Annotated in this window: 117 protein-coding genes and 2 pseudogenes (1 of these 119 cut by a window edge); 34 read left to right on the top strand and 85 right to left on the bottom strand. The window is 59.1% G+C overall.

Features of this window, described 5'->3' with window-relative positions; genetic code table 11:
* Positions 1-178 precede the first annotated feature (178 nt).
* The 4 genes from JFT58_RS07780 to JFT58_RS07765 all read left to right on the top strand — a co-directional run bounded on the left by JFT58_RS07780 (position 179) and on the right by JFT58_RS07765 (position 3237).
* On the top strand, positions 179-487 hold the full coding sequence (locus JFT58_RS07780; protein WP_229999207.1) for an arsenate reductase: 309 nt from the start codon (positions 179-181) through the stop codon (positions 485-487).
* Between the two features lie 31 nt (positions 488-518).
* A complete protein-coding gene (gene dapD / locus JFT58_RS07775) occupies positions 519-1553 on the top strand; it encodes a 2,3,4,5-tetrahydropyridine-2,6-dicarboxylate N-succinyltransferase (RefSeq protein WP_034126827.1) in 1035 nt (344 codons plus the stop codon).
* 68 nt (positions 1554-1621) lie between these two features.
* Entirely contained in the window at positions 1622-2827 is a 1206-nt protein-coding gene (locus JFT58_RS07770; RefSeq protein WP_054899094.1) for an aminotransferase class V-fold PLP-dependent enzyme, read from the top strand.
* A complete protein-coding gene (locus tag JFT58_RS07765; protein ID WP_054899095.1) occupies positions 2824-3237 on the top strand; it encodes a SufE family protein in 414 nt (137 codons plus the stop codon). The genes JFT58_RS07770 and JFT58_RS07765 overlap by 4 nt, the downstream gene beginning before the upstream one ends.
* 632 nt (positions 3238-3869) lie before the next feature.
* Here JFT58_RS07765 and tcdA read toward each other — a convergent pair.
* Positions 3870-4679, bottom strand: a complete 810-nt coding sequence (gene tcdA, locus JFT58_RS07760) for a tRNA cyclic N6-threonylcarbamoyladenosine(37) synthase TcdA (protein WP_371262607.1) — start codon at positions 4677-4679, stop codon at positions 3870-3872.
* A 217-nt stretch (positions 4680-4896) separates the two neighbouring features.
* Between tcdA and JFT58_RS07755 the strand changes: the two genes are divergently transcribed.
* The 4 genes from JFT58_RS07755 (at position 4897) to JFT58_RS07740 (ending at position 10135) form a co-directional block, all read left to right on the top strand.
* Positions 4897-7488, top strand: coding sequence for a glycosyltransferase (locus JFT58_RS07755; protein ID WP_034126823.1), 2592 nt, complete (start codon positions 4897-4899; stop codon positions 7486-7488).
* A 254-nt stretch (positions 7489-7742) separates the two neighbouring features.
* Entirely contained in the window at positions 7743-8894 is a 1152-nt protein-coding gene (dapE, locus tag JFT58_RS07750; protein WP_054897128.1) for a succinyl-diaminopimelate desuccinylase, read from the top strand.
* Positions 8894-9703 carry a putative RNA methyltransferase gene (locus tag JFT58_RS07745; RefSeq protein WP_054897127.1) on the top strand — a complete coding sequence of 270 codons (810 nt, stop codon included), beginning with the start codon at positions 8894-8896 and terminating at the stop codon, positions 9701-9703. The genes dapE and JFT58_RS07745 overlap by 1 nt, the downstream gene beginning before the upstream one ends.
* 54 nt (positions 9704-9757) lie before the next feature.
* Positions 9758-10135: a hypothetical protein gene (locus tag JFT58_RS07740; RefSeq protein ID WP_034126820.1), complete on the top strand. Its 378-nt coding sequence runs from the start codon at positions 9758-9760 to the stop codon at positions 10133-10135.
* 119 nt (positions 10136-10254) lie between these two features.
* On the opposite strand, the gene JFT58_RS07735 is transcribed toward JFT58_RS07740, so the two are convergent.
* Positions 10255-10464 carry a cold-shock protein gene (locus JFT58_RS07735; RefSeq protein WP_034126819.1) on the bottom strand — a complete coding sequence of 70 codons (210 nt, stop codon included), beginning with the start codon at positions 10462-10464 and terminating at the stop codon, positions 10255-10257.
* Positions 10465-10644: 180 nt separating this feature from the next.
* Here JFT58_RS07735 and plsB point away from each other — a divergent pair, with 180 nt between their 5' ends.
* From plsB to JFT58_RS07720, 3 genes are read left to right on the top strand one after another with little or no spacing between them, the layout of a single operon-like run.
* Entirely contained in the window at positions 10645-13164 is a 2520-nt protein-coding gene (gene plsB / locus JFT58_RS07730) for a glycerol-3-phosphate 1-O-acyltransferase PlsB (protein ID WP_054897126.1), read from the top strand.
* A gap of 51 nt (positions 13165-13215) precedes the next feature.
* Positions 13216-13617: a YbaY family lipoprotein gene (locus JFT58_RS07725; protein WP_054897125.1), complete on the top strand. Its 402-nt coding sequence runs from the start codon at positions 13216-13218 to the stop codon at positions 13615-13617.
* 27 nt (positions 13618-13644) lie between these two features.
* The gene (locus tag JFT58_RS07720; protein WP_054897124.1) at positions 13645-14334 is read left to right on the top strand and encodes a DUF4197 domain-containing protein; all 690 of its coding nucleotides are present in this window, start codon (positions 13645-13647) and stop codon (positions 14332-14334) included.
* Between the two features lie 616 nt (positions 14335-14950).
* Here JFT58_RS07720 and JFT58_RS07710 read toward each other — a convergent pair.
* Positions 14951-18016 carry an efflux RND transporter permease subunit gene (locus JFT58_RS07710; RefSeq protein WP_054897123.1) on the bottom strand — a complete coding sequence of 1022 codons (3066 nt, stop codon included), beginning with the start codon at positions 18014-18016 and terminating at the stop codon, positions 14951-14953.
* 5 nt (positions 18017-18021) lie between these two features.
* Positions 18022-19122: an efflux RND transporter periplasmic adaptor subunit gene (locus JFT58_RS07705; protein ID WP_054897122.1), complete on the bottom strand. Its 1101-nt coding sequence runs from the start codon at positions 19120-19122 to the stop codon at positions 18022-18024.
* A 93-nt stretch (positions 19123-19215) separates the two neighbouring features.
* On the opposite strand from JFT58_RS07705, the gene JFT58_RS07700 reads away from it, so the two are divergent.
* From JFT58_RS07700 to JFT58_RS07690, 3 genes are all read left to right on the top strand, one after another.
* Complete coding sequence (locus tag JFT58_RS07700) at positions 19216-19872, top strand: TetR/AcrR family transcriptional regulator (protein ID WP_054897121.1); 657 nt, start codon at positions 19216-19218, stop codon at positions 19870-19872.
* A 1304-nt stretch (positions 19873-21176) separates the two neighbouring features.
* Complete coding sequence (locus tag JFT58_RS07695) at positions 21177-22922, top strand: S-type pyocin domain-containing protein (protein WP_082423397.1); 1746 nt, start codon at positions 21177-21179, stop codon at positions 22920-22922.
* Between the two features lies 1 nt (position 22923).
* Positions 22924-23193, top strand: coding sequence for a hypothetical protein (locus JFT58_RS07690; RefSeq protein ID WP_034126525.1), 270 nt, complete (start codon positions 22924-22926; stop codon positions 23191-23193).
* A gap of 76 nt (positions 23194-23269) precedes the next feature.
* On the opposite strand, the pseudogene tnpC reads toward JFT58_RS07690, so the two are convergent.
* A pseudogene (gene tnpC / locus JFT58_RS07685) lies at positions 23270-23977 on the bottom strand (IS66 family transposase); the annotation flags it as partial.
* Between the two features lie 45 nt (positions 23978-24022).
* Here tnpC and JFT58_RS07680 point away from each other — a divergent pair.
* Positions 24023-24592 (top strand): annotated as a pseudogene (locus JFT58_RS07680) (transposase); the annotation flags it as partial.
* A 56-nt stretch (positions 24593-24648) separates the two neighbouring features.
* Here JFT58_RS07680 and JFT58_RS07675 read toward each other — a convergent pair.
* The gene (locus JFT58_RS07675) at positions 24649-25431 is read right to left on the bottom strand and encodes a class I SAM-dependent methyltransferase (RefSeq protein WP_014717213.1); all 783 of its coding nucleotides are present in this window, start codon (positions 25429-25431) and stop codon (positions 24649-24651) included.
* A gap of 96 nt (positions 25432-25527) precedes the next feature.
* Here JFT58_RS07675 and JFT58_RS07670 point away from each other — a divergent pair, with 96 nt between their 5' ends.
* On the top strand, positions 25528-26148 hold the full coding sequence (locus tag JFT58_RS07670; RefSeq protein WP_054897119.1) for a hypothetical protein: 621 nt from the start codon (positions 25528-25530) through the stop codon (positions 26146-26148).
* Between the two features lie 3 nt (positions 26149-26151).
* On the opposite strand, the gene JFT58_RS07665 is transcribed toward JFT58_RS07670, so the two are convergent.
* From JFT58_RS07665 to ppc, 6 genes are all read right to left on the bottom strand, one after another.
* Positions 26152-26838 (bottom strand): extensin-like domain-containing protein, encoded by a 687-nt coding sequence (locus JFT58_RS07665; RefSeq protein ID WP_054897118.1) that lies wholly within the window; start codon positions 26836-26838, stop codon positions 26152-26154.
* 16 nt (positions 26839-26854) lie between these two features.
* A complete protein-coding gene (locus tag JFT58_RS07660; protein ID WP_038449171.1) occupies positions 26855-27715 on the bottom strand; it encodes a DUF72 domain-containing protein in 861 nt (286 codons plus the stop codon).
* Complete coding sequence (locus tag JFT58_RS07655) at positions 27715-28017, bottom strand: hypothetical protein (RefSeq protein ID WP_034126521.1); 303 nt, start codon at positions 28015-28017, stop codon at positions 27715-27717. Before JFT58_RS07655 ends, JFT58_RS07660 begins: the two co-directional genes overlap by 1 nt.
* 160 nt (positions 28018-28177) lie before the next feature.
* Positions 28178-28864 (bottom strand): tRNA (adenosine(37)-N6)-threonylcarbamoyltransferase complex dimerization subunit type 1 TsaB, encoded by a 687-nt coding sequence (tsaB, locus tag JFT58_RS07650; RefSeq protein ID WP_034126520.1) that lies wholly within the window; start codon positions 28862-28864, stop codon positions 28178-28180.
* Between the two features lie 90 nt (positions 28865-28954).
* On the bottom strand, positions 28955-29602 hold the full coding sequence (gene adk / locus JFT58_RS07645; protein WP_054897117.1) for an adenylate kinase: 648 nt from the start codon (positions 29600-29602) through the stop codon (positions 28955-28957).
* A gap of 280 nt (positions 29603-29882) precedes the next feature.
* Entirely contained in the window at positions 29883-32528 is a 2646-nt protein-coding gene (gene ppc / locus JFT58_RS07640) for a phosphoenolpyruvate carboxylase (protein ID WP_034126519.1), read from the bottom strand.
* A gap of 197 nt (positions 32529-32725) precedes the next feature.
* Between ppc and JFT58_RS07635 the strand changes: the two genes are divergently transcribed.
* The 3 genes from JFT58_RS07635 (at position 32726) to JFT58_RS07625 (ending at position 34621) form a co-directional block, all read left to right on the top strand.
* Positions 32726-33070 (top strand): pilin assembly protein, encoded by a 345-nt coding sequence (locus tag JFT58_RS07635; protein WP_198834362.1) that lies wholly within the window; start codon positions 32726-32728, stop codon positions 33068-33070.
* Between the two features lie 283 nt (positions 33071-33353).
* Complete coding sequence (locus tag JFT58_RS07630) at positions 33354-33779, top strand: DUF4398 domain-containing protein (RefSeq protein ID WP_034126517.1); 426 nt, start codon at positions 33354-33356, stop codon at positions 33777-33779.
* A gap of 56 nt (positions 33780-33835) precedes the next feature.
* Positions 33836-34621, top strand: a complete 786-nt coding sequence (locus JFT58_RS07625; protein WP_034126516.1) for an OmpA family protein — start codon at positions 33836-33838, stop codon at positions 34619-34621.
* Between the two features lie 292 nt (positions 34622-34913).
* Here JFT58_RS07625 and JFT58_RS07620 read toward each other — a convergent pair whose 3' ends face one another.
* The 7 genes from JFT58_RS07620 to prfB all read right to left on the bottom strand — a co-directional run bounded on the left by JFT58_RS07620 (position 34914) and on the right by prfB (position 41670).
* Entirely contained in the window at positions 34914-35234 is a 321-nt protein-coding gene (locus JFT58_RS07620) for a hypothetical protein (protein ID WP_054897116.1), read from the bottom strand.
* Between the two features lie 109 nt (positions 35235-35343).
* Entirely contained in the window at positions 35344-35670 is a 327-nt protein-coding gene (locus tag JFT58_RS07615) for a hypothetical protein (protein ID WP_034126513.1), read from the bottom strand.
* Positions 35667-36572: an alpha/beta hydrolase gene (locus JFT58_RS07610; protein ID WP_054897115.1), complete on the bottom strand. Its 906-nt coding sequence runs from the start codon at positions 36570-36572 to the stop codon at positions 35667-35669. Before JFT58_RS07610 ends, JFT58_RS07615 begins: the two co-directional genes overlap by 4 nt.
* A 154-nt stretch (positions 36573-36726) precedes the next feature.
* Positions 36727-38004: a flavohemoglobin expression-modulating QEGLA motif protein gene (locus tag JFT58_RS07605; protein WP_014717201.1), complete on the bottom strand. Its 1278-nt coding sequence runs from the start codon at positions 38002-38004 to the stop codon at positions 36727-36729.
* A gap of 128 nt (positions 38005-38132) precedes the next feature.
* Positions 38133-38849: a TetR/AcrR family transcriptional regulator gene (locus tag JFT58_RS07600; RefSeq protein ID WP_169918944.1), complete on the bottom strand. Its 717-nt coding sequence runs from the start codon at positions 38847-38849 to the stop codon at positions 38133-38135.
* 143 nt (positions 38850-38992) lie between these two features.
* Positions 38993-40495, bottom strand: coding sequence for a lysine--tRNA ligase (gene lysS / locus JFT58_RS07595; RefSeq protein WP_003189082.1), 1503 nt, complete (start codon positions 40493-40495; stop codon positions 38993-38995).
* Between the two features lie 79 nt (positions 40496-40574).
* A protein-coding gene (gene prfB, locus JFT58_RS07590; RefSeq protein ID WP_096001736.1) for a peptide chain release factor 2 occupies positions 40575-41670 on the bottom strand; the annotation gives its coding sequence in 2 pieces (ribosomal slippage) (positions 40575-41597 and positions 41599-41670; 1095 coding nt in all).
* A gap of 531 nt (positions 41671-42201) precedes the next feature.
* Between prfB and JFT58_RS07585 the strand changes: the two genes are divergently transcribed.
* Together JFT58_RS07585 and JFT58_RS07580 are read left to right on the top strand one after the other, a co-directional pair.
* Positions 42202-44469: an S-type pyocin domain-containing protein gene (locus tag JFT58_RS07585; protein ID WP_054897113.1), complete on the top strand. Its 2268-nt coding sequence runs from the start codon at positions 42202-42204 to the stop codon at positions 44467-44469.
* Position 44470: 1 nt separating this feature from the next.
* Positions 44471-44725: a bacteriocin immunity protein gene (locus JFT58_RS07580; protein ID WP_054897112.1), complete on the top strand. Its 255-nt coding sequence runs from the start codon at positions 44471-44473 to the stop codon at positions 44723-44725.
* Between the two features lie 143 nt (positions 44726-44868).
* Here the strand turns inward: JFT58_RS07580 and JFT58_RS07575 are convergent, their stop codons facing one another.
* The 8 genes from JFT58_RS07575 to JFT58_RS07540 form a co-directional block, all read right to left on the bottom strand.
* Positions 44869-45870 (bottom strand): response regulator, encoded by a 1002-nt coding sequence (locus JFT58_RS07575; protein WP_054897111.1) that lies wholly within the window; start codon positions 45868-45870, stop codon positions 44869-44871.
* A 52-nt stretch (positions 45871-45922) separates the two neighbouring features.
* Positions 45923-46933: a chemotaxis response regulator protein-glutamate methylesterase gene (locus JFT58_RS07570; RefSeq protein ID WP_034126508.1), complete on the bottom strand. Its 1011-nt coding sequence runs from the start codon at positions 46931-46933 to the stop codon at positions 45923-45925.
* Positions 46930-49209, bottom strand: coding sequence for a hybrid sensor histidine kinase/response regulator (locus tag JFT58_RS07565; protein WP_054897110.1), 2280 nt, complete (start codon positions 49207-49209; stop codon positions 46930-46932). Before JFT58_RS07565 ends, JFT58_RS07570 begins: the two co-directional genes overlap by 4 nt.
* Positions 49206-49907, bottom strand: a complete 702-nt coding sequence (locus JFT58_RS07560) for a chemotaxis protein CheW (protein WP_054897109.1) — start codon at positions 49905-49907, stop codon at positions 49206-49208. Before JFT58_RS07560 ends, JFT58_RS07565 begins: the two co-directional genes overlap by 4 nt.
* The gene (locus JFT58_RS07555) at positions 49904-51166 is read right to left on the bottom strand and encodes a CheR family methyltransferase (RefSeq protein ID WP_054897108.1); all 1263 of its coding nucleotides are present in this window, start codon (positions 51164-51166) and stop codon (positions 49904-49906) included. The genes JFT58_RS07560 and JFT58_RS07555 overlap by 4 nt, the downstream gene beginning before the upstream one ends.
* Positions 51163-51675 carry a chemotaxis protein CheW gene (locus JFT58_RS07550; RefSeq protein WP_034126504.1) on the bottom strand — a complete coding sequence of 171 codons (513 nt, stop codon included), beginning with the start codon at positions 51673-51675 and terminating at the stop codon, positions 51163-51165. Before JFT58_RS07550 ends, JFT58_RS07555 begins: the two co-directional genes overlap by 4 nt.
* Positions 51675-53297, bottom strand: coding sequence for a methyl-accepting chemotaxis protein (locus JFT58_RS07545; protein WP_014717193.1), 1623 nt, complete (start codon positions 53295-53297; stop codon positions 51675-51677). The genes JFT58_RS07550 and JFT58_RS07545 overlap by 1 nt, the downstream gene beginning before the upstream one ends.
* Positions 53298-54031: 734 nt before the next feature.
* The gene (locus JFT58_RS07540) at positions 54032-54739 is read right to left on the bottom strand and encodes a tellurite resistance TerB family protein (protein ID WP_054897107.1); all 708 of its coding nucleotides are present in this window, start codon (positions 54737-54739) and stop codon (positions 54032-54034) included.
* Positions 54740-55043: 304 nt separating this feature from the next.
* Here JFT58_RS07540 and JFT58_RS07535 point away from each other — a divergent pair, with 304 nt between their 5' ends.
* Complete coding sequence (locus JFT58_RS07535) at positions 55044-56669, top strand: glucan biosynthesis protein D (RefSeq protein ID WP_054897106.1); 1626 nt, start codon at positions 55044-55046, stop codon at positions 56667-56669.
* 53 nt (positions 56670-56722) lie between these two features.
* Here the strand turns inward: JFT58_RS07535 and JFT58_RS07530 are convergent, their stop codons facing one another.
* The 4 genes from JFT58_RS07530 to JFT58_RS07515 all read right to left on the bottom strand — a co-directional run bounded on the left by JFT58_RS07530 (position 56723) and on the right by JFT58_RS07515 (position 60887).
* Complete coding sequence (locus tag JFT58_RS07530; protein WP_014717190.1) at positions 56723-56908, bottom strand: hypothetical protein; 186 nt, start codon at positions 56906-56908, stop codon at positions 56723-56725.
* A gap of 204 nt (positions 56909-57112) precedes the next feature.
* Entirely contained in the window at positions 57113-57649 is a 537-nt protein-coding gene (locus JFT58_RS07525; RefSeq protein ID WP_054897105.1) for a GNAT family N-acetyltransferase, read from the bottom strand.
* 103 nt (positions 57650-57752) lie between these two features.
* The gene (locus JFT58_RS07520; RefSeq protein ID WP_034126499.1) at positions 57753-58859 is read right to left on the bottom strand and encodes an NADH:flavin oxidoreductase/NADH oxidase; all 1107 of its coding nucleotides are present in this window, start codon (positions 58857-58859) and stop codon (positions 57753-57755) included.
* 126 nt (positions 58860-58985) lie between these two features.
* Positions 58986-60887: a potassium transporter Kup gene (locus tag JFT58_RS07515; protein WP_014717187.1), complete on the bottom strand. Its 1902-nt coding sequence runs from the start codon at positions 60885-60887 to the stop codon at positions 58986-58988.
* Between the two features lie 414 nt (positions 60888-61301).
* On the opposite strand from JFT58_RS07515, the gene JFT58_RS07510 reads away from it, so the two are divergent.
* The 7 genes from JFT58_RS07510 to tsaA all read left to right on the top strand — a co-directional run bounded on the left by JFT58_RS07510 (position 61302) and on the right by tsaA (position 66196).
* Positions 61302-61625 carry a type II toxin-antitoxin system RelE/ParE family toxin gene (locus JFT58_RS07510; protein ID WP_054897104.1) on the top strand — a complete coding sequence of 108 codons (324 nt, stop codon included), beginning with the start codon at positions 61302-61304 and terminating at the stop codon, positions 61623-61625.
* The gene (locus tag JFT58_RS07505) at positions 61622-61957 is read left to right on the top strand and encodes an addiction module antidote protein (RefSeq protein ID WP_054897103.1); all 336 of its coding nucleotides are present in this window, start codon (positions 61622-61624) and stop codon (positions 61955-61957) included. The genes JFT58_RS07510 and JFT58_RS07505 overlap by 4 nt, the downstream gene beginning before the upstream one ends.
* 181 nt (positions 61958-62138) lie before the next feature.
* Entirely contained in the window at positions 62139-63479 is a 1341-nt protein-coding gene (gene rimO, locus JFT58_RS07500) for a 30S ribosomal protein S12 methylthiotransferase RimO (RefSeq protein ID WP_003231334.1), read from the top strand.
* A 100-nt stretch (positions 63480-63579) separates the two neighbouring features.
* The gene (locus JFT58_RS07495; protein ID WP_054897102.1) at positions 63580-64050 is read left to right on the top strand and encodes a GNAT family N-acetyltransferase; all 471 of its coding nucleotides are present in this window, start codon (positions 63580-63582) and stop codon (positions 64048-64050) included.
* A gap of 206 nt (positions 64051-64256) precedes the next feature.
* Positions 64257-64967: an rRNA pseudouridine synthase gene (locus JFT58_RS07490; protein ID WP_014717183.1), complete on the top strand. Its 711-nt coding sequence runs from the start codon at positions 64257-64259 to the stop codon at positions 64965-64967.
* A gap of 68 nt (positions 64968-65035) precedes the next feature.
* Positions 65036-65497 carry a DUF1456 family protein gene (locus JFT58_RS07485; protein WP_005785469.1) on the top strand — a complete coding sequence of 154 codons (462 nt, stop codon included), beginning with the start codon at positions 65036-65038 and terminating at the stop codon, positions 65495-65497.
* A gap of 3 nt (positions 65498-65500) precedes the next feature.
* Complete coding sequence (tsaA, locus tag JFT58_RS07480; RefSeq protein WP_054897101.1) at positions 65501-66196, top strand: tRNA (N6-threonylcarbamoyladenosine(37)-N6)-methyltransferase TrmO; 696 nt, start codon at positions 65501-65503, stop codon at positions 66194-66196.
* A gap of 181 nt (positions 66197-66377) precedes the next feature.
* Here the strand turns inward: tsaA and fpr are convergent, their stop codons facing one another.
* On the bottom strand, positions 66378-67157 hold the full coding sequence (fpr, locus tag JFT58_RS07475) for a ferredoxin-NADP reductase (RefSeq protein WP_003189055.1): 780 nt from the start codon (positions 67155-67157) through the stop codon (positions 66378-66380).
* 125 nt (positions 67158-67282) lie between these two features.
* Between fpr and JFT58_RS07470 the strand changes: the two genes are divergently transcribed.
* Positions 67283-68209 carry a LysR family transcriptional regulator gene (locus tag JFT58_RS07470; RefSeq protein ID WP_003189054.1) on the top strand — a complete coding sequence of 309 codons (927 nt, stop codon included), beginning with the start codon at positions 67283-67285 and terminating at the stop codon, positions 68207-68209.
* 3 nt (positions 68210-68212) lie between these two features.
* Here the strand turns inward: JFT58_RS07470 and JFT58_RS07465 are convergent, their stop codons facing one another.
* The 3 genes from JFT58_RS07465 to JFT58_RS07455 all read right to left on the bottom strand — a co-directional run bounded on the left by JFT58_RS07465 (position 68213) and on the right by JFT58_RS07455 (position 70272).
* On the bottom strand, positions 68213-68575 hold the full coding sequence (locus JFT58_RS07465) for a diacylglycerol kinase (RefSeq protein ID WP_003189051.1): 363 nt from the start codon (positions 68573-68575) through the stop codon (positions 68213-68215).
* 75 nt (positions 68576-68650) lie between these two features.
* Entirely contained in the window at positions 68651-69301 is a 651-nt protein-coding gene (erdR, locus tag JFT58_RS07460) for a response regulator transcription factor ErdR (protein WP_003189050.1), read from the bottom strand.
* A gap of 251 nt (positions 69302-69552) precedes the next feature.
* The gene (locus tag JFT58_RS07455; RefSeq protein ID WP_054897131.1) at positions 69553-70272 is read right to left on the bottom strand and encodes a tRNA-uridine aminocarboxypropyltransferase; all 720 of its coding nucleotides are present in this window, start codon (positions 70270-70272) and stop codon (positions 69553-69555) included.
* Between the two features lie 178 nt (positions 70273-70450).
* Between JFT58_RS07455 and JFT58_RS07450 the strand changes: the two genes are divergently transcribed.
* Positions 70451-70885, top strand: coding sequence for a PA3611 family quorum-sensing-regulated virulence factor (locus JFT58_RS07450; protein WP_034126491.1), 435 nt, complete (start codon positions 70451-70453; stop codon positions 70883-70885).
* A gap of 295 nt (positions 70886-71180) precedes the next feature.
* Positions 71181-72293 (top strand): TIGR00730 family Rossman fold protein, encoded by a 1113-nt coding sequence (locus tag JFT58_RS07445; RefSeq protein WP_034126490.1) that lies wholly within the window; start codon positions 71181-71183, stop codon positions 72291-72293.
* 58 nt (positions 72294-72351) lie between these two features.
* Here JFT58_RS07445 and recX read toward each other — a convergent pair whose 3' ends face one another.
* The 24 genes from recX to JFT58_RS07330 form a co-directional block, all read right to left on the bottom strand.
* Entirely contained in the window at positions 72352-72819 is a 468-nt protein-coding gene (gene recX / locus JFT58_RS07440; RefSeq protein ID WP_034126489.1) for a recombination regulator RecX, read from the bottom strand.
* Positions 72820-72827: 8 nt separating this feature from the next.
* Positions 72828-73886 (bottom strand): recombinase RecA, encoded by a 1059-nt coding sequence (gene recA / locus JFT58_RS07435; RefSeq protein ID WP_014717176.1) that lies wholly within the window; start codon positions 73884-73886, stop codon positions 72828-72830.
* An 83-nt stretch (positions 73887-73969) separates the two neighbouring features.
* Positions 73970-74470 (bottom strand): CinA family protein, encoded by a 501-nt coding sequence (locus JFT58_RS07430; protein ID WP_054897099.1) that lies wholly within the window; start codon positions 74468-74470, stop codon positions 73970-73972.
* An 81-nt stretch (positions 74471-74551) separates the two neighbouring features.
* Positions 74552-75046 carry a lysis system i-spanin subunit Rz gene (locus JFT58_RS07425; RefSeq protein ID WP_034126487.1) on the bottom strand — a complete coding sequence of 165 codons (495 nt, stop codon included), beginning with the start codon at positions 75044-75046 and terminating at the stop codon, positions 74552-74554.
* The gene (locus JFT58_RS07420; protein ID WP_054897097.1) at positions 75034-75591 is read right to left on the bottom strand and encodes a glycoside hydrolase family 19 protein; all 558 of its coding nucleotides are present in this window, start codon (positions 75589-75591) and stop codon (positions 75034-75036) included. The genes JFT58_RS07425 and JFT58_RS07420 overlap by 13 nt, the downstream gene beginning before the upstream one ends.
* A 22-nt stretch (positions 75592-75613) precedes the next feature.
* Complete coding sequence (locus tag JFT58_RS07415; RefSeq protein WP_054897096.1) at positions 75614-76615, bottom strand: contractile injection system protein, VgrG/Pvc8 family; 1002 nt, start codon at positions 76613-76615, stop codon at positions 75614-75616.
* 9 nt (positions 76616-76624) lie between these two features.
* Positions 76625-76837, bottom strand: coding sequence for a tail protein X (locus tag JFT58_RS07410; RefSeq protein ID WP_054897095.1), 213 nt, complete (start codon positions 76835-76837; stop codon positions 76625-76627).
* A complete protein-coding gene (locus JFT58_RS07405) occupies positions 76830-77213 on the bottom strand; it encodes a phage tail protein (protein ID WP_014717171.1) in 384 nt (127 codons plus the stop codon). Before JFT58_RS07405 ends, JFT58_RS07410 begins: the two co-directional genes overlap by 8 nt.
* The gene (locus tag JFT58_RS07400) at positions 77213-79435 is read right to left on the bottom strand and encodes a phage tail tape measure protein (protein WP_054897094.1); all 2223 of its coding nucleotides are present in this window, start codon (positions 79433-79435) and stop codon (positions 77213-77215) included. The genes JFT58_RS07405 and JFT58_RS07400 overlap by 1 nt, the downstream gene beginning before the upstream one ends.
* A 6-nt stretch (positions 79436-79441) precedes the next feature.
* A complete protein-coding gene (locus tag JFT58_RS30575; RefSeq protein ID WP_014717169.1) occupies positions 79442-79567 on the bottom strand; it encodes a hypothetical protein in 126 nt (41 codons plus the stop codon).
* Complete coding sequence (locus tag JFT58_RS07395) at positions 79564-80136, bottom strand: phage tail assembly protein (protein ID WP_054897093.1); 573 nt, start codon at positions 80134-80136, stop codon at positions 79564-79566. The genes JFT58_RS30575 and JFT58_RS07395 overlap by 4 nt, the downstream gene beginning before the upstream one ends.
* Before the next feature lie 181 nt (positions 80137-80317).
* Positions 80318-80824, bottom strand: coding sequence for a phage major tail tube protein (locus JFT58_RS07390; RefSeq protein ID WP_054897092.1), 507 nt, complete (start codon positions 80822-80824; stop codon positions 80318-80320).
* Entirely contained in the window at positions 80824-81990 is a 1167-nt protein-coding gene (locus tag JFT58_RS07385; RefSeq protein WP_054897091.1) for a hypothetical protein, read from the bottom strand. The genes JFT58_RS07390 and JFT58_RS07385 overlap by 1 nt, the downstream gene beginning before the upstream one ends.
* Positions 81991-81992: 2 nt before the next feature.
* Positions 81993-82166, bottom strand: coding sequence for a hypothetical protein (locus tag JFT58_RS07380; RefSeq protein ID WP_003189022.1), 174 nt, complete (start codon positions 82164-82166; stop codon positions 81993-81995).
* Positions 82167-82256: 90 nt separating this feature from the next.
* Positions 82257-82517, bottom strand: coding sequence for a phage tail assembly chaperone (locus tag JFT58_RS07375; RefSeq protein ID WP_082423392.1), 261 nt, complete (start codon positions 82515-82517; stop codon positions 82257-82259).
* Entirely contained in the window at positions 82518-83135 is a 618-nt protein-coding gene (locus tag JFT58_RS07370; RefSeq protein ID WP_054897090.1) for a hypothetical protein, read from the bottom strand.
* Between the two features lie 82 nt (positions 83136-83217).
* Positions 83218-83748, bottom strand: a complete 531-nt coding sequence (locus JFT58_RS07365) for a hypothetical protein (protein ID WP_054897089.1) — start codon at positions 83746-83748, stop codon at positions 83218-83220.
* The gene (locus JFT58_RS07360; RefSeq protein WP_014717162.1) at positions 83745-84383 is read right to left on the bottom strand and encodes a phage tail protein I; all 639 of its coding nucleotides are present in this window, start codon (positions 84381-84383) and stop codon (positions 83745-83747) included. Before JFT58_RS07360 ends, JFT58_RS07365 begins: the two co-directional genes overlap by 4 nt.
* Positions 84380-85375 (bottom strand): baseplate J/gp47 family protein, encoded by a 996-nt coding sequence (locus JFT58_RS07355; RefSeq protein WP_054897088.1) that lies wholly within the window; start codon positions 85373-85375, stop codon positions 84380-84382. The genes JFT58_RS07360 and JFT58_RS07355 overlap by 4 nt, the downstream gene beginning before the upstream one ends.
* Positions 85372-85704: a phage baseplate protein gene (locus JFT58_RS07350; RefSeq protein ID WP_032893295.1), complete on the bottom strand. Its 333-nt coding sequence runs from the start codon at positions 85702-85704 to the stop codon at positions 85372-85374. The genes JFT58_RS07355 and JFT58_RS07350 overlap by 4 nt, the downstream gene beginning before the upstream one ends.
* 9 nt (positions 85705-85713) lie before the next feature.
* Positions 85714-86325, bottom strand: coding sequence for a phage baseplate assembly protein V (locus JFT58_RS07345; RefSeq protein ID WP_032893296.1), 612 nt, complete (start codon positions 86323-86325; stop codon positions 85714-85716).
* Between the two features lie 3 nt (positions 86326-86328).
* Entirely contained in the window at positions 86329-86844 is a 516-nt protein-coding gene (locus tag JFT58_RS07340; protein WP_054897087.1) for a hypothetical protein, read from the bottom strand.
* Positions 86845-86866: 22 nt separating this feature from the next.
* Positions 86867-87205 carry a phage holin family protein gene (locus JFT58_RS07335; RefSeq protein WP_034126475.1) on the bottom strand — a complete coding sequence of 113 codons (339 nt, stop codon included), beginning with the start codon at positions 87203-87205 and terminating at the stop codon, positions 86867-86869.
* A gap of 590 nt (positions 87206-87795) precedes the next feature.
* Positions 87796-88539 (bottom strand): LexA family transcriptional regulator, encoded by a 744-nt coding sequence (locus JFT58_RS07330; protein WP_169918753.1) that lies wholly within the window; start codon positions 88537-88539, stop codon positions 87796-87798.
* Positions 88540-88764: 225 nt separating this feature from the next.
* Between JFT58_RS07330 and JFT58_RS07325 the strand changes: the two genes are divergently transcribed.
* Together JFT58_RS07325 and JFT58_RS07320 are read left to right on the top strand one after the other, a co-directional pair.
* The gene (locus JFT58_RS07325; RefSeq protein WP_034126473.1) at positions 88765-89253 is read left to right on the top strand and encodes a Panacea domain-containing protein; all 489 of its coding nucleotides are present in this window, start codon (positions 88765-88767) and stop codon (positions 89251-89253) included.
* Complete coding sequence (locus JFT58_RS07320; protein ID WP_054897085.1) at positions 89246-89617, top strand: hypothetical protein; 372 nt, start codon at positions 89246-89248, stop codon at positions 89615-89617. The genes JFT58_RS07325 and JFT58_RS07320 overlap by 8 nt, the downstream gene beginning before the upstream one ends.
* An 830-nt stretch (positions 89618-90447) precedes the next feature.
* Here the strand turns inward: JFT58_RS07320 and JFT58_RS07315 are convergent.
* The 26 genes from JFT58_RS07315 to JFT58_RS07190 all read right to left on the bottom strand — a co-directional run.
* On the bottom strand, positions 90448-91215 hold the full coding sequence (locus JFT58_RS07315; RefSeq protein WP_198834361.1) for a DNA adenine methylase: 768 nt from the start codon (positions 91213-91215) through the stop codon (positions 90448-90450).
* Positions 91216-91275: 60 nt separating this feature from the next.
* Positions 91276-91809 carry a glycoside hydrolase family 19 protein gene (locus JFT58_RS07310; protein ID WP_198834360.1) on the bottom strand — a complete coding sequence of 178 codons (534 nt, stop codon included), beginning with the start codon at positions 91807-91809 and terminating at the stop codon, positions 91276-91278.
* Positions 91810-91852: 43 nt separating this feature from the next.
* Positions 91853-92863, bottom strand: a complete 1011-nt coding sequence (locus JFT58_RS07305; protein ID WP_198834359.1) for a phage tail fiber protein — start codon at positions 92861-92863, stop codon at positions 91853-91855.
* Between the two features lie 28 nt (positions 92864-92891).
* Positions 92892-93539, bottom strand: coding sequence for a hypothetical protein (locus tag JFT58_RS07300; RefSeq protein ID WP_054898339.1), 648 nt, complete (start codon positions 93537-93539; stop codon positions 92892-92894).
* A 325-nt stretch (positions 93540-93864) separates the two neighbouring features.
* Complete coding sequence (gpJ, locus tag JFT58_RS07295) at positions 93865-97761, bottom strand: TipJ family phage tail tip protein (protein WP_198834358.1); 3897 nt, start codon at positions 97759-97761, stop codon at positions 93865-93867.
* A gap of 53 nt (positions 97762-97814) precedes the next feature.
* A complete protein-coding gene (locus JFT58_RS07290; protein ID WP_198834357.1) occupies positions 97815-98402 on the bottom strand; it encodes a tail assembly protein in 588 nt (195 codons plus the stop codon).
* Positions 98399-99181 carry a C40 family peptidase gene (locus JFT58_RS07285; RefSeq protein ID WP_198798645.1) on the bottom strand — a complete coding sequence of 261 codons (783 nt, stop codon included), beginning with the start codon at positions 99179-99181 and terminating at the stop codon, positions 98399-98401. The genes JFT58_RS07290 and JFT58_RS07285 overlap by 4 nt, the downstream gene beginning before the upstream one ends.
* A gap of 2 nt (positions 99182-99183) precedes the next feature.
* Entirely contained in the window at positions 99184-99888 is a 705-nt protein-coding gene (locus JFT58_RS07280; protein ID WP_044275205.1) for a phage minor tail protein L, read from the bottom strand.
* A 54-nt stretch (positions 99889-99942) separates the two neighbouring features.
* A complete protein-coding gene (locus JFT58_RS07275; protein ID WP_198834356.1) occupies positions 99943-100287 on the bottom strand; it encodes a phage tail protein in 345 nt (114 codons plus the stop codon).
* Positions 100287-103286, bottom strand: coding sequence for a phage tail tape measure protein (locus JFT58_RS07270; RefSeq protein WP_198834355.1), 3000 nt, complete (start codon positions 103284-103286; stop codon positions 100287-100289). The genes JFT58_RS07275 and JFT58_RS07270 overlap by 1 nt, the downstream gene beginning before the upstream one ends.
* 53 nt (positions 103287-103339) lie before the next feature.
* Positions 103340-103801, bottom strand: coding sequence for a hypothetical protein (locus JFT58_RS07265; protein WP_198798642.1), 462 nt, complete (start codon positions 103799-103801; stop codon positions 103340-103342).
* 41 nt (positions 103802-103842) lie between these two features.
* Positions 103843-104106: a hypothetical protein gene (locus JFT58_RS07260; protein WP_198798641.1), complete on the bottom strand. Its 264-nt coding sequence runs from the start codon at positions 104104-104106 to the stop codon at positions 103843-103845.
* A 32-nt stretch (positions 104107-104138) separates the two neighbouring features.
* Positions 104139-104474 (bottom strand): phage tail assembly chaperone family protein, TAC, encoded by a 336-nt coding sequence (locus JFT58_RS07255; RefSeq protein ID WP_028619185.1) that lies wholly within the window; start codon positions 104472-104474, stop codon positions 104139-104141.
* Positions 104474-105205: a phage tail tube protein gene (locus JFT58_RS30725; protein WP_198798640.1), complete on the bottom strand. Its 732-nt coding sequence runs from the start codon at positions 105203-105205 to the stop codon at positions 104474-104476. Before JFT58_RS30725 ends, JFT58_RS07255 begins: the two co-directional genes overlap by 1 nt.
* A 64-nt stretch (positions 105206-105269) precedes the next feature.
* On the bottom strand, positions 105270-105635 hold the full coding sequence (locus JFT58_RS07245; RefSeq protein WP_198798639.1) for a DUF3168 domain-containing protein: 366 nt from the start codon (positions 105633-105635) through the stop codon (positions 105270-105272).
* Positions 105635-106117, bottom strand: a complete 483-nt coding sequence (locus JFT58_RS07240; protein ID WP_198834354.1) for an HK97-gp10 family putative phage morphogenesis protein — start codon at positions 106115-106117, stop codon at positions 105635-105637. Before JFT58_RS07240 ends, JFT58_RS07245 begins: the two co-directional genes overlap by 1 nt.
* Positions 106107-106448, bottom strand: coding sequence for a phage head closure protein (locus tag JFT58_RS07235; RefSeq protein WP_198834353.1), 342 nt, complete (start codon positions 106446-106448; stop codon positions 106107-106109). Before JFT58_RS07235 ends, JFT58_RS07240 begins: the two co-directional genes overlap by 11 nt.
* Positions 106448-106924, bottom strand: coding sequence for a head-tail connector protein (locus tag JFT58_RS07230; protein ID WP_198834352.1), 477 nt, complete (start codon positions 106922-106924; stop codon positions 106448-106450). Before JFT58_RS07230 ends, JFT58_RS07235 begins: the two co-directional genes overlap by 1 nt.
* 2 nt (positions 106925-106926) lie before the next feature.
* Positions 106927-107169 carry a hypothetical protein gene (locus tag JFT58_RS07225; protein ID WP_198834351.1) on the bottom strand — a complete coding sequence of 81 codons (243 nt, stop codon included), beginning with the start codon at positions 107167-107169 and terminating at the stop codon, positions 106927-106929.
* Positions 107170-107219: 50 nt separating this feature from the next.
* A complete protein-coding gene (locus tag JFT58_RS07220) occupies positions 107220-108473 on the bottom strand; it encodes a phage major capsid protein (protein WP_198834350.1) in 1254 nt (417 codons plus the stop codon).
* 9 nt (positions 108474-108482) lie between these two features.
* Entirely contained in the window at positions 108483-109184 is a 702-nt protein-coding gene (locus JFT58_RS07215; protein WP_198834349.1) for an HK97 family phage prohead protease, read from the bottom strand.
* A complete protein-coding gene (locus JFT58_RS07210; protein ID WP_198834348.1) occupies positions 109181-110518 on the bottom strand; it encodes a phage portal protein in 1338 nt (445 codons plus the stop codon). Before JFT58_RS07210 ends, JFT58_RS07215 begins: the two co-directional genes overlap by 4 nt.
* Positions 110511-110675 carry a hypothetical protein gene (locus tag JFT58_RS07205; protein WP_178119856.1) on the bottom strand — a complete coding sequence of 55 codons (165 nt, stop codon included), beginning with the start codon at positions 110673-110675 and terminating at the stop codon, positions 110511-110513. Before JFT58_RS07205 ends, JFT58_RS07210 begins: the two co-directional genes overlap by 8 nt.
* A gap of 7 nt (positions 110676-110682) precedes the next feature.
* Positions 110683-112410, bottom strand: coding sequence for a terminase large subunit (locus JFT58_RS07200; protein ID WP_198834347.1), 1728 nt, complete (start codon positions 112408-112410; stop codon positions 110683-110685).
* Positions 112410-112895 (bottom strand): phage terminase small subunit P27 family, encoded by a 486-nt coding sequence (locus JFT58_RS07195; protein WP_198834346.1) that lies wholly within the window; start codon positions 112893-112895, stop codon positions 112410-112412. The genes JFT58_RS07200 and JFT58_RS07195 overlap by 1 nt, the downstream gene beginning before the upstream one ends.
* A 159-nt stretch (positions 112896-113054) precedes the next feature.
* Positions 113055-113369, bottom strand: partial view of an HNH endonuclease signature motif containing protein gene (locus tag JFT58_RS07190; RefSeq protein WP_198834345.1) — the 3' portion only. The gene runs 60 nt beyond the window's last position; only the last 315 of its 375 coding nucleotides appear in the window; the start codon falls outside the window, past its right edge — the gene reads right to left on this strand; it ends in the stop codon at positions 113055-113057.

Below are 113369 nucleotides of genomic sequence, written 5' to 3'. Positions count from 1 at the left end.
GCCTATGCTGCGCACTGGCACTTTGCACAAAAGTCGCACGCTGTTGACGAGCGGCGCCGAAACCCGCTGGTCGTGGCATAATCGGCGATCTTTCATTTTCATACGTCCAAAGGGGGGCAATTCCTTGAGTGCTTCAAGCAAAACCTTGCACCTTTTCGGCATCAAAGCCTGCGACACCATGAAAAAGGCGCGCACCTGGCTCGATGAGCACGGGGTGAGCTATGAGTTCCATGACTACAAAACGGCCGGTATCGACCGCGAACACTTGACCCAATGGTGCAACGAGCACGGTTGGCAGGTGGTTTTGAACCGTGCGGGCACCACCTTTCGCAAACTCGAAGACGAACGCAAAGCCGATCTCGATCAGTCGAAAGCCATTGAATTGATGCTCGCACAACCCTCGATGATCAAGCGCCCGGTGCTCGATCTCGGTGACAGAACCCTGATTGGCTTCAAGCCAGATAGTTATTCGGCGGCCCTCAAGTAGGCCAGCCTTCCATTTTTGTAGAGGTAACAGCATGTCCAATTCCCTGTTCAGCCTGGGCTTCGGCGTCGGCACTCAGAACCGCCAAGGTGCTTGGCTGGAAGTGTTTTACGCACAACCCTTGCTCAATCCATCGGCTGAAATCGTTGCCGCCATCGCACCGATCCTCGGTTACACCGAAGGCAACCAGGCGATCACCTTCACCGTGAGCCAGGCCCTGCAACTGGCCGACGCGCTCAAAGGCGTCGATGCTGCCCAGGCCGCCCTGCTCAGCCGCCTGGCTGAAAGCCACACGCCGCTGGTCGCGACCTTGCTGGCCGAAGACGCCGCACTGACCTCCACGCCTGAGGCCTACCTCAAGCTGCACCTGCTGTCCCATCGCCTGGTCAAGCCCCACGGCCTGAGCCTGGCCGGTGTGTTCCCGCAGTTGCCGAACGTGGCCTGGACCAGCCAGGGCGCTATCGACATCAATGAACTGGCCGAGCGCCAACTGGAAGCGCGCCTGCGTGGCGACCTGCTGGAAGTGTTCTCGGTGGACAAGTTCCCGAAAATGACCGACTACGTCGTACCGGCTGGCGTGCGTATCGCTGACGCTGCACGTATCCGTCTGGGCGCGTACGTGGGCGAAGGCACCACCGTGATGCACGAAGGCTTCGTCAACTTCAACGCGGGCACCGAAGGCCCGGGCATGATCGAAGGTCGCGTATCGGCGGGCGTATTCGTCGGCAAGGGCTCGGACCTGGGCGGCGGTTGCTCCACCATGGGCACCCTGTCGGGCGGCGGCAATATTGTGATCAAGGTGGGCGAAGGCTGCCTGATCGGCGCCAACGCCGGTACCGGTATCCCATTGGGCGACCGCAACACCGTGGAGTCGGGCCTCTACATCACCGCCGGCACCAAGGTTGCCCTGCTGGACGAGCAGAACCAACTGGTCAAGGTGGTCAAGGCACGCGAGTTGGCTGGCCAGCCGGACCTGCTGTTCCGTCGTAACTCCGAGACCGGTGCCGTGGAGTGTAAAACCCACAAATCGGCCATCGAACTGAACGAAGCGCTGCACGCTCACAACTAAGCAGCCACTCGATGCCACTAGCGGGCCGCACCCTCGGGGGCGGCCCGCTTATACGAGTCTTGATCACCATGCTTGTGCCCTCCCCCTGGCGCGCCGACTTCCCGGCCATCGCCACCCTGCAACGGCAAGACCAGATCTATCTGGACAGCGCCGCCACCACGCAAAAACCCCAAGCCCTGCTGGATGCCATCAATCATTACTACGCCAATGGCGCAGCGAATGTGCACCGTGCCCAGCATTTGCCCGGGGCCCATGCTACCCAGGCCTTTGAAGACAGCCGCAGCAAGGTCGCGCAGTGGTTGAACGCAGGTGACAGCGGGCAGGTTGTGTTTACCCACGGCGCAACGTCTGCGCTGAACCTCCTGGCCTATGGCCTGGAACACTTATTCAATGCGGGCGATGAGATTGCCATCAGCGCCCTGGAACACCACGCCAACCTGTTGCCCTGGCAGCAATTGGCCAAACGCCGCGCGCTCACGCTGGTGGTATTACCCCTGGACGATGAAGGCGTAATCGACCTGGACGCCGCGGCCCGCTTGATTGGCCCGCGCACGCGCCTGCTGGCGGTGAGCCAGTTGTCCAACGTGCTCGGTGCCTGGCAGCCGCTGCAAGCCTTGCTGGCGCTGGCCCAGGCACATGGCGCCCTCACGGTGGTGGACGGCGCCCAAGGCATCGTCCATGGCCGCCACGACGTACAGGCCCTGGGCTGCGACTTCTACGTGTTCTCCAGCCACAAACTCTACGGCCCGGACGGCGTCGGCGTGCTGTATGGCCGTAATGAGACCCTGCACCACCTGCGCCACTGGCAGTTCGGCGGCGAGATGGTGCAACAGGCCGACTACCACAGCGCCAGCTTTCGCCCCGCGCCGCTGGGCTTTGAAGCCGGCACCCCACCGATTGCCAGCGTGATCGGCCTGGGCGCGAGCCTGGATTACCTGAGCTCGCTGGATGCCTCGGCGGTGATCGCCCACGAAGCCGCTCTGCATGACTACCTGCTGCGTGGGCTTAAGGCACGCAATGGCGTGCGCGTGCTGGGATCGCCGCAGGTGGCGCTGGTGAGTTTTGTGGTGGAGGGCGTGCACAACGCCGACCTCGCCCACCTGCTGACCGAGCAAGGCATTGCAGTGCGTGCCGGTCATCACTGCGCGATGCCATTGTTGAAGGCAATGCATCTGTCAGGCGCTATCCGCGTTTCCCTGGCGCTCTACAACGATTCCGACGACCTGGAACGCTTTTTTGAAGCGCTGGACCAGGCGCTGGACATGCTGCGATGAGCTTGCCGCTGGAGGCACAAGCCGCGCTGGAAGCCTTCCAGGCCGTGGGCAGCTGGGAGCAGCGCGCACGGATGCTGATGCAATGGGGTGAACGCTTGCCCGCCCTGGCTGATGACGAAAAGGTCGATGCTAACCTGGTGCAAGGTTGCGAAAGCCTGGTGTGGCTGGTGGGGCGCTTGCAGGATGGCCATTGGCAGTTTGCTGCGAGCAGCGAGGCACGGATGATTCGCGGGTTGGTGGCGTTGCTGCTGGCACGGGTCAATGGGTTGTCGGCTGATCAATTGCAAGCGGTCGACCTGCCTGGCTGGTTCAATCAACTGGGCCTGTCGCGCCAACTATCGCCGTCGCGCAGCAATGGCTTGAATGCCGTACTGCAACGCATGCGAGACCTGACGCGTACACAGAAATAATGTGGGAGCTGGCTTGCCTGCGATAGCCATAGGTATCTACATAACTCTGTTAGCTCAACGGTAACCACGGTGCGAAGCGAGCCGCTCTTGATCTGCTTTTGATCTTAGGCGCCCCGTTAAACCACGCTGGCCGGAATTCGACAGGGATTTGGGGGGTAAACCGGCAGGGATGCCGGTTTAGCCGCCCCGCGCCATGGATGGCGCGTGGCGGCGGCCCCCCAAATCACTGGCGGATTACGGGCACACCGAGCCTAAGCGAGGTGCCGAGTGGTGGGGCAAGAGCGTTTTGCTTACTTTTGCGCTTTTCAAAAGTGAGCCGCTGTAAAAGCGGAACCCTAAGTGGCCGCTACCGCAGGAATGGATATGTACACGGTCCAACTGTGTTGACTGTCAGGCCGTCTTCGCAGGCAAGCCAGCTCCCACATTGGATCGCGGGGCATCAGTTATATCTGTGTCGGCTGCCAGGCCGTCACGGGAGCAAGCTCCCTCGCCACAGATTTAGCGTCGTGCCGAAGTTGTGTAGATACCTATGCTGCGATAGCGGCGAATCAGTCAGTATTTTCAGTGGCTGACACACCGCTATCGCAGGCAAGCCAGCTCCCACAATCTGGATCTATGTTCGGCAATGAGATTTAGCTGGGTTTGATGCGCTCCGACGGCCTGCGCACTCCCGCCACAATCTTGTCCACCGCCTTGGTCGCCGCCACCATGCCGAACGTGGCGGTGACCATCATCACCGCGCCAAACCCTCCCGCGCAGTCAAGCTTGACCCCGTCGCCGACAAAACTCTTCTGCAAACAGATACTGCCATCGGGTTTGGGATAGCGCAGTTGTTCGGTGGAAAACACGCAGGGCACGCTGTAATGACGGGTCACCGTGCGCGAGAAGCCATAATCGCGGCGCAAGGTAGAGCGTACTTTCGACGCCAGCGGATCATTGAAGGTGCGGTTCAGGTCGCACACCTGGATCAGCGTGGGGTCAATCTGCCCGCCGGCACCGCCAGTAGTGATGATCTGGATCTTGCGACGCTTGCACCAGGCAATCAGCGCCGCCTTGGCGTTGACCGCGTCGATGCAGTCGATCACGCAGTCGATAGTCGGGGTGATGTACTCGGCCATGGTGTCGCGGGTGACGAAGTCTGCCACCGCGTGCACGGTGCACTCAGGATTAATACCGCGCAAACGCTCGGCCATCACTTCGACCTTGGGCTTGCCCACGGTGCTGTCCAAGGCATGCAACTGGCGGTTGCTGTTGCTGACGCAGACATCGTCCAGGTCAAACAGCGAAATCTCGCCCACCCCGCAGCGGGCAATCGCTTCCGCCGCCCAGGAACCCACGCCGCCGACGCCGACAATCGCCACATGGGCCGCTTTCAAGCGCTCCAGGCCCTCAAGCCCGTACAAGCGGGCGACGCCTGCAAACCGCGGATCTTCTGTACTCATCATCATTACCCCAAAAACCGGCGCGCATTATAGGGCTACGGAGCGGCAAGTTTTAAGCTACAAGTTACAAGTGAAGAACTTAGATGGAGTTTCGCAGACTAACGTCCGGCTTTTCTCTGTCTGCTGTACGCTCAGGGAAGCGCCAGTGTAGGATGCGCGCCGTTCGGCGCAGGCCGACACCTCTTTCGTTCCGCACCCTTTGGAACCCGACATAACCATGGCATCGCGTAAATTTGGACTCAACCTGGTGGTGGTGCTGGCAATTGCCGCGCTGTTCACCGGTTTCTGGGCGCTGATCAACCGCCCGGTCACCGCTCCCAACTGGCCCGATCAGATCTCCGGTTTTTCCTACTCGCCGTTCCAGCAAGGCCAGTACCCGCAGAAAGGCCAGTACCCTACCGATGAACAGATGCGTCAGGACCTTGCGATCATGAGCAAGCTGACGGACAACATCCGTACCTACTCGGTGGACGGCCCCCTGGGGGATATACCCAAGCTGGCCGAAGAGTTTGGCCTGCGCGTGACCCTGGGGATCTGGATCAGCCCGGACCTTGAGCGTAACGAGCGGGAGATCCAGCGCGCTATCGAGATCGCCAACACCTCGCGCAGTGTCGTGCGCGTAGTGGTGGGCAACGAAGCGTTGTTCCGTGAAGAAATCACCCCCGAAGCCCTGATCGTGCTGCTCGACCGCGTGCGCGCCGCCGTGAAAGTCCCGGTGACCACCTCCGAGCAATGGCACATCTGGGAAAAGAACCCGCAACTGGCCAAGCACGTCGACCTGATCGCCGCGCACATCCTGCCGTTCTGGGAATACATCCCAATGGACAAGGCCGGCCAGTACGTTCTCGACCGCGCCAAGGACCTGAAGAAAGCCTTCCCGAAAAAGCCACTGCTGCTATCGGAAGTGGGCTGGCCGAGCAACGGCCGTATGCGCGGTGGCAATGAGTCGTCGCCGGCCGACCAGGCGATTTACCTGCGTACGCTGGTCAACAAGCTCAACCGCCAGGGTTACAACTACTTTGTGATCGAGGCCTTCGACCAGCCGTGGAAGGTCAGCGACGAAGGGTCAGCGGGTGCGTATTGGGGTGTATTCAATGCCGCGCGCCAGCAGAAATTCAATTTTGACGGCCCGGTGGTGGCGATTCCGCAATGGCGGGTACTGGCCATCGGTTCGGTGGTGCTTGCGCTGCTGTCCCTGACCCTGTTGATGATCGACGGCTCGGCCCTGCGCCAGCGGGGCCGTACCTTCCTGACCTTCATTGCGTTCCTGTGCGGGTCGGTGCTGGTCTGGATCGGCTACGACTACAGCCAGCAATACAGCACCTGGTTCAGCGTGACGGTCGGGGTGTTGCTGGCACTCGGCGCCCTGGGCGTGTTCATTGTGTTGCTGACCGAAGCCCATGAGCTGGCAGAAGCGGTGTGGACCCACAAGCGCCGGCGTGAATTCCTGCCCGTGGAAGGCGACTCGGACTACCGCCCGAAAGTGTCGATCCACGTGCCGTGCTACAACGAGCCACCGGAAATGGTCAAGCAGACCCTCGACGCCCTGGCCGCCCTCGACTATCCGGATTATGAAGTCCTGATCATCGACAACAACACCAAGGACCCGGCGGTGTGGGAGCCGGTGCGCGACTACTGCGAAACCCTCGGCCCGCGCTTCAAGTTCTTCCACGTCGCGCCCCTGGCCGGTTTCAAGGGCGGCGCGCTGAACTACCTGATCCCGCACACCGCCAAGGATGCCGAAGTGATCGCAGTGATCGACTCGGACTACTGCGTATCGCCGAACTGGCTCAAGCACATGGTGCCGCACTTCGCCGACCCGAAAATCGCCGTGGTGCAGTCGCCCCAGGATTACCGCGACCAGAACGAAAGCACCTTCAAGAAGCTCTGCTACGCCGAATACAAAGGCTTCTTCCATATCGGCATGGTCACCCGTAACGACCGTGACGCGATCATCCAGCACGGCACCATGACCATGACCCGCCGCTCGGTGCTTGAAGAGCTGGGCTGGGCCGACTGGTGCATCTGTGAAGACGCCGAACTGGGCCTGCGCGTGTTCGAAAAAGGCCTGTCTGCGGCGTACTACCACGACAGCTACGGCAAGGGTTTGATGCCGGATACCTTTATCGATTTCAAGAAACAGCGTTTCCGCTGGGCCTATGGCGCGATCCAGATCATCAAGCGCCACACCGCCAGCCTGTTGCGCGGTAAAGACACCGAACTGACCCGTGGCCAGCGCTACCACTTCCTTGCGGGCTGGTTGCCGTGGGTGGCCGACGGCATGAACATCTTCTTTACCGTCGGCGCCCTGTTGTGGTCTGCGGCGATGATCATCGTGCCGACTCGGGTCGACCCGCCATTGCTGATTTTCGCGATCCCGCCGTTGGCGTTGTTTGTGTTCAAAGTCGGCAAGATCATCTTCCTCTATCGTCGTGCGGTAGGTGTGAACTTGAAAGATGCGTTCTGCGCGGCACTGGCCGGGTTGGCGCTGTCTCATACCATCGCCAAAGCGGTGTTGTACGGCTTCTTCACCAGCAGCATTCCGTTCTTTCGTACACCGAAAAACGCGGATAACCACGGCTTCTGGGTGGCGATTTCCGAAGCCCGCGAAGAAATGTTCATCATGCTGCTGCTATGGGGCGCGGCGCTGGGGATCTACCTGGTGCAAGGCCTGCCGAGCAATGACATTCGCTTCTGGGTGGTAATGTTGCTGGTACAGTCGCTGCCGTACGTGGCGGCGCTGATCATGGCGTTCTTGTCGTCGCTGCCCAAACCTTCGACGGCGCCTGAGGCTGCGCCGGCGGCGTAAAAAGTCACGCGATGCACTAAACGGCGGCCCTTGGCCGCCGTTTTGCTATAAGATAACGGCCGTTTGTGAGACTTGGCCTGGCCCAATTCTATGTGGGAGCTGGCTTGCCTGCGATGCAGACGCCGCGGTCTGACAGGCACACCGCAGCGATGCTATCGCCGGCAAGCCAGCTCCCACATTGGAATTGCGTCGCTCCAGGCTCGGTATTTCCACATTCGTCCTGCGCCCACCACACGCTTTCCGGAGTTCCCCCCATGACGGCCCATGCCGACCTTTCGCCGACCCTTCAACTTGCCATCGACCTGATCCGTCGCCCGTCGGTCACACCGATCGATGCCGATTGCCAGAAGCTGATGATGCAGCGCCTGGGCGACGCCGGTTTTGCGCTTGAACCGATGCGCATCGAAGATGTGGACAACTTCTGGGCCACCCACGGCAAGCACGAAGGCCCGGTGCTGTGCTTTGCCGGTCACACCGATGTGGTGCCGACCGGCCCGGTACAGGCCTGGCAGAACGACCCGTTCGACGCGTTGATCGATGACAACGGCATGCTCTGCGGCCGTGGGGCGGCGGACATGAAAGGCAGCCTGGCGGCGATGCTGGTGGCGGCGGAACGTTTCGTCAGCGACTACCCGGACCACAAGGGTTCGGTCGCCTTCCTGATCACCAGCGACGAAGAAGGCCCGGCGCACCACGGCACCAAGGCCGTGATCGAACGCCTGGCCGCACGCAAGGAGCGCCTGGACTGGTGCATCGTCGGCGAACCGTCGAGCACCAGCCTGGTGGGCGACGTGGTCAAGAACGGCCGCCGAGGCTCCCTTGGCGCCACCTTGACCGTGCGCGGTGTACAGGGCCATGTGGCTTACCCGCACCTGGCAAAGAACCCGATCCACCTGGCCGCACCGGCGCTGGCCGAACTCGCTGCCGAGCATTGGGATGACGGCAACGCATTCTTCCCGCCAACCAGCTTCCAGATTTCCAACCTCAACTCCGGTACTGGCGCCACCAACGTGATCCCGGGTGACCTGACGGCGGTGTTCAACTTCCGTTTTTCCACCGAATCCACCGTCGAGGGCCTGCAACAACGCGTCGCGGCCATTCTCGACAAACATGGCCTGGACTGGCACGTGGAGTGGGCGCTGTCGGGCCTGCCGTTCCTCACCGAGCCAGGCGCTCTGTTGGATGCAGTGTCGGCCAGCATCCTGGCGATCACCGGGCGCGAGACCCAGGCGTCCACCAGCGGCGGTACCTCCGATGGGCGCTTTATTGCGACGTTGGGCACCCAGGTAGTCGAACTGGGCCCGGTGAACGCGACGATCCACCAGGTCAACGAACGCATCCTGGCCAGCGACCTCGACGTGCTGACCGAAATCTATTACCAGACCCTGATCAAGTTGCTCGCCTGATGCTTGCCTGCCCCATTTGCAGTGCACCGCTCAATACCGTGGACAATGGCGTGGCGTGCCCGGCCGGGCACCGCTTCGACCGCGCGCGCCAGGGTTATTTGAACCTGTTGCCGGTGCAGCACAAGAACAGCCGCGACCCAGGCGACAACCTGGCCATGGTCGAGGCGCGCCGCGACTTCCTCAACGCTGGCCACTATGCGCCAGTGGCCAAGCGCCTGGCCGAACTGGCCGCCGAGCGTGCACCGCAGCGCTGGGTCGACATTGGGTGTGGCGAGGGTTACTACACCGCGCAAATTGCCCAGGCCCTACCCCACGCCGATGGCTATGCCCTGGATATCTCCAAGGAAGCGGTCAAGCGCGCGTGCAAACGCAACCCGGCGCTGACCTGGTTGATCGCCAGCATGGCCCGCGTGCCATTGGCCGATGCCAGCTGCCAGTTCCTCGCCAGCGTGTTCAGCCCGTTGGACTGGCAAGAGGCCAAGCGCCTGCTCAGTCCCGGCGGTGGTTTGATGAAGGTCGGCCCGACCAGCGGCCACTTGATGGAACTGCGCGAGCGTCTTTACGACGAGGTACGCGAGTACACCGACGACAAACACCTGGCCCTGGTGCCGGACGGTATGAGCCTTGCTCACAGTGAAACCCTGGAATTCACCCTGAGCCTGGCCGAACCCCAGGACCGCGCCAACCTGCTGGCGATGACGCCCCACGGCTGGCGGGCCAGTGCCGAGCGCCGCCACGAGGTGATCGAGGCGGCCGAGCCGCTGCAGGTCACGGTGTCGATGCGTTACGATTATTTCGTGCTTCAATGACTGACGTTCACCCATCCGCGAATGGATTTTCGAATCCCGCAACGAGGAACATCCATGCGCCAACCCGATATTGAGATTTACCTGAAGGACGCCGACGTCGATCACAAGGCCATCGCTGCCTGGCTGGGCGCCGCACTCGGCCCGTGTACCGACTGGGTCCAGAAAGGCCAGACCTACAAGTGCAAGGCCGGCAGCGTGCCGGTGACCTGGCTGCCCAAGGCGGTGGGCAAATGGAACAGCCTGTACCTGGAAAGCGACCAGACCCCATGGGACGACGACATCGCCTGCGCCCGCGCCGCGTTTGCCGCGCTGAACGTCGAAGTGCGTTGCGCGCCGGGCACCTGGGTTGAGGAAGAAGGTGAGGAAAGTGCCGACACCTGGATTCGCATCAGCGAAGACGGTGAAGAACAGATCACCTGGAAGACCGCCTGAAGATCGTTCCCACGCTCTGCGTGGGAAAGTAGCCTGGGACGCTCTGCGTCCCAAAGCGTGACGCGGAGCGTCACAAGAGGCGTTCCCACGCAGAGCGTGGGAACGATCAAACAACGTTGTTACAGGCCCACCACATCCTCCGCCTGCAAGCCCTTCTCGCCCGTCACCACGGCGTACTCCACCTGCTGGCCTTCGGCCAACGAACGGTGGCCTTCACCGCGAATGGCGCGGTAGTGCACAAACACATCCTTGCCATCCTCACGCTGGATAAAGCCGTAGCCCTTTGCATCGTTGAACCACTTCACATTCCCGGTTTCGCGCGTTGACATCTGTTCACTCCCACTGGTTTTTTATTGTTGAGTCGCTCGCATTGAACTGCCGAGTATAAGACAGGCTCAAAAACCATCAACTCAACTTTACATCGCTGCTTTTTTGCCGATTTTCGGCGAATACGGCACACTACCCGCCCGAGCGCCTGCTCGGTTTTTTCCACTTGAAGCAGCTCGCCTATGACCCGCTCCCCGTTCCGCCGTCTGGTGTTTGGCACCTTGCGCCGACTGTTGTACCTCTGGGTTCGCTCAGAGACGATCAACCAGTCGTCCCTAACCCTCAACCTGGACCGCAGCCGGCCGGTTTTCTACGTCCTGCAATCACCCTCCCTCACCGAGTTGGCGGTGGTCGATGCCGAGTGCACCAAGGCTGGCCTGCCACGTCCGGTGCTGCCGGTGTCGGTGGGGCCGTTGATGGAGCCTGCGGCGTTCTTCTACCTCACGCCGGATCCGGATTGGCTCGGCCGCCAGGACAAGCGCGGTGCGCCGCCCACCCTGACGCGCTTGGTCAACACCCTCACCGAACACGCCGAAGAGAATGCACAAATCATTCCGGTCAGTGTGTTCTGGGGCCAATCCCCCGAAAGCGAGTCCAGCCCGTGGAAGCTGTTGTTCGCCGACAGCTGGGCGGTCACCGGGCGTCTACGCCGGTTGTTGAGCATCCTGATCCTGGGGCGCAAGACTCGCGTGCAATTCTCCGCGCCTATCAACCTGCGTGAATTGATCGAGCACAATAAAGGTCACGAACGCACCGTACGCATGGCCCAGCGCATCCTGCGTGTGCACTTCCGTAACCTGAAGACGGCAGTGATCGGCCCCGACCTGTCCCACCGCCGTAATCTGGTCAAGGGCCTGGTCAATATGCCGCTGGTACGCCAAGCCATTGCGGATGAAGCCGAACGCGAAAAGATCGCCCCGGAAAAAGCCAAGGCCCTGGCCCTGCGCTATGGCAACGAGATTGCCTCGGATTACACCTACACCGCGATCCGCTTCCTGGAAGTGGTATTGAGCTGGTTCTGGAACAAGATCTACGACGGTATCAAGGTCAATAACATCGAGGGCGTGCAAAAGGTGGCCCAAGGTTACGAGGTGATCTACGTGCCTTGCCACCGCAGCCACATCGACTATCTGCTGCTGTCCTACCTGCTGTTCAAGAACGGCCTGACCCCACCGCACATCGCCGCCGGCATCAACCTCAACATGCCGGTGATCGGCAGTCTGCTGCGCCGTGGCGGTGCGTTTTTCATGCGCCGCACCTTCAAGGGCAACCCTTTGTACACCTCGGTGTTCAACGAATACCTGCACACCCTGTTTACCAAGGGTTTCCCGGTGGAATACTTCGTCGAAGGCGGCCGCTCGCGCACCGGGCGCATGCTGCAACCGAAAACCGGCATGCTGGCGATCACCTTGCGCAGCTTCCTGCGTTCCTCGCGCATGCCCATCGTGTTCGTGCCGGTGTATATCGGCTATGAGCGCGTGCTCGAAGGCCGCACTTACCTGGGCGAACTGCGTGGCGCGAGCAAGAAGAAAGAGTCGATCTTCGATATTTTCAAGGTGGTCGGCGCGCTCAAGCAGCGCTTCGGCCAAGTGGCGGTCAACTTCGGTGAGCCGATCAAGCTGGCGGAGTTCCTCGACGCCGAGCAACCGGACTGGCGCGCCCAGGAACTGGGGCCGAACTACAAACCGGCGTGGCTCAACGAAACCACCAATCGCCTCGGCGAACAGGTGGCGCGCCACTTGAACGAAGCCGCTGCGGTGAACCCGGTGAACCTGGTCGCGCTGGCGCTACTGTCCACCACTCGCCTGGCGCTGGATGAACAGGCCATGGCCCGCCAACTGGACCTGTACCTGGCGTTGTTGCGTCGTGTGCCCTACTCGCCCCATACCACTTTGCCGGATGGCGATGGCCTGGCGCTGATCAAGCACGTCAAGGACATGAACCTGTTGTCCGAACAGAGCGACGCCTTGGGCAAAATCGTTTATCTGGATGAGCAGAATGCCGTCCTGATGACCTACTACCGCAACAATGTGCTGCACATCTTCGCCCTGCCAGCGCTGCTGGCGAGCTTCTTCCAGAGCAGTTCGCGCATGACCCGCGAACAGATCCTGCGCTACACCCACGCGCTCTACCCGTACCTGCAATCGGAGCTGTTTATCCGTTGGTCGCTGGAGGATCTGGACAGCGTGGTGGACCAGTGGCTGGACGCGTTTGTCGAACAAGGCCTGCTGCGTTTCGAAAACGCCGTATACCTGCGCCCGGCGCCGAGTTCGCGGCACTTTGTGCTGCTGACGCTGCTGTCCAAGAGCATCGCCCAGACCCTGCAACGTTTCTACATGGCGATCTCGTTACTGCTCAACAGCGGCCAGAACAGCATCAGCGCCGAAGAACTGGAAGACCTGTGCACGATCATGGCCCAGCGCCTGTCGATCCTGCACGGCCTCAACGCTCCGGAATTCTTCGATAAGAGTCTTTTCCGACATTTTATCCAGACGTTGCTGGAGCAAGATGTGCTGCGTCGCGATGAAGCCGGCAAGCTGGGCTATCACGACCTGCTCGGCGAACTGGCCGAAGGCGCCGCCAAACGCGTACTGCCGGCGGATATTCGCCTGTCGATCCGCCAGGTTGCCTTGCACCGCGTGGACGGCGCAGCCGAGGCTGCGGCCGAACCGGTTGCCGTCAACCCTGAAGCACAGCGCTAGACTGAATGAGGCGCCGGGCGGATTCCGGCGCCGTTGAAAAGGAGCCGCACCTTGAAAAAACTCATCCTCCTGGGCCTGACCGCCCTGCTCGGAGCCTGCCACTCGATGACCCCAACCCCGAAGGCCAGCCTCGACGGCGAAGTGTTCTACCTGCAACGCATCGCCCTGCCGCCAGCCGCCACCTTGAGTGTCAGCCTGCAGGACGTGTCCCTGATGGACGCCCCGGCCGTGCCCCTCGCCGAACAGAAAGGCCCGGTCAAAGGCCAGGTGCCGCTGCCGTTTCACCTGAGCTATGACCCGGCCCAGGTTAAGCCAGGCCACACATACTCGGTCAGCGCTCGCATCGAGCTGGACGGCAAGCTACTGTTTATCACCACCGAGCGGCACACCGTGCAGCTCAACGGCCAGGACCCACAACCGCTGCGCCTGCGCGTGGATGCGGCTGCACACTGATCATTCCCACTTCATAAGGAAGCGCCCATGCTCCGCAAATCTCTTCGCCTCACCGCCCTGTGTGCTGGCTTGCTATTCGGCGCCAGCGCCATGGCCCTGGATCTCGGCAGCCTGTCCCAGGGTGACGCCAGCGGCGGCCTCAAGGATGCCTTGACCCAAGGTGCACAGATTGCTGTGAAACAGCTCGGGACGCCCGGTGGTTTCAGCAACAACCCGGACGTGAAGATCGGCCTGCCGGGCAAACTCGGCAAAGTCGCCGACAAGTTGAAAATGTTCGGCATGGGTGACCAGGTCACGCAGCTGGAAACCAGCATGAACAAGGCAGCAGAAACCGCCGTGACCCAGGCCCAGCCGATCCTGGTCAACGCTGTGAAGAACATGAGTGTGACCGACGCCAAGGGCATTCTCAGCGGTGGCCAGGACTCCGCCACCCAGTACCTGAACAAAAGCAGCCGTGAAGAGATTCGCGCCAAGTTCCTGCCTATCGTCAAGGCCGCCACCGACAAAGTCGGCGTGGCCCAGCAGTACAACGCCCTCGCCGGCAAGGCCGCGGCCTTTGGCGCGGTGGACGCCAAGAGCGCCAACGTTGAGAACTACGTGACCGAGCAGGCCCTGGATGGTTTGTTCAAGATGATTGCGCAGCAGGAAGAAACGATTCGCAAGAATCCAGCGGCTGCGGCTACCAGCTTGGCCAAGAAGGTGTTTGGCGCGCTGTAAAACCTGCCGATCTGCCCTGCCCCCCCACAAGCGCCTCGTATTCTCGAGGCGTTTGCGCAAAAAAGAGCCTCAAAGTCAGTAATTTATGGCCGCCTTCATGACAATCGTCAGCTCAACGGTTTTTATGTAGCAACACTTCGGAGGGGGCTCGGGATTGCACTCTTCAGGAGGTTTGGGCATGCAATACTCAGGGGGTTTGGGTTTGCATTCCTCAGGAGGCTTGGGTCTGCATTCCTCAGGAGGTTTGGGTCTGAAACTCTCAAGGGGCTTGGGTTTGCAATACCCGGGGCGCTTGGGCTTACAACGTTCAGGAGGGCTGGGTTTACACTTTTCAGGAGGTTTTGGCCTGCTGGGCGGACGCAGAAAAGCCTTCAAACTAGCTATACACATGGCGAACTCCTTAAATTCATTCCAATCACTACTGTTTCTGCCGACGAGCAAGAGCAGTAGGTACCTGCCAACCAGGTAACATTGAGTGGCAATCAATAAGGAAAGGTTCCTAGGCCCGTGTAGTGAGCTTCCTATCTCTCACATAGGAAAATTGCTCATTCTGCCGCATGCCCACGGTGACGGGGCGCGTAATCTCTACGCCCCGACAACCGAGATGACAGCCTGATTATCCAGCGTCCTTTTTGACGCGAAACCACGCGGCATAAAGCGCCGGGAGAAAGAGCAAGGTCAATGCCGTAGCCACGATCAACCCTCCCATGATCGCCACGGCCATCGGCCCGAAGAACACACTGCGCGACAGCGGAATCATCGCCAGCACCGCCGCCAGTGCCGTCAGAACGATCGGGCGAAAGCGTCGGACCGTAGCTTCGATAATCGCCTGCCAAGGTGCCAGGCCGGCCTTGATGTCTTGCTCGATCTGGTCCACCAAAATCACCGAGTTACGCATGATCATTCCCGACAGCGCGATGGTGCCAAGCATGGCGACGAAGCCGAAGGGTTGGTGGAATACCAGCAGGAACAGGGTCACGCCGATCAGCCCCAACGGTGCGGTGAGAAAGACCATCGCCGTGCGCGAAAAGCTGCGCAGTTGCAGCATCAGCAAGGTCAGCACCACCACGATAAACAGCGGTACGCCGGCCTTCACCGAGTTTTGCCCACGCGCTGAATCTTCAACCGTGCCGCCCACTTCCAGCAGGTAGCCGTCCGGCAGTTCGGCACGTACATCGGCGAGCGTCGGCAAGATCTGCTGCACGAGGGTCGCCGGCTGTTCCTTGCCATAGATATCGGCCCGCACAGTCACCGTGGGCAAGCGGTTGCGATGCCAGATGATGCCCTCTTCGAAGCCATATTCGAGGGTGGCAATTTGCGACAGCGCCACGCTTTTACCATTGTCGGTGGGCACGGCAAGGCTCGGCAGGCGCGACAGTTCGCTACGCTCATGCACCGTGCCGCGCAGGAGGATCTCGATCAATTCGTTGTCCTCACGGTACTGGCTGACGCTGGAGCCGGTCAGGGAACTCTGCAGGAATTTCGCCAGGTTGGCAGTGCTCACGCCGAGGGCGCGGGCACGGTCCTGGTCGATATTCAGGTACACGATTTTGCTTGGCTCTTCCCAGTCCAAGTGCACATTGACCACATGGGTATTTTCGCGAACCTTCGCCGCCACTTTGCGCGCCAGCGCGCGCACCTCTTCGATGTGCTCGCCGGTCACGCGAAACTGCACCGGGTAGCCTACGGGTGGGCCGTTCTCCAGCCGTGTGACACGCGAACGCAGGTCGGGAAATTGCTCGTTGAGGGTTTCGATCAGCCAGGTGCGCAGGCTTTCTCGCTCCTCGATGGTGTTAGCCAACACCACAAACTGGGCGAAGCTGGCAGCGGGCAATTGCTGGTCCAGTGGCAGGTAAAACCGCGGCGAACCGGTGCCCGCGTAGGCGACATAGTTGTTGATGCCGGCATGCTCCTTGAGCAACGCCTCCAGGCGTTTGACCTGTTCGGCGGTGTTGCTGAGCGAAGCGCCCTCGGCCAGTTTCAGGTCGACCATCAACTCCAGGCGACCGGAAGCCGGGAAGAACTGTTGCGGCACGAAGCGGAACAGTGCAACCGAGCCGATAAACAGCAGCAAGGTCAGCACGATCACGGTTTTACGCCGTTGCACGCACCACTCCACCAGACGTCTTACACGCTGATAGAAGGGTGTGCCGTAAGGGTCCGGGCCGTCGGTACCGTGTTTGGCGGCGTGAATCTTCGCCAGGTCGGGCAGGAGTTTTTCCCCCAGGTACGGCACAAACACCACGGCTGCCACCCAGGAGGCCAGCAGTGCGATGGTCACCACCTGGAAGATCGAGCGGGTGTATTCCCCGGTGCTCGATTGCGCGGTGGCAATTGGCAAGAAGCCCGCCGCCGTGATCAGGGTGCCGGTGAGCATCGGGAACGCGGTACTGGTCCAGGCGAAACTCGCAGCCTTGAGCCGGTCGTAGCCCTGCTCCATTTTGATCGCCATCATTTCCACGGCGATGATCGCGTCATCTACCAACAAGCCCAGGGCCAGGACCAAGGCGCCAAGGGAAATCTTGTGCAGGCCGATGCCCAGGTAATACATGCTGGCAAAGGTCATCGCCAGTACCAGCGGAATCGTCAGGGCAACGACCATGCCGGTGCGCACACCGAGGGAGAAAAAGCTCACCAGCAAAACAATCGCCAACGCTTCAGCCAGTACCTGGACAAACTCGCCGACGCTGGTCTTTACCGCTGCTGGTTGGTCCGACACTTTGCGCAGCTCCATCCCTGCCGGAAGGTTCTTTTGCAGGCGGGCGAATTGCGCTTCAAGGGCCTTGCCCAATACGAGGATGTCGCCACCGTCGCGCATGGCCACGGCCAGGCCGATGGCATCTGCGCCCATGTAGCGCATGCGCGGTGCCGGTGGGTCGTTGAAACCTCGATGGATGTCAGCCACGTCACCGATGCGGAAAGTGCGATCCCCCACGCGTATCGGAAAGTTGCGGATCTCTTCCACCGTCTTGAAGTTGCCAGAAACGCGAAGTTGCACGCGCTCGGTAGGGGTTTCAAAGAAGCCGGCGGTGGACACCGCATTTTGTTCCTGCAACGCCTGCTGTACCGCAGCCAAAGGCAAGCCGAGGGTAGCGAGCTTGAGGTTGGACAGCTCGATCCAGATCTTCTCGTCCTGCAAGCCGAGCAACTCGACCTTGCCCACATCCGGGACACGTTGCAGCTGGATCTGGATGCGATCGGCGTAGTCCTTGAGCACGGCATAGTCGAATCCGTCGCCGGTCAGGGCGTAGATATTGCCGAACGTGGTGCCGAACTCATCGTTGAAAAACGGCCCCTGGATATCCGGCGGCAAGGTGTGGCGGATGTCGCTGATTTTCTTGCGCACCTGATACCACAGCTCGGGAATCTGCGCCGAACGCATCGAATCACGGGCAATAAAGGTGACCTGGGATTCACCTGGGCGGGAGAACGACACGATGCGTTCGTACTCACCAGTCTCCATGAGTTTTTTCTCGATTCGCTCGGTGACCTGGCGCGATACCTCCTGGGCCGTGGCCCCGGGCCAGTTGGTCTTGATCACCATGGCCTTGAAGGTAAAGGGCGGGTCTTCGCTTTGCCCCAGCTTGGTGTAGGACAAGGTGCCAACCACGGCCAGCAGGATCATCAGGAACAGTACGATCTGGCGATTACGCAACGCCCACTCGGAAAGATTGAAACCCATGGGGACTACTCCTTGGCCGCCAGATTAACCACACGGTTGGAGCGATCCACCGGGCGCACTAATTGGCCTTCATGGAGTACATGCACGCCTGCGGCAACCACCCAATCGGTGGCGGCCAATCCTTCCAGTATCGGTACGGTGTTCTCGCCAAAGGCACCAATGCGCACGGGAGTGCGTTCAAGGGTGTTGTCCGGTTGTACACGCCAGACGTAGGACGCGCCGTTTTCGGCACTCAGGGCAGACAAGGGTACCGACAGCGCAATGACATCGTCGGCCTGGATGAAAACCCGCGCACTTTGACCCAGTTCGGCGGGCACTTTGCCGCCAGTGAAGGCCACACGCGCGGCGAAAGTGCGGGATTTGGGATCGGCCGCGGGAGACAGCTCACGAATGCGCCCGGCAAAGCGTTGCTCTGGCTGGCTCCATAACTCCACCGACACTGGCTGGCCGACCTTGAAGCGGCCAAAGCCCTGTTCAGGCAGGCTGATCAACACTTCACGCTCGCCATCGGTGGCCAGGGTGAACACGGTCTGGCCAGCGGAAACCACTTGCCCCACTTCGACCGCACGCTTGGCGACCACCCCGTCTTGAGGCGCACGCAGCACGGCGTAGCCGGCCTGGTTGCTCGACACATCGAACTCGGCCTTGATCTGCTTGAGGCGTGCTTCACCGGCTCGATAGAGGTTTTCGGAATTGTCGTACTGCGACCGACTGACCATCTGCCGGTCCATCAAGGTCTTGTAGCGATCTCGCTCCGCACGCACCAGGCTGAGATTGGCCTCTGCAGCGGCTACTTGAGCGCGGGTCGCTTCCAGTTGCAGGCGCACGTCCTGGGGGTCGAGTTCGGCCAGCGGCTGGTTGGCCTTGACCCGCTCGCCCTCCTCCACCAGGCGCTTGCTGACTTTACCGCCGATACGAAAGGCCAGGTCCGGCTCATAACGGGCACGCACCTCACCGGGGTAGCTGTCCATCGCCTGTGCCGAAGGCTGCGGTTGCACCACCATGGCCGGACGTACGGTGGTCTGGGCCGCTTCTTCATGGCCGCACGCGGCCAACAGGAAGACCAGGCTGACAGGCAAAGCAAGGGGCAGGAAAGCGCTGCGCATGCTGAAGGACCTTTCGCAAATAGAGCTTGGAATAATTATACTGGCCGGTATGTTATTAATACCAAACTCACCAGTCCAGTATTAAAGGTGAAAATGTCCGACAATCCTCTGAATACCGCAAGCCCCGGGCGTCCCAAGGACATGGCAAAACGCCAGGCAATCCTCGAATCGGCGAAATCGCTGTTCCTGGACAAGGGTTATGCGAACACCAGCATGGACGCCGTTGCCCTGGCGGCCGGCGTATCGAAGCTCACGGTCTACAGTCACTTCACCGACAAGGAGACGCTGTTCACCGCTGCGGTGGTGGCCAAATGTGAAGAGCAGTTGCCGGTGATGTACTTCGAGCTTCCTGAAGGCATGCCCGTCGAGACGGTGTTGCTCAACATCGCACGCGGCTTTCATCGGCTGATCAACAGCGAGGAGTCGGTAAACCTGCATCGCCTGATGATGACCACCGGCAATCAGGACGTGAAACTCTCCCAGATCTTCTTCAACGCCGGCCCCATGCGCATGCTGCAAGGCATGGAGCGCCTGCTCGGCAAGATTCACCAGGGCGGCGCCCTGAGCATCGACACACCGTTCAAAGCCGCGGAGCACTTCTTTTGCCTGCTCAAGGGCACGGCGAACTTCCGCTTGTTGTATGGCTGCGGCGGACAATTGAGCGCGCAAGAAGCCGAAGAGCATGTGCAGGACGTGGTGAAGTTGTTTATGCGGGCCTATCGCAGCCAGGGTTTCGATACATCTGCGTAGTCGGTAGCGACCAACGGTAACCACGATGCGAAGCGAGTCGCTCTTGATCTGCTTTTGATTTTGATCTTAAGCGCCCCGTCAAACCACGCTGGCCGGAATTCGACAGGGATTTGGGGGGTAAACCGGCAGGGATGCCGGTTTAGCCGCCCCGCGCCATGGATGGCGCGTGGCGGCGGCCCCCCAAATCACTGGCGGATTACGGGCACACCGAGCCTAAGCGAGGTGCCGAGTGGTGGGGCAAGAGCGTTTTGCTTACTTTGGCCTGGGCCGGCATCCCGGCTTTTGCAAAGTGAGCCGCCGTCAGGGCGGAACCCTAAGCGGCCGTTACCGCAGCAATGGATATGTACTCGGTATAACTGCGTCGACTGTCAGGCCGCCATCGCAGGCAAGCCAGCTCCCACATTTAGATCGCAGGGCGTCAGGTAGATAGGTGTCGGCTTTCAGGCCGTCATCGCAGGCAAGCCAGCTTGTATGGTTAGATTTGTAGGGGTGGTGGGATTAAAAGCCAGTATCTGACTCTAGCCAGTACAGACCGTGGGAGACTTCGCCCCCCCCTTCACCAAAGCTCCGATAAGTGTAGCGGCTCGCGTTTGAAAACACGCGGGCTCGCATTCAGCGGCATTTCTGGCTCACATTAACTGCAACCAGCCAAAGGCTCCGGCTCACATTAATTGCAAATGGGCTTGCATTCGACGCCGTAGACTCGCGTTCCATTGTGACGGGCTCACATTATCTGCAAATGACCGGCAGTGGTTGCGGTCACAGAGGTGTGCTCCCCCCACCGTCAAGCTCAGAGCCGTATCGTAAGGAACAGTGACCACTACCGTTTGTCGGTCGCGATATGCATAAGTGCATTTTTTGTTTCCCCTTGATGCTGGATACCCATACAGTATTAATGCGATATGGTGAAAAGTGGAGAAGACGGGGATTCTCGTTCGTTGAGCTTCTCAAAAACTGACAACCCAAGAGGCGAAGCCGTTCATCAGAGAGTAGTAAGGCAACGAGAGAACCATCCGTCCATCCTACTGAGATGTACAAAGCTCTTATGCTGTACCTAGCGAAAAGGAGAATTCACTATGGCTAATGGCGATACGATTCATCTGCCAGAAATTGAAATCAATGCTATTAATAAATATGAACCTCAGACATTCGGAGGGGGTGGTGGTGACAGTGATTTTTCACATAGTCACACCGGACAGCTCATTAACCTTGCAACGCGTACTTATGTGCTTAACACATACCCTCCCATCATTTCCCAGAATGTTAAGGACCAGGAGGCAAGCTTTGCAGCGAATCTTCAGTCGATGCCTGAATCTATTGCACAAAGCATTACTGCAATAGAACAAAATGAAGGCAGTCCCGCGAGCGAAGTCGAGAAAATCGAACAGCATATTCGTTCGGTAGATACGCTAATTGCTCAAAAAGCACAGGCTGCTGCTGCTCAAAAAGTGATTGCTGATAAGTACTACTATGGAGACTTCTTTTATTATCCGACGATGCAGTTTATTAAAGATGCAATCAGCGGAAGCAAGACAAATTACCCTCCGGATAAAAATTATAAAGAATGGTACGCCTCACTTGAGGCTTCGTATGCTGCAAAATATAGCAACCGCGAGATCGACTATTTGAATGCCCTGAAGCAGAACCTTCAGGCACAGGCTAATCAAGCACGTGCAGACGCCGAGGCTAAACGTATTGCCGATGAGGCGGCAGCTGCGGAAGCCGCAAGGGTTGCAGCTGAGGCTGAAGCCAAACGCGTGGCTGATGAGGCAGCCGCTGCTGAAGCGGCGCGAGTAGCGGCAGAGGCAGAAGCTAAGCGTATCGCTGATGAGGCCGCTGCAGCAGAAGCTGCCAGGTTAGCCGCCGAAGCTGAAGCCAAGCGCATTGCTGATGAAGCGGCCGCTGCAGAGGCAGCAAGAATTGCTGCTGAAGCTGCAGCACTTAAAGCCGCTAATACGTATAGGCTCCCCGCTGACGGTGCGAGTCAGTTAAGTACTGCGGCTGGCTCTATCGCCATTACTGCCGGTTCAGGTCTTACGCTGGATGCGGCTATTCAGGCTGCAAAGGTAGCCTTAGGCACTGTTGTAAGTGCTGCCACGGCAGTGGGCATTGGCGCGCTGGTCTATTCACCATCACTGGGTAATGGTGAGCTACCTTCGACCATGCTTAACACGCCGGCCAAGGATTTAGCGCCTAATCTTCCCGAAAATCTTGCCGAGATCGCCGCGGCGGGAGGAACTGTGGATGTGCCCTACCGAATTTATGGCGATCAGTCCAAATACTCGGTAGTGGCCACCCAGCCCACTGGAGGGTTAGCACCTACCGTCCCGGTAAGAGCGCTAGTGCTTGATCCTGTGGCCAATGCCTATACGTTCACTACAACTGACTCACCACCGATCACCCTGACGTTCCCAATCGCAGTACCAGGTAATAGCTCGACGGCGACGCCTGCGCAGCCTGTCGAAACCCCGGTGTATACCGGGATTACACTGACACCGATTGAGGTCAAAGCTGAGCCGTTTCCGGTAGTCGGCCAGTTGGATATTCGGGACGCTATTTACGTTTACCCCGCAGATTCGGGTTTACCGCCGATTTATGCGGTATTTAGTAGTCCGTACGAAGGGGCTACCACCAAAGGTGAGCACAGCGGTCGGATGTACAATCCTGATAAGGCGGGCGGCCCCATTCAGAGTCTAGACTGGACAACCGCAGCGGTGACTCAGGAAGGTATTGACCTCGTTAAGCTGCATACGAGCAGATTCGACCCATCGGACGCAAATGTTGTGATGATTGACCGTCTGGAAAAAATCCTAACTGGCGAATTGGCCATTACCGATGTCGATAAGCGATTTTACACCCATGAGATTCGTGAGCTAGAGCGGTATAGGGCTCTAGGTATAACGGATGGAGTGAAACCGAACGACGATGGCGCCACTTGGAATAATACTCATGCCGCGACTTTAGAGGATTTCAAGCTTAAAGATGCTGACGAATTACTCTATACGCCAGAAGCTATAGTCGCAGAAAACAAACAAATATACGGAGAATAACATGAGCAACATCAATGATATTGTAAACTCTGAATCCCCAAGAGATGTCGTTCTTTTTATAGTAAGAAATAAGTCAATTTCATATCCGATGCTGGATCGACTATATAACAGGAATGGCTGGGTAAATATTGGTAATAATCTTGAGCTATTAAAGCTTGTTCATAACATGAGACTGGAAGGGCTGATTGATAATTCTGATGGGGGAATTAAAAAAGGTCCTAATTGGAAAGAGCCAGCCTTTATGGCTGAGAATAAGTATACGCTTGAGTGATATGTAGGTCTGCAAAAGAAAGCCCAGCTCAAGCTGGGCTTTCTTTGTAAGCGTACGGGCAAACCGTCTTGCACGACTAAGCCGGACGCCACCTATGCGGCAGCAACTCTGCAATCTCACTTGCCCGCTGCGTAGGCAGGCGCGTCAGCACATCCTTCAGGTAGGCCTAGGGATCGTGCCCATTGTTCCGGGCCGACTGAATCAAACTCATGATCGCAGCGGCGCGTTTGCCGCTGCGTAGCGACCCAGCAAAGAGCCAGTTCTTGCGCCCCAGCGCCCAAGGCCGTATCTGGTTCTCACACCAGTTATTATCAATAGGCACGGCCCCGTCATCGAGGTAGCGCGACAGCGCCGTCCAGCGTTTCAAGCTGTAATCCAAGGCTTTGCCAATGGCCGAACCGTTATGCACGATGTCGCGCTGGGCAACCATCCAGGCATGCAACGCATCCATCACGGGTACCGCCTTTTCCTGCCGTATTCGGCGGCGTATGTCCGGTTCTAGATCCTCGATTTCCCCCTCGATCTCGTACAGCGCCTGCATGTAACGCAAGGCTTGCTCAGCCAGCGCGCTCTTGTGAGTCGCATGCAGTTCGAAGAACTTGCGCCGGGCATGAGCCATGCAGCCGATTTCAGTCACGCCGAGTTCGAAGCTGGCCTTGTAATCGCCGAAATAATCGCAGACCAGCTTGCCCTTCCAGTCTTGTAGGAAGTTACGCGCATGCTCGCCGGCCCGGCTGAGGCTGAAGTCGTAAACTACAGCCGAGGTTTCGCAAAACGGGCTGGTCCTTCGGCGGTTGCGTCAGGAAGGTGTGTTGGCCGGACGGATACGCTTCGCCGACGTGCCGCACTGGTGAAGATGCGTGTTGCTCTGAACCAGAGCTGGGCAGGTGAGCCTTTGCTCAAAGCCTCGTCCAAGAGCATTTCAGCTTGTCTTGATAGACATGAAGCGCTCATTGAAAAACGGATATTAGCTGCTGTCACTGAAGCGGGTGTCTTGCATCAAGTCAGGCGCTGCCAAGCCGTAGAAGGCATTGGTTTTCTTACGGCAGTTGCACTGACTATGGCCTTTCAACGAGGAGAGTTTGAAAGTGCTGACGCTTACATTGCTTTTCTGGGAATGGACTTGAGGGTGTCCGACTCAGGGCAAATGAACGGACGTCGTTCGTTAAGCAAGAAAGGAGACTCAGAGATCCGCAGGTTGCTGCATAACGCGGCGTCAGCCGGTATTAGGTCAGAAGCCTGGAAGCCTTTATACGAGGGCTATCTGGCCAGGGGCCTGAAAACAACTCTAGCCCTGGTCATCATCGCCCGCAAGTTAGCGCGTATCGCCTTTTCGCTCATGAAAAACCAGAGCGAGTACCAATCAAAAGCGGGTTTGGGGGCTTCCCTCCAACCATAGAATCTCCCACATTTGGATTGCGGCGCGCCAGGGAGATAAGTGCTGCTGTTTGCAGCTTACGGCTTAAGCGCTTTCTTGGGATAAATGTCGTAGCGGCTGGACTTGCCATCCAGCGCATGGCTTGGCTTCGGCCCCTCAATACAGGGTGCCTTGCGCGGCCGCTTGACCACCACCCGATGGCTGGCCAAAGCCAGAGCGGCCGCGAGCAACGCCGGTGCATCCGGATCATCACCCACCAACGGCCGAAACAGGCGCATTTCCTTCTTCACCAGCGCAGTTTTCTCACGGTGCGGAAACATCGGGTCCAGGTAGATCACCTGAGGCGGCTCGCCCTGCCAATTGAGCATCACGTCGATGGAATTGCCCTTGAGCAGCTTCATGCGCGCCACAATCGGCGCCACGTCAAAATCCTCTGCAGCGCGGGCCAGGCCATCTTCGAGCAAGGCGCCGATCAACGGCTGGCGCTCGATCAGGCTCATCTCACACCCGAGGCTGGCCAGCACGAACGCGTCCTTGCCCAAGCCAGCCGTGGCGTCCAGCACTCGCGGGCGCACGCCCTGGGCGATGCCCACCGCCTTGGCGATCATCTGCCCGCTGCCACCACCATACAATCGCCGATGCGCCGCGCCGCCTTCGACAAAGTCGACACGCACCGGCCCTGGCGCATCAGGCCCAAGCTGTTGCAACTGCAAACCGTGCTCCCCCACTTGCAGGGAAAAATCCGCATCGGCCACCTGCAGAGGCAACCCCAGCAGCGAAGCCCACTGTTCAGCGCGGGCCTGGAAGCTGTCAGCCAAGGCTTGGACCTGGATGCGGCTGGCCGCTGGTTGTTCGTTCATCAATCGCCACGCTCAAAAAAATTAAGGATCGGCAAACAACAGCCGATAAAAATTACAGTCAGGTATTTTGCCAGAGCTGAGCGTCGACCGAGAAAAATGTCAGACATTCTTCCCCTTTCCATCGGTGTACTGCCGACCCACAACCATTACGGCCTGCGCAATACCCAAGCGCTGGCCGGGGTGAGTCATGTGTGGCAGGACTTCTTTGCCCGCGCGTTGGCCGAGCAGCTCGGTGAAACGCCGGACGCGCTCGCCGCCAAGGCGCCCGCCCCGGCAGACCCGGCAGTTGAACCCCGCGAAGGCGCCGACCTGCTGGCGCAGATCCTCACCCAGCGTGAGTGCGATGTGAAAGACACCGAGATCACCCCGCCGGAGCCGCTCTTCCTGCCGATTGCCGAGTTCGAAACCGAGCTGCTGCCACCGGCCGCGACGCCGTTCCCGGAAGAAGAAGTCATCGCCCAGCAACGCCAACAAGCGTTTGAGAGCGAGTGGGTGCGCCCCATCGTGCTGAACGCCGGCCAACCGCTACCCGAGCCAGGCCCGGCGCCACAACCACGCCCCCTGCACCTGCCAATTGCCGAATTCGAGCTGGACCTGCTGCCACCGGCCGCCACGCCGTACCCCGAAGAAGAACTGCTGGCGCAGCAAAAGGCCCTGGATTTCGATTACTACTGGGCACGCCCGCTGGTGACCCACAACCTGCGCCTGGCCGCCTGAACCCTAGCGACACACCCACCAACGCCCCATGTCGAGATGGAAATGGTTGCGATGAGCCGCGTTGTAGTCCGGGCTCAACACCACGTTGAAATCATCACAGGCGCCATCGCGTACCAAACGCAGGAAACGCGCACTGTCGCTCTGCCCCGGCCAATCCTTGAGCACGCTGATGCTGCGTCCATCCGCCAGGCGAAACCCGGCGATATCCAGGGCATTGGCCGAGGCGTGCTGGCTGAGCCTTCCGTCGGCGCGATTGTAGATATTACGGCAGGCAAAACTGCCCAAATGCTCGACCCGACTCACCGCTTGACCAAACACGGCCTGGGCCGCCGGTTGCAGGCTGTGGCGCTCGAACAATGCGAACGCCACCGCGAGCGGGCAACTGGCGAGAAAGCTGCTGCTCAAGGCCACGTCAGCGCCCTGCACACGCAGAATATTACGCAAGGGGCATGCCGCATCCGCCGATGTATCGGCCTGGCGGCTCACGCGCAGACCAGAGGTGTTCAACACCTGGTCACACAGCGCTGGATCATCCTGCAAACGACTGAGCTTGTAGCGCGTCAACAGGTTGGGGCTCGCTCGCACATCCAAGGGCGCCCAGGGGTTCCATTCAGGCGGCACCCAACCCCGCCAGACAGCCAGCGCAAAGGCGCCCACCAGCACCAGCAACACACTCAATGTCTTGACCATACCCACGGCTCAACCCTCAAAGTAGTCCGAGCTGCTCCGCCACGGGTTCTCGATGCAAGGCAGGCAGCGGCGGTAGCCCTGGCAGGCGCACCATCAGCTTGGCGTGGAAGCGCAGCGCCAGTTGTGCCGCGAGACGATTGTCCGAGGTGTGCAGGAACATATAGGGCGTGCGGCCCTCTTCGATCCAACTGGCGATCTTTTCCACCCAGGGAATCAGGAACGGGTCATTGGCCTCAAGGTCCGGATGCCCGATAAAGCGCACCTGGGGAAACTGCGTCAGGGCCGCTGGGCGCGGTGGCACCCGGGGCTTTTTGGACTGGGCATGCAGCACCGCTTCGGAGGTAGAGGTACAACTGAACAGGGCACGTGGATCGAGGCAGATGCGCTCGACACCGCGATCGCGCAACAGGCGGTTGAGCATGCGCTCAGCATCACCCTTGGCGAAGAACTGTTCATGACGCACCTCCACGGCCAGCGGCCGATCAATGCCATCGAGAAATCCAGCCAGCTCCGCCAGGCGTGGCGGCGTAAAGCTCTTCGAGAGCTGCAGCCACAGCGGTGAAACGCGCTCACCCAAAGGGCTCATCAAGCCGACAAAACTTTCTGCCGCCGGCAACTGTTCACGCAAATCGCCAGCATGGCTGATATCGCCGGGAAATTTGGCGGTGAAGCGAAAATCATCAGGCATGATTTCGGCCCAGCGCTGCACAGTGGCGGCCGAGGGGCGAGCATAAAAAGTGGTATTGCCCTCAACGGCGTTGAAGACCTGGGAATAGAGCCCGAGGTAATCGCTGGAACGTGCCTCAACGGGATACAGGTACTCGCGCCAGGCGTTTTCACTCCAGGACGGGCAGCCGATGTAATAAGGCAAACGCATCAGATATGGATATCGAGACCCAGCACTTCCATATCCCATTCGACAAAGCCGGCGGTGGTCAGGTAGCTGGCCAAGGCGGTGGCAACGCTTTTGCTCATGGAACGGGGAAAGACCATGTCTTGCTGACGGGCAGGAACGCCGCTTATGCGTGCGCTCGAGGCGCCTTGAGCTTTGGAAGGCGTATCGGTGTGTACTTCGATGAAGTCCGGTGAATCCTCGACGGACTCGTCTACCGTCACGCTCGCCTTGCGCGGCTTACGCTTGAGGGGGTACGACTGTGAGGAAAAACCGTCTATACGCATACATGCAGACTCGGTATCAATGATGGCAATTTAGCGGCACTTTCCATGGCGCGCAAATGCTCTGGTGATAACTAGAACACATAATTTGTAAAAGGTTTAAAAACCCAGGCAAATTCTGACGATTGGCGAAATTTGCCGCGTAACACCCACATTTTTGGCGTCAAATAATCCCGCGTTCGGCCTTGGTCTGCGCGACTTTATCGCGCAGGTACACCGGTGCTGCCTGGTCCGCCGCAATCGCCTCGCCGCGCTCGAATGCGAAACGTGCCAACGCCAGCAGGTCTTCGGCGTGTGGCAACATCGCTGCGTCCTGCTCGGCACACGTCACCTTGATGCGTTCGCCATAACCCCAGCCCGTGCCGGCACCGAACCAATCACCGCTGGCGTCAGCGGGCAACTGCGCCGCTTCGGGGGCCAGCACCGCTTCCGCACCGACCAGGCGCATTTCGCCTGCGGTCTCACGGTAGCAACCCCAGTAAACCTCATCCATGCGCGCATCAATTGCCGCTGCCACCTGCGATGCCCCGTGCTCACGCAACGCACGCTGGGCCAGTACCGCCAGGTTGGACACCGGCAACACCGGGCGCTCCAGCGCAAAGGCCAGGCCCTGCACCACGCCGATGGCGATGCGCACGCCAGTGAATGCACCGGGGCCACGGCCGAACGCGATGGCATCCACCGCCGCTAGGGTGGTCCCGGCGTCTTCAAGCAATTGCTTGATCATCGGCAACAATTTCTGCGCGTGCAGGCGCGGGATCACCTCGTAGTGGCTCGTGACCTTGCCATCGTGCAGCAAGGCAACGGAGCAAGCTTCAGTCGCGGTGTCCAGGGCCAGCAGGGTACTCATCGGTGTGGGTGTCCAAGTCGGAAAAAAGTGCGCCAGTATAAACAACAACGACCCGCAAGCGGGCCGTTGTCTGTGCCGCTGATCAAGGGATCAGCTCAGTGCTTGCAGCACCTTGGCGGTGATGGCCTCTACCGAGCCCACACCAGGGATGTGGCTGTATTTCGGCTTGCCTTGGGCTGCGGACAGCTTCTGGTAGAAGTCCACCAGGGGCTTGGTCTGGGAATGGTAGACCGACAGGCGATGACGCACGGTTTCTTCGGTGTCGTCTTTACGCTGCACCAGGTCTTCGCCGGTGACATCGTCCTTGCCTTCCACTTTCGGCGGGTTGTAGTCGATGTGGTACACGCGGCCAGAGCCTTCGTGAACACGACGGCCAGCGATACGCTGGACGATCTCTTCGTCTTCAACCGCGATTTCGACCACGGCGTCCAACTCCACGCCCGCCTTCACCAAGGCTTCAGCCTGGGGAATGGTGCGTGGGAAGCCGTCGAACAGGAAACCGTTCTTGCAGTCTTCCTGGCTGATGCGTTCCTTGACCAGGTTGATGATCAGGTCATCGGAGACCAGGCCGCCGCTGTCCATCACGCTCTTGGCGATCAGGCCCAGTTCGGTGCCAGCCTTGACGGCCGCACGCAGCATGTCGCCGGTGGAGATTTGTGGAATGCCGAATTTTTCAGTGATGAACTTTGCCTGAGTACCTTTACCGGCCCCGGGAGCTCCCAGCAGAATGACGCGCATCGATGTGCTCCTCAATTTTTTATAGAGATGACGCTCGGATTCGCCGCGTGGGGCCAATCTCGTAAAAATGTGGTTCTAGGCCGATCAAACGGCCAAAGGCTGATCAAGATACACAGCGGGCCCTCACCATACAAGCCGCCAAAAGTCGGAGAAACCCGCGCCGCACATGCGTCAGCGCCAGGGTGTGCCTGAGCGCAACCCACCCTCTCAAACGACGACCGCCCGTTTCCGGGCGGTCGTCGCGGTTTATCCGCAAGCCATTGAGTACACGCAAAAAACCTCAGCCGGTGTTGCGCAAACCGGCCGCGATACCGGCCACGGACACCAGCAGCGCCTGTTCCAGAGGGCTGTCTTGGGCAGCCTCCTGCTGACGGGAACGTGCCAGCAACTCGGCCTGCAACAGGTGCAAGGGGTCGAGGTAGGTGTTGCGCAGGCGGATGAACTCCAGGGTGTCGGGGCTATGGGCCAGCAGCTGCGACTGGCCGGTCAGGCCAAGCACCACGTCACACGCCTGCGACAATAGGTCGCGTAAGTGCGCACCCAATGCCAGCAGGTCCGGCTGCACCAGGCGCTCATCATAAAGACGGGCGATATCGGCATCGGCCTTGGCCAGGACCATTTCCAGCATGTCGATGCGCGTGCGAAAGAACGGCCACTGCTCGCGCATCTGCCCCAGCAATTGACCTTCACCGCGCTCCAGCGCCTTGCTCAGTGCCGCTTCCCAGCCGAGCCAGGCGGGCAGCATCAGGCGCGTCTGGGTCCAGCCAAAGATCCATGGGATGGCGCGCAAGCTCTCAATCCCGCCCGCACGACGCTTGGCCGGGCGACTGCCCAAAGGCAAACGGCCCAACTCCTGCTCCGGCGTGGACTGGCGGAAGTACTCGACGAACTGCGGATTTTCCCGCACCACGGCACGGTATGCGCTGACACCGTCTGCCGCCAGTTCGTCCATCAGATGACGCCAGGCAGGCTCGGGAGGCGGCGGCGGTAACAGGGTCGCTTCCAGTACCGCGGCCAGGTAGAGATTGAGGTTCTGCTCAGCGATATCCGGCAGGCCGAATTTGAAGCGAATCATCTCTCCCTGCTCAGTGGTGCGGAACCGCCCCGCTACCGAGCCCGGTGGCTGCGACAGGATGGCAGCGTGCGCCGGGCCACCGCCACGGCCAACGGTGCCTCCGCGACCGTGGAACAACAACAGCTCCACCTGTTGCTCGCGGCAGATATCCACCAGGCGCTCCTGGGCGCGGTACTGTGCCCAGGCGGCGGCCGTGGTGCCGGCGTCCTTGGCCGAGTCCGAGTAGCCAATCATCACTTCCTGCGGGCCCTGCAAGCGCGCGCGGTAACCCGGCAGTTGCAACAGACGCTCCATCACCGGCCCGGCGTTGTCCAGGTCGGCCAGGGTCTCGAACAATGGCACTACGCGCATTGGCCGCTGTACGCCGGATTCCTTCAACAGCAGTTGCACCGCCAGCACATCCGACGCGGCGCCGGCCATGGAGATGACATACGAACCTAATGATGCGGCTGGTGCGGCGGCGATTTCCTTGCAGGTATTGAGCACCTCGGCAGTGTCCGCCGAGGGTTTGAAGTAACCCGGCAGCAATGGCCGCCGATTGGTCAGTTCCTGGGTGAGGAAGCTGATACGCGCATCCTCATCCCAGTCCTCATAACGCCCCAGGCCCAGGTAATCGGTGATTTCGGTCATGGCCGCCGAGTGACGGCTGGAGTCCTGGCGCACATCCAGGCGCACCAGGAACAGGCCGAACGTCACGGCACGGCGCAGGCAGTCGAGCAGCGGGCCATCGGCGATCACGCCCATGCCGCATTCGTGCAGGGACTGGTAGCACAGTTGTAGCGGGTCCAGCAGGTCGCGGTTGTTCTGCAACACCTCGGCCGGCGCCGGGGTGGTGCTGGTCAACGAGGTGTGGGCCCACTGGCGCGTGGCGCGCAGGCGTTCACGCAGTTGCTTGAGCAAGGCACGATAAGGTTCGACGCTGTCGCCGACTTTGGCTTGCAACGCCGGGCTGGCCTGTTGCATCGACAGCTCGGAGGCCAGTTGGTCAATGTCACGCAGATACAAATCCGCCGCCATCCAACGCGCCAGCAACAGCACTTCGCGGGTGACCGGCGCGGTGACGTTCGGGTTGCCGTCACGGTCGCCACCCATCCACGAAGCAAAGCGAATCGGTGCAGCCTCCAGGGGCAGGCGCAGGCCGGTGGCGGCGTGCAGGGCCTGGTCGGCCTTGCGCAGGTAATTCGGGATGGCGTGCCACAGCGAATGCTCGATCACCGCAAAGCCCCATTTGGCTTCGTCCACCGGGGTGGGCCGCACCCGACGGATTTCTTCGGTGTGCCAGGCTTCGGCAATCAAGCGTTGCAAGCGCTCGCGAATCTGCTCGCGCTCGGCGGTGGTGAGGTCGCGGTGATCCTGCAAGGCCAGTTGCGCAGCAATGGCATCGTATTTCTGGATCAGCGTGCGGCGGGCCACTTCGGTGGGGTGGGCGGTGAGCACCAGCTCGATGTCCAACCGCGCCAACTGCCGGGCCAGGGATTCATTGCTGTGCCCTTCGCTTTGCAGACGGGCCAGCAACTCCGGCAAGACCCTCGATTCGAACGGCGCGGGTTGCGATTCATCGCGCCGATGAATCAATTGATATTGTTCGGCAATGTTGGCCAGGTTGAGGAACTGGTTGAAGGCTCGGGCCACCGGCAGCAGCTCGTCCTCCTGCAACTGGTTGAGGCTGGCGCTCAACTCATCGCCAGCGGCTTTCTCTGAAACGGCTCCGCGACGGTCGGCCTTGGCGCCTTTGCGGATCTGCTCGATCTTCTCGAGGAAAGCCTCGCCGTACTGCTCTCGAATGGTGTTGCCCAACAGCTCACCCAGCAGGTGAACATCCTCACGCAAGCGTGCATCGATATCACTCATCAGCCAATCTCCAGCCAGAAATCCGGGACGCGCAGGTGCTTCAGAGTGCCGCCGACGTCGGTTTCTGACAAGGCCGAACGCAAACGACTTTAAACCTTGGCGCTTGCAGCTAGTCTCAACGGTGAGTCGCCGCGTCATCCGCGCAGGCGGCTGGTCGCTCATCACCGCCTGCCATCGCAGGCTTTATTGAGGTAGCCATGAAAATTCGAGAACTGGCCCAGCATTGGGAAGAAACCGCCAAGGGTCGTTTGACCAAGACTGAATACGCCATTCATCTGGATGTAGAAGCCGCTGCACGGCTGGCGGCCATTGCCGAGATGTACCCCAAGCGCCATGTCGAAGAACTGCTCGGCGAGTTGATCGGTGCCGCCCTTGAAGAGCTGGAAGCCAGCTTTCCCTACATCCAGGGCCAGCAGGTAATTGCCACCGACGAAGAGGGTGACCCGCTGTATGAAGACGTCGGCCCCACGCCACGCTTTCTTACTTTATCCCGTCGCCACTTACATGATTTGTCGGACGGCGCTGACGAACAAAAACACTGATAAACATTTATTGACGTCAATTAAACCCACGTATTCCGGGCCTTTTACAGGCCCGGAGGTACCGCTGCGCACCGCGAAAGTTCCATTTTTCAAACACTGACCAATCAGTCAGATATTTTTTTAGGCAAATCGCCATATCCGCTGAACTTTTGAAAAAAGCCTCCGGTCACAGCCAGTAGCCATCACTTGTGGAACGGTCGTTTGAACGGACGCCATGTGCTTTACCGACGGGCCCGAAATCGATACGCCCCGATGGATTTTGATGTTTTTCAGGAGTTATCCAATGGAGTTGAAGACGATGAACACCAGCACTGCCAAATCCTCGTTTAACCACCTGCGCGGGCTCAAATTGGCCGCGCTGGCAATCGGCACCAGCTTCGTTCTGGCTGGCTGCGCCGGCAACCCTCCAACCGAGCAGTACGCCGTAACCCAATCGGCCGTCAACAGCGCAGTCAGCGCCGGCGGTACCGAGTATGCGGCGGTGGAAATGAAGTCGGCCCAGGACAAGCTCAAAGAAGCTGAGATTGCCATGCACGACAAGAACTACGACAAGGCTCGCCAATTGGCTGAACAAGCCGAGTGGGATGCCCGCGTCGCTGAGCGTAAGGCCCAGGCTGCCAAGGCTCAACAGGCTGTGAAGGATTCCCAGAAGGCTGTTGAAGAACTGCGTAAGGAAGGCATGCGCCCAGCTGCAATCATGCAGAAGTAAGCCTCAGCCCCTTGACTGCATCGCACCTGATATCGAATTGAAAGGACGACACGACTATGCGTAAACAATTGATGATCCCTGCCCTGCTGGCGATGAGCGTTGCCTTGGCGGCCTGCTCCACCCCGCCGAACGCGAACCTGGAAAATGCGCGGACCAATTTCTCGTCCCTGCAAACCAACCCGCAAGCCACCAAGCTGGCGGCGCTGGAAACCAAAGACGCCAGCGAATGGCTGGACAAGGCTGACAAGGCCTACCGCGACAAGGAAGACGAGAAGAAAGTCGACCAGTTGGCCTACCTGACCAACCAGCGCGTTGAAGTGGCCAAGGACACCATCGTCCTGCGCGAATCCGAGGCCAAGCTGAAAAACGCTGGTGACGAACGTGCCCGCGCCCTGCTGGACGCTCGTGACGCACAAATCAAGCAACTGCAAAACAGCTTGAACGCCAAACAAACCGATCGCGGCACCCTGGTGACTTTCGGTGACGTGCTGTTCGCCACCAACAAGTCTGATCTGAAATCCAGCGGCCTGGTGAACATCACCAAGCTGGCTCAGTTCCTGCGCGATAACCCAGACCGTAAAGTGATCGTCGAAGGCTATACCGACAGCACCGGTTCCGACTCGTACAACCAGAGCCTGTCTGAGCGTCGTGCCGCTTCTGTTCAGCGTGCACTGGCTCAACAAGGCGTGGATATCTCGCGTATCGTGACCCAGGGTTATGGCAAGGAATACCCGGTTGCCGATAACGGCAGCGTCTCCGGCCGCGCCATGAACCGTCGCGTGGAAGTGACCATTTCCAACGACAACCAGCCGGTCAAGCCACGGTCTTCCGTTGCTAACTGATTGATGCTGGATAAAAAACCCACCTTACGGTGGGTTTTTTTTGGGTTCGTCGAACCCGACTGGACGATGTGTATCTTCGAGCGGCATTTCTATCTTCGCGCTCGATAGCTTGTCCATCAGTTGGCTAAGCTCATGCGTCTGGGCAACTTTGCGTTCCAGTTCTTCATGCCCTCTCGCCATGTTCAACATATTGCGTATCGCAGCAATAGTAATCGCCACTGTCTCGGCCCCAATCTTTATGAGTCATGACGCTTTTGTGGCTTCTGACGCAAGACGGTTCCCGTTATTCATGTTACTGCTGGAAATCAATGGAAATCTTTGCGCTACCTTCGCCACCAGGCTTGCTGCCTTCGCCATCAGCGCCTTTACCCTCTTGGCCTTCCATAGCTTTAAGCTTTTCCTCGAGTTCTTTCAGTAGTTTTTTAAGGTCATCCACAGCGCCTCCCGAACCGCCGCCTCCCTCTGAACCACCGGCACCTTGAGATTGCATCTGACCTATTTGCTTCTTCAGATCCTCAATCTCTTTCTTGAGGCTGCCTACGTCACCGGATTGTTGACCTGCATCTTGAGCGCCAAAACCACCTTGGGAAGGACCAACTCCACTTATAGACATATGTGACTCCAAATCAAGTTAAAGAGTTAACCGAATCAGCGTTGCTGCTCGGTCCCAAATCAGTGGCAACTCACTCAAAATGGTTCCAGCTTTCCCCACACTGCCTGTCCTACTGCTCCAGTTTCGGCGTTTCTTGACCTATACAACGTACGGCCTGCTTCTTGTTGTTCACCAGCACGCCGCTCAAGCCTTTCTGCTCGGTATCAAACATCACCAATACGCCGTCAACACACTGCGCCACTTGCGCGGCCGGGGTCAGGGAGACTTTGTAATCTTCGCCCGGTATGGTCTTGAGCATGGTGAAATCGCTGAGCAGCAACGCATCTTCCGGCTTGGCGAAGTGCAGATAGCCGTAGTACCACAGGCAGCCAACGGTGCCGAGGATGGTACCGATGCCGGTGAGGATCAGCGGGATCATGTTGCGTTCTTCGCTCATTGCGGGCTCTCTGATGAGTCAACTTTAGGAATAGGGTAATTCGGAATTTCCCCCAGGCGACGCAAGCCGTTGAAGTGCTGAGGGTCGTCCAGATAACGCAGCATGACGGTCTGCCAGGTTTTGTCGGCAAAGGTCTGCACATGGCCGCCGCGGGTCAGTTGCAACACCCTGGGCGGTGGCGCCGCTTGATACAGGCGGATCCCATTGGCCACCGGCACGATCGGGTCATCCAGGCTGTGGAACAGCAGCTTGGGCACGCCGGTCAACCGGGGCATGGCATTGATCGCACTGTCGGCGTCGGGCACCAGCCACGACAGCGGCACCTGCAACGGCCAGGTTAACCAGGAAGTGCTCAGGGCGAATTGTCCTACGTCACGATAACTGGCAGGCACGCCATCCAATACCAAGGCTTTTAGTTGGGCTTGACGCTCCGGGTGGGCTGCCAGGTAATGCACCGCCAGTGCACCGCCCAGGCTTTGCCCGAGAATAATCAGCGGTTGACCCTGGGTTTCAGGCGCCTTGTCGATCCAGCCGAAGGCGGCGTCGATATCCTGGTAGATCGCCGGCAACGACGGCTTGCCTTCCGACAGCCCATAGCCGCGATAGTCCAGCAACAGCACTTGATAACCCTGCTCCGGCAACCACCAACTGCCCCCCAGATGCCAGGCGAGGTTGCCGCCGTTGCCGTGCAAATGCAGGACTGTGCCCTTGAGCGGGACACCGGGTTTGGCCGGCAGCCACCAGGCGTGCAGTTTCACGCCATCTGCGGTGGTGAGCGTGACGTCGCGGTATTGCAGGTGGGCTTTTTCCGGGGTGAAGGGTAGGCCGGGCTCGGGGTAGAACAGCAAGGAGCTGCAGCCGTTCAATGTGAGTAGCAGGCATAAAATGCCGAGGATTCTCATCCGTTGAAACCTCGCGAAAGTTCTGAAGACCAGTAAAGATCAAATGTGGGAGCTGGCTTGCCTGCGATAGCGGTCTATCAGTGACTGAGTGCTGGCTGACCCAGCGCTATCGCAGGCAAGCCAGCTCCCACATTTTTTGATTCGGTTTCGTCAGTTACAGGATATTGGAGTAATCCGCCTCGATCCGGTCCAGGCTCAAGTGGTTGAGGAAGTTGGAGAAGCACATCCAGGCCGCCAGCGCGTTCATGTCACGAAACTGCTCCGGCAGGTACTTGGGCGGCACCACCAGGCCTTCGTCGACCAACTGGCGCAGGGTACGCATGTCTTCAAGGGTGGTCTTGCCGCAGAACAGCAGCGGCACTTGCTCCAGCTTGCCTTTGCGCACGGCGAGCTGGATGTAGTTGTAGACCATGATAAAGCCCTTGAGGTAGGACAAATCCTTGGTAAATGGCAGGCCGGTGGGCACCGAACCACGAAATACCCGGCTGGCATTCCCATAGCTTTCGGCCATTTCAAAGCCTTGCTCGCGGAAGAACTCGAATACCTGCAGGAAGTCGGCGCCCTCCTCCACCATATGGATGGCGCGGGTCCGGTTGGTGAGTTTGCGCAGGCGGCTGGGGTAGGAGGCAAACGTGATGATTTCCATCAGGATCGCCAGGCCTTCCTGGGTGACGGTGGACGACGGCGGGCCCTTGGACAGAAACGTGCAGATCGGCTGGTTCTGGCCGTTAAGGGTGGTGCCCACATGCACCAACCCTTCATGCACTTCGAGGGCGCGCACGTCGCGGTCATTGAACATCGCATCGGCGCGGATCTTGATGTAGTCGGCGCCCGCTGCCGCATCGGCGACGATGCCGTCGGACTCGAACACGCGGATGGTCTCTTCGGCTTCACCAAACACCTTGTTCAGGCGCGTTTGCAGCAGGCTGACCGCGTCCTTGGCGGTGAGGGTCTTGGCTTCGTCCTTGAGATCGCCCCGGCCATCGATGTTGTTCAGGTAGTCGGAGAGCATCAGGCCAAGGTCGGCCAGGGTCGGGTCGCCGGCGTGGAACGCATCGGAGGCGGCGCCGTAAAGCTCTTGGGAAATCAGACCGAAGTCCTCGGTGCCGCGCGCTTCAAGCATGCGCACCACCATGCGGTACTCACGGCACATGCGCCGCATGATCTGCCCAACCGGACTGAATTGCCCAAGGCGACGGGTGATGTCGCGCTCGATGTTCTGAAACTCCAGCTTGACCGCACTGGAATCGAACGACAGCGGCCGGTTCAGGTAGTAATCACGGTCTACGGCAGGCATCGCCTTGCCCTTGGCCTTGAGAAATCCCTGACGAATGTTCTCGTCCCATTTCACCGCATCAAGGACGCGGATCGGTGTTTGCGCCAGCACAATGCGATCGGACAAGGTGCGTATCGTCTGCTGGTAATCGTCCACCCGGTGCTTCCTCTTTAAACGTTATTGGCCCACGCGCAGTTAGCGCACGGCTTCACATCTGAGCAGCAGGCCCATCAGAGGTAGGAGCTGGCTTGCCTGCCCCCACCCAAAGCAGATTGCGCACAGGGCTAGGCCGAGGCCAATACCAGGTGCATGTGACGCTTGAGGATTTCAAGCATCTCGTCACCCGTCAAAGGCTCTGCGCCGCCCAACAGGCCCTGATATTCCATCCGACTGATGATAGCCGTCAACACCTTGGCATCCTGCTGTGGCTCACGGGAACCCAATACCTGGAAAAACTGCCCGGTGCCCTGCAACAGGATCTGTTGGTGGGAGCGTACCAGTTCGGCCAGGCGCGGGTTGAGCAGGGCCTCCTGGCGAAAAGCCTGCTCGGCCATCAGGTATTCGCGGCGGTTGGTCAATTGACGCAGCACATAGTCGGCGGTCAGGCGCGCGATATCATCGGCCAGTTGCGAGCGCGACTCCGGGCTGCCATCGCCATAGGCGACCATCTCGCGCAACAGGCCTTCGTTGCGCACCCACAGCTTGCCCATGAAAGCGGCGCTGCGCTCCACGTATTGGGCGAAGGTGTCGGTGAGCAGGTCGTCGATGTCTTTGAAGTAATAGGTGGTGGCCGACAGCGGCACCCCCGCCTCTGCCGCCACTGCCCGATGACGTACGGCCCGCACGCCATCGCGCACGACGATACGCATGGCCGCATCGAGAATGTCTTGCCGGCGCTGCTCGCTGCCCCGCCGACTGGCCTTGCGGCCCTGGTACTGAACACTTTCAGCCACGGCAGCAGCAATGCCGGCGGCACCTTCTTGAGCCATTATGCGGTTCACCACACTTCTTCCTTTAGAGGTGACGCGGAGCGTCACAGAGTGCACTCCCACGCGGAGCGTGGGAACGATCAATGACGAGCACCACTTGAACAGGCCACATAAAAAAGCCGCCTTATAAAAGGCGGCTTCGGATTTCGCTACGGTTACGCTTGTGGCCGCATGTGCGGGAACAGGATCACGTCGCGGATCGACGGCGAGTTGGTCAACAACATCACCAGACGGTCAATGCCGATACCTTCACCGGCAGTCGGCGGCATGCCGTACTCCAGGGCCCGAACGAAGTCGGCATCGTAGTGCATGGCTTCGTCGTCACCGGCGTCCTTGTCGGCCACCTGGGCCATGAAGCGCTCGGCCTGGTCTTCCGCATCGTTAAGCTCGGAATAGGCGTTGGCGATTTCGCGGCCACCGATGAACAGCTCGAAACGGTCGGTGACGTTCGGGTTGTCGTCGTTGCGACGGGCCAGCGGCGACACTTCGAACGGGTATTGGGTAATGAAGTGCGGCTGTTCCAGCTTGTGCTCCACCAATTCTTCGAAAATCATCACCTGCAGCTTGCCCAGGCCTTCGAAGCCCAGCACCTTGGCGCCGGCTTTCTTGGCAATGGCACGGGCCTTGTCGATGTCGTTGAGGTCGTCAGCGGTCAGCTCGGGGTTGTACTTGAGGATCGAGTCGAACACCGACAGGCGCACGAATGGCTCGCCGAAGTGGAACACCTTGTCGCCGTACGGCACGTCAGTGCTGCCCAGCACCAGCTGTGCCAGCTCGCGGAACAGCTCTTCGGTCAGGTCCATGTTGTCTTCGTAGTCGGCGTAGGCCTGGTAGAACTCCAACATGGTGAATTCAGGGTTGTGACGGGTCGAGACGCCTTCGTTACGGAAGTTGCGGTTGATCTCGAACACCTTTTCAAAGCCGCCAACAACAAGCCGCTTGAGGTACAGCTCAGGCGCAATGCGCAGGAACATTTCCATGTCCAGCGCGTTGTGGTGGGTCTCGAACGGCTTGGCTGCGGCACCACCCGGGATGGTCTGCAGCATCGGGGTTTCCACTTCCAGGAAGTCACGCTGCATCAGGAAGCTGCGGATGTGAGCAATGACTTGCGAGCGTACGCGGAAGGTCTGGCGCACGTCTTCGTTGACGATCAGGTCAACGTAGCGCTGGCGATAGCGCTGTTCGGTGTCGGTCAGGCCGTGGTGCTTGTCTGGCAGCGGGCGCAGGGACTTGGTCAGCAGGCGTACATTGGTCATCTCGACGTACAGGTCGCCCTTGCCGGAACGGGCCAGGGTGCCTTCGGCGGCGATGATGTCGCCCATGTCCCAGGTTTTCACCGAGGCCAGGGTTTCTTCGGACAGGGTCTTGCGGTTGACGTAGACCTGGATGCGACCGGTCATGTCCTGGATCACCATGAACGAGCCACGGTTGAGCATGATGCGACCTGCCACCTTGACCGGGATCGCAGCCTCAGCCAGTTCTTCCTTGGTCTTGTCCGCGTATTGCTTCTGCAAGGCATCGCAGTAGTTGTCGCGACGGAAGTCGTTGGGGAAGGCGTTACCCTTGGCGCGCTCGGCAGCAAGCTTTTCCTTGCGCAGGGCGATCAGGGAGTTTTCTTCCTGTTGCAGTGCTTGCGGGTCGAGTTGTTGGTCGCTCATGTCTTTAAATATTCCATCAGGTTCGTTGCCCCCAGCCTTCGGCGGGGGATCGCGGGCAAGCCCGCTCCCACAGAGGGTATTAGAGGCCGGATTTCAGGCTGGCTTCCAGGTATTCGTCGATATCGCCGTCGAGTACCTTGTCGCAGTCGCTGCGTTCGATGTTAGTGCGCAGATCCTTGATCCGCGAGGCATCGAGCACGTACGAACGGATCTGGTGACCCCAGCCGATATCCGACTTGGTGTCTTCCAGCGCCTGGGAAGCGGCGTTGCGCTTCTGCATTTCCTGCTCGTACAACTTGGCCCGCAGCATTTTCATGGCGGTGTCCTTGTTGGCGTGCTGGGAACGTTCGTTCTGGCAACTGACCACGGTGTTGGTCGGTACGTGGGTGATACGTACGGCCGAGTCAGTGGTGTTTACGTGCTGACCACCGGCGCCGGAGGAACGGTAGGTGTCGATCCGCAGGTCGGCCGGGTTGATCTCGATTTCCACTTTGTCGTCGATCTCTGGCGAGACGAACACCGCAGAGAATGAGGTGTGGCGACGGTTGCCGGAGTCGAACGGGCTCTTGCGCACCAGGCGGTGCACGCCGATCTCGGTGCGCAGCCAGCCAAAGGCGTATTCGCCCTTGATGTGTACTGTCGCACCCTTGATACCGGCCACTTCACCGGCGGACAGTTCCATGATGGTCGCGTCGAAACCGCGCTTGTCGGCCCAGCGCAGGTACATGCGCAGCAGGATGTTGGCCCAGTCCTGGGCTTCGGTGCCACCGGAACCGGCCTGGATATCCAGGTAGGCGTTGTTCGGGTCCATTTCGTGGCTGAACATGCGGCGGAATTCAAGCTTGGCGAGGTTTTCCTCGAGACGGGCCAGCTCGGCGACAACATCGCCCACTGCGCCTTCGTCGTTTTCTTCGACGGCCATGTCCAGCAGGTCGCGGCAATCACCCAGGCCGGTGTTCAGTTCGTCGAGGGTATCGACAATCTGTGCCAGCGCAGCGCGCTCGCGCCCCAGTTCCTGGGCGTATTCAGGTTTGTTCCAGACACTCGGATCTTCAAGCTCGCGATTGACCTCGGTCAGACGCTCATGCTTTTGATCGTAGTCAAAGATACCCCCGAATAGTTTCGGAGCGCTCGGACAGGTCCTTGATGGTGTTAAGGATCGGGTTGATTTCCATGGCGGGCAGCACTCGTTGGCGAACTTTTGAAAGCCGGCGAGTATAACGGCAAACGGCTGGAAACGGCAGCCCGCTTGGTCGATTCTGCCAAGACAGCGCTTGCCTCTCGTCACGCTTGCTTCGGTGACGGATACGCGACCATCAGAGCATTTCCTATAGATTGACGATGCCGCGCGTTAGAAAACCCGACCTACTACTCGCTAAAACCAGACCGTTCATCTGTTTATACAAATAATTTGAAAATCCAAATCAGAGCCTGCCTAAAAGACCACAAACCAACCCACTCCAATAAAAACAAACAATTAGGTTTCTAGCCAAATCATCCCAAGACTCAAGTGATAAACATACAAGAATATAAATACATCAGTTTCAGAACCGTCTTACAAAGCCTCCTACACACATAAAATCAAATCAAAACGCCATCAGTTTTTTCTTTCTTCCCTCTCAAATAAGTTCGATCAAAGCGCCTGAGTTTTTTTCTTCAGGACGCACAAACTCTAACGATCACTCTCATAAAAATGGAGAGGCCCTATGGCACAACAAGGGTGGCAGCCAGGACAACCTTTAGAACTCAAGCCGACGATAATTACCGCAGGGAGACGAAACACTTATTGGGGTGGTGAAGGCGGAGGCTACGTAGGAAGTGGAGATGGCTGGGGCCTTCAAGAAGGGCCACGTCGAGGTGAAGGAGACCGTAGCCGCTTCAAGCAGTTTGACTTCCCTAGCACCACCGCCGATTTCATTGGAGAGCAAAAGTACAATCAATCCTTGATTGACGCGGAGTACAGCGCACGGTTCGCAACGCTCACTACTGAAACTGAACGCGAACTCGCAGAGAAACAGCAAGCCGCGAAAGCTTCACAGCCGCTTACAGAAACAGCCTCAGCCGTTCTCGATCAAAAAATCACACTTGAAATCATCGGCGCGAAAAAAACCAAATACGCCAGTACTGCGCCACTCATCTATGGGCTCTATGATCAAAGCCCTTTTTACCTGATGGAAAACTTAACTTATACAAAGCTACGTGAAACGCTTGCCTCTTCTGACCCGATAAAAAATCTGGGCGATGCCTACACACTTTACGACAACGTCTGGAGGGCCGCACAAGAACTCAAGGCTCTCTCGCTCTCCATAGACATTCTGACTAAAAAACTTTCAGGGTTGGCAAAGGCCCGGCAAACGCTGGAGGCCAATTTAGCCGAACATGATCCTGGCTGGGCAAATTTACACAATGAGTATCTGAAGGTCATTGCAGATGAGTTGGAAATTCAAGTGCAGTTGCTGCCGGAATATTTGCAGGTGGAACTCGCCTCTCTTGCCGGTTCGGTCGTTGGATTGACACCCGGCCAGACCCTCATGCTTTACAAAAACACGCTGGACAAAATGATCGAAGAAACGATGGCAGCGATCAAACCTATTGACCCACCGTTAGCCATAAACCGGAACGGGTTGATGATTTACTATCCCGCAGCCAACCCACGGGTTACACCGCCACTGAGCAAACCCGAGCTTGAGGGACTCAAACAGCTTATTTATCTACAGCAGAATACCGCTCTTGGGGTGAGATGGCTCAGCCATCATGACTTTGTGCTGAAGTCAGAGTCCGCGCGGTTTCTTGCCAACGCCTCCAATGCAATCAGCGACCTCGCAGAACGTGCGCAGCAGGTAGCAACGGCCCAAGCGCGTATTGAAGCGGTAAGAGTAGCCAATACCTATCGACTGTCGGGCACTGCTGCTGCGACTCAAGCGATAGTCATGACCTCAGTCGGAACTATCGCTACAGCAGAGGGGGTTACCGTCACGCTGCGAGCCGCTATTGGGGCAGCAGTGGCCGCATTGACGGAATTGGCCGCCAGTACCGCGAGTGGCTTGATGGTCGGTGTTTCAGCGCTGATCTATTCTCCCAAACTCGCGAACGGAGAACTTCCAGAGCGTTATGCGCTTGGCACACCGATCTCAACCTTGGTACCAGGCCTCGACGAGTCGACGATAAGTTCGGCAGTCAACGGCACAATCGACCTGCCGGTTCGAATGAGTTCGAGGACGGCCGCAGATGGGCGGTCAGAAGTTTTTGTGGTCAACACCGATGGTGCAAGCGTGCCTTCCAGGGTCAAAGTGGTTACTGCGACCTATGATCCTGGGCAGAAGGTATACACCGTCACGACAAGTGACATTCCACCAAGAACGTTGATTTGGACACCTATTTCCGCTCCTGGAGATAGCTCAACAACGCTGCCACCGGCCCCGCCTGAAACGCCCGTCTATGCAGGCGCCGACACAATTCCAGTCGAGGGTAGGGTTGACAGTTTTCCAGCCGTTGTTGAAGCTGGATTTGACGACTTCATCATCGTTTTCCCGGTCGATTCTGGCCTGCCTCCAATCTATGTCATGTTCAGGGATCGGCGTGAAGATCCCGGAATCGTGACAGGCAATGGGCAATCTATAACCGGCTCTTGGCTGGGAGCGGCCTCCCAGGGTGAAGGAGTCCCTATACCATCGCAAATTGCCGCAAAACTGAGAGGTCAAGAATTTAAAAACTTCAAGGCATTTCGTGAAGCCTTCTGGAAAACGGTTGCTAGCGACTCGGAACTGGCTAGTCAGTTAAACCGTCAAAACCTAAGAAGAATACTAAACGGCAAGGCGCCCTATACTAGCGAACTAGAACATGCTGGAAAATCTAGTAAATTCGAACTTCACCATAAAATATTCATTTCCCAAGGGGGAGAAATTTTCGACATCGACAATATCCACATAGTCACTCCAAAACTTCATAAGCGTATTCACGGCAAAGGTAATTAAGATGAAAACCTCAATTTCCGAGTACACAGAAAGCGAATTTTTAAAATTTGTAATTTCTCTTTGTGATGCGAGTGCTCGCTCTGAGGAAGAAGATGACGAAATGCTATTAGAATTCAAGCGACTTACGGAGCATCCTGATGGGTCAGACCTCGTCTATTATCCAAGAAAGGGTAGAGAAGACAGTCCAGAAGGCATTGTAAAAGAGGTCAAAGAGTGGCGCGCGAATAATGGCAAGCCTGGATTCAGAATAGAATAACGCCGTCCTGCCCCCTGCCATCGGCTCTACAACGATGGCAGATTTCTTAGCTCAAAAACTTTCATATGTAATCAATTCGGATGAGTACGAAACTCAGGAGTGCAAGGGGGAAGTCCCCCTCGCACATTGAAGTTGGCCTCTAATTACTCGATACCAACCTGATTACGCCCATTGTTCTTGGCCGTGTACAACCCCTTGTCCGCCGCCATGATCAACTGCCGACAGTCCGTACCCTGAGCCGGCGTCAACGTCGACAGCCCGATACTGATGGTCAGGCTGGCACCTTCAGCCGGGGCGATGTGCGGGATTTTCAACGCCGCCACCGCCATGCGCAGTTTTTCCGCGACCAGGCGTGCGCCGCCCGGCGAGGTGTTGGGCAGGACCAGTGCGAACTCTTCGCCACCGTAGCGCGCCGGCAAGTCCGAAGGGCGGCTGCTGGCATCGCGAATGGTGGCTGCGACTTTGCGCAAGGCTTCGTCGCCCTCGACGTGGCCGAAGCTGTCGTTGTAGGTCTTGAAGAAGTCCACATCGATCATCAGCAACGAGAGTTGGGTCTGGTCGCGCATGGCGCGGCGCCATTCCAGCTCCAGGTATTCGTCGAAGTGACGGCGGTTGGACAGCCCGGTCAGGCCGTCGGAGTTCATCAGGCGTTGCAGCACCAGGTTGGTGTCCAGCAACTGTTGCTGGCTGACCCGCAACGCGCGGTAGGCCGCGTCGCGCTGCAACAGGGTCATGTAGGAGCGCGAGTGATAGCGGATGCGTGCTACCAGTTCGATGTTGTCCGGCAGCTTGACCAGGTAATCATTGGCCCCGGCCGCAAAGGCCGCGCTTTTGATCAGTGGGTCCTCTTTGGTGGACAGCACGATGATCGGGATATTCGCGGTGGCCGGGTGATTGCGGTACTCACGCACCAGGGTCAGGCCGTCCAGGCCCGGCATCACCAGGTCTTGCAGGATCACCGTGGGCTTGATGCGGATCGCCTGGGCAATCGCCTGGTGCGGGTCGGCGCAAAAGTGGAAGTCGATGTTCTCTTCATGGGCCAGGCCACGCCGCACGGCTTCACCGATCATGGCCTGGTCGTCGACCAGCAGCACCATGGCGGCGTTTTCGTCGGTCTTGAAGTCGTCGAGCTGTAAATCATTCATGTGCAATCACCTGAATTACTACCTGCAAGCCAGCACGGCGGGAGATTTTTGTTCATTTTGCAAAGACCTCCAGCAATCGGGGCGCAATTCTATCCAGTGGGCGAATTTCAACAGCAGCATCAATCGCCGCCGCCGCTTTGGGCATGCCATACACCGCCGAGCTCTGCTGGTCCTGGGCGATGGTCAAATATCCTTGTTCACGCATCAGCTTGAGGCCCTGGGCGCCGTCGCGCCCCATGCCGGTGAGCAAGACGCCAACGGCGTCACCGTTCCAGTAACTGGCGACGCTTTCGAAAAACACGTCGATGGAGGGCCGGTAAATCTCGTTCACCGGCTCTGCGGTATAGGCTAACGTGCCATTTTTCAACAAGCGAATATGGTGGTTGGTTCCGGCCAGCAATACCACGCCGGGTTGAGGCGGCTCGCCCTCACAGGCCAGGCGCACCGGCAGGCCGGAAGCGCTGCTCAGCCACTCGGCCATGCCGGCGGCGAAGACCTGGTCCACATGCTGTACCAGCACGATGGCGGCGGGAAAATCCCGGGGCAAACCCTTGAGCAGAACTTCCAGTGCCGCCGGCCCACCAGCCGAAGAACCAATGGCCACCAGCCGTTGACGCTTGCCGGTGACCCGCTGCGGCGGGGTTTCGGCACGCACCCGCGTGCCGCGCTGGCCGATCAGCCAACCAATATTGAGGATCTTGCGCAGCAGGGGCGCGGCCGCATCCTTAGGGTTGCCAACGCCCAGTGCCGGGGTGTCCACCACATCCAGGGCGCCGTGGCCCATGGCTTCGAATACGCGGCTGACGTTGGCCTGGCGGTCGACAGTGACGATCACAATCGGGCAAGGCGTGTCGGCCATGATCTGCCGGGTGGCCTCCACCCCATCCATCACCGGCATGATCAGGTCCATCAGGATCAGGTCCGGGGTCAGCTCGGCGCAACGCTGTACCGCTTCCAGGCCATTGCTGGCCACCCATACCACCTCGTGGGCGGGCTCGTAACTCAGGGCGCGGCGCAAGGCCTCCACCGCCAGGGGCATGTCATTGACGATCGCAATCCTCATGCCCGGGCGCCTCCAATCAGTTCAACCACGGCGTCGAGCAAGGCGTCGTCATGGAAACTGGCTTTGGCTAGATAATAGTCGGCCCCGGCGTCGAGGCCACGGCGGCGGTCTTCTTCACGATCCTTGTAGGAAACCACCATCACCGGCAACGATTGCAGGCGACTGTCACGGCGCAAAAGTGTGACCAATTCAATACCGTCCATGCGAGGCATATCAATATCAGTGATAAGCAGGTCGAAGTCCTCGGAGCGCAATGCGTTCCAGCCATCCATGCCATCGACCGCAACAGCGACTTCATAACCACGATTGAGTAATAATTTGCGTTGCAGCTCGCGCACCGTCAGTGAGTCGTCCACCACCAGCACACGCTTGCGCGGCGCTTCGGTGGCCTGCTGGCTGCGCCGGGCAATGCGCTCCAGGCGACCGGTGTTGAGCAATTTATCCACCGAACGCAGCATGTCTTCGACATCGACGATCAACACCACCGAGCCGTCATCGAGCAAGGCCCCGGCGGAAATGTCCTGGACTTTCCCCAGACGATCATCCAGCGGCAACACCACCAGGGTGCGCTCGCCGATAAAACGCTCCACGGCAATCCCGTATACGGCATCGCGCTCGCGGATCACCACCACCTTCAAGGTATCTGACGGGTTCTGCCCCGGCGGGCGCTGCAGCAACTGGCTGGCGGCAACCAGGCCGACGTGCCGGCCCTCATGCCAGAAATGCTGGCGGCCTTCCAACTGCACGATGTCGTCGGGCGCCAGGTCGCACATGCGTTCGATATGCGCCAGGGGAAAGGCATAGGCTTCTTCGCCGACTTCCACCACCAGGCTGCGCACCACCGACAGGGTCAACGGCACCTCAAGATGGAAGCGGCTGCCCTGCCCCGCCGTCTGCTCCAGCACCACCGCGCCGCGCAGTTGACGAACCATATGTTGCACCGCGTCCAGGCCGACCCCGCGCCCGGACACTTCGGTGACTTTGTCGCGCAGGCTGAACCCTGGCAAGAAGAGGAACGTGAGCAGTTCCTCTTCACTCAGACGCAGGGCCGTTTCAACCGGCGACAGATGGCGGTCGACGATGGTGCCGCGCAGGCGCTCGAGGTCGACACCGTTGCCGTCATCGCTCAATTCCAGCACCAACAACCCGGCCTGATGGGACGCACGCAGGCGAATCAAGCCTTCCGCCGGCTTGCCCGCCAGCACGCGTTGCTCAGGGGGTTCGATGCCGTGATCGACCGCATTGCGTAATAGATGGGTGAGCGGCGCTTCGAGTTTTTCCAGCACGTCCCGGTCGACCTGGGTCTTTTCGCCCTCAATCTCCAGGCGCACTTGCTTGCCCAGGCTGCGACCTAAGTCACGCACCATGCGCACCTGCCCGGCCAGCACATCGGCAAACGGCCGCATGCGGCAGGCCAATGCGGTGTCGTAGAGCACCTGGGCGCGCTGGCCGGCCTGCCAGCCGAACTCATCCAGCTCGGCGTTTTTTTCCGCCAGCAGGGCCTGGGCTTCACTCAGCAGGCGACGGGTATCGGCCAGGGCCTCCTGGGCTTCCAGGTTCAGATCCAGCGACTTGAGCTGGCCGTCCAGGGCATCCAGCGCACGCAAGCTGTTACTTTGAATGCGCTTGAGGCGTTGCAGGCTGGCCAGGTACGGCTTGAGCCGCTGGGTTTCCACCAGGGATTTGCTGGACAAGTCCAACAGACTGTTCAAGCGCTCAGCCGTCACCCGCAGCACACGCTCGCCGCCTTCGGTCATGCGCTTGTTCTGGCGCGGCGCGTCACTGCCGAGCGGTGGCGCAGGCTCCAGCTCGGGCTCCAGCAGCAGCGCGTCAACCCGCGGCGCGGGGATGGGCTCGGGTTTTGGCGCGGGCGTCGCAATCGGCTGCGAGGGATCGAGCAAGCGCTCCATCAGCGCTACGTACGCCTCGATATCCGCCGGCCCCACATCGTTGCCCGGGGTGGCGATACGCATCAGCAGATCAGTGCCTTGCAGTAATGCGTCGATATGTTCAGGTTGCAGATACAGACGGCCTTCCTGGGCGCTGACCAGGCAATCTTCCATGACGTGGGCCACGCTGACGCCGGCATCCACACCGACAATCCGCGCCGCCCCTTTAAGTGAATGCGCGGCGCGCATGCAGGCTTCGAGCTGGTCGGCCTGGGTCGGGTTGCGTTCCAGCGCCAGCAGGCCCGCGCTCAACACTTGGGTCTGCGCATCAGCCTCCAGGCTGAACAGTTCCAACAGCGAGGCATCGCGCATCTGGTCGGGGGTCATGCGAGGCTCCGGGTCACGGCGGACAACAATTGCGCTTCGTCCAGCCAACGCAGGCTGCGGCCTTTCCACTGCAACACGCCTTGGGTGTAGCGTGCGCTGGCCTGGGTGCCGGACACCGATGCGGCCTTCAAGGTGCGCTCATCGATGGCATGGATACCGTCTACTTCATCCACCGGCACCACGACCGGGCCGTCCTGGGCAGCGATGATCAGCATGCGCGGCATGATCCGCCCGCCGCTGGAGCCGGCACTGGTGCTGTCCAGGCCCAACAGTTCCACCAGTGAGAGGCACGCCACCAGCGCCCCGCGTACGTTGGCCACGCCCAGCAGCGCTCGGGAACGCTGGTGCGGCAGCGAGTGGATCGGCTGCAACGGCGCCACTTCCACCAGGCAACGGGTGGCGATACCGAGCCATTCTTCGCCGAGGCGGAACATCAACAGCGAACGGGTGACCACCTCGTTATCCGCTTCGGCAGTTGCCTGCGCGTGATGGTCGTCCTGTTGCAGTGCGTAGCGGTCGAGCAGGCGTGTGGCGGCGGCGGAATACACCGAGCAATTGCGGCAGTGGATATGCTCGGCCAACAACGGGCAGGACTTGTCGCCATGAATACCGATGCGGTTCCAACAGTCGTCAATGGCTTGGGTATCGGTCAGCGTCAGGTCCAGGCCTGCGGTGTCGAGCGCGCCAGGACTACTCATCGTTTGGACTCACTGTCAGCTCGCTCGCTACGGGCGGCGCGTGCCTGAAGACGGCGCGCGCCGGCACTGTCACCCTGGGACTCGAGCAACGCGGCCAGGTGCATCAGGGCCTGGGGATGCTGCGGTTCCAGATACAGGGCTTTTCGGTAATACCCTTGGGCCTCCAGGGCACTGCCAGCCACATCGCTGAGCAGCCCCAACCAGTAAAACACCTGGGCGGCCGGCGGGTGACTGCTCAAATACCGTTCGCAGGCCGCTCGGGCCTCGGCACTTTTGCCCTCGTTGGCCAGGGTTGCGATCTGGCTGAGCAAATCCCCGGCATCGGTAGTCACCACTTTGACCGGTGGCACGTTGGGGCTGACGGTGCTGAACGGCCGCGGCTTGAGCGGTATCGGCACCGCCCTGCGCTGCGGTAGCGGCGCGGGCGTCGGTTTGACCACAGGTGCAACCGGCGGGGCCGGTTCTACATGCCGACTGAAGGCAAAGGACTGCGGCACACCGATGGAGCGCATGCCGTGACGCCCCAGCAGGCTGCCCTCGGCCGGGCCGATAAACAGCACACCGTCTACGTGAGTCAATGCCTTGAGCACATCAAAGACCTGTTTCTGGGTCGGCTGGTCGAAGTAGATCAGCAAGTTGCGGCAGAACACAAAATCGTAGGTTGGCTCATTCGCCAGCAGTGCCGGGTCCAGCAAGTTGCCGACTTGCAGGCGCACTTGTTCGCGCACCCGGTCGGCGATGCGGTAATTACCTGCGTCTTCAGTGAAGTGACGGTCACGAAACTCAAGGTCGGCGCCGCGAAACGAGTTCTTGCCGTACACGCCCCGCCGCGCGCGCTCCACCGACAGCGGGCTGACATCCATGCCCTGCACTTTGAACTGGTGGGGCGCCAACCCCGCATCGAGCAAGGCCATGGCAATCGAATAGGGTTCTTCGCCGGTCGAACACGGCAGGCTGAGAATACGCAGGGCGCGCATCTGGTTGATCTCGGCCAAGCGTGCCTGGGCCAGGCGAGCCAGGGTTGCAAAGGATTCGGGATAGCGGAAAAACCAGGTCTCGGGGACGATCACCGCTTCGATCAGCGCCTGCTGCTCGTCATGGGAGGTTTGCAGGTGTTGCCAGTAAGCCTCCGCCGACTGCGACTGGGACGACTGGCAGCGCTGGCGCACCGCGCGTTCGATAATCGCCTCGCCCACCGAAGCGACGTCCAGGCCGATGCGTTCTTTCAAAAACGCGAAAAACCGCGGGTCATTGCTCATAGGCTCAACTCGGCGGAAAACAGCAAGGCGCGCACTGGCGCGGTCAACAGATCCGCAACGCCAATCCACTGCATCAAGCCCTGGGCATCTTCACGCACCGGCCCCAGGTACGGCGCCTGCCGGTTGTCCAGGCCATAGGGCTGGAATTCGGCGGGGTCGCAACGCAGGGTGTCGGTGGCCTGTTCCAAAATCAGCCCCAGCCAACGCGCCTCACTCCAGGGCTGCGGCTGGTAATTGACCAGCACCAGGCGCGTGCTGGTACGCGCCTGGGCCGAAGTGCCGAACGTCAGGGCGCTCAAGTCGATGACCGGCACCAGCACCCCACGATGGGCGAAGATACCCGCCACCCACAAGGGCGCTTGGGCGATAGGTTTGAGCGCCAGGCGCGGCAGCACCTCGGCCACTTCCGTAGCCTTGAGGGCAAAGCGTTCGTTGCCGATGCGAAACACCAGAAACAACGCCTTTTTCGCTGCCGGGACGGCACCGCGTTTAGCCGCGAGTTCGCTCATCAGACTTTGAAACGCGAGACGCCGCTGCGCAGACCGACCGCAACCTGGCTCAGTTCATCAATGGCAAAGCTGGCCTGGCGCAGGGATTCGACGGTCTGGCTGCTGGCATCGCCCAATTGCACCAGCGCGTGGTTGATCTGCTCGGCACCGGTGGCCTGGGCCTGCATGCCTTCGTTGACCATCAGCACCCGCGGCGCCAGGGCCTGTACCTGATGGATGATCTGCGACAGTTGCTCGCCCACTTGCTGCACCTCAGACATGCCGCGGCGCACCTCCTCGGAGAATTTGTCCATGCCCATCACCCCTGCCGACACCGCCGACTGGATCTCACGCACCATCTGCTCAATGTCGTAGGTCGCCACAGCGGTCTGGTCGGCCAGGCGGCGCACTTCGGTGGCAACCACGGCAAAGCCGCGCCCGTACTCACCGGCTTTCTCAGCCTCGATCGCAGCATTGAGGGACAACAGGTTGGTCTGGTCGGCCACCTTGACGATGGTGACTACCACCTGGTTGATGTTGCCGGCCTTCTCATTGAGGATCGCCAGCTTGGCGTTGACCAGGTCGGCGGCGCCCATCACCGAGTGCATGGTTTCTTCCATGCGGGCCAGGCCCTGCTGGCCAGAACCGGCAGCCACCGAGGCCTGGTCGGCGGCGGTAGACACCTCGGTCATGGTGCGGACCAAGTCCTTGGACGTGGCGGCAATTTCGCGGGAAGTGGCGCCGATTTCTGTGGTCGTGGCCGCTGTTTCGGTAGCGGTCGCCTGTTGCTGCTTGGAGGTCGCGGCAATTTCGGTGACCGAGGTAGTGACCTGTACCGATGAACGCTGCGCCTGGGACACCAGAGCAGTCAGCTCGGTCATCATGTCGTTGAAGCCGGTTTCAACCGCGTTGAATTCATCCTTGCGCTCCAGATTCAGGCGCTTGCTCAGGTCGCCGGTGCGCATGACTTCGAGGATTTGAACGATGCGCTGCATCGGCGCCATGATCGCGCGCATCAGCAACAGGCCACACAGCGCGGCGGCGAGAATCGCCAGCAACAGCGAGACGCCCATGCTGATCTTCGCGGCCGCTACCGCATCATCGATGGCGGCGGTGGCGTTGTCGGCGACCTGCTTGTTTTCGTTGATAATGTCATTGAGCTTCATGCGGCCTGCGGTCCAGGCGGGGGTCAGTTGCTCGTTGAACAACCTCAGTGCTTCGGCGGCGTTATTGCTCTGATGGGCCGCCAAGACCTGGGCGAGAATCTGGTTGTAGCTCTGGTGCAGTTTTTCGAAGGCATCGAATTCGGTGCGATCCTGGGTGATATTGATCGTCCCTGCGTAGCTGGCCATATGTTGCTCAAGCCGAGCCTCGAAAGACTTGTAGTCCTGTTTGTCGGTTTCGGAAATGCCCTGGTTCTCGTGGATCCCGACCAACTCCTGGGTCTGCAGGTAGCTGTCGACCCAGGCGCTACGAATCATGGAGCTGAAAAACACCCCGGGCACCGCATCGTCCCGCACTGAGTTTTCGCTGATTTCGATTTTCAGCAGGCGCGAATACGAGACCACGACCATCAGCAGCATGATCGCGATAATTACCGCAAAGCTCGCCAAAATCCTTTGGCGCAGGGTCCAGTTCTTCACAGTAATTCCTCGCAGGGCCATTCAAATGGAGGGGAGTATAGCTGAGCGGCTGCGCGCTTTTATCAAGGCTTTTGATGTGCAGTGCACAGAATGCAGATGTGCTCGCGTTGGCCACAGCTATCTACACAATTTTGGTACGGCGCTGGACCTGTGGCGAGGGAGCTTGCTCCCGTGACGGCCTGACAGCCGACGCCTACCCACCTGCCCCCCCACGATCTGAATGTGGGAGCTGACTTGCCTGCGATGGCGGCCTGACAGTCAACACAGCTGGATTGTGTACATATCCATTCCTGCGGCAATGGCCGCTTAGGGTTCCGCCCTGACGGCGGCTCACTTTTGAAAAGCGCAAAAGTAAGCAAAACGCTCTTGCCCCACCACTCGGCACCTCGCCCAGGCTCGGTGTGCCCGTAATCCGCCAGTGATTTGGGGGGCCGCCGCCACGCGCCATCCATGGCGCGGGGCGGCTAAACCGGCATCCCTGCCGGTTTACCCCCCAAATCCCTGTCGAATTCCGGCCAGCGTGGTTTAACGGGGCGCCTGAGATCAAGATCACAAGCAGATCAAAAGCAAGATCAAGAGCGGCTCGCTTCGCATCGTGGTTACGGTGTTGGTGCCTATGCCGCGATGGCGTGAGTCAGTCAGTCAGTCAGTCAGTCAGTCAGAAATAGAGTGACTGGCCCACCGCATTCGCGGGCAAGCCCGCTCCCACAGGTTTGACTGGCGTGTGGCCCTATTTATGCGTTTAGCCGTACTTGTTTTTCCAGCTCAAGCTTCAAGCCTGGTTCAAGTTTCAGTTGGCGTGCCAGTTCGTCCAGGTAGGCTTTTTCCATGAAGTTTTCTTCGTCCACCAGCATCACGCTGGCGATGTACATTTCGGCGGCCATTTCCGGGGTGCTGGCGGCGCGGGCAACGTCGGTTGGGTCCAGGGGCTTGTTGAGTTCGGCGTGCAGCCAGTGTTGCAGCTCGTGGTCGTTGTCCAGCTTGGTAAATTCGCCTTCGATCAAGGCGCGCTCGCGCTCATCCACATGCCCATCAGCCTTGGCCGCGGCCACCAGTGCCTTGAGAATGCCCTGGCTGTGTTGCTCCACCTGGTCAGCCGGCAGGCGGTCGATGGTTTGCGGCTCGCCTTGGGGCGCGCTGGCCTGCTGGGCTTGCCAGTTGCCGTAAGCCTTGTAGGCAATCACACCCAGTGCGGCCAAGCCGCCGTAGGTGAGCGCCTTGCCGCCGAATTTGCGGGCTTTCTTATTGCCCAGCAGCAAGCCCATGGCCCCCGCCGCCAGGGCGCCGCCGCCGGCACCGCCGAGCATGCTGCCGAGCCCGCCACCGCTGAGCAAGCCGCCGAGGGCGCCCTTGTCATTGGATTTGCGTTGGCCGCCGGCCTTGTTTTGCAACATGTCCTGGCCAGACTTGAGCAACTGATCGAGCAATCCACGGGTATTCATTCGTAGCCTCCAGACACTTGGGTTCGTAGGACCAATAGGCCTCCAGCGTAAAACTAAGTGCCAAAAAGCCGCGATCTAGAGTGCTTCCAGATGTAACGTCCTCCTGCGATGCTGGAAATGTCTTGTTGCACATGCAACGCCATCATCCCGCCATCAATCAATTTGCCTTGTTCATCGAACCGCTTAAGCTATCCGGCGTCTGTTTATTGTCCGTTGCGTTTGGCCGAAGGCATGTCCGAACCGTTATTTCTGATCCGATACGTGCCAGGAACGGCGCGGGATTTGCTCACGACAGGTTGTCTCTATGCACCGCAGGAATTTGCTCAAAGCATCCATGGCCATTGCGGCTTACACCGGTTTGTCGGCCAGTGGCCTGCTGGCCGCGCAGGCCTGGGCCGGGAATCGGGCTGCCGATGGCAAGGCCGTGGCGTTCGATTTCGAATCGCTCAAGGCCCAGGCCAAGCAATTGGCCACCCGTGGCTACCAGGACACTAAGCAGGTGCTGCCGCCGACCCTGGCCACCATGACCCCGCAGAATTTCAACGCCATCGGCTATGACCGTAACCATTCGCTGTGGAAGGAGTTGAACGGCCAACTGGACGTGCAGTTCTTCCACGTCGGCATGGGCTTCAAGACGCCGGTGCGTATGCACAGCGTCGACCCAAAGACCCGTGAAGCCCGCGAAGTGCATTTTCGCCCTTCACTGTTCAACTATGAAAAAACCACGGTGGACACCCAGCAACTGACCGGGGACCTGGGTTTCTCCGGCTTCAAGCTGTTCAAGGCGCCGGAGTTGGACCGCCATGACGTGCTGTCGTTTCTCGGCGCCAGCTACTTCCGTGCGGTGGATTCCACCGGCCAGTACGGCCTCTCGGCGCGTGGCCTGGCGATTGATACCTACGCGAAAAAACGCGAGGAATTCCCCGATTTCACGCAGTTCTGGTTCGAAACTCCGGACAAGAACGCCACGCGCTTTGTGGTCTACGCCCTGCTCGACTCGCCAAGCGCCACCGGCGCCTACCGCTTCGATATCGACTGCCAGGCCAACCAAGTGGTGATGGCGATCGACGCGCACATCAATGCGCGCACCGCCATCGAGCAACTGGGCATCGCGCCCATGACCAGTATGTTCAGCTGCGGCACCCATGAGCGCCGCATGTGCGACACCATCCACCCGCAAATCCACGACTCGGACCGCCTGGCCATGTGGCGCGGCAACGGCGAGTGGATCTGCCGGCCCCTGAACAACCCGGCCAAGCTGCAATTCAACGCGTTCGCCGACACCAACCCCAAAGGCTTCGGCCTGGTGCAGACCGACCATGAGTTCGCCAGCTACCAGGACACCGTCGACTGGTACAGCAAACGCCCAAGCCTGTGGGTTGAACCGACCACGGCCTGGGGCGAAGGCTCCATCGACTTGCTGGAAATCCCCACCACTGGCGAAACCCTGGACAATATCGTGGCCTTCTGGACCCCGAAAAAGCCCGTGGCCGCGGGTGATTCGCTCAACTACGGCTACAAGCTGTACTGGAGCGCACTGCCGCCGGTGAGCACGCCGCTGGCACAGGTCGACGCGACCCGTTCGGGCATGGGCGGCTTTACCGAAGGCTGGGCACCCGGCGAGCATTATCCGAAGGTATGGGCGCGGCGTTTCGCCGTAGACTTCAAGGGCGGTGGCCTGGATCGCCTGCCAGCGGGCACCGGCATCGAGCCGGTGGTGACTTGTTCCCATGGTGAGGTGAAGGATTTCAGCGTGCTGGTGCTGGATAACATCAAGGGCTATCGCATCCTGTTCGACTGGTACCCCACCAGCGACAGCGTGGAACCCGTCGAATTGCGCCTGTTTATACGAACCCAGGACCGCACCCTGAGTGAAACCTGGCTGTATCAGTACTTCCCGCCAGCACCGGAGCAGCGCAAGTACACCTGAAACTAACCGCCTGATCATTCCCACGCCGCAGCGTGGGAATGATCACAGGTGGCTTAGAACCGCGACACGCTTTTCATCGCACCAATCAGATACCGCATCGCCACCTGATCGCTCTCGGTCAGCGCCCGGTATTGCACCAGCAACTCCATCTCATCTGAACTCAACCTTCGACCCCGCAAGGACATCCGACGGCTCAGAAAAGACGCCACCGCACCCGCTACGCCATAGGACTTGGCCATGGACCGCTACTCCTGATATCAGTCAAACACTCCTGGTGCCCATTTCCAAACTCCCGGGAAGCGCAACGGCTTCGCGGACCAACCGCCTGTCTCCCTGGGCCAGGAGTCGGGCTTACCCTTAGCGTAGAAACTATCTCATCATTCGTGGGATTTTTTTAGAGTATTAACTTAAAAAATAACGGCGGTAATAAAAACCTACAGCCATTACTCACGCAGGGGTCGATACAGGTGAATGTCTAGCGGTTCTTGCGCATAAAGCTCAGCGTGGGGTTGCTGCAACAGACGGCAACCATGGCGCAGGTAAAAGTCCACAGTGTTACGCGACTCCGTCGCCGAGATATAGAGTGCTTGGGCCCCCACTTGCCGGCCGTGCTCGCAAGCCAGCGCCAACAACCGCCCGCCCAGGCCAGAACCGCGGGCACTGTGGCTGACATGCAGGAATTTCAGCTGCCGCATCAGCAGGCCCTGGTGATGGAACGGCCGATTGTCCACCACCACTGCGGCAACCAGCACCTGGCCGTCGAATACGCCCCATAACCACCCGCCGCGCTGGAGGCAGGCACGCAGCGCCACCGCATCCTGTTCAGCCTCGCCTTCGGGCCAGCCGTGCATGTCATGATGTGTGGCATACAACACCAGTTCGCCGCAGTCCATGCGATAGCACGCCGGGATCAGCTCCGTACGATCGATGGCTGCCAGCAAAGGAATATCGTCTTCGGTTAACGCGCGTTCCACCAGCATAAGCTTCTCCTGCTTAACAACCGCCAAGGATCAGCCTTCCTATAAACGCGAGCAAGAAAAAACCCACCGTATCAGGGTGGGTTTGGCACAGAGGTAAGTAGGGTCAATCCCGCAGATCCGACTCATGGATCGGCTGGTCCCGATGGGTTGCCCGCTGGTACTGCGCCGGCCAGATGGCTTTGCGTCCGCCCAGGTCATCGTCGGCATGCAACGGCCAGTACGGGTCGCGCAGCAGTTCACGGGCCAGAAAAATAATGTCAGCCTGGCAGGTACGCAGGATGTGCTCGGCCTGGGCCGGTTCGGTAATCATGCCGACCGTGCCGGTGGCGATGCCCGATTCCTTTCGCACGCGCTCGGCGAAGCGCGTCTGGTAGCCGGGGCCGGTGGGAATCTCGGCATTGGCGGCGGTACCACCGGACGACACGTCGATCAGATCCACCCCGAGGTCTTTCAGGCGGCGCGCCAATTCCACGGTCTCATCCGGGTTCCAGCCGTCTTCCACCCAATCGGTGGCCGACACGCGTACAAACAGCGGCAACTCCTCAGGCCACACGGCGCGCACGGCCTTGGTGACTTCCAGCACCAGGCGAATGCGGTTTTCGAAGGAGCCGCCGTAGTGGTCCTGACGCTGGTTGCTGATCGGCGAGAGAAACTGGTGCAGCAGGTACCCGTGGGCGGCATGGATTTCCACCACCTCAAAGCCTGCGGTCAAGGCGCGCCTGGCGGCGGCGACAAAGTCGGCGATTACTTGCTGGATCTGTGCTTCGTCCAGTGGCTTGGGCTGGGTGTGATTGGGGTCAAAGGCAATCGGCGAGGGCCCCACCGGCACCCAGCCGCCCTCCTCCGGCTTGACGCTGCCGTGTTTGCCGATCCATGGCCGGTGGGTGCTGGCCTTGCGCCCGGCGTGGGCCAATTGAATACCCGCCACCGCGCCCTGGGCCGCGATAAAACGGGTGATGCGCCGCAATGGTTCGATCTGGGTGTCGTTCCACAGGCCCAGGTCCTGGGCGGTGATACGGCCATCGGCGGTCACCGCCGTGGCCTCGGTAAAAATCAGCCCGGCGCCACCTACGGCCCGGCTGCCGAGGTGCACCAGGTGCCAGTCATTGGCCAGGCCATCGTCGCTGGAGTATTGGCACATGGGTGAAACCGCGATGCGGTTTAGCAGGGTCAATTGGCGCAGGGTATAAGGTTCGAGCAGCTGACTCATGGCGCACCTCTTCTGGGTTCTGTGGGCACTGTTCAACAGTGCATAGAGCCTAGTCGACAACCATCGTTTGCACAGGGTTCAGAAAGGAAAGCGGGAGCCGATTGCCGACTCCCGGTAGGCAGCGCCTTACATCTCGACCTGGGTGCCCAGCTCGATCACACGGTTGACCGGCAGTTTGAAGAACCGCAGGTTGCCGTTGGCGTTTTTCAACATGAAGGCAAACAACACTTCACGCCAACGGGCCATGCCTTTGATGCGCGAGGCAATTACCGTTTCACGGCTGAGGAAGTAGGTGGTGCGCATCGGGCTGAAGTCCAGGTCATCCAGATGGCACAGTTTCAGCGCTTCAGGCACGTCCGGTTCATCGGTGAACCCGAAGTGCAGGATCACCCGGAAGAAGCCTTCGCCATAGGCATCCACCTCGAAGCGTCGCGCCGCAGGCACCCGTGGAATGTCTTCGTAGACCACGGTCAACAGCACCACCTGCTCATGCAGCACCTGGTTATGCAGCAGGTTGTGCAACAGCGCATGGGGCACGGCGTCGGGCCGCGCGGTGAGGAACACCGCCGTGCCCTGAACGCGATGGGGCGGCTGTACGCGGATACTGCTGATAAAGATCGGCAACGGCAGGCCACCCTCGTCGAGACGGCCGACCAGCAATTGCTTGCCGCGCTTCCAGGTGGTCATCAGCACGAACAGCACGATCCCCGCCAGTACCGGGAAGGCGCCGCCCTGGAGGATCTTCGGCGCGTTGGCGGCGAAGAACAGGCCATCCACCAACAGGCAGCAGAGCAACAGCGGCACGGCCAGCACCGGTGGCCATTTCCACAGCAGCAGCATCACCGCTGATACCAGGATGGTGGTCATCAGCATGGTGCCGGTCACCGCCACACCGTAGGCCGAGGCCAGAGCGCCGGAGGATTCGAAACCCAGCACCAGCAGGATCACGCCGACCATCAACGACCAGTTCACTGCACCGATGTAGATCTGGCCCTGTTCGGCACTGGAGGTGTGCTGGATATGCATGCGCGGGATGTAACCCAGCTGGATTGCCTGGCGGGTCAACGAGAACGCGCCGGAAATCACCGCCTGGGAAGCAATCACCGTGGCCATGGTGGACAAGCCCACCAACGGGACGAGTGCCCAGCTCGGCGCCAGCAGGTAGAACGGGTTGCGCGCCGCTTCCGGATCGCCCAGCAGCATCGCGCCCTGGCCAAAATAGTTCAGCACCAGCGCCGGCAGCACCAGCAGGAACCAGGCGCGGGCGATGGGTTTGCGGCCGAAGTGGCCCATGTCGGCGTACAACGCTTCAGCGCCGGTCAATGCCAGCACCACCGCGCCGAGGATCGCCACGCCAATACCGGGGTGAACCATGAAGAAGCGCACGCCCCATGCCGGATTCAGCGCATTGAGCACTTCGGGCTGCTGCAGGATGCCGTACACCCCCAGGCCGCCCAATACCAGGAACCAGGTAACCATCACAGGGCCAAACAGCTTGCCGATGCGGTCGGTGCCGTGTTTCTGGATCAGGAACAGCGCCACCAGCACCACCAGGGCAATGGGCACTACCCATTTTTCCAGGCCGTCGAACGCCAGTTCCAAGCCTTCGATGGCCGACAACACCGAAATTGCCGGGGTGATCATACTGTCGCCGTAGAACAACGCCGCGCCACACAGGCCACACACCACCAGGAAACTGCGCAATTTCGTGTGCTTCCCGGCAGCTCGCCGGGCCAACGCGGTGAGGGCCATGATGCCGCCCTCGCCCTGGTTGTCGGCACGCAGCACGAACAATACGTACTTGATCGACACCACCCAGATCAGCGACCAGAAGATCAGCGCCAGGATCCCCAGGACGCCGTCATGGTTGACCTGCACCCCATAACCGCCGTTGAACACCTCTTTAAGGGTGTAGAGCGGGCTGGTCCCGATATCGCCATAAACCACCCCGACCGCCGCTACCAGCATGCCAATCGGCTTGGCTTTTGAATGCTCGGCACCTGCTGCCTGACTACTTGCCTGACCCATCAACCACTCCTGCCCTTTGACCTGAGGTCTTTTATAAACAGCGCTTCTAAGCTGACCCTAGCATGCGCTGTTTTACTTCTCGTAACAGACGTTTTATTGACCCAAGGGCTTTACCCGTGCGCAACGGCGCGAAGCATAGCGCAGCACTCGTCGTATTTCCCCGTTCAAGTGAACGGGGTGTCGTTTTAGGCAATCAGTCATAGCGGGCACAGCAGCACTTTGGCGCCTTTTTGCCTGCATTGATCACATTTACGGCCAACCGTATATTCCTGGCCCGGCTCAGTCGTGCTGCGTGGGTGGTGTGAGCAGGAGCGCCTTGGCCGGATTACCTGATCAGTCATTCGTGCATTCGCATGGCGCGCAGTCGATACAAAAACTCAACTATCGGACTGTCTCTTTTAAGGTACACTCCTCATGTACGAAGTGAAACACGTACTGTCAATCAACGGCGTGGATATCTACCAGGCTTGGCTGGATACAGTGCAGGACACGCGTTCGAAAGCAAGAATCACCACCAGAGTGGATGGGGCGTCCCTTGGTCACTTTGGCGTTACCGAGCCAGTGGGTGATGGGGTCTTTGAGATGAAGCTCGACTTCGGCCCAGGGTTTCGCGTGTATTACGCAGTCCAGGATCGAAAAATCATTTTCCTATTGGGCGGTGGTTCGAAGGCCAGACAGCAGAACGATATCGATCAGGCCAAGGCTCTCTGGAAATCTTACAAGGTGCAGCAAAAATGACCATTCGTACCCGCCCGCACGAAGATAGCGTTATGGAAATGCTTCGCAACGACGAAGCATTCGCCCTCGAATATTTATCTGTCGCGCTTGAGGAAATAGATGAAGCCGGTGGCGAGGACGCTTTCCTTGTCGCTATCCGTCGAGTGGCGGAAGCTCGTGGTGGGATGCTCAGCTTGTCGCAGAACACAGGACTCAATCGAGCAAACCTCTACAGGTCCATCGGCGTCGGCGGTGATCCTAAGCTCTCCACTTTGCTTAAAGTCCTCCAGGCGTTAGGTGTGGGCATGTCTAAAGTGGTATCGCACCGAACAGAACAAGACGCCCAGGCTTAAGCGCGCGCCAGTAGCTATGGGGATTACCCGGCGCAGCACTCGTCGTATTTCCCTGCATAAAGCTGGTCAAGTGCGCTGCCCGCCGATAGAATTGCGCACTTTTTGATCAGAGGCGCACCAAGCGCCCATCCGTTGCCTTGTCGTGCAAGACCGGCAGCGTCATTCAATACCGAGGTTAGACATGTCCACCACCATCGCAAAAGCCAACCCCAAGGTTGGCTTTGTTTCCCTGGGTTGCCCGAAGGCGCTTGTCGACTCCGAGCGCATCCTCACGCAATTGCGTATGGAAGGCTACGACGTCGTGTCCACTTACCAGGACGCCGATGTGGTGGTGGTCAACACCTGCGGCTTCATCGACTCGGCCAAGGCCGAATCCCTGGAAGTGATCGGCGAAGCCATCAAGGAAAATGGCAAGGTCATCGTGACCGGCTGCATGGGTGTGGAAGAAGGCAATATCCGTAACGTGCACCCGAGTGTGCTGGCGGTGACCGGCCCGCAGCAGTACGAGCAAGTGGTCAACGCTGTGCACGAGGTGGTGCCGCCACGCCAGGATCACAATCCGCTGATCGACCTGGTGCCGCCTCAAGGCATCAAGCTGACCCCGCGTCACTACGCATATCTGAAGATTTCCGAAGGCTGCAACCACAGCTGCAGCTTCTGCATCATTCCGTCGATGCGCGGCAAACTGGTAAGCCGCCCGGTGGGTGATGTGCTCGACGAGGCCCAGCGCCTGGTCAAGTCTGGCGTCAAGGAGCTGCTGGTGATCTCCCAGGACACCAGCGCCTACGGCGTCGATGTGAAATACCGCACCGGTTTCTGGAACGGCGCGCCGGTGAAAACCCGCATGACCGAGCTGTGCGAAGCCCTCAGCAGCCTGGGCGTGTGGGTGCGCCTGCACTATGTTTACCCGTACCCGCACGTGGACGAGTTGATCCCGTTGATGGCCGCCGGCAAGATCCTGCCGTACCTGGACATCCCGTTCCAGCACGCCAGCCCGAAAGTGCTCAAGGCGATGAAACGCCCGGCGTTTGAAGACAAGACCCTGGCACGCATCAAGAACTGGCGCGAGATCTGCCCGGAGCTGATCATCCGCTCCACCTTCATCGTCGGTTTCCCCGGCGAGACCGAGGAAGACTTCCAGTACCTGTTGGACTGGCTGACCGAAGCGCAGCTAGACCGCGTCGGTTGCTTCCAGTACTCGCCGGTGGAAGGTGCACCGGCCAACCTGCTGGACTTGGCCGTGGTACCGGACGACGTCAAGCAAGACCGTTGGGAGCGCTTCATGGCGCACCAGCAGGCCATCAGCTCGGCACGCCTGCAACTGCGCATCGGCAAGGAAATCGAAGTGCTGATCGATGAAGTCGACGAGCAAGGCGCGGTAGGTCGTTGCTTCTTCGACGCCCCAGAAATCGACGGTAACGTATTTATCGACGATGCCAGCGGCCTGAAGCCGGGTGACAAAGTCTGGTGCACCGTGACCGACGCCGACGAGTACGACTTGTGGGCTGAAAAGCGCGACTGATCGCACGGTGATAAAAAAGCCTCGCCTCTGAGAAGATGCGGGGCTTTTTTAGGTCTATCGTATTGTCCATCAACCCCGAATACAGCAAGGGACAGCGGGTATGCGTCAGCATTCGGTGATTCACACACCTAAAACCAGCGACTACACGCGCCTGGTGCAGATCTGGGAGAACTCGGTACGCGCCACCCACGACTTCCTCCCGGACAGCTATATCGACATGTTGAAAAACCTGGTGCTGACCCGGTACCTCGATGCGGTCATGCTGATCTGCACCAAGGACTCATGCCAACGCATCACCGGGTTCGCCGGAGTGTCGGCGGGCAAGGTGGAAATGCTGTTTATCGACCCGCACCACCGTGGCCAGGGACTGGGCCGGCAATTGCTGGGTTACGCGATCGAACACATGAATGCCGATGAACTGGACGTCAACGAACAGAACCCCCAGGCCCTGGGCTTTTACCTCAAGCAAGGCTTCGAGGTGATCGGGCGAACAGAACATGATGGGCTTGGGCAGCCTTATCCATTGCTGCACCTGCGTCTACACCAGCAGCAACGGGCCCGTAATGCCTGAACTGTGGGAGCTGGCTTGCCTGCGAAGGCGTCGGGTCAGTCTACCCATCCGGTGCTGGTATACCGCCATCGCAGGCAAGCCAGCTCCCACATTTGATCCGTGGTGCCTCAGTTAAATAATGTTAAGGCACATGCGCTGAAATGGAGCCGGGATTAACCGGCGCCAGGCAGGTACAATAGTGGCCCCCTTTTGTTACGGCCCTTGTCATGACTGACCCCATACGCCTCTCCAAACGCCTTATCGAACTGGTCGGTTGCTCCCGTCGGGAGGCTGAGCTGTTTATCGAAGGCGGCTGGGTCTCGGTGGACGGCGAAGTGATCGACGAGCCGCAGTTCAAGGTCACTGACGAGAAGGTCGAGCTGGACCCGGAAGCTAAAGCCACCGCGCCAGAGCCGGTGACCATCCTGATGCACGCCCCCGCAGGCATGGATGCTGAAACCGCCATGGCCTCGATCAGCGCCGAAACCCTTTCTGAAGAGCACCGTTTCGGCAAGCGCCCGCTCAAGGGGCACTTTCTGCGCCTGAGCGCCAGCGCCGACCTGCAAGCCAAGGCCAGTGGCCTGCTAGTGTTTACCCAAGACTGGAAGATTCTGCGCAAGTTGACCGCCGATGCCGCCAAGATCGAGCAGGAATACGTGGTGGAAGTCGAAGGCGACATGGTTGCCCACGGCCTTAACCGCTTGAACCACGGCCTGACCTACAAAGGCAAAGAGCTGCCTGCCGTCAAAGCCAGCTGGCAGAACGAGAACCGCCTGCGCTTTGCGATGAAAAACCCGCAACCCGGCGTGATCGCGCTGTTCTGCGAAGCCGTTGGCCTGAAAGTCATCGCCATCCGCCGCATCCGCATCGGCGGCGTGTCCATTGGCAAGGTGCCAGTGGGCCAATGGCGTTACCTGTCCGGCAAAGAAAAGTTTTAAGCCGTTCCCTTTTCCCGACACCGCCTGATTCCGGCGGTGTCATCAGTTGAATACCAGGATTGCCCATCATGATTCACAACGACGTACTGCGCAGCGTGCGCTACATGCTCGACATCAGCGACAACAAGATGGTCGAGATCATCAAGCTCGGCGGCATGGACGTGACCAAGGAAGACCTACTGACCTACCTCAAGAAAGATGAGGAAGAAGGCTTCGTGTTCTGCCCGGATGAAGTCATGGCTCACTTCCTCGATGGCTTGGTGATTTTCAAGCGCGGCAAGGACGAAAGCCGCCCGCCGCAACCGATCGAAACCCCGGTGACCAACAACATCATTCTGAAAAAGCTGCGCGTGGCCTTCGAACTGAAGGAAGACGACATGCATGCAATCCTCAAGGCGGCGGAGTTCCCGGTGTCCAAGCCAGAGCTGAGCGCGCTGTTTCGCAAGTTTGGTCATACCAACTACCGCACCTGTGGCGATCAGTTGCTGCGTAACTTCCTCAAGGGCCTGACCTTGCGGGTCCGTGCCTAAGCCATGAGTTACCAGGTCTCGCCCGTCGGCTTCGTACGCTCCTGTTTCAAGGAGAAGTTCGCCATCCCGCGCCAACCGCAACTGGCACCGGCTGCCCGTGGCGTGCTGGAGCTGGTAGCGCCGTTCGACCAGGGTGAGGCGGTGCAGGGGCTGGAGCAGGTCAGCCATGTGTGGCTGCTGTTTCTGTTTCATCAGGCCCTGGAAGACAAGCCACGCCTGAAAGTGCGCCCGCCACGCCTGGGCGGCAATACGTCCATGGGCGTGTTTGCCACCCGCGCAACCCATCGCCCCAATGGCATCGGCCAGTCGGTGGTGAAGCTGGACAAGGTGGAACCGGGGCGCCTGTGGATTTCCGGCATAGATTTGCTCGATGGCACGCCGGTGTTGGATATCAAGCCGTATGTGCCTTATGCCGATATCGTGGATGCCGCCACCAACGACATCGCCAGCGATGCGCCCGCGCTGATCGGCGTGCAATGGCTCAAGGCTGCACTGCAACAGGCGCAAGGCCATGCACAGCGCCTTGGTGAACCGTTGGTGGAGCTGATTGAACAGTGCCTGGCACAGGACCCGCGGCCGGCGTATCAGATTCCGACGTCGGAACGCGAATACGGTGTGCGGTTCTGGGATGTGGATGTGCGCTGGCACTACCCGGAGCCGGGGATGATTTGTGTGCTGGAAGTGGTTTCGGCGCAGTAAATCGCAGAAACGCAAAAGCCCGCGCTGCCTTCACAGGCAACGCGGGCTTTTCTTTGCAACGCATTCGACTGTAGGAGCGAGCTTGCTCGCGAAAAACGAGCAGGCACCGCGTTCAGTCAAGATGCCAGCGTTATCGTTGGCGTTCTTCGCGAGCAAGCTCGCTCCTACAAGTGACCCGAAGTCACTTCTCGACGAACGCACGCTCGATCAGGTAGTCACCCGGCTCACGCATCCGTGGCGAAACCTTGAGGCCAAAGCTGTTCAACACTTCGCTGGTCTCGTCCAACATGCTTGGGCTGCCGCACAGCATGGCGCGGTCGTCCTCGGGATTGATTGGCGGCAGGCCGATGTCGCTGAACAGCTTGCCGCTGCGCATCAGGTCGGTCAGGCGGCCTTCGTTTTCGAACGGCTCGCGGGTCACGGTCGGGTAGTAGATCAACTTGTCACGCAGGGCCTCACCGAAGAACTCGTTCTGCGGCAGGTGCTCGGTGATGAATTCGCGGTAGGCGACTTCGTTGACGTAGCGCACGCCGTGGCACAGGATCACTTTTTCGAAACGCTCATAGGTCTCCGGGTCCTGGATCACGCTCATGAATGGAGCGAGGCCAGTACCGGTGCTGAGCAGGTACAGGTGTTTGCCCGGCTTCAAATCGTCAAGCACCAGAGTGCCCGTCGGTTTTTTGCTGATGATGATCTCGTCGCCTTCCTTCAAATGCTGCAATTGGGAAGTCAGCGGGCCATCGGGCACCTTGATGCTGAAGAACTCCAGATGCTCTTCCCAGTTCGGGCTGGCAATGGAGTAAGCGCGCATGAGCGGGCGGCCGTTGGGTTGTTGCAGGCCGATCATCACGAACTGACCGTTCTCGAAGCGCAGGCCCGGATCGCGGGTGCACTTGAAGCTGAACAGAGTGTCGTTCCAGTGATGAACACTGAGGACACGCTCGTGGTTCATGTTGCTCATGTACGGGGGACTCCTGGAAATGGGTCTGCGCCAAAGGTATGGATGCGCAATTGCACAGCATTCTAATGGCGGCGACAATATCTGTTAACTGGATTATTAAGATAAGGGTTATCGGTTATATCGATATGCGATTTACTCTCCGTCAACTGCAAGTTTTCGTCGCCGTCGCCCAGCAGGAAAGCGTCTCGCGCGCTGCTGGCCTTCTGGCCTTATCTCAATCCGCCGCCAGCACCTCGATTACCGAGCTAGAGCGTCAATCCAGCTGCCAATTATTCGACCGCGCCGGCAAACGCCTGAGCCTCAACGCCCTCGGCCATCAGTTACTACCCCAAGCGGTGGCGCTGCTAGACCAGGCCAAGGAGATAGAAGACCTGCTCAACGGCAAATCCGGCTTCGGCTCCCTGGCAGTCGGCGCCACCCTGACCATCGGCAATTACCTGGCGACGCTACTGATTGGCAGCTTTATGCAGCAACACCCCGAGAGCCAGGTAAAGCTGCACGTGCAGAACACTGCCCATATCGTGCATCAGGTTGCCCACTACGAAATTGACCTGGGTCTAATCGAAGGCGACTGCAGCCACCCGGATATCGAGGTGCAGACGTGGGTAGAAGATGAGCTGGTGGTGTTCTGTGCGCCCCAGCATCATTTGGCCAAGCGTGGCGTGGCCACCATGGACGAGTTGACCCACGAAGCGTGGATCCTGCGAGAACAAGGCTCGGGCACGCGCCTGACCTTCGACCAGGCTATGCGTCACCACCGTAGCGCACTGAATATCCGCCTGGAGCTGGAACACACCGAGGCAATCAAGCGAGCTGTGGAGTCAGGCTTGGGGATTGGCTGCATTTCGCGGCTGGCGCTGCGTGATGCCTTCCGCCGTGGCAGCCTGGTGCCGGTGGAAACCCCGGACCTGGACCTGGCCCGGCAGTTCTACTTCATCTGGCACAAGCAGAAGTACCAGACCTCGGCGATGCGCGAGTTTCTCGAACTGTGCCGCGCCTTCACCGCTGGGGTGCAGCGCAGCGACGAGATCGTGCTGCCGAGTATCGCTTGATCGTCAGATCAGGATTACGGCCCATACCAGGGTGATCATGGTCAGTGCCACGAATTGCGCGGCGCTGCCCATGTCCTTGGCGTTTTTTGACAGCGGGTGGCGGTCCAGAGAAATACGGTCAATGGCCGCTTCTACCGCTGAGTTGAGCAATTCGACGATCAGCGCCAACAAACACACTGCAATCAGCAGCGCCCGTTCAACCCGGCTGACCTGCAGGAAAAAGCTCAAGGGGATCAGGATGACGTTCAGCAACACCAACTGGCGGAATGCCGCCTCGCCAGTGAAAGCCGCACGCAGGCCATCCAGGGAATAGCCCCCTGCGTTGAAGATACGTTTGATACCGGTTTGACCCTTGAAAGGCGACATAGATGTAGGCAACTGAACCAAAGAAGTGGGGAAGCTAGATCACGCAAAGTCAAAAAAGCGTGAAGCGGCTGTAACTTAATGTTGCGAGATAGACTCAAGTTGCTGCAAAAGCAACGCCGCCTGAGTGCGCGTACGCACGCCCAACTTACGGAAAATCGCCGTAACGTGGGCCTTGATGGTCGCTTCCGACACACTCAATTCGTAGGCAATCTGCTTGTTCAACAAACCTTCGCAAACCATGGTCAACACCCGGAACTGCTGGGGCGTCAAGCTGGCCAAGCCATCGCGGGCGGCCTTGGCTTCATCGGACACATTGATTTCTTCAAACGCCTGGGGTGGCCAGGACACATCGCCGTCCAACACCGTGCGCACGGCTTTCTGGATATCTTCCATCGCGCTGGACTTGGGAATGAAACCGCTGGCGCCAAACTCCTTGGAGCGCACCACCACGTCGGCTTCTTCCTGGGCCGACACCATCACCACGGGGATCTGCGGGTATTGGCCACGCAGCAGCACCAGCCCGGAAAAACCGTAGGCACCGGGCATGTTCAGGTCGAGCAATACCAGGTCCCAGTCGGATTTTTCGGTGAGGCGCGCTTCCAGTTCAGCGATGCTGGCCACTTCGACCAGGCGGACATCAGGGCCAAGCCCCAGGGTGACTGCCTGATGCAGAGCGCTGCGAAACAGCGGATGGTCATCGGCTATCAGGATTTCGTATGTGGCCATTGGTTAAATGATCCTGTTTTTTATGGGAGACCCGATGGTTCAGGGCTCACCAATACACAAGGCGACGGCCTGGCAGCTATCGCCACAGGGCCTGCTCGACGTCAAAAGCACTTGAAACGACGTCAGGCATTCACGGTTGCGCCCCAATCGGCGCCCAGCATGACCAGCGTAGCCTGGAGGGTCAAGCACTACGCCCGCGGGCATTTTAGCGGGTTGCAGGTTTACGGTGCCATCATGCAAACGTCGTCTGGTTATACCGCCGGGGTGTAGGGTGCGAGGCGAGTATGCACAGCGTCCGTCGGGTCCAGCGGCATTTGAAACTTGGCAGCCAGGTAGTGGGTGCTGAATACATCGAGGTAGGCATCCAGCACTTCGCTAGCCGCCAAGTCATCAGCCAATTCCAGGCACAACGCCGCCACCTCGGCGGTACAGAAATGGTCATCACGTTTGGAACGACGCAGCTTGTAGCGCGACAACTGCTCGGGCGCCAGGCTCAGGACGGGCAGATGCTCCAGATAAGGGCTTTTGCGAAACATCTTGCGCGCTTCGCTCCAGGTGCCGTCCAGCAGGATGAACAGTGGGCGCTTGCCCTCCTCCACGCGCACTTCACTGACCACCCGTTGCGGCGCCACGAATTCACCGGGAAATACGATGTAGGGTTGCCACTGCGGGTCGGCCAGCAACCTGAGCAACTCGGGGTCGACTTCGGTACGCGACCAGGCGAATGCCGTGGTGTCGTGTATGACATCGGCGATCAGCCAACCCGTGTTGCTGGGTTTCATCGGTTCTACGTCATGCATCAACAGGCACATGGCGGACTTGGCTCCTACCTGAGGCCGCCAGGCACACAGGCAGTACTCAGGAATGACCCGGCAGCCGGGACAGCGCTCAGCACGGGAACCTCGATTGAGAAACGGCCTGACGGCACGCGCCAGACGCTGGGTACGCAAGCGGGAGACGGCGTGACTCATCGGGCACGCGGCGAAGTAGAAGAAATCGACACGGAACAAACTCGTGAAAAACAGAAGTCCAGCAGTTTACCAGCGATACGCCTGGCTGTAGTGGCAAGGGCTCACCTATAATTGCGCGCCACTGAACGCACAGCCCAGTGGCTGGTCTATGCACCAGTAACCGAATCAGGAGAGTTTCATGCTGCGTTCCATGCTGCGCCTTGTTGCCCCATCCGTCGCCCTTGCGCTGGTCTTGCCTATGGGCGCCCACGCGGCCTCGCTGCTGGAGGCTCAAATGAACAAGAAGCTGCAAAGCGTCGCGGCTGAAAGCAACAAAGACCTGCCCCGAGAAATCGATGAAAAAACCCTGGAAGTCGCCTACACCGTTGAAGGCATGCAGCTGATCGATCACCTCAGCGTGCTGCCTGACCGTGCCGAACAGATGCGCGCCAACCCCAAGGCTGTGTATTTCCAGCTGGGCCGCAGTGTGTGCACCAACCCGGGCTACCGCGAGCTGATGGCCAAGGGCGCAGTGATGCGCTACGAAATTACCGAGAACAAGACCAATCGCCCGGTGGCTTCCGTCAAGTTCGCAGAGGCCGATTGCCCGGCTCCGGCGAAAAAGAAAAAGTAACCTCTGCTTGACCCTCCCGCGCTGCTTCCCAGCGGCGCGCACGCTTCCTCTGCGTTTGCCACCAACGACTAAACTGCGTAATGAACCCCCAATAAGCGGTTGCCAGCCAAGGGTTTTTCGGCCCATGATCAGTTCATCCCAGATGCCCGCCCACCACAGTTTTTAATGCTGTTCTGTCATATTTTCAGGGCAAAAAAAGGCCTGCCCTCCTGCGGCATGCCGCGACACAAGCAGTGTCGTGGCCCAGGCGACGTTCTCGTCGACTACCCAGGCCCTGTAAAGAAGGAGAAATTGAATGCCTTATGAATCGAATGATTTGCTGCTTCGTCATTTTGAAGAAAACGGGACCGACCTCACTCAGCAGGTCGACGCACAAATTCAGTTGATCGCCCCCAACAGCCCGAATATCCCTCTTTATCGAGACATGATCCTCACCGTCCTGCGCATGGCCCAGGACGACCGTGATCGCTGGAACGCCAAGATCACCCTGCGTGCCATCCGCGAACTGGACCATGCCTTTCGGGTGCTCGAACAATTCAAGGGCCGGCGCAAAGTCACGGTATTCGGCTCGGCGCGTACGCCAGTGGAAAGCCCGCTGTATGCGCTGGCCCGAGAGGTGGGTGCGGCGTTGGCACGTTCCGACCTGATGGTCATCACCGGTGGCGGTGGCGGGATCATGGCCGCAGCCCACGAAGGCGCGGGCCTGGAGCACAGCCTCGGGTTCAATATCACCCTGCCCTTTGAACAGCATGCCAACCCAACCATTGATGGCACCGACAACCTGCTGTCATTCCACTTCTTCTTTACCCGTAAGCTGTTCTTCGTCAAAGAAGCCGACGCGCTGGTGTTGTGCCCTGGCGGCTTCGGCACCCTCGACGAGGCATTGGAAGTGCTGACCCTGATCCAGACCGGCAAGAGCCCGCTGGTGCCGGTAGTGCTACTGGATGCGCCGGGCGGTGGATTCTGGCAAGGCGCCCTGGATTTCATCCGCAGCCAGCTGGAAGCCAATCGCTACATCCTGCCCACCGACCTCAAACTGGTCCGCCTGGTCTACAGCGCCGAAGAGGCGGTGGACGAAATCAACCAGTTCTACGCCAACTTCCACTCCACCCGTTGGCTTAAGCGTGAGTTTGTGGTGCGCATGAATCATCCACTGAGTGACCGCGCCCTGGCCCATATGCAGCAAGCGTTTGCCAGCCTGCGGCTCAGTGGCGAGTTCCAGCAACTCGCCTATACGGGCGAAGACCATGACGAACCGAGGTTCAGCCATTTGACGCGTTTGGTGTTCAATTTCAACGGTCGCGATCAGGGGCGATTGCGGGAGTTGGTGGATTACATCAACCTGCCGGAGAACTGGGCACAGGCCCAGGGCAAGGCACAGCAACGGATGACACCAGAAACAGCGTGATTTTTTGCAGGCAAAAAAAAAGGCCCACTATTTTCATAGCGGGCCTTTTGTTTTTTGCTCAGTCGTCCATATCCCGACCGCTCAATAAGCGGCTGATCATGTCCATCGAAAACCCGCGATAACTCAAGAAGCGACCTTGCTTCGCACGCTCCTTGGCATCAATAGGAAGATGCCCAGCAAACTTGCGACGCCAGGTTTCCTCCAACTGCGACTGCCAACTGATACCGCACTCACGTAGCGCAAGGTCAATATCGGCACGTTGCAGTCCACGCTGGCTCAACTCTTCGCGAATCCGCGCAGGTCCATAACCGGAGCGTGCGCGGTAAGACACAAAGCTTTCGAGGTAACGGGCTTCCGACAACAGCCCTTCTTCCGTCAACCGGTCGAGGGCTGTTTCGATCATCTCAGGCTCTGCGCCGCGCTGACGCAACTTACGTGTCAGTTCGACTCGACCATGCTCGCGGCGAGCGAGCAGGTCCATCGCAGTGCGCCGAACGGCGACGAGTGTATCCAGTACAACAGTCATCGCTTGCTTCAGACGTCAGTATCGGCTTCTTCCATTTCATCTACCGGCTCGCGGTTGGCAGCCGCCTTCACGTCCGGCGCTGCGGTCAACAGCTTGTCGCGGATCTGCTTCTCAAGCGTGGCAGCGATATCCGGGTTATCCGCCAGGAACTTGGCCGAGTTGGCCTTGCCCTGACCGATCTTGCTGCCGTTGTAGGCATACCAGGCACCGGACTTCTCGACGAAACCGTGCAGTACGCCCAGGTCGATCATCTCGCCGTTCAGGTAGATACCCTTGCCGTAGAGAATCTGGAACTCAGCCTGACGGAATGGCGGGGCAACTTTGTTCTTCACGACCTTGACGCGGGTTTCGCTACCAACAACCTCGTCACCTTCCTTCACCGCGCCAGTACGGCGGATATCCAGACGGACCGAAGCGTAGAACTTCAGCGCGTTACCACCGGTGGTGGTTTCCGGGCTGCCGAACATCACGCCGATCTTCATACGGATCTGGTTGATGAAGATCACCAGGCAGTTGGCGTTCTTGATGTTACCGGTGATTTTACGCAGCGCCTGGGACATCAGGCGGGCTTGCAGGCCCACGTGCATGTCGCCCATTTCGCCTTCGATTTCAGCCTTGGGTACCAGGGCAGCCACGGAGTCGACCACGATCACGTCGATGGCGTTGGAGCGCACCAGCATGTCGGTGATTTCCAGGGCTTGCTCGCCGGTGTCCGGCTGGGAAACCAGCAGGTCATCAACGTTGACGCCCAGCTTGCCGGCGTATTCAGGATCCAGGGCGTGCTCGGCGTCGACGAACGCACAGGTGGCGCCCATTTTCTGCGCCTGGGCAATCACCGACAGGGTCAGGGTGGTTTTACCGGAAGATTCAGGACCGTAGATTTCAACGATACGGCCTTTTGGCAGGCCGCCAATGCCGAGCGCGATGTCCAGACCCAGAGAGCCAGTGGAAATAGCCGGGATCGCCTGACGGTCGTGATCGCCCATACGCATTACGGCACCCTTGCCGAATTGACGTTCGATCTGACCCAGGGCCGCAGCCAAGGCTTTCTTCTTGTTGTCGTCCATTAAAGTCCTCACGTAATCAATAAGGCCTGACGGCCAACACCTGTATAAGTAGACAGTATTGTTCCACAAAGATCCAAGATCGCCTACCCCTGATTGTCTATTTCTGCTGCAGCTCGTCGCAACAAGCCCTCCAGCGCGGCTTTTACCGTTTGTCGGCGGACCTCGTCGCGGTTGCCGGTGAAGTGCGCAAGCTCAGCCGTCACCTCTTCGCCCACGGCAAAAGCCAGCCAAACGGTGCCCACCGGCTTGTCCGGCGAACCGCCATCGGGGCCGGCAACACCGCTGACCGCCACGGCAAACCGCGCCAGGCTTTTTTCCTGCGCGCCGCGGGCCATCGCCTCCACCACTTCCTGGCTGACGGCCCCGACTTTGGCGAACAGTTTTTCCGGTACATTCAACTGCCGGGTCTTCTGTCGGTTGGAATAAGTGACATAGCCCGCCTCGAACCAGGCCGAACTGCCCGGGATCCGCGTGATGGCTTCGGCGATGCCGCCGCCGGTACAGGACTCGGCAGTGGTGACGTGGGCACTGAGCACCTGCAAACGGCGCCCCAGTTCGGCAGCCAGTTGAGTGATTTCCTTCACGGTCGTCTCCAGGAATGGGCGGGGGTTTGCCTACCCTACAGGAGCCCATCGACCATGCAAGGTACAGAGTGCATCAAGACGCTAATGCGCGACGGCCTGCACGTAGGCCTGGCAAGCACGCAAGGCGATCAGGGCGTTATCGCCGTCGTCGGTGATGCGGATAATTCGCTGAGCATGCGCCGGGTCAAGTCGGGCTCGCGAGGTTGCATGAACCACGCCGCCGGGGCTGGGGGCGGCAGGCACTGTGCAGCCAGTGGTGACGGTGGCGAGAAGGACTGACAGCCGCACATCAGCAGTGGCCAGGCGATCGCGCAGAGCCGCTTGATTACGCAGGGCATCGTTCAATTCCTGAATGTGTTGGTGATCGCTAGTAGAGATTTGCTGTTCAAGGGCCAGGCGTTTGGCCTGTTCAGCCTGTTGTTGCTGAAGAATTGCCTGGCTTTGTTGGCTGAGCGCCTGTGTATGTCGGACCGATTGCAGCTCCAACTGCGCCCCGTATCGCCACGCCTGCACCTGCCAAACAAGCGCCATGAGCAGGCACACACCGACCAAGCGAAACGCACCTAGGAAACGCATAGCACCGCCTTCGCTCGCACCCACAACCGCAAACGATCGTCCAGACCGTTGAGCCCACCGTTGATACGGCGAGTGATGGTGGTGAACTGGTCTTTGTCGGCGAGCTCATTGAGGCCGTTGCTTTGCCAGAACCAGGCGGCAGATTCGCAGGCCCACTGTGGCTGCTCCAGCAATTTTGGTTGTCGCAGCAGACGATCGTCACCAAACAGAGCTTGGCTGCACGCCATGTAATTACGGCGCCCGGTGATCTGGATCAGCCCCCTGCCCCGATACATTTGCCCATCACCGTCCGCCTCAGGGGTGTTGCCCAGCCGCGCGGCCAAGCTGCCGGTGTCGTACTTGCTCAGGTATTGATCGCTACCCAATTCGCGCACGTACTGTAACTGGGCAGACTCGTGACCGATTTGGGCGAGGAAGGCGGCGGCGCGACGGGCCGTATTGATCTGATGCCCCGCAAAGGCCGCATTTAGAAAGGTTAAAAAAATGCCCGCGCGAAGGCGGGCTCCAGGCATTACACCCAGAAGCTGAGCATGTGTGATTACCATGGGTTTTACTCTAAGGAAGGATCTACACCGACAAACCGCTGGCCTGGACCGTACTCCGATAGCCACCTTTTCGCTCGCCCCTGGATTTCACCGTTTTAATCGACCAGCGCCCTTGCATGAACCCCGGCCACGACTCATCCAGCAGCAACAGGCCTTCAGCAGCCAACGAAGGATTACCCGGGCAGACCACATCGATCTGCAACCCTTCGCGCCCCACCCGCCGCATCTCTCCCTGCGCCGCCGAGCGTGCTTCGTCCTCGCTCTGGTATCGCGGTGTCACCATTTTGAAGGGTGCGATGCCCACCTTGACGACACGCTGTTTTCCGGCTGCCGCGTCCCACCATGACGTTTGCGCACCGTTGTATTTGGCACGGCTGGTCTCGGTGAAACTGGCGCCGATGAACGCGCGGTCACCTGGACGATTGTCATGGGTGATCGACAACCGTACATCCGGCAATGCCTTGCCCGACAGCGTCTTGATCTGGCCTTTGCGCCCCAGTACATACAGCTCATCGACAGGCTTGGCCACCGCATCGAAGCGCTTGGCCAAGCGCGTCAGAAAGGCCATGTCGCTTTCATTGGTCTGATCGATGTGCGCGATCGGCTCACTGTCGAGTTCAGGCGCCACACGCGGTGAAAAACCATATCGGGTGGTCAGTTGGCGAAACAGCGCACCCAGGGTTATCGGCCCATGGCTGGCGGTGCGGCGCTGTTTGAATTCGTGCTCGTCGAACGGTGCCGCCGTGGCCACCAGCACCAGTCGCAATGGGAACATCGACGGCGTGCGCTGGGTGATCTTGAACACGCCCTTATCCACCAGGCCCGATTCCAGATAGCCAATACGCAGGCCAATTTTGCCGCCCAGATCGGGCAGCCCTTCAAGCCCCTCGATATCGAGGGTCAACTTCAGTTGATCAGATACAAACCCCGCTGCGTCGGTATGCTCCCACTCCAAGAGCCTCTCGTTGAATAACGCGGCATTGGCTCCGTATAGCTCCACTACAGGTGTAAATCCGAGTGCCATGATGGCTCCTTAATCCCAGGCGGAAACCGGCCGACTCGCAACCGGTTGCGCGTCCAATTCGGGCACCAGCACGCTGACGCCCGCCGGCAGTACCGCGCACTGTTCGGCCAACTCCGGGTTCAAGCGCCACAACGCTTCTTCTGCGGCATCATCACTGCGCCCCAGTTCGCGGTAGAGCAACAGGTTCACCGAGTCGCCGGCAATACTTCGAACCCTACGCATTGACGAACTCCTCCAGTAACAATGTCCAATTGATCACCATGGCCGTCCCGTCGTCGATCACGCTGGCTTGTTTTTCACTGATCGACTGGATGGTCCATAGCCCCCAGTTACGCCCCAACCCGTCCACCAAAGGCAACGGCGCCCGCAGGGCCTGCAGGGTGCGCAACTCATCCAGGCGCGCCATGCCATTGGCACGCGCAGCCTTGCCGCCCAATGCCAGCGTTTCGAGCCCCTGGCCGACCTGGCTGGATTTAGGTTTGCCGGCAATGATGTCGAGACTGACCCAGCCCCCGCTGCTACCACGATCAAGCGTGTCGTAGGCGAACCCACGGGACAGCCCGAAAATAAAAGTACCCAAGACCATCTGTTGTCGCATCACACAGCTCCATCGGTGAGTGCTGCGCCGCGTCGGGTCGCCAGCAGGTTGTCCATCGACAGCGGGGTAAATTGCGCTTCGATCTGTTGCACCACGAGCGCCGCCAGTTGTTGATGGCTGGCTTGCTCAGGCGCGGTGATGGTGATTTGCGGGGCGAAGTTGATTTGGCGGTTGTCGGCCTGAGGGGCGTTGAGGTTTTTGCTGACCTCCGTGGGGGATGGCAGGCGATCGCCCGTCCCCATCACTTTTTCAGCCAGCCACGCACCGACGTCACTGCCCACGAAAGTGCCCACGGCGCCACCGACTACCTTACCGATTGCGCCCCCGGCGACGCCGCCCATCACACCGCCCAACACTGTGCCGGCACCCGGAACAACCGAACCGATAACAGCTCCCGCCAGCGTGCCGACCGCTCGGCCTATCGCCATCCCGGCCACATCACCGACGACACCGCCGGCAACACCGCCGCCGATGGAGCCCACGCTAGTGCCAACCGCTTGACCCAGGTTTCCGGTCATCGCGCCTTGCGTCATCTCGACACCGGCCTGGGCCACCACCAAACCCAGGGGGACCCCTTTGGCCAGCTTGCTCACCTTCGCCGCTTTGCCAGAGATGCCAGGGCCGGAAGCAGACGGGCGATTACCGTTGTGCCCGTCATTACTCGGGGCTTTGCGCTGGCTGTCCGGCGGTGTGGTTTTATTCCCGGCTGCCGGCCCCTCTCCGAGCACTTTCCCTGCGACCTTTTCGAAAATCTTGTCCTTCACGGCACCGAAAACACCGGAAACCACCGGGATCAGCACCGCCCCCGCCAGGGTGACGGCAGCGGCAGCCTTGGGCAGGCCCTCCGCGAGCCAAGCCACGCCACTGACCAGGCCGTTCATGGCGGTCAGCTTGGCATCCACAACGGGGGCCAGCGCTGTATCAGAGGCAGTGCTCAAGCGCGTGGTACTGGCCTCGTAGGCTTGCCGACGTGCGTAAGTAGAGTCCGCACGAACCTCGGCCGAACGCAGCACCGAACCTTGGTCGCCCAGCGTCGAAGTGGCGTAGGTGGATTTTTCTGCGACCAGCGAAAAGGCCTGTTTCACGCTGTCGATCACCGGTACCAGGCTCAGAATCGTCTGGTTGCCGTCGAACAACTGCGTCGCCAGCACCGCCTGCCTTTCGGCAGGTTGCGACTTGAGCGCCTCCAGCACCGTAAGCACGGCCTGTGGGGCGTCCTGTTTCATGCCCGCCGCGAGTACTTTTGGATCAAGCTTGAGCTCTGCCCAGGCACTGCGTTGCCCTGCAGAGGCGTTGTCGCCTTTAGCCAGGACGGCGCTGATTTTTTCCAGCCCGGCACCAGCAACAACCTTGCTGTTACCTGCGCTCAACAACGCCGCCGAAAGCGCTGCAGCCTGTTCGGGACTCATGCCCGCAGCCTTCGCGGCAGCGCCTTGGAGTTGCACAACAGCGCCGATATCCGCCGATTCGGCCTTGAGCGATACCTGGGTGCCCAGCACGTTTGTTGCGTCGGCAAGGTCCAAGGCTTGTGCGCGATCAAGGTGCATTGACTCGCGCCAGCCGCCCATGATTTCGCCGGCATTTTTGACGTCGATCTTGAACGCCGTCGCCAGGATCGCAGCGTCGCGAGCGAACTGCTGCAGGTCTGCCCGGCGCCCAACGGGGTCGATATTGCCCGAAGCGTCCTTGCGATCACTGCCGATACCGGAACGGGCGGCGGCATACTCGACCTTTGCGAGGTCGACGGCACTGGCACCACTGGCAGCCACCACCGGCTCGGACGCCATGGCAAGGTTGGCTTCACGCAATGCCTTGCGCTCATGCCGGGCAAGCATCAACAGTTGATCAATATCGGTCATCGCGGCGTCCAGCGCCTGCGAGGGTGTGCGCTTGTCTGTAGGCGCGACGGTCTTCGTACCCTCTGCGTTCCCGGCAGTTTGAGCTTGCCGGGCGTCCATCACCTTGAGCAACGAGACGTTGAACAGCTCCAGCGTATCGACCAACCGGACCTGCCCGTCCGCCAGATGCTTGATCTGCAAGCTGGCATCGGCCAATGCCAGGGCCAAACTCGCCGCACTCCCCGGGGCCCCCTCAAGCGGGCTCGGCAGCGCTTGGGTGATAGGTTTGAGACTAGCGTGCATTCCTGTCATCTGAAGTGCGCCCTGAGTCATCACGCCGTCCTTGGCAATGGCTGACCCTGCTTCATGATTACTATCTGCCATTGCGCTCTACTCCTGTTTGACGCCAAGACGACTGATCGCGATGTCGTAGCGGCGCAATGCTTTGCCGGCTTCCCAGTCGAGGATTTCCGCTTCGTTTACCGAGTAAACCAGCGGCACTACATCGAGGATCACTTCGATGTCGCGCTCCGAAAGAAGTCCGCCGGTTTGTTTAAAAAATCGTCGATGCGCTCCTGCAGCTCGGTCCAGTCGGGCACGGTCAGGCCGGCAAGATCGGGAATCATCAGGCCGGTGCAATGGGCGGTGATGAACTCGGCACGCTCTTTGTTAGTGGCTAGCTTTTTCATCACCTTGGTAGCGCGCAGGGCGGGCATTTCCAGGGGCAGTTCGGTCAGGGTACGGCCGGCGGCTTCCAGGGGTAATAGCAGGTGGACAGGCTGGTCGTGGGTCGTCACGTCCTGTTCGTTCAGGAAGAACGAGGCCGGGCGCGTCGACATTTCGTGTACGTACTGCGCAATGCTCACGTAGTCCGGGCGTTTGAGTTGGTCGAGTTCTTTTTCCGACAGGCCGGTGGCGAGTTTCGCCAGTTCGAAGAACTGGTCGTCCTCGTCATCACCGGCCCGGGCCAGCGCGTCTTTTTGCGCGGCGTAGAACAACGGTTTGAGTTGAACCTGCTCGATCATTGCACCGGTGTCGGCGGTGATCGGGGACAGCAGGATGTGCAACGGTGGCATCCAGGCCATGGGGCAATTCCTTGTTGAACGGTATTGAAAAGTGCGAAAAATCTAAACCTGAGCATGGCCCCTGTGGGAGCTGGCTTGCCTGCGATGGCATCCACTCGATACACCAGGGATACCGAGTCGCCTGCATCGCAGGCAAGCCAGCTCCCACCTTGACCGTGCTCGCTTCAGATTGCGCCGGCCCTTAAGGCATCAGCACGGCGCGGCGGGCATCGCCAAGAATGTCGACGCCGTTGAGCACGAACTTCTGGGTGCGCACATCGATGTCGATCACCGAAATGCCATTTTCCAGACGGTTGTAGGTACGGCAGGACAGCTCCAGCGTGGTGGTGGCCTTGTCGCCCATTTTCAGCTTCGCCTCCTCCAGGGATTTGAGCTTGCCGCCCACGGTGTGGTAGGTGAAGTAGGTCTTGCCGTCCTGGTCTTGGCCGGCTTCACGCACGTTCAGCAAGATGTCGTCGCCCGTGCGCACGCCCAGGGCCAGCATGATTTCCGGGCCGGCACCTTGCAGCACCAGCTTGGCATTGAGCACCTTGCCGCTCTTGGCCATTTCCTCGGCAATAAAGCGCCCGCCGGACATGGGCTCCATGTCGAACTCGATCTTCGGCGGGGTGAACTCTTCCACGGTTGCGGACAACGGCAGGCCTTGAAGGGTGGCCGCAATGGCCTGTCTGACTCGGTTGGTAAACATTAGAGAACGTCCTCCAGGAACTGCTCGATGATTTCATCGCGGGCGTTGAGTTGATAAACCATGTGTTCGTTCGGTGCGTAGCGGCCGTAGTCGATGACGATGAACCAGGTGCCGTTTTTGTACTTCTCGACGCTGTTCAGCTCCGGATGCAGGTACACGCTGCCGCCGGGGATGGTTTCGTCGGCCACCAGGGTTTGCAGCCAGTCGTTGATGCGCTTGACCTCCTGGTCCATGAAGGACTTGGTGAGGTTCTTGGCCATGGCTTTCTGGCCAGCCTTGACCAGCTTGCGGCTGATGGCATCTTCCAGGCCGACGTAGCTGATGAACTTGCCGGTGATGGAGCGGTTACCCAGCAGCGAGAAGCCGCCGAGGATGGTGCGAGCGTAGTAGCTCACGCCGTAGCGGTTGAGCAGGTCGCCTTCGGTGGAGGTGTCGAGGATGTTGTACTCGACCACGCGGGAAACGTCCTCGGCGAAGGTCACCTGGTTACCTGGGCTTTCCCACTGCTTGACCTTGGCCAATGCGGCGATGGCCAGCGAGGATGGCGACAGGAACACGTTCTTCTTCGAGGCCTTGGAGTACACCGACGGCATGTTGTGCACCAGCAGGCAACGGTCGAAGCCCAGGTCGGCCCCGCCCAGTTCGCCGCTGTAGGTCACTTGGTCGGCAACGGACGCGTCCTTGCCATCCAGTACCACACGGGCCTTGATGCGCTTGCCGAAGGAGGCGAACTCACCAGCCACAGCCTTGGTGCCGGTAAAGCCTGGAGCGCCGATGATGGTCAGGTCTTCAGGCACGCTGCTCAGGGCCGCCAGGCCCAGTTTGCGACCGGTGACCGGGTCGTTGCCGCCGATCACATTATTGATCGTATCGGCCGGGGTAGCGCCTTCTTCGACGATGACCACATAGACCGGCACCTTCACCACTTTGAGGATCTGGTACACCGCTTGGAACAAGGTTCCCGACTCAGTGCCGGTAGGGTCCAGCAACGCCTGAGTGGTAAAGCTGTTGATGCGAAACGGCGCGTTTTTCGGGATCGAAGCATGGGCATTCGGCGCAGTGCCGACCAGGCCAATGACGTTATCGCCAAGGCCACCCATGGCCTCGGGGGATTCAGTGGCATTCACAGTGATGCCGTTGTGCTCGAAGTTCAGGACTTCTGCCATGGTTATTCAGCCTTCTTGGGGGTGGAGTTGAGGACGCTGGTCAGTTCCAGGCGGCCAGCGGTGCGCAGGGCGGATGCTTCGACGTCGAGCAGTTCCAGCTCCTCACCGGCGGTAGACCAATGGCCGTTGCCGATGGGGAATGGGATGAGGACGGTGTAGGTTTGGCGGGTGGGCATGGGTGGAAATCTCCGGGTGGGAAATGCAAAAGCCCCTGCGGGGAGGGGCTTTGGGGAGGCGAAAAAAAACCGCTTTCGCGGCCAAGTTGATTATTTAAGAAAGTCTGGCTTTTCTGGCCATTCAACTGCGAAGGGGTCTCCGACATCCTGGGGGACATTCCGCAGCAATTTGCGGTATGCCGCAGCTTGGGCTCGCTGGGCGTCATTCAGCGGACTGTCCTGGACTTGACTATGATCGGTCTCGCGCAACAGCCGATCACGACGAACGCGAATAGAAGACCACTCCAAAAGCTCCAGACCTTCCTTGCTGGGAATAAGGGACGGAACGCCCTCCATAGAAATTTCGTTCATTTAAAAAACCACCGTTGGTGAAAGAGAAAGCTTCGACTTTATGTCCCCAAGTTTAATCGGCCGATAGCGGCCAACTTGCATCGTATCAATCCGTAGTGACGTTACATACACATTGGGAATCTTGATTCTACAAACAGCATTACCTGCAGCATCAGCATACATGGCCGGCTCAAACTTCCCGAAGCATGATTGATTAATGACTGCTCGCTGTGGCGAATAAACATAGCCCGCGAACGTCTCGTCCAAAACCAAAGAACTGCCATAGCTATATCCACGTATATTTAGCCAAAACATCTGGTCATCCGTATTAATAGAAAACGGCAACTTAAAATGGGCATATACATTCAACGAAGATCCAAGATCCGTAGCGACCAAGCCACCTGTCGCGCCAACGTCGTAAGGAGCCCCTGTTCCCCATATAAGTCCTTGAAAGACACTCATCAACAGTGTTCCAGGCTGACCTACCTCACCCACAACGTCCTTCAGGGCACGAAACTGATCAAACTCCGCACGCGCTTGATCCATCCGTGCATCGATGGCACCTATTTTCCCAGTTACAGCACTTGTCAGATTATTAGAGGCCTGAACCAAACTAGCAATTTGCGTTTCCGTACTCAAAGCAATTACTCCTTTAAATTATCTTTAGGTCACTCAACCACGATTCACATCTAGGCAACCTACCCCTTTAGCAATAAAAAAACTATTTCAATTCAATATCCATAACGCGAAACAGCACACCAAGATGACGGGCCATATTATCTATATTGGCAGTCGCCACTGATGCGAGCTCTTCAGCAATAAGAATATTGAAATTTTCCGACCCTACAACCACTGTCACGCTATCCGCCGGCAACGGCGAAACATCCAGCGTAAACTTCTGCAGCACCCGCGCCGCCGCCGCTTTATACGTCAGCAACTTCCCCGCCACGGAATACACCGCCAGCAAGGTGCCACTGGCGAGGTAAAACCCGAACTCGCCAATCTCATATTCGCCGTCGCCATCAAACAGCGCGGCCATTCTGAGTTGGCGCTCGCCCAGGTCTTCGTAATCGACAATGGCCACCCGTTGGCGCTCGTCACGCAAGGCCACTTCCGTGCCGTCGGGGTTGTAGCGGCCGGTGCCGGCGCCGATGTGGGTGATTTCGCCTTTGAGGCCCTGGTTCTTTGCCTGCAGCACTTCATCCAAACCTTTGGAGGTGAAGCGCACCAGGCGCGTGATTTCATCTGTCATGGCTGCGCCCTGAGGTCGTAATCGTTAATGGTGTAGTGCTGGGCAACCCCGGCACTGTTTAGGCGAGCCACCAGCGCCAGGTCCGGCAATGCGCCGTTCAGGTAGAACTCGCCGTCGCTTAAAGGCGCGTCGAGCACTTGCGTGAGCGCGAGCTGGCCTTCGGTTTCATGCACGATGGTAATCGTCGCCTGATCGCGTTCACTTTTCGCCGCGTTGATACGTCGGATCAGCCGGTTGTGGTCGCCGCTGGACCAACTGCGCCCGATGATCGCCTGCACGTCGAAGGTGTAAGGCACGCCCAAGGGGCGCTGCTGATACCAAGCGCTGATATTCGGCGTGAAGCCCAATGACTCCACCGCATGGCTCAGCGCCTTGGGTGTGCCGGCCTGGCGCTGGATCTGCCAGGACAAGGCCACGGTCAGGCGTTTTTCCGCTTCGCTGGCCTCGGCATCCCATTCGCTGACGCCACGGTCGGCGGCCAGGTAAGGCAGGAACTCGCTAGGGGTATACAGCGGGTTCATCAGCGCCGGAAACGGCGGGGCGACACGCTCAAGCAATGTGCCGAAGCCCAGGTCCAGGGCCTTTTCCAGCGGTGAGCTGTTGGCCGGCAGCAAACTCGCTTTGGGTTCACTCATAGTGTGCGCACCTCCACCTCGACGCCCGTGCAATACGGGGCCTGAAAAGCGGTGCTGACAATCGGCGCCAGCGGTTCAAGAATTTGCAGTTGCGCGGCGCCGGCGCTGTGGATGGCGTAGTCGATCCAGCTAGGGTCGACCCGCCCTTCCAGGCGATGGCAGGACTCTGCGTAGTCTTGCAGCAGTTTCTGCGCTGCCACTTGGGTCAAGCCCGAGTCCGGGCCGGCGTTGATCTTGGCCACCACGCGAATTTTGTAGGGTTGAATCTGCGCCCCCTGGACGCTGACCAGGTCGGTTTCGGGCCGTACATCCGGCCGTGCGAAATGTCGACGTACACCGTCAAGCAAGTCGACAGATGGCGTGCCGTCGCCCTCCCTGGAAAGCACGGTGACCATGACTTCCCCCGGTGCGGTGCGACGGGCGTTGCCGTCCTTGACCTGGGCCGCGTAGCCGTCGGGGTCGAAGGTGTAGGTGACCGTGACCACACCGGGCGTCGCGCTTTGTACTTTCACTGCTGGGCGCTCGCCCAAGGTGAACACTTCGCGGCGATACTGCATGCGCGAGCCCGCCGCTGGGGCGTGGGGTGCCAGGTAGTAGCGCAGGCGGGCGTCGTCGTCGCTTTCCAAGGTGGGTGGCACCGGCGGGAACGCGGCCGGGTCGCCAGGGTCGAGCATTTGGCGTTCCAGGCCCATATCGGCCAGGCGTGCATCCAGGTTGCTACCGGTGGCCCACCACGCCAGCATCTGTTTGATGCGGGCGTTGTATTTGCGTTCGTGGGTTTGCAGGCGCACGCAAAAAGCTTCCAGGGCCAGGGTCAGCAGTTCGCTTTCGTTGTCGAGGCTGGCCTGGAGTTTGGCTGCGCTTTGCGGCGCGCGAGTGGCGACGTAGTCGATGACAAACGCTTTGAATTCGGCCAGCAACGGTTCGAACTCATCGACCTTAATGATGGCCGGTTCCGCCAGTTGGTTCTGGCCGGGGATCAGCATACTCATGTCACGACCTCGAAGGATTGTTGGCGGTTTTTCCAGGTCCCGGCAAACCGCAGCAGCAGGCCGGCGCCTTGGCGGGTGGCGACAATGACCTGGGGGTCGAAGTCGCCGATACCGTTGTGGGTGTTGTAGAAGGCTTGCGCGGCGTGGCTCTGGGCGAGGATCAAGAGGTCGTCACCGAGGTTCTGGCCGAGCAATTGCGGGATCAGCGAGCCATATAATGGGCGTTTTTGCCGAGTACCCACTGGGGTGGTCAGCGCCCGGGTGGCGCGCTGCACAAATTGCAGCCAATCATCGACGGCTGCCCCGGTGTTCCTATCGATTCCGAGCATGGGATATCCTTATCGGGGGCTGATGACGCGTCCTTGATGGTCCACCACCGGGCCGCTGAAGTGCGCGCCGCCGGCGTCCAGCAACAGGCTGGTGCCGCCGACTTGCAGGGTGATGCCCTGGGCGCTGAGGGTCAGGCTGGCGGCGCCGACTTTGACGTCAACCTGCTCGCGGGAACCGCTGAAGGTGGTGGGGCCGTTGACCCAATTGAAGGTGTGGCTGGCGTCGTCGTAGTCGCTTTGGGTACCGTCTTGATGCCGGCGCCGGGTCAACGTTGCAACGCTGGAGACTGGCGGAAAACGATCACTGTTGAGGCCAAACAAAGCCACGGATTGCACACCGCCTTCTCCCCCGCCGTAGTTGAGCAGCAGGCATTGTTCACCCACCGTGGGGATACGGGTTTCGGTTTGGGCACCTGCACTGGGGTTGAAAAAGCGGATCGCCGGGGTCAGCAAATCACCGTGGCTGACCTTGCAGGTGTTGCTGGCCGCATCGACCTGCTGGCAAATTCCGATCCGGCAGAAGCTTTCAGCGCGGCGGTAAAGGTCTTCGAGCTGGCTCTCCATCTCTGCCAGGCGTTCGACGATCGGTCCCAATTGCATGCGTAACAGCGCGTCGAACATGGGCTACTCCGCCAGTGGCTGGTATTGGGTTGGGTCGTCGATGTTGGAGACGTCCCAGGTACAGGCAAATAGCGGTTGGCCTGTGGGATCGTCGAGTAACGCCGGTCCCAGATAGAGGGTTTGCGTGAAGGAAACCGCCCAGGTGTCGTAGTCCGTTTCTACGGAAGTGCGCAAAGCGGGCGCAGCGACGATATTCGCTGGCAAATCGCACTGTGCCGGGGGCAGGTCCCATCGGTTATCCAGCACCAGGTCCATCAGTTGGCTGGCCAGGTCGCAGGCATCGAACGCCAATGCACCGGGAGCAACCATGGCCCTGAGTGAAATGGCCAAGACGTGGGCTTTGCGCCCCTCGCGAGAGCGAATGCCAGGGCCATTACCTTCGACCGTAACCATTACGCCGTTTTTTTCAGCGTCGCCCTGGAAATCCTGGTGGCTCCCCACCTTGAGGCCCGGGAGGGCTGCATGCAGCGCCGCGCCAATGGCCTGGGGCAGTTGCGATGGCTTTTCGATAAGCGTCATTTTAGTAGCGTCCTTGCAACAATTACTGCGGGTCCTGGCGGGAGCCTTGGTTGATCCCGATGCGCTTGGCCGCCCACCGCTCGTAAAGGCCGATCGCCACGTCGGCACCGGCCATGGCGGTCAGGCAACCGATGGCGCCGGCGGTCCAGATCGACATGCCGGCGGCGTAGCACAGCATCAAAGCCGAAACCCCGCAGACCATGCACGCCCCGGAACGCAGGGCCAGGCGGCGGATCAACGACCAACCGCGGGCGCCCTCCTTGTCGGCCCGCCACATCTCGCCGGATACACCGCCGATCACTGCCAGTACGATGACCAGCCAGATAGGCATCTCCGCTAACGCTTGCTGTTCACTTGTCATGTCACGCCTCCTGGCTGAGCAATAAATAGTCCGTATTTCATTTACAAATGCTTGAGTAGGTAGGCATTCCAAAAAGCCCGGTCGCCCGGGCTTTTCAGTAATGATGTCCTCGGACTTTCGGCGCTACTGGCGCGGTACGGTCCTTTCCTCGATGTTTTTCCGACCACGATCCCTGTCTGCCGGATAACTGCTTTTGGTGCTTTACGCTGCACACCCGGGTCAGTTGCCAACCCTCTGAACCGTTAAGGCCGGTTCATCGCTGCCTGTTGTTGAAGCGTTGAAACTAAAGAGCGTCGGCATCCTTGCCGGTGTTGCCTGGCCTCCCTGCCATCGCTTCGATGGCGTCCTTGCCGATGTTGCGTGCCTTCCTTGTCTTCCTTGGCAGCATCCTTGCCGCCTCCACCAGGCCTTGTTGGCTGGCTTGAGATGAAGAATATGCATGTATGCATATACAGTCAATGCACAAATGCATTTATTTTTGCTGCCGGAATGCACGGATGCATTCGAAGCCTGGCGGGCTTGGGTTTTGCCGGTTTCCTATGGACGAAAAAAAACCCGCACATGGGCGGGTTTCTTCTTACGCGTGGAGGTTAGCGGGCGTACATGCCCCACCAGAAAACATGACCGAGGATGCTGATCTGCTCATCCTGGATATCCTGGAAGCTGTAGTCCTCATCGGGGTGTTCATCACGGTTGAAGCTGCGCAGGCGAATACCGGAAGGCAGGCGGTAGAGCTGTTTGACCCGCAACTGGCCGTTGTGATTGATGGCATACAGGTCGCCATCCACGATATCGCCAATGCCGCTCTTGCCGGCATTCACCCCTACCGTGGCGCCGTCGCGCAATACCGGCAACATACTGTTGCCACGTACCGTCACGCATTTGGCCTGGTCGAACTGCACACCATTATGCCGCAGGCTGCGCTTGCCGAACCGCAGGCTGGCTTTCTCGCTTTCCTCGATGACGAATCTTCCTGATCCAGCAGCCAATTCAACCTCGCGCAGAAAGGGGATCGACACCTCGTCATCATTAACGGGGGTGTCGTCGTCCCACAGGCTTATGTCCTTGAGTTCCGAATGCATCGGGTCGCGCCCATCGTCGCGCACAACGCCCACTGCTGCGCGCCCGCGCAGGTAATCAGTACTTACGCGAAAATACTCGGCGATGCGCGAGATGTGTTTATCCGACGGATCAACGATCTTGCCGCTGAGGATCCGGGACAGTGTGGATTGAGGCACGCCGGTGCGCCGATGGAGCTCCGTGGGGGAGATCCGGTCGCGATCCAGCAGTTCTCTTAAGACGATAGAAACGTTGCGTTTTTGCATAACGCGGATAGTGACGGGAGTTTCTGAGGTTGGCAAATGCTAATTTGCATATTTATGCATTAAACATCCGACTTTCAATTAATTCGAATCAAAATACTGTATATACACCCAGTTATCGGCATTCTACTATTCTGCCAGCTTGGTATTGCTGCCGATCAACACCTTGCATGTCGACAACTCAAGGCCTATGTATAAAACTCTTTGACAACGTAGCCAGCAACGACGGAGGTGCTCATGGCTTATTCAGCGCTAGCTGTTGCTAACGCCTTCATTGAACGCGCGAAGGAAGGCAAGGTTTCGGGCCTGACCCCGATGAAGCTGCAGAAACTGCTGTTCTATACACAGTCCTGGCATTTGCGCGAACGGGACCAGCCCCTGATGGATGACCACTTCGCCCGCTGGCAATATGGCCCGGTCATCCCGTCGCTTTACCATGAGTTGAAATCCTACGGTAATCGCCCGGTGACCGCGCTGCTCAGCAACCTGAAGCCCGACGCCGAAGACATTGTCTTCGTGACACCGAGGGTTCCTGAGAGCGATACCTACACCCATCGTTTGATTGACCGGATCATTAACAAATACGGCAAATGGTCCGGCACCCAACTGTCCAACTTGTCCCACGAGGACGGCACAGCCTGGGCCCTCAAGGGTGCCGACGGTTCCGCCATCGACTGGGAAGACATGGCAACACTCATTCACCCAAAGAGCCGCATCCGTGAGTGAAGAACTCGACAACCTGGAACTCACCCTGCCCCCCGCGGCAGGGCCTGACCAGGACACCCAAGCCGGTGGCGAGCAAGCCATAGGCACCGACGATGAAAGAAACCAGAACCTAAAAGACCAGAAGGCCGAACGGCAACTGCGCAAGAAGTATGCGGGACGTGCATTCTGGTTTGCCGCCTGCGGTGTGATCTTCTGGGCGGTTCTTTTGGTTTGGAATGGGTGGTCGACGTATTACTCGGGTAAAGCGCCGTTCTCGGACAATGTAGTGATTGCCATCACTACGGCGACTTCAATCAATTTGTTTGCTGCGTTTCTTGGGGTGATCAGAGGGTTGTTTCCGGCCAGTGGGCGTAGATCCAAATAGTCTGGTCGTATTCACGACCTGCGTTTCTATCTCGTATTGAGATATGAATGCGCGTGAGTCAGCCCCTGATTTTCAGGGCTCTGACCGGATTGTCTAACGCTGCTGCAATGCCTGATTGAACCGCTAACCTGTGGCGAGGGCGCTTGCTCTCGCTCGGCTGCGTAGCAGCCATTTTCCAGGGACGCTGCGCGCTCCACCGGGAGCAAGCCCCCTCGCCACGGTTATGTTGGTGTTTCTTGAGGCGGCACCGCTTTCGTGGTTTACCTGGCCGCTTGCGACCTGCGAAGGTCCGACCTCGCGTGTTAACCTTGCCGCCATCGCAAAAAATGCTGGGCCAAGCGCCCCCTTTGCCCCATCACTTTCAACGAATTTGCCTATTACCCAATGAGTAAAAACTCCTCAGATCTGTCCTCCCACACCCCGATGATGCAGCAGTATGGGCTGGAAATGGCCTAGAGCCACGCCATACGCGGGTTTCAGTACATTGCTGTCTAAAACCCTACTTTCATTTAGCGCCCTTTACACCCAATGAATGCGTGCTAGGTTGAGGTAGTTTTAGACAGGCATAACGACGATGAACGACACTCAGAAACTTGTAGAGATGAACCTCCCACCGTTGATTCAGAGCCGGGCAACGTCCCACCTCGAACGCATCGCCAGGGCGGCCGACAATGCCTCTCGTACGCTAGCGGGAGAGCGTGCTGCCGGGTTCGTAGAAGGGCTTGAAGCAGCACGCGCTCTGACGCCGGCCACGATAGAGGCGTTATTCCTGATTTTCGATGACGCTACGGATTCACATCCTGCGCGGTGAGCGCTCTTTCCACCAGGGTTTACCAGTTCATGATCGCCAGCTCGCCAGTCATCGCCACCTTCCCTTTCCGGGGATTGGCGGTGCTGTAACGAATATCCATCGTTTCCAAGCGGAAACCATCGAACACTCGCCGGATATCTGGGTGATCGTTGATGCTTACCATGGCCTTGCCCTGGCAAGTCCGCATGAAGTCGGCCATTCGCTCGTACTCCTCGAAGCCAAATTCCCCGCCATACCCAGCTGTCTGCCAGTAAGGCGGATCCATATAGTGAAAGGTGTGAGGTCGATCGTATTTTTCGGCGCACTTCAGCCAGGGCAGGTTCTCAACGTAGGTTCCGGCAAGGCGCTGCCATGCTTGCGATAGATTTTCCTCGATCCGTAGCAGGTTGATAGGCCGGCCGGTGGTTGCGGTACCGAACGTCTGCCCTGTGGATTTTGCGCCAAAGGCGTGATGCTGGAGATAGAAGAACCGCGCGGCTCTCTGAATATCCGTCAGCGTCTCGGGGGCCGTCATCTTTTGCCACTCGAATATCTGTCGAGAGCTAAGCGCCCACTTGAACTGGCGCACGAACTCCTCCAGGTGGTGCTGGACGACGCGGTACAGGTTCACCAGGTCGCCGTTGAGATCGTTCAAAACCTCGACTTTTGCAGGTTCCTCTCGCTTGAAGTACAGCGCAGCGCCGCCGGCGAATACCTCGACGTAGCACTCGTGATCTGGAAACAACGCGAGCAGGCGCTTCGAAAGACGGCGCTTGCCGCCCATCCATGGAACGATTGGGTTTGTCATTTGCGATCCTTCGCTTTTGGTTGAATGAGTAATGCTAATTTTTTCGACCAGCGCTGTAGGTCATGCCAGCACCTTTAGCGCTTTGTCGTACAGCGCCCGGCGGTCGTCCTGACCGGTGAGCCCACCATTGATGCGTCGGGTGATCTTCGCGAACTGCCCCTGATCCGCCAGCGTGTTTAGGCCTTTGGTCGACCAGAACCAGGCCGCTGACATGGCGGCGTGCTGGGGCAACTCAAGCAATTCAGGCTTGTTGATCAGGTCCAGCCCCAAGGCCTCGCCGCACGCGGCATAGTTGGCACGTCCAGTGACCTGGATCAGGCCACGGCCACGGTACCTGGAACCGTCACCCTTTACGGTGTTGCCCAGATCGGCACGACCTTCGTACCCGGCCTGTTGCTGCGTTGGTCCCCAAATCTCCCGCACGTAACGCAACTGGCCCGACTCATGCCCGACCTGGGCGATGAACGCCGCGATGCGCAGCGGGGTGACAATGGCATGTCGACTCATCGCCGCATTCAGCACAGGAACAAAAACGCCGGCATTGCGGCCGGCGTTCGGGAGTATCTGCAGCAGTTGCTGCTCGGTGATAGGCATGGCTTTCTCCAGGCGTAAAAAAGCCCGCTCAACTGGCGGGCTGCTATTCTTCGGTCGATCTGAGTGGCGGCGGCGTGTCGACCTTGGGCATTTCAAGCCGCACATCGATCCAGCTATTCAGCGGGACATCCATAGGTGAGCCCCGGCCCGGCACCATCTCTCCGTCATCGGTGAGCGTCCAGCGCTGTTTGAAAAGACGGATTACGACAGCCCCGCCATCGGTCTGCTCGCTTTCGGTTATGCCCAGTGCACGACCTCCATCAGGCGAGTGCGGATCTTGTGTGCGCCAGCCCTCCAGTGCCAGGCCAAGGCTTCCCGTCACCCGGTACTCGCCAACGCCGAGGCGCTCAACAATAACGCCGCGCGCTTCATCGTTGGCCACACCCCATTCGCCGGCGGGGAGAAACGATTCCTCTTGGAGGTCGCGGCGCTCGCTGGCGGACACGTTAGCGATTCTCAAGATTGGCGATGCTGCAGAAAGCGCGCCGCCGGAGCCGCGGGTGGTGTTGCCTGTGTGATAGACGCTGTACGTAGGTCCGAAAGCGCCGCCATCGTTAGACGGCGTAGTCCGAAAGTACAAACCACCGGTGCCTTGAGCCACAGGAATAAAAATCTGCGCTTCAAAGCCTTGAGCATAGGGAATACGGATAACCGTGCTGTACGACAAGCCTGAAGATGAGCCCGGCGCGCCAAGCCTGGAAAAAGCACCACCTTGGCCGGGTTCGCCAGGCCTATCAGCTTGATAGGTCGTCGGCGCATTGTTCGAATAAAACCCACTATAGGTACCAGCAGGGATAAGCTCTCCGTCTTGCAGCCCAAAGCTTTTAGTTGAGGCAGCGCCTAGCCCTAAGCCTTGCCGGGCAGCAAGCTGCGTAGTCCCACCCGTGCCGCCTTTCGCAACGGGTAGCGCTGCTGGCAACTGTCCGTTAGCCGGAGCCCCAAGGGCAGTATAAAGCTCGTTCGAGTTGTCGTTGTTCTTCTGGCTGGCAGTGCGAAACGTATCTCCGCCCTGGCCTGTCGGCGCCGTACCAAGATTAATGCCTTGTCTTGCCATTGAATTAAACCCCTATACGAAATGAAAATTAAACAGCCAGCTTCCCAAATACCGCAGAGAGCGAAAAGTATGTTGGATTCGTCACGGTAGTAACGCTAAATCTGATAAGCCCGGCCGGGAAGTCATATCGAAGACCTGTCCCTCTAGATTCATTGTTTCCCGCCATCATGGGCATCCTTGCATTATTGATCATCAAGTAATCACCTAGTGCATAGTTGAGAGGAACCGAATACCAATTTGTTATTAGCCCTTGTCCGCTCTGCTCCGCGTGCGTAAATGTCCAGTTTTGCGCGACCCTTGTGAATACTGCCGCCTGAACAGCAGAGTCAAATATCTGTTTTCCATCCGCACCCCACATTCTTAGGCCATATGTGGACAAAGGCTTGGATGAAAACGCAGCTACGAATATGTTTCCAGAGTGAACCTGCCCAGAGGTCACTGTGGCGCCGGTCCACGCCCCCGCCGATCCTTCAAGAAGAACGCCAAGCTGAATCAGCGAGCCATTATTTGGTGGTCTGATAAAAACAAGGGGAGGCTCCTGCGTGTCAACCACATTCTGAAAGACGACGGACGCGCCAGAGTTATAGGTGCCCTTATGAAAGACACACAACCTCGCATATTCAGAGTCTAGGGATATAGCGCCAGAATCATTCACCACTTGCAGTCCGTAACTCATCACGCCCACCTTGCAACAATGAGACGCATGGTTGCGGAAGAGAATGAATCGGAAGGACGAGCTTTGAGAAAATTCCTAACATAAACTTCGTTCGTGCCCATTTCGCACTCCAGCTGCCTGTTAGATACGACCTGCGAGTTATCGTTATTGATCGGTAACAAAAAGCATATCGCGTTGTTTGTGGTGCACCCTGGCGCTGCAAACGTCCTAGTGCCCAGCGGCCCTGAGGAATAGGACACAAGTACGGACAGAACAATCCTATAAGTGGATATGCTTGTATCGAACTCAAGGGTGCCGTTAGGAGACCAAATTCTTAAGCCCGAACTCATTCTGTTTGGTCCCCTAATTGCAGTCTTTTGACGTTATTTGCGTCCCAAAAGCGCAGAGATCTGTTCGTCATCATTGATCGCCCTTGCCCAGGAGCTACACCGTTGATTTCGAAGGTTCCGTCGAAAAACAATTTCCAGCCTGTCTGCCCTGCGACGTAGTTGTTCGACTGGATGTAGCTACCTATCTTCGCGTTGGTTATCGTCCCGTCCTGGATGAATGCCGACTTGATATAGGTTTCTGTGCCGTTCACCGCGAATGGCACGCTTGACCCTGCCGCCCCTACCTCGCCGTTGTAGATTGCAAACTGATCCGCCTGGATGACGAAGCGCGAAGTAACCTGACCGTTCGCCCCAGTCTCAATACCAAGTCCTACGCCGGTAGAGTAAGGCGACCCATTCACATCGAACTTGAATCGGAACGAGTAGGTGCCGGTGATCTTTCCGTTTACGTCTTGGTTGATGCTTGCTTGTTGCTGGAACTGCTGCGTGTGTCCGTTGACGGTTGTTTGCAGCTGAGTGGTCTGGCTTGCGGCGGCTGACGCCTGATCGGATACCGTCTTAATCTGCGTCTGTACGGTGGACTTGTTCCCGTCAAAATCGGAGCGAAGCGCCGTTACTTGGCTGGTTGTAGCGGTCTGCTGGTTGACGAGCGCCGTCGTTGTCTCCTCATAGGTGGCGTAGTTTTTGATAACTTGAGCTTCGACAGTTTGAGTCAGCTTGCCTTGGGCGTAGTCACCATCGGTAATAGCAGACTGGATCGACCAAACGCCCGCATAGCCCTGGGTTCCGCCAGCCAGGTCATTATCAGAGCCAGCCATAGGCGCGTTGATTTCAGCGTAAACGCCATCAATTCGCTCCGTCTGCGCGGTCAGCTTGTTATCAACGTTGGTTACTCGCTGATTCACTTGGGTAACGTTATTTACCGTAGCCGCCAGGCCGGTTACCGGGTCATTTACCTTTGTCTGGAGCTGGGTAAGCTGTTCCTGAGTGGCAACCACCCTCCCATCGACTGCGGTGATTTCCTGGTCAAGGTTATCAACCCGTATTGCCAAAGCGTTCGTTTCAGTGAGGATGTCGCCGACGTCTTTCCAGTTTTCGCTGGGAGGCTGCGAGCCACTGTTAGCCTCCAGGGCTTGGTACAGCTTGTTTCCCTGGCGAACGATGTCACCCTTGACGTAAGCCTTTGCTGCGTCCCACAACAGCGCATCAACGTATGGCTTGATTTGCTCCTCGAGATCCTTTCTAAGCTGCTCATTTCGAGCGTTCACGGACCCTGGCCCATCGCCGTCGATCAGATTGATGCGTCCATTGAGGGCTGGAGCCAGCGATGATTCATCAATCTGCCCCTTGACCTGCTCAAGGAGCGGCCAAGCGTCCGAAACAGACTGGCCCATCACTCCGTTTACGGTCGGATAGAACGGGCCAATGTTCCCGGTGCGATCCACCAAGCGCGCCCAGAAGAACAGCGTTGCCCCTGACAGAAGCGACTGCATACGGTAGTCGGCCTGCGGGTATGCAAGGTCGGCCAGCTTCGTCGCAGCCTCCAGGTTGTTCGCTGGTCCATACCACAGCTCGGTCCGCTGGGTGTCCTCGGCGCCAGCAGGGAAGCCCCACTTGATGCTGATCCCGAACAGTTCGCCTTTAGTGGTGAGGGAAGACACCGCCGGCGGCAGGCCGGTCTTGCCTTCCAGGTTGGTCAGCGCAGAGGTTACCGGGATCGATGAAACGTTGAGCGCACTCACAGCCCGCACCCTGGCCATGTACTGGCCTGAGTAAATACCGCGGACGTCGACCATCTGCTCAGCGGTACGCGGAACCCTGATCCACTCCCGGGCGCCCCACTTCCATTCCACGTCATAAGCGACAGCGTTTGGCGCTGCGTCCCAGGCGATCGACATCACCGTGACGGCTATGCCCTGCTCAATCACTACATGCTGACTGAGCATGACACGGGCGGGTGCGTCCTGACTGCCAATCGGAATACCAGTGATTGGGCGAGGATCCACTACGGCGCCGTTGTCGATAGCGTCAAACTTGCTCGGGTCGTGCTGGATCACCTCAAGCTGGAACTGGTGCCACTCCGGCCGCGTCACGTTGCGGACGTAGAACTGCATCAGTTTCAGGTCTTCGTAGTCGAGAATCCACCCGCACTCTGCCTGCGGCTGCTCACTGAAGTCGGCCATGACGGTAACATCTCGCCTAGCCACAGACTTCACCACCCGCCCTTCGGACTTTCCACTGGGAAGGTTGACCATCAAGCGCGCGCCAACCGGCACCACAGTGTCACGATCCAGCGTTACCACCCTGCCCGCCGCTGCGGCAATACGTCCGCCGTTTTTGCGGCCCACCAGCATTGGATCGGCCACCGCGATGACCTGCCCAGGCTTAGGAATGTCGCCGTCAAGGCCGACACGAAACACTCCGCCCTGGGTTTGTAGCTTCTCGGTAAGCGCTGCCCACTGCCCTGCGCGCTGCGCCTGACCCAGGGAGGTGCAGCCAATAGCGCCGACCGAGGTTTCCCGAACGATACCGCCCAGCTCGATCATGGCCTCATCGTCAAAGACAGGCTCCTTGTCAGTATCAAAGCCCTGGTCTGGATTGTCCCAGCCAACCATGTACAGCGTGTGCCGATCCCTCGCCCTGGTGCCCTCATACTTGATTGCTCCGTTGTTGAGGATCTGCGTCTGGTTGTATGTGAACACCGGGTCGCCCGGCATATCGGCGTTGACCACGATCTGGCTGCCGTCCCAGTAGGCCAGGCCGTGGAAGATCGAGGCCAGGTCCTGGAGCACTGCATAAGCTTCAGCTTGCTTCTGGAAGTACAAGTTGCAGGTAAAGCGTGGCTCCATGCCCCCCTTTCCGTCCGGCACCATCTGGTCGCAGTACTGCGCGATCCGATAGAGCGACCAGCGATCAACCATTGTTGCGTCGATGCGGTCGCCGAGGCCGTAGTATGGGTGCAGCACCAAGTCGTAGAAGATCCAGGCCGGGTTGTTGGTATAGGCCTCTTTGAATGTGCCATCCCAAATGCCGTTGCTCGTACCCGTGCCAGATGTTGAGTACGTGCGGGTTTCCGGGTTGTAGTTGGTGGGAACCCGAATGATACGGCCGCGCATCAGCACAGCAATCTTGGCGATGTCGCCGCCAAAGGTCTGGGCGTCGTACTCGATGCTGCTTACAGCGGTGAGCGGGTATTCCTGGTCGCTATCGACCACCTCTGCGATGGCCTTTACGACCATTTGGTCGACGACCAAGTCTGAGTTGGCATTCGGGGTCAGGCGGCGCACCCGAACTGTCCAGCGGTTGCCGGCGGGCAGCTCAAGTCGATGAGCTCGCTCGTACTCGGTGACGTTCTTACGATCGACAAACGAGACCAGCGCCTCCACGTAGGGACCATTGTCCGTGGAGATATCCACCGCGTAATCAATGCGTACGCCGTTGATGTTGCCAGCGGCATCTTGACTGCGAAGCACTGGCCAACTCAGGCGCAGGCGCACCGCGTCCAGAACCGGATTCGTGATGCTGTGCAGCCATGGCGTGCCAAAGATGAGTTCTTGCTTGACGTCGATCTCGTTGCTGGACTCGGTATTGCCTTCCAGACGAGCCTGATTCAGCTCACCGTTACGGAACTGCCATTTGACGCCGGGGTAGTTCAACGTGCCGTCCGGCCCCTGGATTGGGGTGCCGTCCAGCTTGATCGAGCGAAGGCCATCAACCGGGCCAACAATTGGTCCCCAGCTCCACATGTAGAGGATGCGCGCAGTAGAAACCGACGGAACGCTATTCTGCGCAATGCTTGGCTTTTTCTCTTTGGCCTGGCCGCCTTTGCTGCCGATCACGGCGCGCCGGGTGCGACCTGCGGTGCGAGACGTCTTCTTTGCTGCTGCGCTCATGCGCCCTCCAGAATGCAAAAACCCGCAGAAGCGGGTTCGTCGTTTGCGCTGAATCAAATGTTGTCTTGCGTGTAAACCCCGCCAGATTCGACGGCGCCGCCAACCTCGCGCTCTCCGTAAAGCAGCGGGTACGGGTTACCCTGGGCAATAGTGGTCACCGCGCCACCGAAGCCGTAGCTCGGGTTGTTGCCGTCGTCGTTCTTGCCTTCGGCGGTTGCCTTGGTAGTCGGTGACAGCATTTGCACAACACCACCAAGACCCACAGCCGCGCCGGCGGCGAGTAAGCCCATACCCAAGGTCGAGGTGGTGCCGCCGGTGAATAACCCGGCAACGATCAGCACGACACCGAGAAGTGTTTGAAACATTCCGGCCTGCTTGCTGCCCTGGATAATCGGCTGTATGCGAATGTCGCCTTCGGCACGACCGACAAGCTCAAGCTCCTGCGCGCTGATGTTCCGCTCATCAACAAACACAGCGAAGACCAGGCCCCGCTCGTGCGCGGTCCGCATGAACTTCTCGAAGCCGGGTTTCATCGCGCATAGCGCCGCAGTAGCGTCATGAATACCGTTCAGGTCGAGTCGGTACTCTTTGCCGAACATCTTGCCCAGCACCCCGCCGAGCTTGACGGTGCGCATGGTCATGGGCGGTAGTCCTTGTGCCGGAGGATCAGTTTTACCCGGTTTGCCATCGACCACCCATAAACTTCACGGGCAGCCAGGCGACCGGGCATGTGGTGGTAAATGAACGGGCCTGACCCGCCGAGCTTCGGCGCCGGCTCGCTGAGCAGTGCGGGTTCATCGCCCAGATAAATCACTGCGTGATTCGGGAAATAGCACTCTCGCCCCGGTGTAGGTATCTGCAATACCAGCATATCGCCGCGCTTTGCCTCGGTGACCCGGTAGAAACCGGTGGCTGCAAAGTTATCCTCGTAGAGGCTCGGCCCGCCTTTCTGCTCCCACCACAGATCGGCCCGCTCAAAGTTCGGTAACTGCAGGCCGGCCTCGCGTGCGTACCAATCCCGGCAAGCTGCCCAGCAATCAAGCAACCCATGGGAAAAGTCGCGGCCCAGCAGCGGCGCCTGGAAGCCGGACGGCTTGAGCCACTCGATGTCGCCGCCGGGCCAGCCGACGATGCCCCAGGGCAGTTCGTGCAGTTCGCAGCTGACCCGGTCGGCCATGCTTGGCGCCGGTGCTTTATCCGGATGGCTGTGGATAATCGCCAGCACTTGCCCGCGATCTTCGGCGCGGGCCATGTCCTTGTGATCGATCTGGAAGTGTTCTCGCGGTGTAGTCGCCAAGTTCGCACACGGCACGTACTCGCGGCCCTCGGCAGATTTGATTAAAACCCCGCAAGCCTCGGCCGGGTAAGCGCGCTCGGCGTGTGCGCGGATCTCGTCCTGCAATTTCTGATTGATGCGCATGACTACCTCGAACTTGCGATGAGGCTTGCGCCCATGGACCCACCGAACCGGCGGGTGTTGCCCCTGATCTTGCAGCTGCTCCACCAGCCCCCACAACGGTCGAGCGCAGGGTTGTCGGTGGGCTGGTTCTTCTTATCGAACATCGCAGCCCCTGTGTAGGCGCAAGCCTCCTGCCGGTACCCGCCACGGCAGGCCCACCGGCAGAGCTTGGTGATCTGCTGACCAGGTAGCATTTGCCCTTCCATGTCGGTAGGGCTCGACAGCGAGAACGTGACCGAGATGCTCGGCAACGCCTCTGTCTTCTGCTCGATAAACCAGAGGTTCGTTTTCGATTGGTCGCTGGCTTCCGGGTTGCCGTCGGGGAAGTTGGCGGCGTCCAGGAAGTGGCGGAACGTCTCGATCACCTTGACCCGGGCGCCGGCCAGGTCACGGAACTGGAAGCACAGAGCGGTAATCGCCCCGCGCACCCCGCCCAGCTCGTCGTCGACCTGCAGCGTTGGCGTCGCTGGGCGTCCGTCACCACGGATGTCAAAGCCCTTGGCCTCGATCTGGAGCGGCGAGTAGAGCTGCCCCTGCCAGATGATGTCGCCCTCGTGGGCGTGGCCGTGAAATCGCCAAATCGTTGCACCCAGGCGCGTAGCGTCCAGTTCGTACAACCGGATCTGGTTACCCGGCTCAAGCTTTTGAATATCGGTGTTGTAATTCATAAGGCCCCAGAAACAAGAAACCCCGCACTTGGCGGGGCTTGGTTAGGGTTGTGGTTAAGGCGTGTAGGTCTGTTTGAACGTAAACGAAAGCGTCCACAGGCCAGCGCCAAGCGGCTTGGACTTGTAGCCCTTGCATCGATATCGGCCCTGCACACCGCCCGGCGGCGTCCAGAGGAATGACTTGTAGCCTTCATGCCGGTCGATGAAATCTCGCACTTTCAGCACCTCCTCACCGGGAGCCATGACACCAGAGTGCGTCAGATTCCAGTTCTCGCTTTTGGTATTAATGCCGATTCCTCCGGCCTGGGTGTACCCGTCGCCGAAGTCGTTCTCCCAGGTGCGCTGGTCAATCTCCCCATCGCCGCCCAGCTGAACGCAGTAGCTGAATGTTTCCGCCATCAGACTCGCCTCCAGAGCAAACCGCCCTGCCCCATTTCACCCTGAAGCACGCGGCGAATTTCCGAGACCAGACCTTGGCCCATCGCTTCGCCTTGCTTGCGAGCATCATCACCGCTCATGCCTGGCTGGGCCTGCACGTTCACTGGGGCGCTGATGTTGATCCCTCCCCCACCTCCACCACCTGAGTTGGCGCGCAGCTGGTCAAGCGTCCTGTCCAACTTGGCGCTGGTCTCGGCCGTGGTTACTCGCTCACCCTTTTGGAGCAGCCAGGTTCCCGTCTCCGGCACTGCGTCGATACCGTCGTGCGCCATACCGGCGAGCGCAGCACTGGCAACGCCAGCCACCATGGGGGCAGTTGCAGCAGCAGCGGCGGCCGCCGCGGCCGGGGCAGCGGCAGGACCGACGATAGGGATAGCCGCAGTAGAAGCGAACGCGGCCAAGCTGGCCTGGAATGCAGTTGCCTGGGCATTGGCCACCAGGGTTGGGACCGCACTTGCCTGCGTGGTCTTGCCCACCAGCATTTGCACTGCCTGATACACCAACCATTGAGCCGCCATATCGGACAGAGCTTGGAGAGTGGACTTGGCGAAGTTCGCAACCAAGTCCCCTAGCGCGTCGTCTACCGACTCTGCCCCACTCACCACATCAGACAGGAAAGTACTCAGCCCACCCTTTGCGCCGTCCAGTATTGAGGTCGTGGCGTCAGCAGCCATCGCCGAGTAATCGGTCGCAGCGTCTACGTAGTTCTGCCATGCATCGCTGACCCCATCCATCCAATTGCTCTGGGCATCATCGAGCTGATTGTAGTGGTCCTGCTGGATGACCATGCGCTCGGCAAGGGCCTCCTCAAGTAGGGCGGTTTCCTTGTCGTAGGTGTCTTTGGCGTCAGGATCGCCCAGCAGCTCGGCTTCCTTGTACTGCTTGTACATTTCGGCGCGCTGTTTGTCGTAGTCCTGCTGTATAGCCAGGTCTTCTTTGAGGCGACCTCGGAGCTTTTCTCCGGAGCCGGCACCCGCCAGCTCCATCTCAAACCCCTGGCGGACAATGGTGTTGCTGTCTTTGAGGTTGGCCTGCAGCGTGGCTAGCTTCAGATCCTGCTCGTTCTGCTTCTTGAGCTTGACCTTTGAGTCGAGCTCGGCGGCCAATCCCTGCAGCACCTTTTGGCGCTCGGCACTGACACCCTTCAGCTTCCCAGTCTCAATCTCGAAGGCCAGCTTTGCGACTTCAGTGGCCTTGCCTTGCTTGCCTGTTGTCTCATCTATGAGTGTGATCTGGCGGCGGTAGTTTTCCTCCGCATCAATGCCACGCTTCGACAGCGCCTCCGCAGCGGACTTGGCTGACGCCTTGGCCGACTCATCCGCCTTTTTGGTAGCGTCGGCAGCTTTGATAGCAGAATCCGCTCTCCTTTGAGCTGCGACGAGTAGATCCCCCTCGCCGGCCTTTAGCCCTTCGACGAGCCCGGCTTTCACGCGAGCCGCGAGCTTGTCAGCTTCGGTACTCTTGCCAGCGAGCAGGATCTGCTCGTCGATCCTTTTGGCCATCTCCGTGTAGACTTTTGAGGCCTCAGATATTCCAGACGCTACATTTGCACCATTGGCCCGAGCATTGAGCTGATCAATGCTCGCTGATAGTTCGCGAACTTTCCCATTTGCTTTTTCGGCGGCGCCCTCAGCCTTGGCAAGCTCGTCAGCTAACGGGCTGCGAGGGTTCTTAAGTAACTGCTGATTTAACGCAAAGACTTTTACCTCAGCCTCAATTGCCGAGTACTTTGCGGCGACCAACTGTTTGTTGTAGTCAATTAGCGCTGCCTTAGCTTGTTTGGGGCCTAGAGCGTCAAACGCACCACCAAGAGCATTAATCCGTCCCTCTAGCGCTGCGGACTCTCGCTCCGCATCTGTTGCCCTAGTAGCAAAGTATGCGAGCGCGCCGCCAGCAAGCAGCACCGCGCCAACCGGACCGCCCAGCAGAGCCATCGCAGCCGAAGCAGCGCGCGCAGCGACACCCACGCTTACCAAGCCTGCCGCAGCAGAAGTAGAAACCCCCGCCATCCGCGCAAGGGTTAGCTGATAACGAACAGCCTCCACTTGAGCTGCCGCAAATGAAAACGCCGAGGCCGCAGCAGCGCTAGCCAACCTGGCAGACAGCACCAGCGCAAGGACGCCTGCTGCTTTCGCCAGTCCGTCCACGGCAACCTTGGTGCCAGGTGCGGAGAGAACGTCATTCAGGGAGTTAACTGCAGCTTTGGCAGTGTCTAGGCTGCCCTCGCCTGTAAGCAGGGCTGAAATTGTGTTCTGCAAAGCTTCTAGTGAGCCACCAAAAGTGTCCCTGGCTGCCGCCGCGGCCCCACCGTAAGACTCTTCAAGTGATTTAAGGATTATCTGCTGAGCGCCAGCAACATCCCCGGTAGATTCAAGAGCGGCAGCTAATTTCTTCTGCTCATCCGTAAAGCGAAAACCTTGCTTACTGAGCGCGGTAAGCCCCTGAGAGGGAACATCCAATGCGCGTCCAATAGTTTCGGCGGCATCTTTAACAGTAGTGCCTGTTCGAGCGGCCATATCCGCAGCAGACTGAAGCGCTCGATTGAACTGGTTTCCCACGATACCAGTGAAGGCCAGGAGAGTTGTTTGTGCCTGGTTTATGTCACCGCCTGAGAAGGTACTAGCCTTCTCCAGAGCGCCAGCCATAGAGTTCAATTGATCGCGATTGAACCCGGCCGCTTCTCCCGTAGATCGAAGAACGGCTCCGAGCTGAGCTTGTTCTTTCTCAGCATTTTTTGTCTCCGTGATGAACCTGCCAAAAATACTGGCTACGGAGAATCCTGCGACCGCGCCAGCAGCGATAGGTGCTAGCGCGCTCCAGGCTGATGCTGCTTGATTCGCTGCATCCGTCATCTCCTTGGATGCTTTCTTTGCGGACCTGCCCGCCTGGTCCATTGGACCAGTGAACCCACCGATTTTGGCGATTAGGTCCAGGGTAAGAGTGCCAAGCGAACCAGCCATACTTTTCTCCAGGCATAAAAAAACCCGCGCTTGGCGGGCTTGGTTTTTTGTATCTATCTACATAGCGATTGCCATGCCGTAGAAAAATCTGGTGAGCCGCTATCAAACTGCACAGATGAACGCTCATGGGTATAAATGAATCTTTTAATCCCGACGTATCCACCAAAACTATTTTTTGAGTTGACCGTGCCGCACGCGACGTTCTGCTCATCTCCCACTTTGCGCCTGACGATTTCACCGAAGTTAGCGCTTCCAGGATCTTTCAAGTTGGCCTTAACCAACGAAATAGCTCCAGCCACGACAGTGGTGTCACTTAAAACGTTAGACTCACCATCCGATTTGCTGCCTCCAAAAGCCCAAAAAAAGATCCCGAAGGCCACTAAAAACAATGCGCCAAACTTTAAAAGGTTTTTTGCCAGGGGCGATAATGCCCCTCGCGGATGCAAGCAACTCGGGCAGGCCGAATCGCTATCAGGATAAAACGCGGTGCATTTACTGCACTTCAAAGTCGCCATGACGAACATCTCCAAGGTTTCACCACAACTTTACCACTAACCTAACCCCAGCTTGCTACAGCCTCTTCAAGGCTTTCTATGCGCGCATCCATATGCGGGGCGAAGTCCTGCTGGTAAAGCCGAGGGGCATCCTTGGCGGTCTTCGAGTTGACGTAGAGAGCTTGGAACTGCGCCAGAGCCATCTCGATGCGCATGCCCTGGTGCAGCGACCCGCGCTTGGTGCGAAATTTCATCCAGACCACAAACTCGGAATAGGTCATGCGCTCCTGCGCTTCGGCAATGGTGCGGCCGCCGATTCCGTTCATGACCAGCTCGCACCACAGCTCATCGGATGGGTCTAGCGCTTCTTCTTTCCCGAGTTCTGCACCTCGCCGATGGCGATCAGCAGCAGGTTGGTCAGGTCAGGGTCGAGTGCGCCCTTCTCCGGATCGGCCTCACCGGTGATGTCTGCCACGGTGAACACCGCTTTGCCCTCGGCATCGCAGATACTGGAGGCAATGCGACAGGCCAGCGGGTCAGCTCCACGGTGGGCAGCAATGTCGCCCACGGCGGTCTGGTACGAAAGCGGCCGGACGTAGCAGGTGAACTTGGAGCCCTCCCACTCGATCTCCTTGGCCACCGGCCGCGCAGTGAACGCCTTCGATTTTTTGAGGTTCGCGATGTTCAGTTCCATTATGCAGGGACCTTACGAATCCAGGCGGAACCGCCCGAGCGCTGAATCGACACGGTCGATGCAACCACGGCGTTCTGCGCGAATGTGAATGGGAAGTCAGCCACGTAACCCTGGAAGGCGAACCAGGTACGGGTTGCTGGTAGGTCGAAGTCGTCACCGGCCACTAGGGCGACGGTGGCAGTTGCGCCGGTACCAGCGCCGCCGGTGAACGCGACGGTCGGAGCCGTGGCATAGCCGGTGCCTTTGTTGGTGATCGTAACGCCGGTGACCACACCACCAGACACGGTAGCTGTTGCTGTGGCGCCAGAGCCGCCTCCCCCGGTGAGGGCCACAGTTGGTGCCGTGGTGTAACCGGTACCGCCAGCCGTGACCGTTGCCACGCCCAGGCTACCGCCAGCGGCGATGGTCGGCACAATATCTTTGCCGTCAGACCAGCCCACCACCCACTTGATAGTGGTATCGCCGTTGGCTTCCGAGAGCTGATGCAGGCGAATATGGCTCGCGTTGTTCGGATCAGCGTTCAGACCAAGCGAGGCCTGACCAGGTGTGCGCAAGCCCTTCTTATAACTGCGCTCTTCAGCACTGAGACAGGTGTCTTCGATTTGCTCAGCAGGCGAACCGCCCGGGTCGAAGCTGGTGGCGCACTCAACTTCCATGACGGTCATAGGTCCGGTGCCGGAAACCGGCGGGACCAGTGCGTAGATCTGTGTTCCTTGGGAAAGGATCGACATGGCGTTCTCCAAATGTCGGGCATAAAAAAACCCGCACTCGGCGGGGTTGGTTTGGGTTGCAGCGTTATCGAGGAACGAGCCAGCTCACGTCGAAGCTGTACCGGTAATTCTTTGTTGCAGGGTCGCGGCTCTCACCACCCCAGCGGATGATGTTGGCCTTCAGCTCGATGGCGTCTCTGATGGCCTTGGCCACAGCCCGCGCGTCCTTACTGGTCGTGGCGTACACATCGACCTGCAGCGTATAGCCGTCGATGTCTGGGCGGCCTGCCAGGTAGTTCTCGGGGTCACCACCGATTGTCTGCCATACCGCGTATGGCTTGGGGACGTCCTGTGGCGCGTCGCCGAATGGATAGAGACGCTGAGGGGCGGACCCAAGCACTGCGATCACGCCAGCATCCAGGGCGCACACGGCGTTTATTGGTGCGAACATCAGCTGCTCCTGGACTTCTGGTCCCGACGAATTGCCCGGTCGAGGCCTTTCTCGAACTGAGTGGCGAATTCATTGGTTACTTCGCCGATATGGTCTTCCAGGGCCGGGCGTGCCACCGGGTCAGCCGCGATATGCTCGGTACCAAACTCAAGCAGACGCCAATGCGGTGTGGGCGCGCTTTTCTCAGTGCTGCCATTCTTGACCAGCACCGCGCCGTGCAGCACGCCAACTCGAAAGCCCAGGTCGCCAGTACGGCGAAACAGCCGCCCGTTCCATCGAAGGACGATGTTGTCTGCGATGGATCGACCTGTGTCCGGATCATCCCATCGCCGGGCGCCCTCTTTGAAGTTGTTGGCGACCATCTCGGCAGCGCGCCGAAGCGCGGTGCGACCGGTCTTGCGCTTGACCTCATCGTTCACGGTAGCCAGCTTTCCGAGCAGGCTGTCTACACCGATTAAGCTGAACTTCACTTCATCGACCATCGTTCACGCCCTTGCTGACCGGCAGCGTCAAATATTCAAGGCCTGAAACGTTGTCCGGCAAAGCGCCGGCGATGTTGTAAGTCTCGCCGCGATGGATGATACGCATCGTGGGCAGCAAGCCCGGGCGGTACCGAACCACGATCTTGGCTGTCACCTCGGATTGCGTAGCCTGCGCAGCCAAGAACTCTCTGGCACTCAATGGCTCAACCGAGGCGGGGCATCGCTCCCAGACCGTTTCCCATCGTACCGGCAACTCGGTGTTATCTTCTGGGTCTCGCTCCACCACCGGTCTCTGGATATCAATGCGGTGCCGCAACTTGCCGGCGCGCATTACACACCCATCCGGATGCGGTAAGGCATCAGCAACGCCTTACTGGTCAGCGGAAGCTCAGTAGCAATAGTGCCCGTCACCACCTCCTCCCTGTTCGCAAATAGGTGGCCGAGCTTGAGCAGGCAAGCCGCCTCAATGCCCTTGTTGATCACAATCCCGTACTCGTCCATGTCGATTGCCTCGAAGGCATCCGCCAGGGCCTGGCGAGCACGTTCACGTAGCCTGCACCGGTCTTCTGAGTTTTCAGGGTCATCGGCTACTACCAGCGCAGCGCGGTAAATGGCGCGCGCCGCCTGGGTTCGCTGAAGAGTGGTGGACTTTGCAAGATCCACAGCGGCCTGATCGGCAAAGAACCGGCGCTGAAGAAACTGCTGAGCAGCCTCCTCGGCGCCGTCCAATTGCGACTGCACCAGGTCCTGGTCCTCAGGTTCCGCGAGCAGGTGCTTCATGGCCAGTTCGATGTCGATCACGCTCATGGTCAGTCGGCCTTTTTCTTGGCTGCGAGTTTTGGCGCAGCTTTATTCGAAGGGGTTGGGGCCTGCTTGTTTTCCGGGGAAGCAGAATTCTTCACGTCGTATTCCTCGATCAGGCCATTACGGCGGAGATCGCGCGCCACCGATTCATCCACGGTGAATTCCGCACCACGCTTCACATACTTTTCGCCTGAATCCAGGCCGTCGGCATTGAAGCCTTTGATCGCTTTTACAGTGATGTCTGGCATCGGTGTTCGCACCCGGTTTCCCAGGTGCGCTCCTATGAGGTGTGGAAGCCTTACGGCGCGTCGAATTCACCGTGGACGAAGGATTCTTCACGGTACACAGCCATAGCCAGGCGCTCTTCAGCGCGAATCGTAACCATGTTGGTACGGAAGTTGTCGCCGTCTTCAGTCGAAACTTCGACGGCCGCCTCTTCGCGGTCGAAAATCTGAGCCGCGATGTTCATGGCGCCCACCAGGAATTCACCCTCTGGAACAGCGTTGCTGTCCACAACAGGCAGCTTCCACAGACGTTGTGCGCCGCCTTCCTGGACGTTGACCCAGATGTAGGAGCCAGTGCTGTCCTTGGTCAGCTCGATATCAGCCCAGTCGACGGGGTTGAGTGCGATCGCCGAGGCGCGGTATTCGGCGATCCGTACCTGCAGGATGGCGCGACGCAGTGTATCGATCTTGGTATCGCCTGCTTTGCGAAGGGCGTTGTTGAAAGCGGATGCCTGAGGGATCAGGCCGAGCATGTTCCCGCCCACGCCGTTACCGGCGAGGATCTGCTCTTCTTCTTTGTACTTCAGGCCGTAGATCGCGCGACCGTTGATGTAGCTCTGCAACAGTGGGATATCGGACAGAACCTGCTTGGAGGCGCGGAACCAGTGCGCAATGGTCACCACGTTGGTGGTCTTCAAAGCGAACGAGATATCCGACTGGGCTTTCGCTGCGCCTTCAGTGGCCTGGATCGCCGCCATATTTTGGAAGCCGCTTTCTTGCACGAACTCGACAGCGTTAGAGCCGGTTCGACCAGGCATGATCAAATCGCGGATGACGAACTGGCGCTCCGGATCTGCGACGATGCCAGGTACTCGCGTTGGCTGGATGCCGACGCCCACGCCACCGGTCCCGGTGGTTGCGCTGGTGATGTTGGTCACGGCCTTGCGACCAATGCGGGCGATACCACGGCCACGTGTTTGCAGGGCCTTAAAGTCATCCGAGTCTGACAGTTCTTCGCCTACCGACTTGGCGTCAGTTGGATCGTTGGACGCAAAGCGGCGAGCCAGCTTCTGCTCGATGTCCTGTAGGCGATCCTGCAAGCCCAGGCCATCCTTTACCAGGCCGTCGAGAACGGTCTTGGTATCAGTCAGAATGGTACCGTGCTCTTTGATTTCTTTGTTCGCCTTCTCGGCGAACGCTTTGATTTCCTGGTCGCGCTGGTCCAGCAGTTCGGTTACCGCTTTCAGTTGGACCTTGTCGTCAGAGTGTTCCTTGCGTTGCATCTGACGGTTTTCGGCGCGAGCCTGGTTGCTCATGGCGTTATGCATGGTGAATCCTCAAAACGAAGGGAGAGTCAGTGCCGGGCGCGATTTGAGCGCCTCGACGAGTTCAGCTTCAGCCAGGTCGCCCGCGGACTCGCTCCGGAGCAGGTGTTGCAGTCCACGGTTGGCAATCACCGTTGACTGATTTTTCGAGAATCCTGCCTCGCGCAAGAGCAACTCGAATTCTTTAAGGGAAGGAAGGCCGCCATGTGCCAGCTTCGACTTGATGGTGTCGGTGCGAGCCTCATCGTTGGCCGGTACCGTCACAATGGAAATTTCCACCAGGTCGAGCTTGGTGAGCGTGCGGATGCGGGTCTTCTCGTCGAAGCTCGATTCGCGTACGTAATAGCCGATGGAAAGGCCAGTGATGGATCGGGACTTCATGCCGCGCATTGCGATGCGGGCATACGGGGCATCGGCAAGCCAGAGCTCTCCATCGCCGAACAAGCCCTTAGTGTCCTCTTTCAGGGTATCCATGGACCAGGAACCGATTGGCTCGGCGGTGCGGTGCTGCCAGAGGACTGGTAAAGACCTGCCTTTCGCCTTGAGGTCGGCGATCGAATCAAGAAACGCCCCGGGCGCCACCACCTCGTTGTAACTGTCGACGACACCGAAAACCGATCCGTAGCCAGAAAAAAGGCCGTCATCGCTGACAGCCTTCACGTCGTAATCAAATGAGCGGTACTTCACCGCTAGGGACTGGTCTTTCCGTTTCATTCCTGGTTCCCCTTGGGGGTTTCGTTGAGCCAGTCCAACAGCGCGGAACGGGCTTGCTGGGCATCACCCGAGCCCTCGCCGAGCTTATCGATCGGCAGCATGTTGGATTGAACGGTGAGCTTCGCTGCGTTACCGCCCATGGGTGCAAGGTTTTCCTTGATCCGGCAATCGTCGCGGGTATAGATGCCGTTTTGCGTCATGGAGCTGTAGAACGCGGCACGCGCAGCGCTGTCGGCGCGGAGCAGGCCCTCTGGGTTGAACTTCGCGTAAAACCGCCGGCGCTCATCGGGCCGCAGTAGGCGGCGATTAATGCTCTGCTCGATGCGCTTCATCCAGGGAAGCAGCGTAAAGCTCAGGAACCCAAGCATCTGCTGTTCCATGCCGGTGCCCCAGCTTGTGCTATTCGATGTGTGGCCCACCATCCAAGGCGGAACACGAAACCACCTGCAGATTTCTTCGACGTTGAAGGCGCGGGTCTGGAGCATTTGGGCATCCTCGGGCGTCATAGACACCTGATGATATTTCATGCCAGCTTCCAGAACCATCGTCTTGCCGGTGTTCACCGCGCCGGCGAACTTGGCCGCCATGTCTTCGCGGATGTCCTCCCGTTGAGCCTTGTTGAGAATTTGTTCGGTTGATAGAACGCCGCCAAGTTTCATCCCATTGGCGAACATCTTGCTGGCTGATTCGTCTGCCGCCATCGCAGCCCCGAACACATTGCGACCCATGGCAAGCGGGCTCAATCCGCACATGGGATCCGTGCCAAAGCCCCGCGTGTGCATCATTTGCTCATCTAGTAACGTATGAGGTTTGCCTTCGCTGTCGATAAACCGATATTCAATCGCACCACTGCTCGTTCTCCGCGGAGGGGAAACCGACTGCGGTAGGATGAACTCCAGAGAAGAGAGATCACGACCTACCAGGTGCGGCTCGTTGAAGCTGTTGCCGCTTAGCAGCAGGCTCGCCACCACGCATTCCCAGAACTCAACGGGGGTTTGATCGGCGTTCGGTTGCTGACTAATAACTCGGTGCACGGGATGCGAAGTGGCCACTTCTGGCACACCGTTCTTGTCTTCGTAGAGAGCAATTGGGAGGGTGGCCAGCGTTTCGGCGATGAGGCGCACGCAGGCCCACACAGTTGAAAGCTGAAGAGCTGTCTGCTGGCTTACTGTTTTGCCCGATGCGGAATCTGTGCCGTAGTAACCATTCCAGAATGAAGCATCTCCCAGGCCAATGCGCCGACCTACCCAGCCAGCAAGCGAGGACTTCACAAATCCAGGCTCGGCGGATTTAAAGAGAGCCTGGCGCAGGACTGACTTGATAGGTTTATTCACTGGTCAGCCCCTTGCGAATGAATCCAGCGGCTGCGAGAAAAGATGCACCCCCGGCAATAAGAGACCATCCGAGACCAGCCAAGACAAAGACGCCGGCGACAAACAGGCACAGCGCGGCCACGGCCGCCACGATAAAGAGGATCAGGCCTGTATCCATGGGTGTGTTATCCAACAATGATAGGTTTCGAAAAGAAGTCGCTGATGTTGCCGGTGCTGTCATTGACCAGAATTAACGCTCTGCCGATGGCCATGATCAGAGCAACCGCTCCGTCAATCTTGTTGTCATCGCCCTGCTTAATCGGCCGCACGACATCGTCGTTGCCAGGCATGTGTTTCCCGATCACGTTGGCGATACACCAGGTCATGATCGGATGCCCATCGTGGTGGAAGCGACCAGCGGTTATCGCTGCCTCGAGCTCCTTCATAGGATCCGACATGTTTGTGTAGTTCTGCGTGGTCGTGATCGGCGTGAAGCCTTCGTCGTCCAGATCGTGACTAAGGCCTGTTGCGCCGTGCGGGTCAATCGGGCACTCGCGCACCGGCGCCTGATGATTGGCTTCCTTGGTATCTTCGAAGATCTCGCGGTAATCAATCTCGGCACCATCCGTTATCTCCAGGTGCTTGGAATTGATCCAGGCCTGGAAGCGTTCAGACATGCGCTTGTTATCACTGTCGTAGGCGGTGTCGTAGGGAACCCAGAACTTCGGTGCCACGCTGTAATAGTGCGTCTTTCCATCAATGACCCTCCAGAACAGCCGCGCCCTTGAGTTCATGTCCAGCTTCCGCGCCAAGTCGAAACCAGCTATCCACTCTTGACCCTCGAACTGCTCCAGGGTGAGCGTGGTGTCTTCGCAGGATTTCCAGTCCTCCATGTTGAAGAACCCGGACTTTGCGCTCACCCATAGGTTTAGGTGCTTCGTTTTGAACGTGTTGGCGAAGCGCGCAGAGCGAATGGCCCTGGCCTGCTGACTTTCCAGGTACTCCTGAAACACCGAGACGCCGTGGTTCGGGTTGGCCTTGGCAAGCATCTTCGGATCGGTCCAGTCGTCGCCCTCGTCCAGCGTCCAGATCCAGCCGAACAGCTCTTCATCCGGGACAGTACCCTCAAGCATCTCGATGACTTGGCGCCGCTTGTCATAGCACGGGCCTTCGATGTCGGCGCCGGCGGTGGTGATGATGAACATCAGCGGTTGGCGGCGTGCGCCCATGCCGGTGATCATGGTGTCGTACTGTGCCGACGTTGGGTGTTCGTGATATTCGTCGATGATTGCGCAACTCGGTGAGGCGCCATCGCCCGGGTTACCGATCAGCGGCTCGAAGCGACTGAAGTCGGACGGGATGTTCATGTTTGATGCGTTCACCTCAATGCCGGCAGCCTGTACCAGCATCGGCGATTTGGTAACCATCAGTTTGGCGGGGCGGAAAACTTCCCACGCCTGCTTCTCTGTAGTGGCACCGGCGTACACCTCGGCCCCGTGCTCGCCATCAGCGACGAACATGCAGATGCCTACGCCGCCAGCTACTACAGATTTCCCGTTCTTCCGCGGCACTTCCCAGTAGCTTTCGCGAAACCGCCGGTGGCCACCTTTCTTCTTGACCCAGCCATACGTGACGGCTATGCCGAACAGCTGCCAGGCCTCCAAAGTGATCAGCTGTCGTTTGAATGCCCACTCACCTTTGGTGTGCGGCAGTAGCTGCATCAGCTTGAGTTTTTTCTCCGCTTTGGCCGGATCGAACTTATATCGATAAGCACGCTTGCGGCTCGCGGCTAAGTTGTCGAAGTGCCTCTGGATAGCCTGATGCACAAACCTGCAGGCTGGGACCTTACCGCGAAGCACGGACCTACCCCAAGCCATCGCCTTGTCGACGTTGGGGTGGGCAGATTTGGTCATCAGCTACTCAGTAGTTTGGCGAATTCGTTGGTTTCCTTTTCCTTGTTGCCGCCGATAAGGCGCGTGCGGCTGGCAGGATCCAGACCCAGCATCGAGCCGAATGTCACCATCTGGCGCATCGTTTCGTTCGCCGCGGTCAACGCAGGATTTTTCATCGGGCCGCCAGTCGCCCCGGCTACGACAATGCCGTGTTCCTTGATCGACTCCTGCGCCATACGCCAGTTGTCATAGGCGGTGCAGAAAGCTTCGACGTTATGCAGGTCGGTAATCGCGACTACGTTTTCGCGCAGCAGCTCCGGAACAATCATGTTCCACATGGTGGCGGCCCGCGGGCTGAACCACTCGGGCGGGTCTATCTGAGTGATCTTGGAAAACTGGGGCTCGGCGGTGTTGAGCGCACGCTTCCCAGGGTTACCAGCCAGTGCTTTCTTGGCCGTTGGCTTGGGTTTGCGACCACGGCCGGCGACCGTGGCGGGGCCTCCCATCGCGCAACTCCTGATTTTTTAATTTCGCGGGTGTAAGAAAACGATTGAGGGCGCGGTCTAGAAGCGAAAAGGCCCAGACTTTTGACCCTCCCCCTCCCTTTCGGCGCGAATCATTCTCATTCGATCGTTTTTCACTGATTTTTGGTGGATTTTCTGCTTTCAGCGCCGGGAATTGCCGAAACCACCATCCTCGGAGGCCGTTTTGCTGGAGTGGCACGGGCCGCAGAGGCTTTGCCAGTTGCGCCGATCCCAGAACAGGGTCATGTCACCTTTATGCGGGATGATGTGGTCAACATCCGTCGCCGCAACCACCTTACCTTCCTGCTCACAGCGCCTGCATAGCGGATGCTTGGCCAGCCAGCCTGCCCGAGCCTGCTGCCACTTATAGTTGTAGTGGCGCTTGGTGCTGCTCTCTCGAGGCTTGGCCCAGGTCGAGCTCTTGAGTAGGTGAGCGTGATCATCACAGTACCGGGG

Source organism: Pseudomonas sp. MF6767 (assembly GCF_016405475.1).
GTDB lineage: Bacteria > Pseudomonadota > Gammaproteobacteria > Pseudomonadales > Pseudomonadaceae > Aquipseudomonas > Aquipseudomonas paracarnis.
The sequence above is the reverse complement of the archived record's forward strand: the minus strand, read 5'-3'. Positions and strand labels throughout refer to the sequence as shown.

Coding starts and splice junctions, on each gene's coding strand:
- JFT58_RS07390 (WP_054897092.1), bottom strand. CDS start 80,824: ATGTTTACCAACCGAGTCAGACAGGCCATTGCGGCCACCCTTCAAGGC.
- tsaA (WP_054897101.1), top strand. CDS start 65,501: ATGAGTTACCAGGTCTCGCCCGTCGGCTTCGTACGCTCCTGTTTCAAG.
- JFT58_RS07285 (WP_198798645.1), bottom strand. CDS start 99,181: ATGCGCATCAATCAGAAATTGCAGGACGAGATCCGCGCACACGCCGAG.
- JFT58_RS07245 (WP_198798639.1), bottom strand. CDS start 105,635: ATGTTCGCACCAATAAACGCCGTGTGCGCCCTGGATGCTGGCGTGATC.
- JFT58_RS07410 (WP_054897095.1), bottom strand. CDS start 76,837: ATGCGTAGGGTTCGAAGTATTGCCGGCGACTCGGTGAACCTGTTGCTC.
- fpr (WP_003189055.1), bottom strand. CDS start 67,157: ATGAGCAACATGAACCACGAGCGTGTCCTCAGTGTTCATCACTGGAAC.
- JFT58_RS07615 (WP_034126513.1), bottom strand. CDS start 35,670: ATGAGCGAAGAACGCAACATGATCCCGCTGATCCTCACCGGCATCGGT.
- JFT58_RS07315 (WP_198834361.1), bottom strand. CDS start 91,215: ATGACAAACCCAATCGTTCCATGGATGGGCGGCAAGCGCCGTCTTTCG.
- JFT58_RS07385 (WP_054897091.1), bottom strand. CDS start 81,990: ATGGCAGAAGTCCTGAACTTCGAGCACAACGGCATCACTGTGAATGCC.
- JFT58_RS07520 (WP_034126499.1), bottom strand. CDS start 58,859: ATGAGTCAGCTGCTCGAACCTTATACCCTGCGCCAATTGACCCTGCTA.
- JFT58_RS07710 (WP_054897123.1), bottom strand. CDS start 18,016: ATGGGTTTCAATCTTTCCGAGTGGGCGTTGCGTAATCGCCAGATCGTA.
- JFT58_RS07515 (WP_014717187.1), bottom strand. CDS start 60,887: ATGGGTCAGGCAAGTAGTCAGGCAGCAGGTGCCGAGCATTCAAAAGCC.
- JFT58_RS30725 (WP_198798640.1), bottom strand. CDS start 105,205: ATGTCGATCCTTTCCCAAGGAACACAGATCTACGCACTGGTCCCGCCG.
- JFT58_RS07655 (WP_034126521.1), bottom strand. CDS start 28,017: ATGCGTATAGACGGTTTTTCCTCACAGTCGTACCCCCTCAAGCGTAAG.
- JFT58_RS07290 (WP_198834357.1), bottom strand. CDS start 98,402: ATGACCATGCGCACCGTCAAGCTCGGCGGGGTGCTGGGCAAGATGTTC.
- JFT58_RS07660 (WP_038449171.1), bottom strand. CDS start 27,715: ATGCGTTTGCCTTATTACATCGGCTGCCCGTCCTGGAGTGAAAACGCC.
- JFT58_RS07485 (WP_005785469.1), top strand. CDS start 65,036: ATGATTCACAACGACGTACTGCGCAGCGTGCGCTACATGCTCGACATC.
- JFT58_RS07720 (WP_054897124.1), top strand. CDS start 13,645: ATGCTCCGCAAATCTCTTCGCCTCACCGCCCTGTGTGCTGGCTTGCTA.
- JFT58_RS07665 (WP_054897118.1), bottom strand. CDS start 26,838: ATGGTCAAGACATTGAGTGTGTTGCTGGTGCTGGTGGGCGCCTTTGCG.
- recX (WP_034126489.1), bottom strand. CDS start 72,819: ATGACTGTTGTACTGGATACACTCGTCGCCGTTCGGCGCACTGCGATG.
- JFT58_RS07530 (WP_014717190.1), bottom strand. CDS start 56,908: ATGGCCAAGTCCTATGGCGTAGCGGGTGCGGTGGCGTCTTTTCTGAGC.
- JFT58_RS07495 (WP_054897102.1), top strand. CDS start 63,580: ATGCGTCAGCATTCGGTGATTCACACACCTAAAACCAGCGACTACACG.
- erdR (WP_003189050.1), bottom strand. CDS start 69,301: ATGGCCACATACGAAATCCTGATAGCCGATGACCATCCGCTGTTTCGC.
- JFT58_RS07565 (WP_054897110.1), bottom strand. CDS start 49,209: ATGACCCCCGACCAGATGCGCGATGCCTCGCTGTTGGAACTGTTCAGC.
- JFT58_RS07270 (WP_198834355.1), bottom strand. CDS start 103,286: ATGGCTGGTTCGCTTGGCACTCTTACCCTGGACCTAATCGCCAAAATC.
- JFT58_RS07300 (WP_054898339.1), bottom strand. CDS start 93,539: ATGAGTTACGGACTGCAAGTGGTGAATGATTCTGGCGCTATATCCCTA.
- JFT58_RS07205 (WP_178119856.1), bottom strand. CDS start 110,675: ATGGATACAGGCCTGATCCTCTTTATCGTGGCGGCCGTGGCCGCGCTG.
- JFT58_RS07345 (WP_032893296.1), bottom strand. CDS start 86,325: ATGTTCGACGCGCTGTTACGCATGCAATTGGGACCGATCGTCGAACGC.
- JFT58_RS07415 (WP_054897096.1), bottom strand. CDS start 76,615: ATGGCACTCGGATTTACACCTGTAGTGGAGCTATACGGAGCCAATGCC.
- JFT58_RS07420 (WP_054897097.1), bottom strand. CDS start 75,591: ATGGTAATCACACATGCTCAGCTTCTGGGTGTAATGCCTGGAGCCCGC.
- JFT58_RS07470 (WP_003189054.1), top strand. CDS start 67,283: ATGCGATTTACTCTCCGTCAACTGCAAGTTTTCGTCGCCGTCGCCCAG.
- JFT58_RS07625 (WP_034126516.1), top strand. CDS start 33,836: ATGCGTAAACAATTGATGATCCCTGCCCTGCTGGCGATGAGCGTTGCC.
- JFT58_RS07450 (WP_034126491.1), top strand. CDS start 70,451: ATGCTGCGTTCCATGCTGCGCCTTGTTGCCCCATCCGTCGCCCTTGCG.
- JFT58_RS07445 (WP_034126490.1), top strand. CDS start 71,181: ATGCCTTATGAATCGAATGATTTGCTGCTTCGTCATTTTGAAGAAAAC.
- JFT58_RS07235 (WP_198834353.1), bottom strand. CDS start 106,448: ATGCGCGCCGGCAAGTTGCGGCACCGCATTGATATCCAGAGACCGGTG.
- JFT58_RS07670 (WP_054897119.1), top strand. CDS start 25,528: ATGTCAGACATTCTTCCCCTTTCCATCGGTGTACTGCCGACCCACAAC.
- JFT58_RS07265 (WP_198798642.1), bottom strand. CDS start 103,801: ATGGCGACTTTGAAGTGCAGTAAATGCACCGCGTTTTATCCTGATAGC.
- JFT58_RS07575 (WP_054897111.1), bottom strand. CDS start 45,870: ATGAATGATTTACAGCTCGACGACTTCAAGACCGACGAAAACGCCGCC.
- JFT58_RS07375 (WP_082423392.1), bottom strand. CDS start 82,517: ATGAACGAAATTTCTATGGAGGGCGTTCCGTCCCTTATTCCCAGCAAG.
- JFT58_RS07550 (WP_034126504.1), bottom strand. CDS start 51,675: ATGAGCGAACTCGCGGCTAAACGCGGTGCCGTCCCGGCAGCGAAAAAG.
- JFT58_RS07525 (WP_054897105.1), bottom strand. CDS start 57,649: ATGCTGGTGGAACGCGCGTTAACCGAAGACGATATTCCTTTGCTGGCA.
- JFT58_RS07555 (WP_054897108.1), bottom strand. CDS start 51,166: ATGAGCAATGACCCGCGGTTTTTCGCGTTTTTGAAAGAACGCATCGGC.
- JFT58_RS07305 (WP_198834359.1), bottom strand. CDS start 92,863: ATGGCAAGACAAGGCATTAATCTTGGTACGGCGCCGACAGGCCAGGGC.
- JFT58_RS07675 (WP_014717213.1), bottom strand. CDS start 25,431: ATGAACGAACAACCAGCGGCCAGCCGCATCCAGGTCCAAGCCTTGGCT.
- JFT58_RS07610 (WP_054897115.1), bottom strand. CDS start 36,572: ATGAGAATCCTCGGCATTTTATGCCTGCTACTCACATTGAACGGCTGC.
- JFT58_RS07395 (WP_054897093.1), bottom strand. CDS start 80,136: ATGGCCTGGATGCCACCGTTGCACATCCTGCTGTCCCCGATCACCGCC.
- JFT58_RS07340 (WP_054897087.1), bottom strand. CDS start 86,844: ATGACGCTTATCGAAAAGCCATCGCAACTGCCCCAGGCCATTGGCGCG.
- JFT58_RS07365 (WP_054897089.1), bottom strand. CDS start 83,748: ATGACAGATGAAATCACGCGCCTGGTGCGCTTCACCTCCAAAGGTTTG.
- recA (WP_014717176.1), bottom strand. CDS start 73,886: ATGGACGACAACAAGAAGAAAGCCTTGGCTGCGGCCCTGGGTCAGATC.
- JFT58_RS07260 (WP_198798641.1), bottom strand. CDS start 104,106: ATGAACGGAATCGGCGGCCGCACCATTGCCGAAGCGCAGGAGCGCATG.
- JFT58_RS07255 (WP_028619185.1), bottom strand. CDS start 104,474: ATGGAACTGAACATCGCGAACCTCAAAAAATCGAAGGCGTTCACTGCG.
- tcdA (WP_371262607.1), bottom strand. CDS start 4,679: ATGAGTACAGAAGATCCGCGGTTTGCAGGCGTCGCCCGCTTGTACGGG.
- JFT58_RS07325 (WP_034126473.1), top strand. CDS start 88,765: ATGGCTTATTCAGCGCTAGCTGTTGCTAACGCCTTCATTGAACGCGCG.
- JFT58_RS07505 (WP_054897103.1), top strand. CDS start 61,622: ATGACCATTCGTACCCGCCCGCACGAAGATAGCGTTATGGAAATGCTT.
- JFT58_RS07780 (WP_229999207.1), top strand. CDS start 179: ATGAAAAAGGCGCGCACCTGGCTCGATGAGCACGGGGTGAGCTATGAG.
- JFT58_RS07240 (WP_198834354.1), bottom strand. CDS start 106,117: ATGGTCGATGAAGTGAAGTTCAGCTTAATCGGTGTAGACAGCCTGCTC.
- JFT58_RS07400 (WP_054897094.1), bottom strand. CDS start 79,435: ATGGCAGATAGTAATCATGAAGCAGGGTCAGCCATTGCCAAGGACGGC.
- JFT58_RS07360 (WP_014717162.1), bottom strand. CDS start 84,383: ATGAGTGAACCCAAAGCGAGTTTGCTGCCGGCCAACAGCTCACCGCTG.
- JFT58_RS07380 (WP_003189022.1), bottom strand. CDS start 82,166: ATGCCCACCCGCCAAACCTACACCGTCCTCATCCCATTCCCCATCGGC.
- JFT58_RS07405 (WP_014717171.1), bottom strand. CDS start 77,213: ATGCGACAACAGATGGTCTTGGGTACTTTTATTTTCGGGCTGTCCCGT.
- JFT58_RS07745 (WP_054897127.1), top strand. CDS start 8,894: ATGCTTGCCTGCCCCATTTGCAGTGCACCGCTCAATACCGTGGACAAT.
- rimO (WP_003231334.1), top strand. CDS start 62,139: ATGTCCACCACCATCGCAAAAGCCAACCCCAAGGTTGGCTTTGTTTCC.
- JFT58_RS07465 (WP_003189051.1), bottom strand. CDS start 68,575: ATGTCGCCTTTCAAGGGTCAAACCGGTATCAAACGTATCTTCAACGCA.
- JFT58_RS07705 (WP_054897122.1), bottom strand. CDS start 19,122: ATGCGCAGCGCTTTCCTGCCCCTTGCTTTGCCTGTCAGCCTGGTCTTC.
- JFT58_RS07690 (WP_034126525.1), top strand. CDS start 22,924: ATGAGCAACATCAATGATATTGTAAACTCTGAATCCCCAAGAGATGTC.
- JFT58_RS07735 (WP_034126819.1), bottom strand. CDS start 10,464: ATGTCAACGCGCGAAACCGGGAATGTGAAGTGGTTCAACGATGCAAAG.
- JFT58_RS07490 (WP_014717183.1), top strand. CDS start 64,257: ATGACTGACCCCATACGCCTCTCCAAACGCCTTATCGAACTGGTCGGT.
- JFT58_RS07695 (WP_082423397.1), top strand. CDS start 21,177: ATGCCTGAATCTATTGCACAAAGCATTACTGCAATAGAACAAAATGAA.
- JFT58_RS07275 (WP_198834356.1), bottom strand. CDS start 100,287: ATGGCGGAAACATTCAGCTACTGCGTTCAGCTGGGCGGCGATGGGGAG.
- dapE (WP_054897128.1), top strand. CDS start 7,743: ATGACGGCCCATGCCGACCTTTCGCCGACCCTTCAACTTGCCATCGAC.
- lysS (WP_003189082.1), bottom strand. CDS start 40,495: ATGAGCGACCAACAACTCGACCCGCAAGCACTGCAACAGGAAGAAAAC.
- JFT58_RS07195 (WP_198834346.1), bottom strand. CDS start 112,895: ATGGGAGGCCCCGCCACGGTCGCCGGCCGTGGTCGCAAACCCAAGCCA.
- JFT58_RS07335 (WP_034126475.1), bottom strand. CDS start 87,205: ATGACAAGTGAACAGCAAGCGTTAGCGGAGATGCCTATCTGGCTGGTC.
- JFT58_RS07620 (WP_054897116.1), bottom strand. CDS start 35,234: ATGTCTATAAGTGGAGTTGGTCCTTCCCAAGGTGGTTTTGGCGCTCAA.
- JFT58_RS07630 (WP_034126517.1), top strand. CDS start 33,354: ATGGAGTTGAAGACGATGAACACCAGCACTGCCAAATCCTCGTTTAAC.
- adk (WP_054897117.1), bottom strand. CDS start 29,602: ATGCGCGTCATTCTGCTGGGAGCTCCCGGGGCCGGTAAAGGTACTCAG.
- JFT58_RS07200 (WP_198834347.1), bottom strand. CDS start 112,410: ATGACCAAATCTGCCCACCCCAACGTCGACAAGGCGATGGCTTGGGGT.
- JFT58_RS07280 (WP_044275205.1), bottom strand. CDS start 99,888: ATGAATTACAACACCGATATTCAAAAGCTTGAGCCGGGTAACCAGATC.
- JFT58_RS07770 (WP_054899094.1), top strand. CDS start 1,622: ATGCTTGTGCCCTCCCCCTGGCGCGCCGACTTCCCGGCCATCGCCACC.
- plsB (WP_054897126.1), top strand. CDS start 10,645: ATGACCCGCTCCCCGTTCCGCCGTCTGGTGTTTGGCACCTTGCGCCGA.
- JFT58_RS07215 (WP_198834349.1), bottom strand. CDS start 109,184: ATGAAACGGAAAGACCAGTCCCTAGCGGTGAAGTACCGCTCATTTGAT.
- JFT58_RS07755 (WP_034126823.1), top strand. CDS start 4,897: ATGGCATCGCGTAAATTTGGACTCAACCTGGTGGTGGTGCTGGCAATT.
- JFT58_RS07580 (WP_054897112.1), top strand. CDS start 44,471: ATGAAAACCTCAATTTCCGAGTACACAGAAAGCGAATTTTTAAAATTT.
- JFT58_RS07540 (WP_054897107.1), bottom strand. CDS start 54,739: ATGAATACCCGTGGATTGCTCGATCAGTTGCTCAAGTCTGGCCAGGAC.
- JFT58_RS07355 (WP_054897088.1), bottom strand. CDS start 85,375: ATGAGTATGCTGATCCCCGGCCAGAACCAACTGGCGGAACCGGCCATC.
- JFT58_RS07310 (WP_198834360.1), bottom strand. CDS start 91,809: ATGCCTATCACCGAGCAGCAACTGCTGCAGATACTCCCGAACGCCGGC.
- JFT58_RS07585 (WP_054897113.1), top strand. CDS start 42,202: ATGGCACAACAAGGGTGGCAGCCAGGACAACCTTTAGAACTCAAGCCG.
- JFT58_RS07700 (WP_054897121.1), top strand. CDS start 19,216: ATGTCCGACAATCCTCTGAATACCGCAAGCCCCGGGCGTCCCAAGGAC.
- JFT58_RS07560 (WP_054897109.1), bottom strand. CDS start 49,907: ATGAGTAGTCCTGGCGCGCTCGACACCGCAGGCCTGGACCTGACGCTG.
- JFT58_RS07740 (WP_034126820.1), top strand. CDS start 9,758: ATGCGCCAACCCGATATTGAGATTTACCTGAAGGACGCCGACGTCGAT.
- gpJ (WP_198834358.1), bottom strand. CDS start 97,761: ATGAGCGCAGCAGCAAAGAAGACGTCTCGCACCGCAGGTCGCACCCGG.
- JFT58_RS07765 (WP_054899095.1), top strand. CDS start 2,824: ATGAGCTTGCCGCTGGAGGCACAAGCCGCGCTGGAAGCCTTCCAGGCC.
- ppc (WP_034126519.1), bottom strand. CDS start 32,528: ATGAGTGATATCGATGCACGCTTGCGTGAGGATGTTCACCTGCTGGGT.
- JFT58_RS07455 (WP_054897131.1), bottom strand. CDS start 70,272: ATGAGTCACGCCGTCTCCCGCTTGCGTACCCAGCGTCTGGCGCGTGCC.
- JFT58_RS07220 (WP_198834350.1), bottom strand. CDS start 108,473: ATGCATAACGCCATGAGCAACCAGGCTCGCGCCGAAAACCGTCAGATG.
- dapD (WP_034126827.1), top strand. CDS start 519: ATGTCCAATTCCCTGTTCAGCCTGGGCTTCGGCGTCGGCACTCAGAAC.
- JFT58_RS07230 (WP_198834352.1), bottom strand. CDS start 106,924: ATGAGCGTGATCGACATCGAACTGGCCATGAAGCACCTGCTCGCGGAA.
- JFT58_RS07510 (WP_054897104.1), top strand. CDS start 61,302: ATGTACGAAGTGAAACACGTACTGTCAATCAACGGCGTGGATATCTAC.
- JFT58_RS07635 (WP_198834362.1), top strand. CDS start 32,726: ATGAAAATTCGAGAACTGGCCCAGCATTGGGAAGAAACCGCCAAGGGT.
- JFT58_RS07350 (WP_032893295.1), bottom strand. CDS start 85,704: ATGCTCGGAATCGATAGGAACACCGGGGCAGCCGTCGATGATTGGCTG.
- JFT58_RS07225 (WP_198834351.1), bottom strand. CDS start 107,169: ATGCCAGACATCACTGTAAAAGCGATCAAAGGCTTCAATGCCGACGGC.
- JFT58_RS07535 (WP_054897106.1), top strand. CDS start 55,044: ATGCACCGCAGGAATTTGCTCAAAGCATCCATGGCCATTGCGGCTTAC.
- tsaB (WP_034126520.1), bottom strand. CDS start 28,864: ATGAGTACCCTGCTGGCCCTGGACACCGCGACTGAAGCTTGCTCCGTT.
- JFT58_RS07425 (WP_034126487.1), bottom strand. CDS start 75,046: ATGCGTTTCCTAGGTGCGTTTCGCTTGGTCGGTGTGTGCCTGCTCATG.
- JFT58_RS07570 (WP_034126508.1), bottom strand. CDS start 46,933: ATGAGGATTGCGATCGTCAATGACATGCCCCTGGCGGTGGAGGCCTTG.